This window comes from Pseudomonas sp. CBS, assembly GCF_024734645.1.
GTDB lineage: Bacteria > Pseudomonadota > Gammaproteobacteria > Pseudomonadales > Pseudomonadaceae > Aquipseudomonas.
Genome location: NZ_CP102929.1, coordinates 5,480,801 through 5,596,143 on the forward strand (window position 1 = coordinate 5,480,801; position 115,343 = coordinate 5,596,143).

A 115,343-nucleotide genomic window follows, 5' to 3' on the forward strand; every position below is an offset into this window, starting at 1 on the left:
TGGACGAAGGTCGCCGCCGCCCGCATCGGGCCCACGGTATGGGAGCTGGAAGGACCAATGCCTACCTTGAATAGATCGAAAACACTGATAGCCATGCTAAACCCTTACAAGCAATGGAGTAGGAATCGCTGCCATGTTTTGTAGGACAAGCGGAATTGGCGCGATACTGAGCCTCTGGATCGGCACTGACCAACGAATTATCCTAAGACACCCTTTAGCAGGACTAAACCCTATGGCTCGCCCGCTCCATGGCCAGACTTACGTCTGGTTGCACGTTTTTTCCTGTGCGGCACGGCATTTGTCGTTCACCCGTTGCGCCGAAGAACTGCACATCACCCCGGGCGCGGTCAGCCAGCAAATTCGCCAGTTGGAGGAGCGTTTGGGCTTCCGGCTGTTCCATCGACGGGCGCGCGGGGTTGAGCTGAGCGCGGAAGGCCAGCGGCTGGCGATCACCGTGGGCGAGGCCTATGGCAGCATTGATGCCGAGTTGCAGCGCCTGGACGCCGGGATGATCAGCGGCACTCTGCGCTTGCGTTCGATCCCGTCGTTTCTCGGTAAATGGCTGACGCCGCGTTTGCCGCGTTTGCAGCAGCGCTTCCCGGACATCCAATTGCGCATGGTCGCTGAAGACAGCAGCGTTGCGCTGCATGAGGGCGACTTTGACCTGGCCATCGACCTGAACGATGGCAGCTACCCCGGATTGTTATCCACAGCCCTGCTGGATGAGCAGATCTTCCCGGTGTGCGCTCCGAGCCTGTTGCGCGGGCGACCGCCGCTGCATGGCCCCGCCGACCTGGTGCATTTCCCGCTGCTGCACGACATCACCGCCTGGCGTGGGAGTTATGAGTACGCGGAGTGGGAGTTCTACCTGAACGCCATCGGCTATGACGCCGCCGACGTACGGCGTGGGCATACCTTCAACCGCAATCACCTGACCATCGAGGCGGCGATTGCCGGCATGGGCGTGGCGATTGCCCGGCGAACCTTGCTCAATGACGAACTGGAACGCGGCACCTTGATCGTGCCGTTCGGCCTCGCTGTACCCAATCACAAACGTTACGTGCTGCTGTATGCCCCGGGCGCGCTGAGCCATCCGGGCGTGCGGGCGGTGCATGACTGGCTGGTGGAGGAAGCGGAGATTTTTCGCGGATTGCACCCCTTGGGAGAGGGGCAATTGTAAGGAAGTTGGCGGTAAGAAGATGTAACCAACTCCCCACCCTAACAGCGTTTTTGGTTGTAGTCAGGGTTAATTTGTAATGTGGGATTTATCTTTGCAAAGGGGTTGAAATGTTCCTCTGTCTGCTCAATTGTGTAATCAGGAGGTCATGGTTTTCACCCATCCGGTGAAGCAGGAATGGCCTTCGGCGAGCTAGCTGAAATAAGGGAAAACTATGCAAATCCAAGTCAATAGCGATAACCATATTGAAAGCAGCATCCGACTGGAGGAGTGGGTACGTACCACCATTGAGAGCACGCTCGAACGTTATGAAGAAGATCTGACCCGCGTCGAGGTTTACCTGCGGGACGAGAACGGTGACAAGCCCGGTCCACACGATCTGAGTTGCCGACTGGAAGCACGGCCAAAAGGCCATCAACCGATTTCGGTCCTCCATAAAGCCGATACGCTGGAACAGGCGATCGATGGCGCAGCTACCAAGCTGGAGCATGCCCTGGAGCATCTGTACGGCAAACTGCGCGGCAAACCACGCGCCGCCGGTCAAAGCCTGCCCACTACCAAGGCCGACGAGGCCGAGCTTGAAGAGGAATTCCTGGAAAACGAACAGGCTGCGCTTAACGGCTGATAGCTGATACTTTTTTCAACCCCACTGAAAACGGGCCTGCAGATGCAGGCCCGTTTTTCGTTTAACGCCTCAGCGCGGGCTGCGCCGGAAAAAACAGGCGCTCAAGGCCGACAGTGCGCACGCGCCCAAGCCTGCGTACAACATGGCCCAACCGGCACCGTTGCGTAGCGCGGCCTGGGCAATCAACGAGCCCTGCGGCAACACCTCCAGCTTGCCGGCGGCGATATCCTGGCTGAGGGCGGCCAATTGCGCGGTGTCGGGCAATACGCCCGCCAGGTAGTGAGCGATCCCGAGTATCAACACCAACCCCATCAACGCGATATTGAGTGCCAGGGTAATCAGCCGTGCACTGAAGTCGATGCCCGAGGCCATCCCCGCGCGGTCGGATGAGACTGAGCCGGTGGTGGTGTTGGTGGTGGGCGAGTTGGTAAACGCCAAGCCGCTGCCGGCAATCCCACAGGCGATCAGGATCGATACCACACTGGGCTGGCCGCTATGGTTGATCGCGGCCATGGCGACAAACCCCACGCCCATCAGGCCCAGGCCCAACGGAATGATGCGTTCGGCGCCGTAGCGCAGGGCCAGGCGTTCGGCCAGCGGCGGCACCACCAGCGTGGGCAAGGTATAGGCGAGCAGGGCGAGCCCGGTGAGCATCGTGTCGTAGCCCAGGCCGGCCTGGAAATACAGCGGCAGGTAGATCATGAAGGGCCAGAAGCTGAAGTTCATGCCGATCGAGCCCATCAACGCGCCGTTGAAGCGCGGGATGCGAAACACCGAGAAGTCGAACATCGGATGCGAGCTGCGCCGCTCGACAACCACGAACAACAACAGGCCGGCCACCGACAATCCGGCCCAACCGAGCATGGCCGGGGTGGCAAAGCCGCTCTCGGTGCCCTGGGTGATGAAGTAAACCAGGGCGAACACCGCCAGGGTCAGGGTGGCCATGCCGGCGATGTCGAGGCGATGGGCCGCCGGGTCGCGGGATTCCTGCACGCTGATGCGGAGCAACACCAGGGTGAACAAGGTCAGCGGCACATGCACCAGGAACACCCAGCGCCAATCCGCGACCGCCAGGATCAACGCCCCCGCCATCGGCCCGAAGCCCAAGCCCACGCCGGCGATCACACCCCAGATGGCAAAGGCTCGCGCCCGCGCCGCCGGTTCGCGGAACTGGTGCGACAGGATCGCGAACTGGCAGATCATCATCGCCCCACCACCCACGCCCTGGACGAAACGCGCGGCGATCAGCGTAGACGCCTCATTGGCCAGCCCACAGGCCAGCGACGCCAGCCCGAATACCCACAGGCACAGCACCAGCATGCGCCGCCGGCCAAAGCGATCGGCCAGTGTGCCCGCCGCCATCAGCACGCTGGTGCAGGCCAGGGTGTAGGCATTCATGATCCATTGGGCGTCCTGGAAGCCGGTGCCCAGTTGCTGCTCGAGGGTGGGCAGGATGACCGGCACGCTGGAAATCTCCAGTCCGAACATCAGCGCCACCAGACACACGGCGGTGAGCGCCAGGCCGTCTCTGGCGGTACGCGGCGGGTGGATGGCGGATACAACGGCGTCGGATGACATGGCCTCTTCCTTTCGATGGGGGAAGATGTCATTTTCACGGGAATCTGATTCTTTATTAGCGATACTTCTTCCTGCAATAAGGGAATTTAGGGCGACAAACGACCATGGCCACTCCGCGTTTTGATGGTGTTGAACTGTTTTTGCAGATCGTCGAAAGCGGCAATCTGACCGAGGCCGCCGAACGGTTGAACCTCACGCGCTCGGCGGTGGGTAAAGGCTTGGCGCGTCTGGAAGCGCGGCTGGGGACGTCGTTGTTGCAACGCTCCACCCGGCGCCAGCGTTTGACCGAGGACGGGCAGGCCTATTACGAGCATTGCCTGCGCGCGCTGGCGGAGTTGGAAGCCGCCGAATCCGTGCTGGAAAGTGGCCGCCAGCAGCCTCGTGGACGGTTAAGGGCCAGCTTGCCTTTGGCGTTCGGTCACCACTATGCGGCGCCGGCGTTGTGGGGGCTGATGGACCATTTTCCGCAACTGGAAATCGAGATTTCCTTCTCAGACCGATTGATCGACCTGGCCCAGGAAGGCTTCGACCTGGCGGTGCGCATTGGCGCATTGCCCGACACCGACCGCTTGAGTGCACGTCGCCTCGGCGAGCAGGCGATTGCCCTGGCGGCATCGCCCGCGTACCTGCAGCGCACCGGTCGAATCGAATCCATCGCGGACCTGGCCGGGCATCGAGGCATTGCCTATCGCAGCAATGCCCCGCACCGCGAGCGAGTCGCCTCGCCGTTGATCCTCGATGACCTGCAGGCCGTGGCCGATGCCGCCATCGCCGGGGTCGGCCTGGCCTGGTTGCCCAGTTGGCTGATCGCCCACTACGTGTTGCGCGGGCAATTGCAGGCGGTGCTGCCGGGCCACCGCGAGCAACCGATGCCGATCCATGTCATCTGGCCCACGGCGACGCACATGCCGGCCAAGACCCGATGCGCCATCGACGCGTTGGTGGCCGGCACACCTTCGTGCCTGGCGGGCAGTTGATCAGAACGCGATGGACGTCTGCACATACAGCGTGCGCGGCTCGCCGACGTATTTGCCTTTATTGTTGTCGAACGAGCCTGCGGTGTTGACGTAGATGCTCCAGTGGTTGAATAGATAATTGTATCCAGGTCCAACTAAGCACCTCTATCGCAGCCCCAATGTTGCTCAATCGAATTTTGCTTCCCGCAGGAAAGACCTGCGATCCTGATTTTGCTCGGCGTTCAACACCAACTCCGCGCCCACGAGTTTGCCAGGCTCACCCCGTCCCAACACCGTCATTGGATCCTCGAACCCATAGACGTATCCCAAGGCAAACGCGCCGCACTGATAGCCCATAAGACGCAGCAATTCGTCGGGCAGAGTACGGGCAATTTCCAGTGGACAGGACAAAAACTGGTTCTCCTCCTGCCGCAGCCAGCCTAGCGCATAAGTCAGGTTGATAGCCGACCTGACCTGGTCGGAACAGTTTGCGCCGCCGCCGTGGTAGACCTTTCCGTCATAGACCAGCACTGATCCCTTTTCCATCTCCGCAGGGAAACTGGCCTCGATTTCAAATTCGACGCTGCGTCCCGCTCTATGACTACCGGGAATGATGCGTGTGGCGCCCATCTTCTCGGAGTAGTCGGTCATGGCCCATAGCGTATTGAATTGCACATGGTAGTCGTTGGGAAATGGGAACATGTCCCAGGCTACTTCGTCTTGATGCAGCGTCTGGGCTTTCGCACCCGGATGAATAGACACGATCTGAGTGCAATGGATCTGAAACGTCGTAGCGTGAGAGAGAAAGCGCCGGGCCGTTTCGATAATAGTAGGATTGAGGATCAACTCACGTACCTCAACAGATCGCGCAATGAGGCCGCCTGTGCGTTTGGTGCGTCTTCCGAGAATGCTGTCGGGGCCGAAGGGTGTTACCGATGTATAAGGTTCGAGTTCTTCTGCTATGCGATCCATAGCAGTGCCGGGTACGAGTTTGTCAATAATGGCGTAGCCATGCTCGCGTAGGCACTGCACCACTTTTGAGGCTGAAACGGTGTTGGGAAGATGTATCAGCGACATTGAGAATCCTCCGTGGTTTGTCGTGTCAATCGGTACAGATTCAGGATTCGGGCGCCCATTGAAGATGGGGCATAACGTTGCTCAACGTAGGCGCGCAACCGGGCTGGATCGATACTTTGCGCGAGTTGTCCAGTCAGCACCGCTCTGACTTTTGCTATTAGCGCACTTGTATCTTCCGGTGCGATCAGTAGGTCCGGGGTAATGCCACGCAGAATGTCCGAAAGGCCGCCAACAGCAAACGCAACCACCGGGACGCCGGTCGCCAGCGCCTCAATGCTGGCTCCGCCAAACTCCTCATACATTGACGGCATAACGATCAGGCGGCAGGCCGCTATCGCCACAGGCACTTTATGATTGGGGATGAAGCCTGTGATGGTCACCCAGTCATGCAGTCCGGCCTTGTTAATAGCGCGCCGCAGCCGGTCGCTCTGTGTCCCGTCGCCGACGATCAATAGCTCGCACTCTTGCTCGCGAAGCGCCTGAGCGAGTGGGATGAGATGCTGCCATCCCTTTTCTTTCGCGATGCGGCCAACAAAGCCTACTGTTTGCCGACGCAGGTTATGACGTTTGCGGAACTCAATCAGGTCTTCTGGCCGGGGCGGCATAAATTGAGTGGTATCGACGACGTCGGGAACGATCTCGATATTACGAGCATTAGGTGCGAGCAGGGAGGCGGTTCGTTGGGTCAAAGCAACTACCGAAAAAGCAGTGTCCACGGCTTTGCGTTCCAACCATCGAGCCAGACTGTGCTGAAGCATGTCCAGCCATGAATGCGGCGTGTAGACCGCGAGTCGAGAGCAGTGCACTGTCAGGATCAAAGGGCGTTGTAGCAATCGAGGCGCTAGGCAGGCGACCAGCAGCGCCGGAATTTGTCCGTCGAGGTGCGCATGAATGATATCGAAATCATGCTTACGCCTTTTTTGGGCCAGCGCACACAGTGTTGCTAGAGCCCACGACTGTGTCAGCCCTATCAAGCCGCTGAATTCTGACCGTAGCTGCGGCATGGGTAACAGCATGCGCTCTACCCATAAAAGTGGATGCAGTTGTCTCAGTTTGGGCAGTCCAGGGAAACCGATGGTCATGACATGTTGATGGATGCCTTTCTCTGCGAGCCAAACTGCTTGTCGCCAAGTTTGAATTTGCATGCCACCGACCGAGTCGTACTGTGCTGGCCATGAGTCAACATCCGGGTGATGGAAAAAAGGTGTCAGTTTCAAGACTTTCATATGAATCACGCCTTTGCTGAATACATCAGGAACAAGCGGTTCGAGAGTGCAAAGGCGGGCGAGGTCGATCCGCGCGCCAGGACTCAGGATGGTTGGATCGCGTATCGTTCAGGGGACGATGCTGTCTGCGAGCTTGGCGTGAAGCGCATGCGTCAACGCTTCGATAGAGAATCCTCGCTCAATCGAGGTCAACATTCCGATCTGGATGTCGAGCGTTGCTTCCAGCCGAGTGAAGACCTGCTCCCAGTCGCGCGTATTCAATTCAACCTTGTCGAGGGCTGTAACCTTTTTAACTGGCGCGCCGGTAACGTTGCAGATCGTATGAATGACGAGTTGACGAATGAAATGGGGAGTCATGAGTTTAGCCATATTGTGATTGACCTTCATTTGGCAAAATGCTGAGGCGCCAGCGAGGCGCTCGCATGACCCGTTGCATTGCGGGCGATCAGGCGAGAAATTCTCAAAGCATTGGCCTGGATCGTCAGAGTGGGATTCACGCCCCCGGGATAGGGCATGTAGCTACCGTCCGCAACGTAGACATTCTCCAGCGAATGAAGCTTGCCATCGCGATCCACTACGGATGTTCGCGCATCTTCCCCTGCTCGGCAGGTACCGTGAAGGTGCGTGCTGCCCAGAGCGAAGTTCGAGGCTTCACATTGAATGTTCCGCGCGCCAGCGGCCTTGAGCCAGTCTGCTGATCGCTCCACCATGTAAGCCAGACGTGTGAGATCCTTTGGATGTGTGGTGTAGTCGATCATCAGCCGTGGAAAGCCCCATGAGTCCGTACTATTAGAGAGTCGGATCCTATTCCCGAGAGACGGATGGTCGGCAAGAATCGTTTCCAGGCGCAACACCAAACCATCGCCCTGTAGAAGGCTCCAGTCGTCGTGTTTTGCTTCGTAGATCAGTCCCCCGACTCCTGTCGGACAGCGCTCGTCCAGATAATGCTCAAGTGTGCAAACCGCCGAAAACGGGCCCCGATAACCTATTGGGTGAACATCGATTAGTTGCCGGTTTGTAGGCACTATGCCTTGTGAATACTCGCTGAGTTTCATGCAGAGCCCCCGACCGACCATATCGTGCTCGTTGCCAAGCCCCCTTGGCGCATAACGTGTAATCGAGCGCAGCAGTAGCGCTGCTGTTTGAATTGCGTTGCAGGCGAGTACAAAACGGTGTCCACGGACTGAACGAACCTGTCCAGTTCCGGTGTCCATGCAACGCACCGAGTTGACGTTAGTACCCTGTTCCTGCGTCAGTGCCATGGCTTTTACGCCGGTCAACAGCAGCAGGTTTGGCCTATTGGCCAAGGGGCCTAGCAGTGTGCTCACCACATCGCGCTTGGCACCGCGCGTGCACTGTGCCGAGATACATAACGAGCAGTGGTCGCACCGGCTGCGATCGATCGCTAGGGGCGTCGGGCGGGGGGATAGGCCGAGACGGAGTGCGCCCTCCCAAAGATGTTCAGCAGGCAGGCTTAAAGTATTTGGAGGCTGCCTTCGTCCGCATTCGAACCCAGCGTAGTCGATGGAAAAAGTCGACTCTATTTCTGTGTAAAAAGGAGCGAGGTCACAAGCGTCAATGGGCCATTTCACTGGTAAGCCCTCAACACGAATGCGTTCGCTGGGATCAAAATCGAATTCGGTATACCGAAACGACGCTCCGCCGTAGAAGAGCGTGCCACCACCAAGATTGCGCGTGCTCCATGGCCATCCCTGCCGGTTCCATCCATGCTCGCAATTACCAGCCAATGCGCGCTCGGCCTGCGCGTCAACCTCCGTATTATTTGCGCTGGCTTTGAGTCTCGCACCCTCCTCCAGCAAGAGGGTACGAAGTCCAGATCGAACGAACGTGTCTGCAGCAAACCGCGCCTGCGGCCCCACTACCAATGACGATGACGTCGAAAGGATCATCGTACAGGAGGGCTGATTGCAACCCATGCGTATGGGATGGGCCAAGTGGGCTGCCCTCTGCGTACTGCTCTAATGAAGAAGTCATTGTTATAAAACGTCCTCTATTAACGCTTGCGTTGAGGCGTGCGATGAAAGAGTGCTTAGCATCTTTCCGGCTCTATCGACTGAGTTTGTTCGCAATTTGTTTCGGTGATTCATGACGAATTTCTAGCACTTCACTACGTGTGATTGATGGGCGGCTATCCTATGATAGATCGCGTCATGTCATATACATTAGCTAGCCTGAGTGAGAAGTCCAATAGAAAACTATTGGTTTTGGCGTGTATTAATATTTTATGGGAAAGTTATGTGGTATCCGTCCTAGGACTTTGTAAGTGTCTTCCTGTAAGGTTATTTTTGATGTGTGAGGTGTGCCTGGTTGTTGACGGAGCGTTGGTCGTGAGTGTATCCATATTTAAAGCGTTATTTGGGTTGTGTGATGTTATGTGACGTGTTCCTCTGGTTCAGATATTTATGAAGAAAGAGGGTCGTAGTCGGTGCCCCTTTGAAAATTGGGTGTCTCGGTAGAGATAAACGCAACGTTGCTAATAGCGTGCTGACACGAATGGCCTTAATGGAGAGGGGTTATGCGTAACGTGCAACTGCAATTTGAAAATGAGTGCTATCCGGCATGGATTGGCGTTTGCTGCCTGGATGAAATCATATCCAGTCTGCATGAACTCGGCGCGTCGAGTTATCACGTGATTACCGATAGAACAGTCAGCCAGTTGCACGCGGGCTCATTGTACGAGCAGCTTTCTGCTCACGCAGCTGTCAGTCTCTGGGTCGTTGATAGCGGCGAATCAAGCAAGTCCTTGAGAGTCGTAGAGCATCTTGCCAGCAAAATGGTACAGGCTGGCATTGACCGGAGCGGCGTCATTGTCGCTGTGGGGGGTGGGGTGGTCGGAAATCTGGCGGGATTGATTGCGGCGCTATTATTTCGCGGCATTCGCTTCGTACATGTACCGACCACATTAATTGCGGCGGCGGATTCTGTCGCTTCGCTCAAGCAGGCAGTGAATGTTTCATTGGGTAAAAATCTGCTTGGATGCTTTCATACGCCTACAGCGACTCTGATTGACCTAAATTTTCTGCAGACACTACCGGCCGCGCAAATCCGATCGGGGATGTATGAAATCATCAAAAATGCTTTGACCGTGGCAACTGAAACTATTCCGCTGCTCGAACATATATTGAATAGGGGCGCTAATTATTCCAATGCGGAATTTATGGCTGTGGTTGAGGCGGGTTTGCTCGCGAAGCAAAAGCTGATGAAGGCTGATAAATGCGAGAGGAAAGAAGCTCTTGTGTTCGAGTATGGTCACACAGTCGGCCACGCAATTGAGCTTGCGGCGCAGGGTCGAATACCACATGGAGAAGCTGTTGGTCTTGGAATGATAGTGGCTGCTGAAGTTTCCCTTCGTTTAGGACGTCTGAGTGAGGCGGATCGAAGTGTTCATCATCAATTACTCGAGCTAAATGGACTTGCAGTTATGTTGCCTGCTGGGGTTACTGTCGCCGCGGTGATGGCACTGCTGCGCACGGACAACAAACGAGGGTATGTATGCACTCGCCCTGACCAAGTTGTAATGATCCTTCTTGACAGCATAGGAGTTCCGGCGGGACCGATTGGCAAACCCTTGATACTGGTCGATTCCTCGCTCATTCAGTCTTGCATTGAGGATTGCTTAACGGGGGTGAGGAATATCTTCGTTGAGGAGCGTCACCAGTGACGAGAGCATGTTCCATGCACGGGTTATTGGCAGGCCCACCGATTTCTATTCCCATCAGTATTTCGCGCCGACGCGTCCGCAGGTTGCGTTAACTATGAACGAATTTCTTGTCGACCCGTATGCCTCACCAACCGATGCTGAACTAATACGCATCGATATAGTGCAAGTACTGGATCGCCTATGTAATGCGGCTACATCAACCACTCTGGACCGGTACCTGGTGGCTTGCGCCAGCGTGCAATTCTGGGCCGACCTGCTGAATGTCGGAAAACTTCACGGTGTGCTTGGCGATACCACGACAGCGCAACTCGAAGAGCAACTTCGTGGCGCTGAGTGCAAAGCTGATTACGCCGCGCAGGCGATGCTGGGGCGGATATCGGATGCGCCCGAAGAAATCGAACGCCTCACATCTGTGAGTGTCGCACTCCCTGCAATCACATCGCTCGATTTGCTGGGCAAAGTGCTTCATCTACCGACGCCGGAGTGTTGCGGCTATGACCTCGCAGAGCTCGGGTTAATTATCGGTGACGTTGACCGCTTGATCGCGCAGGTGGGCCTTGATCGAGCATTCCTGATTGTCGGTGTACGCACCGGTGGAGCCTATCTTGCACCGATCTGGAAGGCCGTATTGACCGGATTGGGCGTCGCTGATGTGCATTGGTGTACGGTGCGACCGCAGAAAGAATGTGCCGTGGTTGATGGCTTGGAAGTCGCTCAGACTTGGCTGAAGCGCCGATTTTCTCCCGTGATCGTAGTCGTGGACGATCAGCCAGATACCGGGCATACCATGGAGAGTGTAGCTGCGCCGTTGCGCGGGCCCGATGTCGATTTATGGTTGTCGAGCCTCGGAAAGCTTTGGCAGCGGCATGCGGCGCACCCTGCGCAGGCACAGCCAGTGGTGTCTGTGATGCGCGGCGCGCGCGTCCCCCGGCTTTGGGAATGCCTGCTACCCGATGAACATCCTGATTTCATCGCACGGCTGCGGGACACTGCGGGTATACCGCCGCTCCCTGTCCACGCGAAATTGCGCGTGCGGTGCCCGCAAGGAGAGGTGCGTTACGGATACAGTCGCGCCTGGCTTCCTTGGAACGACTCACGGGTTCTGAACGGGCATAGGCGCTTGGTGAATCCGCGCAAGACACCGATAGAAGTCCTCGGGCCTGATGGTGATGTCTTGTTGCACCTGCGTTTCATCGGTGAGGCCGTGTTCGGTCGTGCAGAGTTCGAGCGCATGCAAAAGATGGGAGCCATGGATGCAGCGTGGCTAGTAGACGGTTATGCCATCACGATCGACATCGGGGCCACGTGTTCATTTCAGGAGCAGTTTCGTAGCGCAAGTCAGCTGAAACGATCCGACTTACTGCTTCAAGCGGTGAACTGTCTGACTGTCCCAGCACTGCAAGCCACTGCCTGTACATATCGAAGTCCCGTGCTCATGGCGCTTGAGCCGCGCTGGTCGGCCATGGCAAATACCATGCGAGAGCGCTGTGGCAGCGATCCTCTGCATGAGATATCTGTGCCACTGAGCGCCTTTCTTCTGGCGCCGGCCCCCTGGCCGGGGCGGGTGGGAAAGACGTTCCGTTCGTCTCTGCGTTACGGGATTGGAAGTTGGCATTGGCAGCTTGACCAACACGGAAGGCTCCATCGTTTTCAGCAGGAAGCGAACTGGGGTGACGTTAGCTTCTTAGAGCTGGAGGTAGCAGCTTTCATTCTCGAAAATCGCTTACCGATCGAAGCAGCTGGGCAGCTCGCATCATTGTGCGGTCTCCCCTGGTCGAGCGTCCGGGAGAGCTTATCGTTAGCAGCGTTGATGATCGGCGAGTCCAGGATTCGCAGCGTGCGAATACCCAGCGAACGTGGACGCATCACCCTCTGCGAAGATCTCCATCAATTGATCTGCACGACTTCCGAGTTGGCGGAGATCAAAACATCTTCATGGAAATAACATGGACAGACCTCACCACATCATTACCAACATCTACACCGCACAGCCTCGGTTGCGCGCCGTTAGTTCCATGGGCGCCATGGTGACGCTTTCGGACGGTAAGCAATATATCGATCTAATGAATGGTAAAGGCAGCGTTACGCTTGGACATCACCATCCCACAGTGAACTCCGCGATTATTCGTCATTTAGACAGCGCCGGAGCATCAGCGACGTGTTGGAGTGACCTGCATGAGACGCTCACAAACCGAATCATCGATGACGTGGGAATGAGCGAAGCACGACTTGCCTTCTTCAGTACCGGGACTGAAGCGTGCCGGGCCGCTGTTCAGGTCGCGCGGCAATTCACCGGCCGATACGTAATAGCGAGTGCGGGTTATCACGGATGGGGCGATTACTGGGCCCGCAGTGATTACTTGCTGGAGGCCAATTCGAACGGAGTCATTGACTTCTACTTTGTGCCGGAACTGCTGGAGCGGATACTTGAACGCCATCGCGGACAAACGGCCCTGGTGATCTTGTCACCCGACTACGTCCACTTGCAGCCGGATACACTTCGTCGGCTAACGCAGATCGCTCGACGTGAGGGGATACTGCTGTGCTGCGATGACGTGAAGCAAGGTTATCGCTCGGAGCGAGCCTCTAAATTTCCAGGGATAACCGGGTTCCATGCAGATCTATACATCTTCGCCAAAGGATTGGCGAATGGCTACCGACTGTCATGCTTGGTGGGCCGATCCGACGTAATGGCTGCGGCGAAGGAATTTACCTACACCGCCTATTTCGACACGATCCCGATCGTAGCGGCGTTGGCCACACTGGACTATATGGACAGCCACGACGGTTACCAGCGACTGGTCCGATGTGGAGCTACGCTCGCTGCGCAAATGCGTAATATCGTGCGCCGCAGTGAACTGCCAGTTGAGATATACGGCGCTGGTCCTCTCCTCCAAATCGTGGGTGCCACCGAGGCACTGGAACAGACTCTGTACATGAATTGCGCCATCGCGGGTCTACTTCTATACGAAGGGGACAACCAAGCCGTATCGCTTGCAACCGGCGATGTACTTGACGAATTACTCGAACGTTTCGAGAAAGGACTTACTGCAACTTCGCAACAGGTTGGGAAACACAATTGCGCGTCGATCACTCCACAGCGGCGCTTTGAGGCAGCCTTTCGCATGATCGACGGAGCCAGCGATGTCGTTCCTGTTGAGGAAGCAATTCGCTGGATCAAGGAGGAGCAATGAGCTTGTTATCCCTTGAGTCGATGATGGGCAAGCGCATCTTGCTTCTATCACCCCACGCCGACGATGTTGCTTACTCCATTGGAGGTATCGTTGCACGGCTTTCCATGCGAGCGAATCTGCGTCTCATGACAATCTTTGGCTACAGCGGATGGGCACTGCCGCAGGCATCGTGCGAGAACACCCCAGATGCAGTATCGGCAGAGCGCGAGCGGGAGGACCGTGCGTATTGCGCGCGACGACGAATCGCTTACGACCTCCTGTCGTATCCAGACAGCTTTGTGATGGGGTATGACACCGCGGCGGAACTTAGCATCGCCGCCAATGAGGATTCCAGGACTGACCAGGTAGTGAACTTGATCCGTAACGCAGTTGCGCGTTGGGAACCTCAGGTCGTGATTGCTCCGTGCGGTATTGGCGGGCATGTCGATCATCAGATCGTGCGAGTTGCCGCAGATGCGCTGCATCACATCGAAGTCCTTTACTACGAAGACGTTCCCTACAGTTCGAGTTTCCCGCTACTTGAACTCGAAAGACAGCTTACCGTTCAAGGTCTGGTACCCGCGATGACAGCCGATATCGACGTTGTGGTGCAGCGCAAATGCGAGGACATGTGGGGCTATCGATCTCAGACCAGTGCTTCCACCGTCTCTGAGATGCTGCTACATGCCGGCCGTGTCAGCACAGCCACCGAACAATATGCGGAGCGCCTATGGCGCCGCTTGAATTGAGTCCGCACCTGTAAAAATTGATCTGGAAAAACCGCTGGCCCGACTTCATGGGTGTCATGGAACGGCCAAATTTACCCTGATTGACGGAGGCATCCATGTTGGAAAAGCTGGCAATTTATGGCGGGACTACGGTCCACGATGGAAATTGGCCCAATTGGCCTCAGAGCAATGAGAAGATCAGACGGAATATCAATGCCGTACTAGATAGCCACCGATGGTCCATCAGTGGTCAATACCGGGGGGAACGGTCTTGGGAAGAGCGTTTCGCAGAGGCGTTCGCTGTTTACACGGGCGCAGGGTATTGCGTGCCGTCTGCGACAGGCACGGCCAGTTTGAGCATGGCCTTGGAAGCGTGCGATGTCGGGGCCTACGACGAGGTCATCGTGCCAGGCGTGAGCTGGGTTGCATCAGCGTCTGCGGTGCTCGGGGTTAATGCTATTCCCGTCCTGACCGACGTAGAGCCAGAGACAGGCTGCCTTGATCCAGAAGCGGTTGAGCGCGCAATCACATCGCGTACACGAGCTATCACGGTGGTTCATTTGGGGTCGGCGGTCGCTAACCTGGATCGCTTGTTGGCGATCGCCCAGGCGCACTCTATTCCCTTGATAGAAGATTGTGCCCAGGCACATGGCGCTCGGTACGCGGGGTGCCATGTTGGTTGCTTCGGCGCAGCAGGCACCTTTTCTATGCAGCACAGCAAGCTACTGACGAGCGGCGAGGGTGGAGCTGTAATTACGAACAACGAAGCGCTCGCTCGCCGCGTAGCGCATCTGCGTGCTGACGGTCGAACGCTCTCTGAGCAGCCGCCTGAAATAGACGAGATGGCACTGATTGAGACCTCGGAAATAATGGGTAGCAACCATTGTCTTTCGGAGTTTCATGCTGCGATTTTGATGGCGCAGTTGGAGGTCTTGGAAGAGCAACTGGCGCATAGGCGGCGTAATGCCGCTGTTCTTGATAGTTTTCTGATTGCTCTTGGTTTCCTGCCTCAAGCTACCGCTGCTCTTACAACGGAGCGGGCGCACTATACCTACGTGGTGCGGCTGCCACAGACGATTGTTGAGACGCAGGGTGCTGAACGGTTCGCTGCGGCGTTGTCTGCGGAAATCCGGTTGCCTTGCAAGACAATGTATAGCGCCCTGAACAACAGTTGTCTATACAACCCATCATCACGAAGCCGGTTCGAACTCAGTAAGGCATTCACCCATGCAGTCGATCCGTCCCGCTATCAATTGCCTGTCGCGCAAGCGTTTTCCAGGTCCTGCATCGCGCTGCCGCATCGCATGCTGTTGGCCGATGTGAGTGTCATGGAGCATGTAGCCGCCGCTTTCGAAAAGGTAGCCAAGTTGATTAACAATCGGCGTGTTTAAGGGGAAATGCCTACGGTGCTTTATCGTATTGTCTTGGCATGGTTTGGCATTGCGTTGAATTCCCTAAGACGTGTGGCATCAATCGCGGGGAGGCTATATTTTGCTCGGATTTTTTGAAAAGCTGCTCCACCCGTTCCCTTCCAACGATCCATTACCCGTGCCTGGGAGCTTCATCGCCTTTCTTTGGGCGTGTACTCAGGACGTACGCGGCAAGATCGCAGCCATGGCGATACTCACGACGATAATGTCGGCCTTGGAAGTAATGCTGATTGCCATGTTTGGACGCATAGTCGACTGGCTCAGCGACCAGGAGCCGTCGCGTCTCTGGGCCGAAAGGGGTGAGACGTTGCTATGGTTGGTCGCCGTGATGGTGACCAGCATAGCCGTTGTTGCGCTGCAAACGATCGTCAAGCATCAAACCCTCACCGTGAACTTGCCCATGCGGCTGCGGTGGAATTTCCACAGGCTGATGCTGGGGCAGAGTTTGGCTTTCTATCAGGATGAGTTCGCGGGTCGTATCACGGCCAAGGTGATGCAAACCTCGGTTGCAGTGCGTGAAACTATTTTCGTACTGGCCGACGTCATGGTCACTATGGGCGTATACGTAACAACAATGGTCATCCTGGCTGGCGTGCTCGACGCGCAATTGATATGGCCCTTTGTGAGTTGGCTCATTCTCTACGTCGCGGCGCTGTTCTATTTCGTACCTCGTCTTGGTGCGTTCGGCAAGGCGCTGGCCGACGCGCGTGCACTGTTGACGGGACGGTTGACCGACGCATACACCAACATCGCCACTGTCAAACTGTTCTCACATACGCAGCGCGAGGCAGGGGTCGCGCGCCAAGCTATGCACGAATTCAGGCGTACAGGCTATGGCGAGATGCGGCTAGTGAGCTCCTTTGAAATCGTCAACCATCTACTGAGTATCGGGCTCACGATTGGCACGACGGGTACTGCGTTGTGGTTGTGGTCTCAAGGTGCGGTAGGTGTCGGCGCCGTTGCAGCATGCACGGCTATGGCGTTGAGGCTGCAGGGTATGTCGCAATGGCTTATGTGGGAGGTGGCCAGCCTATTTGAGAATGTCGGCATCGTTCAGGATGGTATGAAGACGCTGTCGACTCCACCTTCTATTATCGAGGCGCCTGACGCCGTCGAGTTAGCAGTAACGCGTGGCGAGGTACGCTTCGAACGAGTGAGCTTCCGCTACGCTGAAACCGGTCGCCGTGTTATCAACGATCTGGACCTCACGATCAGGCCTGGTGAAAAGGTTGGGCTCGTCGGGCGTTCGGGGGCTGGCAAGTCGACGCTGTTGAACTTACTCCTGCGTTTCCATGATCTGGAGTCCGGTCGTATTCTGATCGATGGGCAGAACATTGCAGGTGCTACGCAGGATTCGTTGCGCAGCCAAATCGGTATGGTCACGCAAGACATCTCGCTGCTGCATCGATCAGTAGCTGACAATATTTCCTACGGGAAACCTGATGCGACGCCAGCCCAGATCGAGGCGGCGGCCCGGCGTGCAGAGGCACACACTTTTATCCAAAGCCTTGGGGGTGCGGGCAAGGGCAATGGTTACGAGGCGCGTGTGGGCGAGCGTGGCGTCAAGCTGTCGGGAGGACAGCGTCAGCGTATCGCCATTGCTCGTGTGATGCTGAAGGACGCACCGATCCTGCTGCTCGACGAGGCGACGAGTGCACTTGATTCCGAAGTTGAAGCCGCCATTCAGCAAAGTCTTTATCGACTAATGGAAGGCAAGACCGTGATCGCAATCGCGCACAGACTGTCCACCATCGCGGCGATGGACCGTTTGATCGTGCTTGACGAAGGGAAAGTTATCGAACAGGGCGACCATTCGGCGCTGCTCGTCCTAGGAGGTCTTTATGCGAGGTTGTGGGCTTACCAGAGCGGCGGATTCCTTGGCGACTCAGAATGAAGATTTACGGCCCATTGAAGGTGCGCCGGTACGGAACTTGTAGTCAGGTTGGCGTCTCACGCGCTGACTCATCTCCGTGCTGCACCACTTCAGTCTCAGATCTTGAGTGTTAAACCATGAATACAGACGAAGAACAGCTCTACGGACCTAAGGTGGATCGACTACTGCACATTCGGAACATTGAGTCCCTGGGAAGTCTTGTGTTGCCCATCTTTCCGATAGCCCCGTTGCCGACCGTAGTGCCGGGAAACCTGGAACAGTCGGATGATGCGGTATCGATTTACGCCGCGGCGCTGGAGGCAGCTTTTCCTCAGCTGATGCGAAACGTGCAGGACGTTTGTGGCCCCGCGCCATGGATCGTGCGTAGTGCGGGGAACGAGGATCTGGCGGATCAGATCAATGCCGGCGGCTATGAGAGCCTGATATGTGCCGAACCAAGGGAGTTGCTGCAGTGCATCGCCGCAGTGGCCATGAGTGGTTCGACCGAGCATGCGCGACGCCAGCTCGCACTCTCGGGGCGTGACGATCATGTCGAGGCAATTTCATGTTTTGTGCAGCCATTGTTGAAGATTGGTGTCTCCCATGATGTTGATCACAATCATTCGCCGTATCTGGAAACCACGGTCCTTGATCACATGGAGGCGGTATGTGAAGAGCTGATGCAGACGTTTGACTTTGTGGCGATTGATTGCGAATGGGGCCTTGAGACGACACTTGGTTTCGTGTCCGTGACCACCGTGATGCCGAGAAACGCACAGCTGATGAATGTCGCGCATACGATAGGTTTCGGTTTCGCCAGCGCTCAGAATACCGGTTCGCTAGCGACGGCCTTGGCTCTGCGCCCGGCTGGCTCTGACGTCAGGTTATGGCGCGGGCGCTATCTGCGCGAGACCACGGTGCGACGACTGCACTTGTTACAGGCGCGGCCAGCGTATCTTGATGACGCGTTTCGAGATCGTTATGTGTTGACCAATGAATGCCGTGAAGCGTTGATCGGCCACTACGATGTCGTGCAAGCAAGCCTGTTAATGCTTGGCGCACAATCCTCGGGTCGCGCACTGGTGGCATTGAATCTTATGAGCGCCTGGCGTCTGTATCTTGCGTTGAGCGCAGGGGAGCAGGCCGAGGTGGCGGTGGTGATGGTGGACGAAGGCAGTGCGCAGGAGCACGCCGGTATCATGTTTCGCCAGCAGAGAATTACCTGCGTCAGGATGGATACTCGACGCATGCCCGCCGGAGCAGACTGCGTTGTCTTTGATCGCGGCGCCTGCATTCTTGGCGACTCTGCGATGCTGCGAGCAGTTCAGACTGAATTTCGCCGGGAGTTGGTGTTGCCCGACGACTGCGCTTTTGTTTTTACCCGTGAGGTTCTCACACCTGGCGGTGAGCTGACGCAAGGTTGCGTAAATGTTCTTTCTCACTTGCGTCAGCTGCCGGTGGCACAAGAAGTCAAGGCGCACTTGTTGGAGCGTAGTGAGCAGCCGATGCCTGAGAGGTGGATGCAGCGTGCCGATGGCGTAGTTGAGTCACCTTCTCTGCTCGCGGCGATCTGGCGGTCCAAGAACCCTGGCTATGCCGGCGAATGCTGTGCACTCAGTGATTTTTCGAAAACTTACAAACGTGCTGTCAATGCGCTTAAGGAAGCGCCGCAGCGCGAACTGCGCACATTGTTCGCGTTGTCGCCGATGACACGAGCGTTGATCACATGGGGTGACCTTCAAATCGTCATTGCACTGCTCGACTGTGAGGCGGCGACATCCTGGGTTGTGCCGCGAACGATGCGCCGCCTGCTTGATTCAGCCGCCATGCAACTGACCAACCTTGGGCGTTACAACGCCGTGATGATTCTTGAAAGCGTGTCCTTCGTCAGGATGGAGTGCGCACGCTTGCCAATATATGTAACGGACGACGCCGTCTCGTACCTCGACGCAGTGGCGCGATTTCTTGAAGGAGGCTTGTCTGTAGAAGCGATGGTGTCCATCCGTTCTTTGGAGTTGCCGATCACCAGTGAAGCTCGGCTTATGAGGCGAGCTCTCGAAAGCCCTGCCATCTTTGAACCATTGGATGCATTCCGGCAGTCAGTCGCTTTGTTTAGAGGCATTGCGTCGGGTAGCGATGTGATGGCAATGCGTGCTCGGCAACTCAGCGATGTCTATCGGACTCTCCGGCTAGCACTGCAGGAGGCTGGCCTGGAAAATATCGCAGAGCAGATCGGAGGATCGCTCGTCGAAACTTATGACGCCTCATTGAAAGGTCTGCTCGGACGCGTGGTGGAGGAGGGTGACACTACTGGTAGTTACCACTGCTATCTCAACGTGATGCAATGCTGGATCGAACTTCTGAGTATCGGATCGTTGTCTGAGCGCGACGCTGCTGTGCTTCAGCGTTTTCAACTCTGGCTGCTTCAGTGGAGGGATGAGGCGATACCTGAGTCGTTCGAAATACAGGACCGTAACTGGCAGTTCGAATTTGACGCCATTGCGGTTTCCTGCGAGGCCGCACAGCGGTACGAGAACCCGCATGTTCTACACAATCTCCTCCACCAGTTCTCTTTAGCAGGATTGCGGCTTGGTACGCGGGAGCTACCACGACGCGTCCAAGCTATCGAGCACTTCTGCTCGACGTTCAGTAGTCGCTCGACCAAGGTTCTGCGCTTTGAGCGAGCGTTGCTCGAAATCCAGATTCCGATGGGAACGCACAAAGCGAGCTACGTGTTCACGCCGCAGCAGATTTCAGTTGAGTGGACGGAGCCGCCTGATTGTTCTGAAGGCGAAATCGCACGGATCTTGGCCTTTGAGATATTCCTCGATCAATTGCGCGCTTGGATGTTCCCAACACTGACGACCCGACGCGAGCACGTGTTAGGGACCTGGACATTGTTCATCCGCCTGAACGCGCCAGGTTCAATCACCTGGGATTACGAGCATCTCTGGCACTTTGTGGTCGCTACGCGTTTTCTATTCGACGCCTCTTACGATTTTTCGTATGTGCCCAACGAAGCTATCGACGCCTTCGTTGAAAATTTCGACGGGTTGCAATGGAAGGCGATTTTTACCACGCTAATACGTCATCGAGCGATGCTTGACGACACGTCGCAGTACGTAGCCCTGCACGCACTGCCCATGTCGTCGACGCTCGCAGCCATAGCGCAGAGCCGGGTCGTTCGTGGGCTTCTCTTACGCTGTCAGAGCAGAAGGTTCGATTATTGCTGGGGCGTGATCGACAGATACTCAAGCTGGCTGAATGTGGAGTCCCAGGACAATGGGCGGTGGTACGAACGCTATGAGTTACTGCGGCAGGCCACTCTTTTCCTGGCAGCCCAATGGCCGCACAAGGCGCTTTCAAAACTCGCCGCACGGAACGTTTTTACTGTCGGCGATGACCTGATCGCAGCTTGCCTGTTCAAGCGCTCGGACCTGGTGGATGACCTCCGGCAACTCGTGTTGGTGAAGTCGCTAACACTATCTCAAATGTCGGCCATGATCGTGCGACACGCCCCGGATATTGCTGTGGCGAGTATTGGTGCATCGCCGTTGGCTGAGCAACTGGTTGGCACCGGAGTTCGATTTCGTCGCGCGAAACATTTTTTGGTCGCGCGCTTCGGCGATAGTCTTGATCAGTACGTATTAGCGAGCCTACTGCAGGACTTGGATACGGTTCCGTGGGGATTTACAGCCGATGTAGAGCAGGCCATCACGCCGCATCTATTGAATCGCGAACCTGTCTATCGATTTGAACTGGACAAAGGTATCGATTGGACGACGCTTGATTCGTGGCGAACGCTTGTGCAGAGGCGCCCTGTCAATTTTGGGCTGGCCGAATGTTGATTCATTGCGTGGGTTCGAGAGCCTATGCTGGAATTCATACGGTCTGAACCGGGAACTTCCGGATTAACGCGTTCACTTGTCGGTGGACAGTTGGCTGTACTTGCTCCAGTACGATGTTTAGCGAGGCTGCGATGCAGGCTCTGCGGTCTGGCAGTCGCAGCCCGGTGATTCCGTCGCAGCCTCGCTGATTTTTAGAACGCGATGGACGTCTGCACATACAGCGTGCGCGGCTCGCCCACGTATTTGCCCTTGTTGTTATCGTCAAACGAGCGGGTGTAGTACTGCTTGTTGAAGATGTTTTTCACACCCACCGCCACGTTCAAATCCGACAGCTGCGGGCCAAAGTCATACGCCGCGCGGCTGCTGAACAGCATGTAGCCGGGGATGCGTCCGGTGCTGCCATCGGCGCTTTGCGCTTCAGTGTTGGCGTTGTCGGCGAACTGGCTGCTCTGGTAGCTGCTGTCCACATTCAACTTCCAGCGACCTTCGGTGTAACCCACGCCCAGGGTGCCCTTGTGCTTGGAGGAGAAGGGCACGCGGTTGCCTTTGTTCGGCCCGTCTTCGCGGATGGTGGCGTCGACGTAGGCGTAAGTGGCGTACACATCAAAACCGGCGAGCGCCGGGCTCAAGCCGTCGAGGGCATAGTTGATGCTGGACTCGATGCCCTGGTGACGGGTTTCGCCACGGGCAATCACCGTGTCGTTGGTCTGGTTGCTGTCGTACTGGTTGTCGAAGTTGATCAGGAACGCGCCAATTTCGGCCCGCAGGGTGCCATTGTCGTAACGGGTACCGAGTTCCCAGGTGCGGGCTTTTTCCGGCTTCACTTCGCCACTGGTCACGCGGTTGGGCATCTGGCTGTACTGCACGCTGCCGAACGACCCTTCGGTGTTGGCATAGAGGTTCCAGTCGTCCGTCAGGTGGTAGAGCACGTTCAACGCCGGCAGGGCGGTGTTGTAGTCACCCTTGTATTTGACGTTGCTGAGGTTGTTGGTCTGCTGGGACTCGATCATCTCGTAGCGGATGCCTGGAGTGATGGTCCATTTGCCGATATCAATCCGGTCATCGACGAATAACGCATTGGCTTCGGTGCTGCCCCGGGTGTCGCGGTCGTTGCGGCTGTCGGTGGTGGGCAGTTGCTGGTTGGCGGTAATTGGCGTGCGGTAGCGCATTTCGTGGCCGGCTTCGTTGATGTAGCGATAGCCTACGCCCACTTCGTGGCTGGTGGGGCCGAGGTCGAAGCCTTGGGCGAAACGGGTCTCCAGGCCGCGCACCCAGTACTCGCGAGGCGACAGAGAGAGGAAGTTGCCCTGGTCCAGGTAACCGCTGCGCAGCGTGGTGGTGAAGAAGCTGTTGACGGTGAATTCCCGGCGATCTTCCTGGTAGCGGTAACCGGCGTTGAACATCGTGCGGCGACCCCAGAACTGGTCGTAGGGGCGGGTGGATTGATACGGGTCGGCCTTGTAGGCCGCGGTGCTCAAACCGCCGGGCATATCGGCCTTGCCTTCGTAGTACTGCGCCATGGCGTTGAAGCTGTTGGCGTCGTCCAGCTGGTATTTGCCCTTGAGGATCAGGTCGTCGATACGGGTGTCGCTGTTTTCGCGCCAGTCACCGCCCCGGGTGCCGGAATACAGGATCGCGCCGCCAAGGCCGTTATCTGCGGTGCCGCCTGCCAGCAGGTTGCCGGTGGTCTTGAAGCCATCGTGGCTGGAGGACGGGCTGGTTTCGGTTTGCAGGCCGCCTTTCACCGTCGGCGCGTCGGGAATCGCGCGGGTGACGAAGTTGACGATACCGCCGACGTTCTGCGGGCCATAACGCACGGCGCCGCCGCCGCGTACCACGTCCACGGCATCCATGTTGCCCATGCTGATGGGCGCGAACGACAACTGCGGCTGGCCATACGGCGCGAACGGCACCGGGATGCCGTCCATCAAGACCGTGGAGCGCGAGGCCAGGCGTGGGTTGAGCCCGCGAATGCCGAAGTTCAGCGCCATGTCGTGGCTGCCGGTGCCGTTGTTTTCCGGAGCGTTGACCCCGGGAATGCGGTTGAGCACATCGCGAGCCTGGGTGGCGCCCTGGCGTTCGAATTCTTCGCGACGGATTACGTCCCGGGCGCCCGGGTGTTCGAAGACGTTGGTTTGCGCCGCGTCCCCCAGCCAGTCGCCGACCACGTTGGAAGTGCCCAATTCGAGGGTGGCCGGAGCATTCGCCGGTTGCAGGCTGAAGGCGTTGTTGCCCTCGGCGCGGGCTTGCAGGCCGGTGCCTTTAAGCAACGCATTCAAGCCTTCTTCAGCGGTGTAGTTGCCCGACAGGCCGTGGCTTTGCACGCCGGCGGTCACATCGGAGCCAAACGAAATCAGCACGCCGGCTTCACGGCCAAACTGGTTCAACGCCGCTTCAAGTGACGTAGGGGCGATGCGATAGGGTTTGGCATCGGCCGCCATCACGTAGGGCACGGCGCTGAAACTGAGGCTGGCCCCCAGCAACAAGTGGCGCAGGGTGCGGGCGAGGGGCGTCAGGCGAGTCGATTGCTGGGGCATGAAGTGCGGTCCTGAGAAGGAAGGGTCAAGGTGGCTTTCCTTCTCTGTCACGCGAGGTGCGGAAAACGGCTCACGGTTTTTGAAAATAATTCAGGCGCGGGCTTCGACGGTCACCCAATAGCGGGTAAACCGCCGAACCTTGACCGGCAGGCTGACTTGCAGCAGGTCCAGGATTCGCTCGCTGTCGTCCAGCGGGTAGCTGCCGGAAATCAGCAGGTTGGCCACTTGCGGGTCGCAGTTGAGCTGACCACGGCGATAACGGCTCAGCTCGGCGAGAAAATCTTCCAGGCGCATGTGGGCCGCCACCAGCATGCCGTCGGCCCAGGCACCGCTGCCGGCGTCGGTGGGGCGGGCGGTGTCCCAGCCTTTGCGGGTGAAATTGACCTGATGGGCTTTTTCGACGGTCAGCGGCAAACCGCTATAGGTGTTGGGCATCACGTCAACGTGCCCGTCAAACACCGCCAACTGCGTGTGATCATTGAACTGCCGTACGTTGAGCCGTGCCGCCTGGGCGCTGAGCAAGCCCTGGGCGGTGACGATCCGCAGCGGGCTGTTGCCGGTGTTGGCGGTCAGCTGGATTTCGCCTTCGAGCAGGCGGATCAAGCGTTGCTGACCCTCAAAATGCACATCCACGGCACTGCCGGTGTTGAGCTGCAGCTGGCTGCCATCTGCCAGCTGGAATTTGCGTCGCTGGCCGATGGGGCTGCGGTAGTCGGCACTCAACGGCGGCAGGATATGTTGCTGGCGCAAACCCCAGGCCGCTGCCGACCCGGCGCCGAGTATCAGCAACAACTTCAGGGCCTGGCGGCGACTGTTGGATTTCGGTGCATTCAAGGCGGCGTGGGCCAACGGTGATGGCATCCCGCGCAGCCGCTGGTTCACTCGCTGGATGTGCTCCCAGGCCCGCTGGTGTTCGCTGTGGGCGTCCAGCCAGTGTTGCCAGGCCGCCTGTTTGCGCGGGTTGAGCGGGCCCTGCTGCATTTCCATCAGCCAGTGCACCGCTTGTTCGGCGACTTGCGTTGAGAAACTCATAGGGCGAAGTAGCAGCGCATCGCCGCTTTATGCAGGTGACGCTTGACCGTGGCGATGGAGATCCCCAGTTCCGCGCCGATTTGCGCGTAGGTCAGGCCGTCGAGCTGGGCCAGCAGGAACGCACGTTTAACCAGGGGCGCCAAGCCATCCAGCAACTGGTCCAGCTCCATCAGGGTTTGCAGGATGATCGCCCGCTCTTCTTCCGACGGCGCCACGTGTTCGGGCATCTGCGCCAGGGCGTCGAGGTAGGCGCGCTCCAGGTCCTGGCGGCGGTAATGGTTGAACAGCACGCGCTTGGCGATGGTGGTAAGAAAGGCGCGGGGTTCGATCAGCGCCGGGGTTTCCCGTGCGGTGAGCACGCGAACGAAGGTGTCCTGGGCCAGGTCGGCGGCACTTTCCGGGCAGCCGAGCTTGCGACGCAACCAGCCGGTGAGCCAGTGGTGATGGTCGTGGTACAGCACTTCGACGGTGTTGGACGGCTGCAACGCGCACACTCCGCAAGCATGGGCATGCTTTAGAGAACAAGAATTGTTCGCATTGTAGGGCGCGTAGGCGGGTTCGGCAATTACCAGTGATGCGTTCTCTTTTGCTTATGAGAACCTTTATCATTAATATTGCGTGCTGACGAACCTGGCGCCCTGTGCATGAAACGCAAAACATCACTTCCCGTTTCCTACCGTCTTGCCGTGACTTCGCGGGTGCTGGCGGCTGTGGTCGGCGGTTACTTGCTGGCGTCCCTGGCCAGCGTGTGCATGACCTTGTGGCTGCCCACCAGTCGCGCCGATGCGGTGATCAGCGGCATGCTGAGTTCGTTTGTGTTCTATCTGTTGGCGGTGATCTGGTGTTTCGCCTGCCGTACCGCCTGGCGGGCCTGGTTTGGCGTGTTGTTGCCCAGCGCGATGCTGGCCACATTTGCCGGGTTGACGTACTGGATGACACGCACATGAAAGAGGGCTTCCGCCAGGCCATGGCCTGGTTGCACACCTGGGCTGGGCTGATCTTCGGCTGGCTGCTGTTTGCGATTTTCCTGACGGGCACCTTGTCCTATTTCAAGGACGAAATTACCCACTGGATGCAGCCCGAAGTGCAGGCGCATCCCGTCGACGACGCCCGTAGCCTGGCCGTCGCCCAAGCCTATTTGCAGCAACAGGCACCCAACGCCGCGCGCTGGTTTATCAACGTGCCGAGCCCCCGTGAACCCGGCCTTTCGGTGATGTGGCAAGACAAGGTTGACCCGGGCAAGCGCGGCAATTTCGTCGAGAAACTCCTCGATCCCGTCAGCGGCCAGCCGGTCCACGCCCGGGAAAGCATGGGCGGCGAATTCTTCTATCGCTTCCACTTCCAGCTGCAAATGCCCTATCCGTGGGGCCGCTGGCTGTCGACCATCGCCGCGATGGTGATGTTCGTGGCGCTGATCACCGGGATCATCACCCACAAGAAAATCTTCAAGGACTTCTTCACCTTCCGCCCGCGCAAGGGCCAGCGCTCCTGGCTTGACGGGCACAACGCCGTGGGCGTGCTGGTGTTGCCGTTCCACCTGATGATCACCTACAGCAGCCTGGTGATTTTCATGAGCATGGTGATGCCGGCGAGCATCCTCGCCTCTTACGGCAATGACACACGTGCGTTTTTCAATGATGTGTTCCCGGCCACAGACAACGCGCCAGCCCTTGGCCAACCCGGGAAGCTGTTGCCGCTGGGGCCGATGTACCAGCAGGCGCGCGAGCAGTGGTCGGGCGGGCATGTCGGACGGCTGGTGGTGAATAATCCAAGCGATGTGAACGCCTCGGTCAATGTATTCCGCGCCGGGTCGGATCGAGTGGTGCACGACTTTGGCAGCACCGTCTCATTCAACGGCACTACCGGCGAGCTGCTGCGGGTCAGCGGTGAGCAGTCGCTGCCGGCGGCAATTGGTGGCAGCTTCTACGGTTTGCACATGGGCCACTTCGCCGGCCCGGTATTGCGCTGGCTGTACTTCATCTGCGGCCTGGCGGGCACCGCAATGATCGGCACCGGCCTGGTGATGTGGCTGGGCAAGCGCCAGCTCAAGCACGCCAAAACCGGTGTGATGCCCTTTGAACTGCGGCTGGTGGAAGTGCTGAACATCGCCAGCATGTCCGGCTTGATGATCGCCATCGCCTCCTTCTTCTGGGCCAATCGCCTGTTACCGGCCAGCTTTGCCGGGCGCTCGGACTGGGAAGTCCAAGCCTTCTTTATTGCCTGGGGCTTGAGCGTTGTGCATGCGATTGTCCGCCAGGGGCGCCGCGGCTGGGTTGAGCAATTGAGCGTGGGCGCGCTGCTGTTTATTGGCGTACCGGTGCTCAATGCGCTGACCACGTCCCAGCATTTGGGAATGTCCCTGGCCAACGGCGATTGGGCCATGGCGGGCTTCGACCTGACGTGCCTGGGCAGCGGCGTGTTCCTCGCCTGGGCTGCGTGGAAAATGCAGCACCGCCGCGTCCCTCAACCCAAGGCCGAACGCGCCCGGCCGTTGACCCTCAAGGGCGAGGTGAACTGAATGCTCCTGGCGCTGCTGCTGTGTTACGCAGGGTTTACCGCGTTGTGCCTGTCCATGGACCGGCACCATGGCGAACTGCTGCGCAGTAAACCCTCACCCCGTCGGCGCCTGGGTTTGCGCGTTGGTGGCTGGCTGCTGTTGGTCGTGTCGATCTGGCCGGCGGTGCGCGCAACCGGTTGGAGCCAGGGCCTGGTGGAGTGGTGCGCGGTGCTGATGCTCAGTGGGTTGCTGCTGGTGTTGCTGCTGCCGTATCGGCCAAGGCTGGCCTTGATCCTGGCGGGCGTCGGCCTGCTGGCCAGCCCGGTTGCGGCCTTCGCAACCCTTTGAGTCCACCGTTGATGATTTCCACGCCTCCCGAACATCAAGAGCAGCACGCAGACGCGGCAGGCGGCCGTGCGCATTTCCTGCAGGTGTTCCTGTCCCAGCGCTCGCAGATGGAAGCGCTGGTCAGTCGCCGGGTAGGGTGCCGTGCGACGGCGGCGGACCTGGTGCAGGATTTGTTCCTGCGCTTCTGGCGCCGGCCACTGGTGCAGGTCGAGGAACTCAGCACCTACCTGCTGCGCTGCGCCGGCAATATCGCCATCGATCACCTGCGTAGCGAAGGCGCCCGGGTGCGCAGCAGTGAAGGCTGGCTGCCGGAACAACAGGACAACCAGGGCTCCGAGCCTCAGGCCGCGCTGGAGGCGGGCAACGATCTGCGGCATGTCGAAGCGGCCTTGCGCAGCTTGCCGGAACGTACCCGGCAGATTTTTCTGCTCAACCGCATCCATGGCCGCAAGTACGCGGAAATTGCCAAAGCCATGGGCCTGTCCCAAAGTGCCGTGGAAAAACATATGATGCGCGCCCTCGAAGCCTGCAAGGCCAGCCTTCGTGAACCATCGCCAAGGAAAGCCCCGTGAACGCCACTGCCCGCGTCACCCCGACGCCCGACCAGGAACAGGCCGCATTGGCCTGGCTGAGCTTGTTGCACGACCAGCCCAGCAGTGGCGACCAGGCCACGTTCAGCCATTGGCTGCGGGCTGACCCGGCGCATGTCGAGGCCTATGCCCAGGCCCAGGTGCTGTGGGAATTGAGTGAAGTACCGGCCAGAACGTTGGCGGATGAGGATGCCCTGGCGCTGCAGGGTTACTTGAACGCGATGAATACCTCGAAACGCTCCAGCGTGCGGCGCTGGTCTGGCGCCCTGGCCATGGCCGCCTGCCTGCTGGTGATGATCTCGATGGGCGCCGGCTGGCAGCCGTCACGCTGGGTCGATGACTTCGGCGCGGATTACGTCACCGCGCCGGGTGAGGTGAAGACCGTGACCCTGGCCGATCAAAGCCAGGTCACCCTGGACGCCGACAGTGCGATCGCAGTGGATTTCAAGCATGGCGAGCGCCATATCCAGCTACGCCGTGGCGCCGGTTTTTTCAGTGTGACCCACACTGGCGAATCCTTTGTGGTCGAGGCCGGCAGCGGCGAAGCACGGGTGCTCGGCACGCAGTTCGAGGTGCGACTGCAACCGGCAGGTGCGCAGGTGACGGTGTTGTCCGGTCGGGTTGGGGTAACGCCGTCGAAGTATGCTCAGCAACAGATTCTGGCGGCCGGCCAACAAGTGGCCTACGCCGATGGTGTCGCCGATGAGCTGCACGCAGTCGACAGCGAGTCGCGCCTGGCTTGGCGCGACGGTTGGCTCAACTACTACAAGACGCCCCTGGCCGAAGTGGTGCAAGACCTCGGCCGCTACTATCCCGGTCGTATTCTCCTGCTCAATGACGACCTTGCCGCTCGGCGTGTCAGTGGCAGTTTCCCGAGCAAGGATCCCCAGGCGGTGCTCAATGCGCTGCAGGCGGTTTTGGGGTTCGAACAACACGCTCTGCTCGGTCGAATGATCGTACTGCGCTAGATACAGAGGGCTACGCTGCAATGGCGTAGCGCTGTCATTACTTGCACCCATCTCCCTTGAATACCCCAATGCCTTGGCACATCGGCGTCTGTGGGCCTTTCATTTAACCTTCATCGCAATCGCCAAAACCTGTAACCAAACCGTTACGTGATGCACGGATGATCCTCGGATTCCTGAGCAGGTGGTCAGGAAGATTGGTGGCGCTGTTCACCCAGCCCAAATCGCCAATACCTCCCCCATAACAACAGATGGATGCATGTAAGGGATCTACTCGTGACCTACAACAAACTCTATGCCCTGCTTTTAGCATCGGGCCTGGGCGGCTTTGCGCCGCTGGTTCTGGCAGACGACTCCCAGGATGTCGGTTCGGTGCACGTTGCCGGCGAACGTACCCTGGGCACCGGCCACATGATTCAGGAAGAAAGCGCCAAGGCCCGGTCCACCGTGACCAAGGAAGCCATGGACGAAATGTCCCCGACGGCCAACGCCATCGACAAGCTCAAGTACACGCCGGGCATCAACGTTTCGAACGATGACGCCAGCGGCATGAGTGGCACCAGTTTCACCATGCGCGGCATGAACTCCGACCAGGTCGGGGTTTCCATGGACGGCGTGCCGATCAACGACTCCGGCAGCTATGGCGTGTACGCCAACCAGTTGGGCGATCCGGAAAACGTCGGCGAAGTGTTTGTTACCCAGGGCTCCTCCGAAGCGGACGGCCCACATATTGGTTCCAGCGGCGGCAATATCGGCATGGTCACGATCCGGCCGACCAAAGAGCCAGGCTTGTTCGTCAAACAATCCATCGGCTCGAACCACCTGACAAAGTCTTTCGCACGGCTCAACACCGGCGACCTGGGCGGCTTCAAGAGCTGGGTCTCGGCCTCTCACACCGAAGGCGACAAGTGGCGCGGCAAGGGCACTGTGCGCGGTGACAAGGTGGAGTGGAGCACGCTGTTCGAAGACGACAATGGCAACTCCAGCAACTTCACCATGAAGTACAACAAGCAGGAAAACTATAACTACAACACCCTGAGCAAGGCCCAGTTCCAACAACAGGGGCGGCGCCTGGATTACTCGGAAACCCCGGTCTACAAAAACGGCTTGCTGTCGTCTTCCTACAAGCTCAACCGCAACCCTTTCGAAAGTGTCATGACCACCTTCACCCAGCGCTGGCGCCTGCGTGATGACCTGGCCCTGACAGTTGCGCCTTACTACTACTGGGGCAATGGCGGCAGTTTCAGCGGCCAGACCGCGACCAACCTGGGGCCGAAGTCCGACAAGGCCGGTAACTACGACCTGGGTAACCTCCAGTCGGCCAACTACTACCGGCCGTCGTGGACCGAAACCTGGCGCCCTGGCGTCACGGTCAAAATGAAATGGGACATCAACGAGGAGCACAGCCTGGATTACGGTTACTGGTACGAGCGCGCTCGCCAGCGCCAGACCCAGCCGTATATCGGGATCAACAGCGAAGGTGCACCGGACGACATCTGGGGTGATTACAACAGCGGCGGCCAGGTGGTCGACAAGAACGGCAAGACCGTCCAGGGCCGTCACCAGTACACCGTGACCCCGGCCCAGAAACTATGGGTGCAGGACAGCTGGCAAGCCACCCCAGACCTGAGTTTTGTCGGCGGGCTGGCGTACCAGTACGTCGAGCGTGACGGCGACAACCTGGGCAGCCTGTACGACAAGCCGGAAAAGCGTAACGCCCGCTACCATCAGTTCCTGCCGAACTTCAGTGCCAAGTACCAGGTCGACGAGAGCAACCAGGCGTTCTACAACGTCACCCGCAACATGCGCACCCCGCAGAACTACGTGCTGTACAACAAGGGTGACTCCCTCAACCTCAACCCCGAGCTGAGCTGGAACCAGGAACTGGGCTGGCGCTACACCGAAGAAAAAATGGCCTTGAGCGCCACCCTGTTCTACATCACCTTCAAGGATCGCCAGCTCTCGACCACCGACTTGAACGGTGACTACGTGATGGCCAACGTCGGTGACGTGACCAACAAAGGCCTGGAGCTGGAGTGGAGCGGCCTGCTGCCATACAACTTCAACTACTACGCGTCGTACACCTATACCCAGTCCGAGCAGCAGGACGATTTTGTCAGCAAGAACGTGCTGTTGCCGACCAAGGGCAACCAGTTGGCCAACGTGCCGGAAAACATGCTCAACCTGGTGTTTGGGTATGACGACAAACGCTACTACGGCAACATTGCCGGCAAGTATGTCGGGGCGTTCTACGGCGATTTGACCAACAACGAGAAAATCTCCGGGCGCACCGTGTTTGACCTCAACGCCGGTATCTACTTGCCGGTGGACAAGAAGGTCTTCAAGTCGGCCGCGCTGCGCTTCTCGATGCTCAACGTGTTTGATAAGGAATACTTGAGCTCGGCGCGCACCGTGTCGTTCAACTCGGCGCCGGTAAATGGCCTGGCGGCCAGCTCGGCGTATTACAACGTGGGTGAAGAGCGGACGGCGATGGTTTCCCTGGAAGCCAATTTCTAGGGTTCTATACGGTTATGAATGGCCGCGAATGGCCTGTGGCGAGGGAGCTTGCTCCCGCTGGGGCGCGAAGCGCCCCTAAACCCGGCAATCGGGTTCAACCTGGAGGAACCCGGGCGCCTGTTTTGGGGCTGCTGCGCAGCCCAGCGGGAGCAAGCTCCCTCGCCACAGGTTCTGGTGCAGGCCGCACGGTCTGGCTTACTTCAGCGCGGCCATGATCGCTTCAGGGTTGTAGTCGCGAATCAGCGTGCCGTTCACGTCCACAAATGGAATACCGCCGCCGCCCAGTGCCTCGTACGCCTTGCGCGCCTGGGCGTCCTTCTCGATATCAAACGCCTGGTAGGGAATCCCCTTGGAATCCAGAAAGCGCCGGATCTGTTTGCAGTAGCCACACCACTCGGTGGAATACAGCACCACGCGCGCCGCCGCGCGTGTCTGCTCCGGCACCACCTGGGAGGGGTTGAACAGCCGCTCGATCTTGCCCCAGTTCTGGAAAACCACCACCACCAGCAACACCAGCAGGACTTTCTTCAGAACCCCGCCCAGCATCAGTTGCGACGCTTGAGCTGGTCGGTCAACTGGGTCGGCAGGCCCTTGATGATCAAGGTGCCGGCGGCCTCGTCGTATTCGATCTTGTCGCCCAACAGGTGCGCTTCAAAGCTGATGGACAAGCCTTCGGCGCGGCCGGTGAAACGGCGGAACTGGTTCAGGGTGCGTTTATCCGCCGGGATTTCCGGCGACAGGCCGTAGTCCTTGTTGCGGATGTGATCGTAGAAAGCTTTTGGCCGATCTTCATCGATCAACCCGGACAGCTCTTCCAGGCCCATTGGCTCGCCGAGCTTGGCCTGGCTGCTGGCGTAGTCCACCAGAGTCTTGGTTTTCTCGCGGGCGGACTCGTCCGGCAGATCCTCGCTTTCAACGAAGTCGCTGAAGGCCTTGAGCAGGGTGCGGGTTTCGCCCGGGCCGTCGACGCCTTCCTGGCAGCCGATAAAGTCGCGGAAGTACTCCGAGACCTTCTTGCCGTTCTTGCCCTTGATAAAGGAGATGTACTGCTTGGACTGCTTGTTGTTCTGCCACTCGGACACGTTGATCCGCGCCGCGAGGTGCAGTTGGCCAAGATCGAGGTGGCGTGACGGCGTCACGTCCAACTGGTCGGTCACTGCCACGCCTTCACTGTGGTGCAGCAGGGCGATCGCCAGGTAATCGGTCATGCCCTGTTGATAGTGGGCAAACAGCACGTGGCCGCCGGTGGAGAGGTTGGACTCCTCCATCAGCTTCTGCAGGTGTTCCACGGCAATACGGCTGAAGGCGGTGAAATCCTTGCCACCGTCGAAATATTCCTTCAACCAGCCACTGAACGGATGCGCGCCGGACTCGGCATGGAAAAAGCCCCAAGCCTTGCCTTGTTTGGCGTTGTAGCTCTCGTTGAGGTCGGCAAGCATGTTCTCGATCGCGGCCGACTCGGCAAGCTCGGAGTCGCGGGCGTGGAGAACTGCAGGGGTGCCGTCGGGTTTTTTGTCGATCAGGTGGACGATGCAATGACGGATCGGCATGGGCTTCTCGGCTGGTTGAAGGGGAGTGGTCGGGCTCCCGGAAAAAGTCGCCAGTGTACCGCACCCGCTGGGGATGGCGCTGTTCGGAGGGCGTTTTGAGCGCCATCCGACGGGCCATATGCCTTTTTTTCACGGTTTAGAGCGATAAAGCTGACCAAATGGGTATGTTGAGGCGGATATTTCCCCGTCTCTGTGCTAGTTTTGCCCCGTCTTACGCGCAGTCTGGGCGTTAAGCGTGCATTCAGCATTTGTCAGGTCGAACCAAACCCGGTTTCAGGTATCTATAACCCCGATCTCCGTGGTTATAGCCCTAGGGTGCCAGGCCTTGATGGCAGGGCTCGATGGCTGACACTGCACTCTGCAATCCAAATGAATTTGATAGGGAAGGAACACCACAATGGCTATTACTAAAGACCAACTGATCGCTGATCTGGCTGAATCCACTGGCGCCACCAAAGTTCAAGTGCGTGCAGTGATTGAACAACTGAGCCAGATCGTTGCTGATCAGCTGGAAAACGGCGGCGAAATCACTCTGCCAGGCGTTGGCAAACTGAAAGTGACCGAGCGTCCTGCCCGTACTGGCCGTAACCCTTCGACTGGCGCTGCCATCGAAATCGCTGCCAAGAAAGTTATCAAGCTGGTTGTGGCAAAAAGCCTGACCGACGCTGTTAACAAGTAAGACGCAGCAAAAAAAACCGTGCTCCGGAGCGATCCGGGCACGGTTTTTTGTTGCTCGCGGTTTTGTTTTTAACGGTAGGAGCGAGCTTGCTCGCGAAGGTCGTCAACGATAACGCGGGGAATCTGATACCCCGCGGCGCCTGTTGGTTTTTCGCGAGCAAGCTCGCTCCTACAGGTTTTAGTCCTTGCGCGCCCAGCGCTGGCGCCACACCTGTTGCTCGCTCGGGGTCTGGAAAGTCCAGGCGACGAAGCGGCTCTGCTTCTGGCCCTGGGACATCTCCACCACCTGGCTCTCCAGCACACCGGCCTTTTTCAGCGCAGTCTGAATGGCCGGCAGGTTTGACGCTTTCGACACCAGGGTGCTGAACCACAGTACTTTATGTTGGAAATGCGCGCTTTCAGCGATCAGCTGCGTCACAAACCGCGCTTCACCGCCTTCACACCACAATTCCGCCGACTGGCCACCGAAGTTTAGTACCGGCAACTTGCGTTTCGGATCAGCCTTGCCCAGTGCACGCCATTTACGTTCGCTGCCCTTGGTCGCTTCATCCATGGAGGCGTGGAAGGGCGGGTTGCACATGGTCAGGTCAAACCGCTCGCCCGGCTCCAGCAGCCCCAGCAGGATCTGCTTGGGATTGGTTTGCTGGCGCAGCTGGATGGCCTTGTTCAGCCCGTTGGACTGCACGATCGCCTTGGCGGCAGCCACGGCCGTCGGGTCGACTTCAGAACCGAGGAAATTCCAGCGGTACTCGCTGTAGCCGATCAACGGATAGACGCAGTTGGCGCCCATGCCGATATCCAGCACCTTCACCGGCGCGCCACGGGGGATCACGCCTTCGTTGACGCTGGCCAGCAGGTCGGCGAGGAAGTGCACGTAGTCGGCCCGGCCCGGTACCGGTGGGCACAGGTAGTCAGCCGGGATGTCCCAGTGATTGATGCCATAGAACGCCTTGAGCAACGCCCGGTTGAACACCCGTACCGCGTCGGGGCTGGCGAAGTCGATGCTTTCCTTGCCGTACGGGTTGATGATCACGAATTGCGCCAGTTCCGGCGTGGTCTTGATCAGCGCCTGGAAGTCGTAACGGCCCTGGTGGCGGTTACGCGGGTGCAAGGTGGCCTCTTTGCGCGGAACGACGGGCTTGGCCGGCGTGGTGGATTTAGGCTTCTTGCGCGGTGCTTTGGGTGTGCTGGGGGCGGTCATGGGCTGCGTCGATTCTGCGTTTGTTTCAAAAGTGGCGGGTATTGTCACACATTCCGGGCGAGGCCCGGTGATCGTTCCCACGCTCTGCGTGGGAATGCCGCATTGGACGCTCTGCGTCCCCAGGTTCGCGCAAGACTCAAGTCTGTAACGCAGAGCGTCACGGGATGCATCCCCACGCAGAGCGTGGGAATGATCAGTGGCCGCCCATAAAAAAAGAGACCCGAAGGTCTCTTTTTTCACACGGGCTGCCCCTTACAGGCTGGAAATCCGCGCATGCTGCTCCGCCAGCTTGCCCAAAGCCTGTTCAGCCTCAGCCAGTTTGGCGCGTTCTTTCTCGATCACTTCAGCCGGCGCCTTGTCGACGAACGCCGCGTTGGACAGCTTGCCGCCCACCCGCTGCACTTCGCCTTGCAGGCGCAGGATTTCCTTGTCCAGGCGCGCCAGTTCGGCACCTTTGTCGATCAGGCCGGCCATCGGCACCAGCACTTCCATCTCGCCAACCAGTGCGGTGGCGGACAGCGGTGCTTCGGCGTCAGCGGCCAATACGGTGATCGACTCCAGCTTCGCCAGCTTCTTGAGCAGCGCATCGTTCTCGGTGAGGCGACGCTGATCTTCGGCGCTGGCGTTCTTCACGAACACGGCCAGTGGCTTGCCCGGACCGATGTTCATCTCGGCGCGAATGTTGCGCGTGCCCATCATCAGGGTCTTGAGCCATTCGATGTCGCTTTCGGCCGCCTCATCAATGCGGGCTTCGTTGGCCACCGGCCAAGGTTGCAGCATGATGGTCTTGCCGTCTTTGCCGGCCAGCGGCGCGATGCGCTGCCAGATTTCTTCGGTGATGAACGGCATGAACGGATGCGCCAGGCGCAACGCCACTTCCAGTACGCGTACCAGGGTGTGACGGGTGCCGCGCTGACGTTCGATCGGCGAGTTCTCGTCCCACAGCACGGGCTTGGACAGTTCCAGGTACCAGTCGCAATACTGGTTCCAGATGAACTCGTACAAGGCCTGTGCCGCCAGGTCGAAGCGGAACTGGTCGAGTTGACGGGTCACTTCGGCTTCGGTGCGCTGCAACTGGGAGATGATCCAGCGATCCGCCAGGGACAGCTCGATGGCCTCGCCGTTCTGGCCGCAGTCTTCGCCTTTATCCAGCACGTAGCGCGCGGCGTTCCAGATCTTGTTGCAGAAGTTGCGGTAGCCTTCGACGCGGCCCATGTCGAACTTGATGTCGCGACCGGTGGACGCCAGCGAGCAGAAGGTGAAGCGCAGGGCATCGGTGCCGTAGCTGGCGATGCCGTCAGCGAACTCGTCGCGGGTCTGCTTCTCGATCTTCTTCGCCAGTTTCGGCTGCATCAGGCCCGAGGTGCGTTTCTGCACCAGGGTTTCCAGGTCGATGCCGTCGATGATGTCCAGCGGGTCCAGGACGTTGCCCTTGGACTTGGACATCTTCTGGCCCTGGCCATCACGCACCAGGCCGTGCACGTACACGGTCTTGAATGGTACCTGCGGGGTGCCGTCTTCGTTTTTCACCAAGTGCATGGTGAGCATGATCATCCGGGCAACCCAGAAGAAAATGATGTCGAAGCCGGTGACCAGCACGTCGGTGGAGTGGAATTTCTTCAGGAATTCGGTCTGTTGCGGCCAGCCCAAGGTGGAGAACGTCCACAGGCCCGAGCTGAACCAGGTGTCCAGTACGTCGTTGTCCTGTTGCAGTGCCACGTCCGGGCCGAGGTTGTGCTTGGCACGTACTTCGGCTTCGTCGCGACCCACGTAGACCTTGCCCGACTCGTCGTACCAGGCCGGAATCCGGTGGCCCCACCACAGCTGGCGGCTGATGCACCAATCCTGGATGTCACGCATCCACGAGAAGTACATGTTTTCGTACTGCTTGGGCACGAACGCGATGCGGCCGTCTTCCACGGCGGCAATTGCCGGCTCAGCCAAAGGCTTGGTGGACACGTACCACTGGTCGGTCAGCCAAGGCTCGATGACAGTGCCGGAGCGGTCACCTTTCGGTACCTTCAGGGCGTGGTCGTCAACGCTCACCAGCAGGCCGGCAGCGTCGAAGGCGGCAACGATCTGCTTGCGTGCTTCGAAACGGTCGAGGCCGGCGTATTCAGCCGGGATCTTGCCGTCGATGCTTTCGTTCAGCGTGCCGTCGAGGTTGAACACCTGGCAGGCCGGCAGCACAGCGGCGTTCTTGTCGAAGATGTTCAGCAGCGGCAGGTTGTGGCGCTTGCCGACTTCATAGTCGTTGAAATCGTGGGCCGGGGTGATTTTCACGCAGCCGGTGCCGAATTCAGGGTCGCAGTAGTCGTCCGCGATGATCGGGATGCGACGGCCAACCAGCGGCAGCTCAACGAACTTGCCGATCAGCGCCTGATAGCGCTCGTCGTTCGGGTTAACCGCGACAGCGGCGTCGCCAAGCATGGTTTCCGGACGGGTGGTGGCGACGATCAGGTAATCATTGCCTTCGGCGGTCTTGGCGCCGTCAGCCAACGGGTACTTGAGGTTCCACAGGAAGCCTTTCTCGTCGTGGTTTTCCACTTCAAGGTCGGAAATCGCCGTGTGCAGCTTGGTGTCCCAGTTGACCAGGCGCTTGCCGCGATAGATCAGGCCGTCTTCATGCAGGCGCACGAAGGCTTCCTTCACGGCTTCCGACAGGCCGTCGTCCATGGTGAAGCGCTCGCGGCTCCAGTCCACGGACGAGCCCAGGCGACGGATCTGACGGCTGATGTTGCCGCCGGACTGATCCTTCCATTCCCAGATTTTATCCAGGAATTTCTCGCGGCCCAGGTCGTGACGGTTCTGGCCGGTGGCTTCCAGTTGGCGTTCCACCAGCATCTGGGTGGCGATACCGGCGTGGTCGGTACCTGGCTGCCACAGGGTGTTGCGACCCTGCATGCGGCGGAAACGAATCAGGGCATCCATGATCGCATTGTTGAAGCCATGGCCCATGTGCAGGCTGCCAGTGACGTTCGGTGGCGGAATCATGATGGTGTAGGCATCGCCCGCGCCTTGCGGAGCGAAATAATTCTCGGACTCCCAGGTCTGGTACCAGGAAGTTTCAATAGCGTGCGGCTGGTAGGTCTTATCCATGCGCGGCGGGACCCTAGTTGGCATTAATTCAGGAAAGCCGACAAGTATAACGGGGGATAGTGGAGAGGGGTAGGAGCGAGCTTGCTCGCGAAAAACCTGAGGGCGGCGCGTTCATTCAGGATGTACGCGTTATCGTTCACGCCCTTCGCGAGCAAGCGCGCTCCCACAAGGAATATGTGGCAGCCTCAGTTCTGGTACTGGCTCAACAACCGCTCCATGCGCGCATCCAGTCGGCGCTTGATCTCGGTTTCGATATGCGGAGCAAAATCGTCGATCACGTCTTGCATGATCAGTTGCGCAGCGGCGCGCAGTTCGTTGTCCAGGTGCAGCAGCAGGGCGTCGGGCGCTTTCTCTGCGGCAGGCACGGCAACTGCTGGCACGGGTGCGGCTTGCTCCACCGGCGTTTCGACAGGTTCCGGCGCAACAGGCTTGCCACCGACCATATCGAACAGCAAAGGAATTTGTACGTCACCATTGACCGAATCGGTCAGCAGCGGCGGTTGCAGGTCATCATCACCGAGCAGCTTGCGGATCGACTCAAGGTCATCCAGCAGGTGATCAGAGTCTTTTAGCGGGTTTGGAGTGTCCATCGTGTGCTCAAAGTCGTTGTAGCCGGTGATCTTGCAGAGAATAGCCCTGTTCGCGGTAGAAACGGAAACTCTCCCGCGCGGCCTGACGAATAGCCGGGTCTTCCACCACCACTTCCGCCACTCGGGCAAAACCTTTGGCGAAGGCCGGTACTTTCAGGTCGAGGTTGACCAGCAGGTCTGTGTGATCGCCACAGCTGTCGCCCAAACCCAGCACCACCAGGCCTTCCGGCTCTGATTCGGCGGGGCCGTGGGGCACGAAGCTTTCGCCCTTGAAGCGCCACAGGCGGGCGTCGAGGTCGTCACGCTGGGCGGCATCGCTGCAATGCAGGTAGATACGGTGGCCCATACGCCAGGCTTTTTCGGTGAGCTTGCAGGCAAAGTCCAGGCGCGCGGAAGGATCGGCGCTGGGCAATATATAGAAGTCGACTTGGGTCATTGGGGGTCCTGATAGCCGCGCCGCATGTGTAAATACTGTCTGATCGACCACCACGAAAACCCCGTAGCAGCTGTCGAGCCTGAGCGAGGCTGCGTTGCGGTGTGTCAGATACTCCGCTGACGCAGCCTCGCCGGGGCTCGGCAGCTGCTACGGTCGGGGCGGCGTTGGAATTGCCGCCCCGGGGTCGTCAGTTTCAGGCTTTGGCGCGGTCCAGCAGGTACTGGGTCAGCAATGGAACCGGACGGCCAGTGGCGCCCTTGTCCTTGCCGCCGCTGGTCCAGGCAGTGCCGGCGATGTCCAGGTGCGCCCAGTTGAAGTTCTTGGCAAAGCGCGACAGGAAGCACGCAGCGGTGATAGTGCCGGCTTTCGGGCCACCAATGTTGGCGATGTCGGCGAACGGGCTGTCCAGCTGTTCCTGGTACTCATCGAACAGCGGCAGTTGCCAGGCGCGGTCGTCTGCAGCCTGGCCGGCGCTGAGCAGTTGGCCGATCAGTTCGTCGTTGTTGCCCAGCAGGCCCGATGTGTGGGCGCCCAGGGCAACCACGCAGGCACCGGTCAGGGTGGCGATGTCGATCACGGCTTGCGGCTTGAAGCGCTCGGCGTAGGTCAGGGCGTCGCACAGCACCAGGCGGCCTTCGGCGTCGGTGTTGAGGATTTCCACGGTCTGGCCGCTGAGGGTGGTGACGATGTCGCCCGGACGGGTCGCGCCGCCGCTCGGCATGTTCTCGGCGCAGGCCAGGATGCACACCAGGTTGATCGGCAGCTTGAGTTCCAGCACGGCACGCAGGGTGCCGAACACGCTGGCGGCGCCGCCCATGTCGTACTTCATCTCGTCCATGCCCAGGCCCGGCTTGAGGCTGATGCCGCCGGTGTCGAAGGTGATGCCTTTGCCGACCAGGGCAAATGGCTTCTCGGACTTCTTGCCGCCGTTGTATTGCATCACGATCAGGCGTGGCGGCTGATCGCTGCCCTGGCCCACGGCATAGAACGAGCCCATGCCCAGTTCCTTGATCTTCTTCTCGTCCAGGACTTCGACTTTCAGGCTCTTGAATTCCTTGCCCAGCGCCTTGGCTTGCTCGCCCAGGTAGGTTGGGTGGCAGATATTCGGTGGCAGGTTGCCCAGGTCACGGGTGAATGCCATGCCGCCGGCGATGGCCTGGGCGTGGGTCACGGCGCGTTCGACTTCAGCCTGGGCGGCCTTGATGGTCAGCAAGGTGACTTTTTTCAGGGCGCGGGGTTCGGCCTTGGTGCTCTTGAACTGGTCGAAGACGTAGCCGCCATCCAGCAGGCTTTCGGCCAGCAGGCGGGTCTTGCCGTAGCTGTCGCGGCCCTTGACCACGATTTCGTCCAGCGCCAGGGCTGCATCGGTGCCGCCCAGGCCCTTGAGGGTAGTGAGGATGCCGCTGATGATCTTGCGGAACGGACGGTCGCCCAGTTCGGCGTCTTTACCAACGCCCACCAGCAATACGCGGTCGGCTTTAAGGTTAGGCAGACTTTGCAGCAGCAGGCTCTGGCCCACTTTGCCGGCCAGGTCACCGCGCTTGAGGACCGCGCTGATGGCGCCGCCGCTCAGTTCGTCCAGTTGCTTGGCGGCAACGCCCAGCTTGCGGCCTTCGCCGACAGCGACCACGAGGGTGGCGGTTTTCAACGTTTCGGGGCTAACGCTTTTTACAACCAGTTCCATTTTCGGGTCCCTTATAAAGGTCAGTGAGCCAGGAGTCTGTACTCCGGCTTGTAAGCTTGGCAGCCTGTAGGCCGCCCGCGACAAAGGCCGCAGTTTGAACCTCGCCGCCCGAGCCTGACAACCCTTGTGGGCAGCTTTGTGCACGCGTATGAGCAAGCTCCGTGACAGGTGCGGTCAATCACAGGATAATGCGCCATCTTTTTAGCCGGCCTGCAGCAATGGGTCGTCTCGATATGCTTGCTTGTTTGGCCGCCTTAGCCTGACAACCCTGGAGTGTCTGGTTTGATCGTCTTCCGTTATCTGTCCCGCGAAGTCCTGTTGACCCTGAGTGCCGTAAGTGCGGTATTGCTGGTCATCATCATGAGTGGTCGCTTCGTCAAATACCTCGCCCAGGCTGCCTCGGGTGCCCTGGATCCGGGTTCGCTGTTCCTGATCATGGGCTTTCGCCTGCCGGGCTTCCTGCAGCTGATTCTGCCATTGGGCCTGTTTCTCGGGATCTTGCTGGCCTACGGCCGCTTGTACCTTGAAAGCGAAATGACCGTGCTGTCGGCCACCGGCATGAGCCAGCAGCGTCTGCTGGCCATGACCATGGTCCCGGCCACCGGTATCGCCCTGGTCGTGGCCTGGTTGAGCCTGAGCCTGGCGCCCCAGGGTGCCTTGCAGTTCCAGCTGGTGCTCAACAAACAGGACGCCATGACCGAATTCGACACCCTGGAGCCGGGTCGCTTTCAAGCGCTCAACGACGGCACCCGGGTGACCTACACCGAACAACTGTCGGATGATCGTGCCAACCTGGGCGGTGTGTTCATCTCCCAGAAAAACCTCGGCCAGAACCAGAAAGACCGTGGCATTTCGATTCTGGTGGCCGACAAGGGACGTCAGGAAGTGCGCCCGGACGGCAGCCGCTACCTGATCCTGGAGGACGGCTATCGCTATGACGGCAGCCCCGGCCAGGCCGATTACCGCGCAATCAAGTACGACACCTATGGTGTGATGCTGGCCCGGCCGGATGTCAGTGACGAGGTCACCGACCGTGACGCGATCCCGACGCCAGACCTGATCGGCAGCAAGGAATTGCGCTCGATCGCCGAGCTGCAATGGCGGATTTCCCTGCCGCTGCTGGTGTTTATCGTGACCTTGATGGCGGTACCGCTGTCCCGGGTCAACCCGCGCCAGGGCCGTTTCCTCAAGCTGTTGCCGGCGATTCTGCTTTATATGGCCTACCTGACCATCCTGATTTCCGCCCGTGGCTCCCTGGAGAAGGGCAAGCTGCCGCCGGCGCTTGGGTTGTGGTGGGTCCACGGGGTCTTCCTGGCCATTGGCCTGGGCCTGCTTTATTGGGAACCGATGCGGTTGAAGATGCGGAGTCGTCGCAGCGTGAAGGAGATGGCTCGTGGTTAAGCTCGACCGCTACATTGGTAGCAGCGTCCTGGTCGCAATCCTTGCGGTATTGGGCATTATTCTGGGTTTGGCCTCGTTGTTCGCCTTCATTGATGAAGTCGGCAACGTCAGCGATACCTACACCGTTACCGACGTTCTGAGCTACGTGGCGCTGACGGCGCCCCGTCGTCTCTACGACATGATGCCGATGGCAGCGCTGATCGGCTGCCTGATTGGCCTGGGCAGCCTGGCCAGCAACAGCGAACTGACCATCATGCGTGCGGCGGGTGTTTCCATCGGCCGCATCGTGTGGGCGGTCATGAAGCCCATGCTGTTGCTGATGGCCGTCAGCGTGTTGATCGGCGAGTACGTTGCGCCTCCGGCTGAATCCACGGCCCAGGCCAATCGTGCCCTGGCCCAGGGTTCGGGGGATGCCCAGAGCTCCAAGCATGGTCTGTGGCACCGCCAGGGTGAGGAATTTATCCACATCAACGCCGTGCAGCCAGGCGGCTTGCTGGTGGGCGTGACCCGCTACCACTTCGATAAAGAACGCCACCTGTTGTCGTCCAGCTTCGCCAAACGTGCGCAGTATGGCGACGAAAAGTGGCAACTGAGCGATGTGACCACCACCTATTTCCGTGACATCGGCAAGGGCGCGGCGTCGAGCACTGAAGTGATCAATGTGCCGACGGAGCAGTGGGATATTGCCCTCAAGCCCGAACTGCTGAACACCGTGGTGATGATCCCGGAAAGCCTGCCAATCTCTGGCCTGTGGAGTTATATCCATTACCTTAAGGACCAGGGCTTGAACAACGGTCGTTACTGGCTGGCGTTTTGGGTCAAGGTGTTGCAGCCGGTGGTGACCGCTGCCCTGGTGCTGATGGCGATTTCGTTCATCTTTGGCCCGTTGCGTTCCGTAACCCTCGGCCAGCGCGTGTTTACCGGCGTGTTGGTGGGCTTCACGTTCCGTATTGCCCAGGACCTTCTCGGGCCGTCCAGCCTGGTATTCGGCTTCTCGCCGTTGTTTGCGGTGCTGGTGCCCACGGCTATTTGCGCCGTGGCCGGCCTCTGGCTGTTGCGTCGGGCCGGTTGAGCCCGCGCTTATGAACAAAAAATGCCCCGTTCGAACGATCGGGGCATTTTTGTTCTTGGTCACCATGGATGACGTCAGGTCTGCGCATCAGGTACAATTCCCGGCTATTTTTCAGCGGGCAGTCTGCCTGCAGCCTTTTTGAGTGTTGATCCGTGAGTGATTTGAGTCATATCCGCAATTTCTCCATCATCGCCCACATTGACCATGGCAAGTCGACGCTGGCCGATCGATTTATCCAGATGTGCGGCGGCCTTGCCGAGCGTGAAATGGAAGCCCAGGTGCTGGACTCCATGGACCTCGAGCGCGAGCGCGGGATCACCATCAAGGCCCACAGCGTTACTCTGTATTACACCGCCAAAGACGGTATCAAGTACCAGCTCAACTTCATTGACACCCCGGGCCACGTCGACTTCACCTATGAAGTCAGCCGTTCCCTGGCCGCCTGTGAAGGTGCGTTGCTGGTCGTGGACGCGGGCCAGGGCGTTGAAGCCCAGTCCGTAGCCAACTGCTACACCGCCATCGAGCAAGGCCTGGAAGTGATGCCGGTGCTGAACAAGATCGACCTGCCGCAGGCCGATCCGGACCGCGTCAAGGAAGAGATCGAGAAGATCATCGGCATTGACGCCACCGACGCCGTCGAGTGCAGCGCCAAGACCGGCCTGGGCGTCGACGAAGTGCTCGAGCGCCTGGTCAAGACCATTCCCGCGCCTACCGGCAACTACGAAGATCCGCTGCAAGCGTTGATCATCGACTCCTGGTTCGACAACTACCTGGGCGTTGTTTCCCTGGTACGCGTGCGCCACGGCCGTGTGAAGAAGGGCGACAAGATCCTGGTCAAATCCACCGGCAAGATCCACCTGGTGGACAGCGTTGGTGTATTCAACCCGAAGCACACCGCGACCACTGATCTGAAAGCCGGTGAAGTGGGCTTCATCATCGCCGGTATCAAGGACATCCACGGTGCACCGGTAGGTGACACCCTGACCTTGAGCTCCACCCCTGACGTCGATGTGCTGCCGGGCTTCAAACGCATCCAGCCGCAGGTTTACGCCGGCCTGTTCCCGGTCAGCTCCGATGACTTCGAGGACTTCCGCGAAGCCCTGCAGAAGCTGACCCTCAACGACTCGTCGTTGCAGTACACCCCGGAAAGCTCCGACGCCCTGGGCTTCGGCTTCCGCTGCGGGTTCCTGGGCATGCTGCACATGGAAATCATCCAGGAGCGCCTCGAGCGCGAATACGACCTGGACCTGATCACCACCGCGCCGACGGTTATTTTTGAACTGGCGCTGAAAACCGGTGAAACGATTTACGTCGACAACCCGTCCAAGCTTCCGGATCTGTCTTCCATCGAAGACATGCGCGAACCGATCGTGCGGGCCAATATTCTTGTGCCGCAAGAACACCTGGGCAACGTCATTACCCTGTGTATCGAAAAGCGTGGCGTACAACACGACATGCTGTTCCTCGGTACCCAGGTGCAAGTGACCTACGATTTGCCGATGAACGAAGTGGTCCTGGACTTCTTCGATCGTCTCAAATCCACCAGCCGCGGCTATGCTTCGCTGGATTACCATTTTGATCGTTACCAATCAGCTAATCTGGTGAAGCTGGATGTGCTGATCAACGGCGACAAGGTCGATGCCCTGGCGCTGATCGTGCACAAGGACAACGCGCACTACAAAGGTCGCCAGTTGACCGAAAAGATGAAAGAACTGATTCCGCGCCAGATGTTCGACGTCGCGATCCAGGCCGCCATCGGCGGGCAGATCATTGCACGGACTTCCGTCAAGGCACTCAGAAAGAACGTACTGGCCAAATGCTATGGCGGCGACGTCAGCCGTAAGCGCAAGCTGCTCGAGAAGCAAAAGGCCGGTAAAAAACGCATGAAGCAAGTGGGCAACGTGGAAATTCCACAAGAAGCCTTCCTTGCGGTGCTCAGGTTGGATAGTTAGGTCCTATGTCACTAAATTTCCCGCTGTTGCTGGTCATTGCCGTCGCCGTTTGCGGTCTCCTGGCATTGCTCGATCTGATTTTCTTCGCCCCGCGTCGCCGGGCTGCCATCGCGTCCTATCAGGGCAGCGTCAGCCAGCCCGATGTGGCGGTGGTCGAGAAGCTGAACAAAGAGCCAATGCTGGTTGAATACGGCAAGTCGTTCTTCCCGGTGTTGTTCATCGTGCTGGTGCTGCGTTCGTTCCTGGTGGAACCGTTTCAGATTCCTTCGGGATCGATGAAACCTACCCTGGACGTGGGCGACTTCATCCTGGTGAACAAGTTTTCCTACGGGATCCGCTTGCCGGTGATCGACAAGAAAGTCATCGAAATCGGTGACCCGCAGCGCGGCGATGTGATGGTGTTCCGTTACCCAAGCGACCCGAACGTCAACTACATCAAGCGTGTAGTGGGCCTGCCGGGTGACGTGATTCGCTACACCAGCGACAAGCGCCTGTTCGTCAATGGCGAGTCGGTGGCAGAAAAACTGATCGGTTCCGAGCCGAACACCCTGGGCAGCGCCGAGTTGTACCAGGAGAAACTCGGAGCGGTAGAGCACGAAATCCGCAAGGAAATGAGCCGCTACCGTTCGCCGCCTGACAACCAATGGACAGTGCCTGCCGGGCATTACTTCATGATGGGCGACAACCGCGACAACTCCAATGACAGCCGCTACTGGGATGACCCCAATATTCCCAAGGACCTGCTGGGCATGGTCCCCGACCAGAATATCGTCGGCAAGGCCTTCGCGGTCTGGATGAGTTGGCCGGAACCCAAGCTCAGCCACCTGCCGAACTTCTCGCGGGTCGGGCTGATCAAGTAATCCATGCGGCGCTGTGAACACAGCGCCGAATGCTTTTCTGGGGCTTGGACAAAGTCCGGCTCCATGCAGCAACCACCAGGATTTGAATTTGAACACAGCGTTAATCGTCGCAGGCCACCGGTGCCTCGAACTGAATGTGGGTAAACCGTGAGCGTTTCTCTAAGCCGTCTCGAGCGTCAGCTCGGTTACACCTTCAAGGATCAGGAATTGATGATCCTTGCCCTCACACACCGCAGTTTTGCCGGGCGTAACAACGAGCGCCTGGAATTCCTCGGTGATGCCATCCTCAATTTCGTCGCCGGCGAAGCCCTGTTCAATCGCTTCCCGCTGGCCCGCGAAGGCCAGTTGTCGCGCTTGCGTGCGCGCCTGGTGAAAGGCGAGACCCTGGCCGTACTGGCCCGTGGTTTCGACCTGGGCGATTACCTGCGCCTGGGCTCCGGCGAGCTGAAGAGCGGCGGTTTCCGTCGTGAGTCGATCCTGGCCGACGCCCTGGAAGCACTGATTGGCGCGATCTACCTCGATGCGGGCATGGAAGCAGCCAAGGAGCGTGTTGTCGCTTGGCTGTCGACCGAGATCGAAAGCCTGACGCTGGTAGACACCAACAAAGATCCGAAGACCCGCCTGCAGGAATTCCTGCAGTCCCGTGGTTGCGACCTGCCGCGTTACGAAGTGGTGGATATCCAGGGTGAGCCGCATTGCCGAGTGTTCTTCGTCGAATGCGAAATCACCTTACTGAATGAAAAAAGCCGAGGTCAGGGTGTGAGCCGTCGTATTGCCGAACAGGTAGCGGCCGCTGCAGCACTGATTGCCCTGGGCGTGGAGAATGGCCATGACTGATTCAACCGCAACTCGCTGTGGCTATGTTGCCATCGTCGGCCGTCCGAACGTGGGCAAGTCCACGTTGCTGAACCACATCCTGGGACAGAAGCTGGCGATCACCTCGCGCAAGCCTCAGACCACCCGCCACAACATGTTGGGCATCAAGACCGAAGGCGCCGTACAGGCGGTCTACGTTGATACCCCGGGCATGCACAAAGGCGGCGAAAAGGCCCTGAACCGCTACATGAACAAAACCGCTTCGGCGGCGTTGAAAGACGTCGACGTGGTGATCTTCGTGGTCGACCGCACCAAGTGGACCGACGAAGACCAGATGGTTCTGGAGCGCGTGCAGTACGTCACCGGCCCGTTGATCGTCGCGTTGAACAAAACCGACCGCATCGAAGACAAGGCCGAGCTGATGCCGCACCTGAGCTGGCTGCAGGAACAACTGCCGAACGCCCAGATCATGCCGATCTCGGCCCAGCACGGGCACAACCTTGAAGCCCTGGAGCGTGTGATCGCCGGTTACCTGCCGGAGAACGAGCACTTCTTCCCGGAAGACCAGATCACCGACCGCAGCAGCCGTTTCCTCGCCGCCGAACTGGTACGCGAGAAAATCATGCGCCAGATGGGCGCCGAGCTGCCGTACCAGATCACCGTCGAAATCGAAGAGTTCAAGCAGCAGGGCAAGACCCTGCATATCCACGCGTTGATCCTCGTTGAACGTGACGGCCAGAAGAAAATCATCATTGGCGACAAGGGCGAGCGCATCAAGCGCATCGGCACCGAAGCGCGCAAGGACATGGAATTGCTGTTTGATTCCAAGATCATGCTCAACCTGTGGGTGAAGGTTAAGGGTGGTTGGTCCGATGACGAGCGCGCGTTGCGTTCGTTGGGTTACGGCGACCTGTAGCAGGTCTCCGGAACACCGCAGGACAAATGTGGGAGCGGGCTTGCTCGCGAATGCAGTGGATCAGTCACTAGATGTGTTGACTGACACCCCGCATTCGCGAGCAAGCCCGCTCCCACATTGGATAGTCGTTGTTTTCCAGACCGTGTTCCCGCAGCGAGAACCCAATGTCCCAAACCCCACCCACCGGCCAACCCGCCTACGTCTTGCACAGCCGCGCCTATCGCGAGACCAGCGCCCTGGTGGACTTCCTCACGCCTCAAGGCCGGCTGCGCGCGGTCTTGCGCAGCGCCCGTGGCAAAGCCGGCACCCTGGCGCGGCCCTTCGTGGCCCTGGAGGTGGAGTTTCGTGGACGTGGCGAGCTGAAGAACGTCGGCCGCATGGAAGCCGCCGGCGCCTCCAACTGGCTTAACGGTGAGGCGCTGTTCAGTGGCCTCTACCTCAACGAATTGCTGATCCGCCTGCTGCCCGCCGAAGACCCACACCCCGGCGTCTTTGATCACTACGCCGCCACCTTGCTCGCCCTCGCCGAAGGCCGTCCCCTGGAACCGCTGCTGCGCGCATTCGAATGGCGCCTGCTGGATGACTTGGGCTACGGCTTCGAACTGAGCAACGACCTGCACGGCGACCCCATCGCCGCCGACGGCATGTACCGCCTGCAAGTGGACGCAGGCCTGGAGCGGGTCTACCTGCTGCAACCCGGCCTGTTCCAGGGCACCGAATTGCTTGCGATGAGCGAAGCCGACTGGACCGCCCCCGGCGCCTTGTCTGCCGCCAAGCGCCTGATGCGCCAGGCCCTGGCCGTGCATTTGGGCGGTCGGCCACTGGTCAGCCGCGAGTTGTTTCGAAAGCCCTGACATCCCCGTGTATGCTGTGCAGCGATTCCTTCCCTCTTCAGGAGCGCTTTTCGTGACCACCAGCAATCGCATTCTTCTCGGCGTGAACATCGACCACGTAGCCACCCTGCGCCAGGCCCGGGGCACCCGTTACCCGGACCCGGTCAAGGCCGCGCTGGACGCCGAAGAAGCGGGCGCCGACGGCATCACCGTGCACCTGCGCGAAGACCGCCGCCACATCCAGGAGCGCGACGTGCTGCTGCTCAAGGACGTGCTGCAAACCCGCATGAACTTCGAAATGGGCGTCACTGAAGAAATGATGGCGTTCGCCGAGCGCATCCGCCCGGCGCATATCTGCCTGGTGCCGGAAACCCGCCAGGAACTGACCACCGAAGGCGGCCTCGATGTGGCTGGCCAGGAAGCGCGGATCAAGGCTGCGGTAGAGCGCCTGTCGAAGATCGGCAGTGAAGTCTCGCTGTTCATCGACGCCGACGAGCGCCAGATCGAAGCTTCGCGCCGCGTCGGCGCCCCGGCCATCGAACTGCACACCGGCCGTTACGCCGACGCCACTACGCCGACTGAAGTTGCCGACGAATTGCAACGCATCATCGACGGCGTCAACTGCGGCCTGGGTGAAGGCCTGATCGTCAACGCCGGCCACGGCCTGCATTACCACAACGTCGAAGCCGTGGCTGCGATCAAGGGCATCAACGAGCTGAACATCGGCCATGCGCTGGTGGCGCACGCGCTGTTCGTCGGCTTCAAAGGCGCTGTCGCCGAGATGAAAGCCTTGATTCTGGCCGCTGCCAAACATTAAAAGAGCGCCGAAGACCCAATGTGGGAGCGGGCTTGCTCGCGAAGGCGGTGGGTCTGTTACTCATGCATCGTCTGACACGCCGCTTTCGCGAGCAAGCCCGCTCCCACACAAGCCCGCTCCCACATGTGGCAATGCGAACCCTTACTGTTTAGGTGATGCCGGTGTATGGTATCTGCCCTTTGCGGGTCTCGGACCCGCCGCAGATACGTGAGGTTGCTGTGTCCCAATCGTTTTCCCGTCGACAAATCCTGGGTGGTCTTGCCGGTCTCGCGGTAGTGGGCGTCGGTGCCGGTGGTGCTTACCGCTATTGGCTGGGCAAGGTCGCCGAGGCTGAGGCGGGGCATGATTACGAGTTGATCGCCGCGCCGCTGGACGTGGAACTGGTGCCGGGGCACAAGACCCAAGCCTGGGCGTTCGGCCCTTCGGCGCCGGGGACCGAGTTGCGGGTGCGTCAGGGTGAATGGCTGCGGGTGCGCTTTATCAACCACCTGCCGGTCGCCACCACCATTCACTGGCATGGCATTCGCCTGCCGCTGGAAATGGACGGCGTGCCGTACGTCTCGCAACTGCCGGTACTGCCGGGCGAATACTTCGACTACAAATTCCGCGTGCCCGATGCCGGCAGCTATTGGTATCACCCCCACGTGAACAGCAGCGAAGAACTGGGCCGTGGCCTGGTGGGCCCGCTGATCATCGAAGAGCGTGAACCCACCGGCTTCAAACACGAACGCACCTTGAGCCTGAAAAGCTGGCACGTGGACGAAGAGGGCGCCTTTGTGGCCTTCAGCATCCCGCGTGAAGCGGCCCGTGGCGGCACCGCCGGGCGCCTGTCGACCATCAACGGTGTTTCTCAGGCGGTGATCGATCTGCCGGCCGGGCAGATTACCCGCGTGCGCCTGCTCAACCTCGATAACACCCTGACGTATCGCATCAACATCCCCGACGTTGAAGCGCAGATCTATGCCCTGGACGGCAACCCCATCGAACCACGCCCGCTGGGCAAGGAATACTGGCTCGGCCCCGGCATGCGCATCTGCCTGGCGATCAAGGCGCCGGCGGCCGGTGAAGAACTGTCGATCCGCAACGGCCCGGTACGCCTGGGCACCTTCCGCTCGGTGGCCAGCACCGACACGGCGACCGAATGGCCGCCTGCGTTGCCCGCCAACCCGATTGCCGAGCCAGACCTGGCCAACGCCGAGAAACTCAACTTCAATTTCGAATGGGTGGGATCGGTCTCGGTGAACGTGGACAATGGCAAGCCGCCGAGCCTGTGGCAGATCAATGGCCAAGCCTGGGACATCACCGACAAGACCTGCGCCGACCGCCCGATTGCCAAGCTGGAGAAGGGTAAGAGCTACATTTTCGAATTGAAGAACATGACCCAGTACCAACACCCGATCCACCTGCACGGCATGAGTTTCAAGGTCATCGCCTCGAACCGCCACAAGGTGATTCCGTACTTCACCGACACCTACCTGCTGGGCAAGAACGAACGTGCCCGGGTGGCGCTGGTGGCGGATAACCCGGGTGTCTGGATGTTCCACTGCCATGTGATCGACCACATGGAAACCGGCCTGATGGCCGCCATCGAGGTGGCGTGATGCGCCAGTTTCGCCCCACGGCGATTATCGACCGCAGCCGCGACCAGGATTTCATGCGTGAAGCGCTGACCCTGGCCGCCCAAGGCGCCGCGCTGGGGGAAGTGCCGGTGGGCGCGGTGCTGGTGCAGGATGGAGAAATCATCGGGCGTGGCTTCAACTGTCCCATCAGCGGCAACGACCCCAGCGCGCATGCCGAGATGGTCGCGATCCGGGCCGCGGCCCAGGCCGTCAGCAATTATCGGCTGCCGGGCAGCACGCTCTACGTCACGCTGGAGCCGTGCAGCATGTGCGCCGGGCTGATCGTGCATTCACGGATTGCCCGGGTGGTGTACGGCGCGCTGGAGCCGAAAGCCGGGATCGTACAAAGCCAGGGGCAGTTTTTTACCCAGGGCTTTCTCAATCATCGGGTGCTGTATGAAGGCGGGGTGTTGGCCGAAGAGTGCGGGACGGTGTTGAGCGAATTCTTCAAGGCACGAAGAGCCAAAGGCTGACGCGATACCCTGTGGCGAGGGAGCTTGCTCCCGCTGGGCTGCGTAGCGGCCCCAAGATCTGGGGAGCGCTGCGCACTCCAGCGGGAGCAAGCTCCCTCGCCACAACAGCAGTCTTATTTCTTCAACACAACAGCAGGGTTACTTGCGGGCGACGATGACTGCCCGCATCGGCGCCGGCAGCCCTTCGATGGTCTTGCTGTGATCCTCCGGGTCCAGGAAGTCGCTGAGGGACTGATACTTCATCCACTCCGTGCCGCGCTGTTCCTCGACCGTGGTCACGCTCACGTCCACACAGCGCACATCACTGAAGCCCGCGCGGCGCAGCCACAGCATCAGCGCCGGTACCGACGGCAGGAACCACACGTTGCGCATTTGCGCGTAACGGTCTTCCGGCACCAGCACCTGCTGCTGATCGCCTTCAACCACCAGCGTCTCCAGCACCAACTCACCGCCCTTGACCAAGCAATCCTTCAACGCCAGCAAATGCTCGATTGGCGAACGGCGGTGGTAAAACACGCCCATGGAAAATACGGTATCGAAGCCTTCCATATTCGGCGGCAGATCTTCAAACGGGAACGGCAGGTGCCAGGCCTTTGGCTCAGGCAAGTAGCGCTGCACCGCCTGGAACTGGCAAAAGAACAGCCAGTTCGGGTCGACGCCAATCACGCTGTCCGCGCCGGCGCCGAGCATGCGCCACATGTAATAGCCGTTGCCGCAACCCACATCGAGGATGCGCTTGCCCTTGAGATCCAGGTGCGGCGCGACCCGCGACCACTTCCAGTCAGAGCGCCATTCGGTGTCCACGTGCACGCCGAACAGATCAAACGGGCCCTTGCGCCACGGGCACAAGCCCATCAGCGCGGTGCGCATTTGCGCACGGGTTTCATCGTCGCAATCGGTGTCGAGCACCAGGCCATTGAGCAGGTCAATGTCGCAGGGCATGATCTTTGGCAGCGCATCCAGCGCGCTCTGCCAGCGCTCCAGGTCGCCATGACCTTTTTCCATCTTCGCATCGAGTTGCGCTTGCAGGCCCTGGGCCCAAACGGCCAGGGGAGTGCCGACCAGATGGCGGGCTAGGGGAGACAGATCAATCATGGCAAGGCAATCAACGAGGCAAAGTTAAGACACTGGAACCACGGCACGACTTTCGAGAACCCGGCCGCCAGCAGGCGTTCGCGGTGTTCTTCGAGGCTGTCGGGCTTCATGACGTTTTCGATGGCGCTGCGCTTCTGGGCGATTTCCAGTTCGCTGTAGCCGTTGGCGCGTTTGAAGGCGATGTGCAAATCGGTGAGCAGCGTGTGTTCTTCAGGATCATTGAAGCGCAGCTTTTCCGAAAGGATCAGCGCGCCGCCCGGCAGCAGCGATTGGCGAATGCGCGAGAGCAACGCCTGGCGTTGTTCGGGGGCGATAAATTGCAGGGTGAAGTTCAGCGCCACCACCGAAGCCGGCTGGAATTGCAGCGCGAGGATATCGCCCTCGATCACCTCCACTGGCAGCAACTCTTGGAACATCGAATCCTGGCCATTGAGGTATTCGCGGCAACGCTCGACCATCGCCGCCGAGTTATCCACCGCGATCACCCGGCAACCGTCGGTGCGCACGTGACGGCGCAGGGCCTGAGTCACCGCGCCGAGGGATGAACCGAGGTCGTAGAGCACGCTATTGGGCTGGGCAAACTGCGCCGCGAGTACGCCGAGGTTCTCGACGATGGTCGGGTAACCGGGCACCGAGCGCTTGATCATGTCCGGGAAAACCCGCACCACGTCTTCGTTGAAGGCGAAGTCCGGCACCTGGGGCAGGGGCTGGGCGAATAGGCGATCGGGTTCTTTGCTCACGGCTGTTCCGGCGACGAAGGGGGAAAGCCCGGCATTTTAGCGTAGGAGCTGGCGTGCCGGCGATGTTCGTTAACGATGACGCGGACTTTCTGGATGAGCGCGGCAACTGTGGGTTTTTTCGCTGGCAAGCCAGCTCCTACAGGTTGACGGGTTTTTTCTGAGGAAAGGAAGAGGCCGTAATGCCCCACTGCCCCAGCCAATAACTGACGATCAGCAAATACGGCGCCGCTTCAAACGAAACCACAAACCGATTGATCCCAATCAGCGTGTCGGAAAACACGAACGACACTGCGCCTGCCGCCGCCAAGTACGCCGAGCGCTTGGGCACATCGCTGCCCAATCGTGCCAGCGCTCGCCACAGCATCGCGCTGATCACCAGTGCATAAACCACCACCGGCACCAGCAATGGGCCCAGGCCATGGGAAATCAGGATGCTCAGCAAGATCGCACCCACCGCCAGCGCCAACACCAGCGGCAAAATGGCCGGGCGGCGGCAGTCGCTCAAGTAGGCTTTCAGGTACGCCAGGTGCGCGAACAAAAATGCCCCCAGGCCGAAGATGAACAAGTCGCCGGGCCAGGCCAGCAGTACATCGCCCACCAGGGAAAAAATCAGCCCCAGGCTGATCCAGCGTCGATAGTCGGTAGGCGGCGCATCATGCAGCCAGCCCAGCAGCGCCAGTACCGGCAATGGCTTTACCAACAGGCAGAGCAGGGCTGCGTGGGTGCTCAGGCCGTAGATAAAGGTCACCGCCCCCATCAACGCAAGGATCATCCATGGCATATCAGTTCACCGTAATGGCGCAGTCGAAGGTTTCGGCCGGTTCTGCTTCCGGCTCCCAGGGTTGTTGTGAGGTGAGGCGCAAACGGCCCTGGCCTGCATTGAAGGCCTGGAAGCGCCAGGTGGATTGACCGCCACTGCCGACCACGCCGGTGTCTTCGGTGTTGCTGTAGACCTCGGGGCTCAGGCTGCGCAGCACGCCGCCGGCGGAATCCTGGATGGCCCAGCGGTAACCGGTGGTGGGATTGCTGGGCAGGGTCAGGATCAGGTTTTGCCCGGTCTTGAGTTGCAGTGGGCAAGCGCTCTGTTTTTCCACGGTGACGTTTTGCTTCGGCGCACTGGCGCAGGCGGCGAGCAGGCAAAGGCTCAGGGGGAGAAGCAGGCGGGCAGCGGTCATGGGGGCTCCGTTGTTTGACGACGAAGGGCGAGCATAACCGAAGATGAGACAAGGTGTGACAGATGGCGTTGTGTTGGCTGCACCGGCCTCTTCGCGAGCAAGCCCGCTCCCACATTCGACCGCATTCCGAAGGACGGACTCGGTCAAGTGTGGGAGCGGGCTTGCTCGCGAAGAGGCCAGCTCAAGCACTACATAACTATCAGAACAGCACCTTCGCCACATCCGCAAAGCGCTTGGCAAAGTGCACCGTCATCCCTTCCTTCAGGTACTCCGGCAGCTCTTCAAAGCTCCCCCGGTTAGGCTCCGGCAAGATCAGTTCGTGAATCTTCTGGCGCCGCGCCGCAATCACCTTCTCGCGGACCCCGCCAATCGGCAGCACATGCCCGGTCAATGTCAGCTCACCGGTCATCGCCACGCCTTTTTTCGGCGGCTGGTTACGTGCCAGGGACAGCAGCGCACTGGCCATGGTCACGCCCGCGCTCGGGCCATCTTTTGGCGTGGCACCTTCCGGCACGTGCAGGTGCACGAAGGCTTCGTCGAAGAATTTCGGGTCACCGCCAAACGACTTCAGGTTGGAGCTGATGTAGCTGTAGGCAATCTCGGCCGATTCTTTCATCACGTCACCCAGTTGCCCGGTGAGTTTGAAGCCACGGTTGAGAGTGTGAATGCGCGTCGCCTCGATCGGCAGGGTCGCGCCGCCCATGCTGGTCCAGGCCAGGCCGGTGATCACACCGGTGCCCGACAGCACTTGCTCGTTACGGAACACCGGCATCCCCAGGGAGGTTTCCAGGTCCTTGTTGCCGATCTTGATCACCGAGTCCGGCTCATCCAGCAGCTTGACTACTGCCTTGCGCACCAGTTTGCCCAGCTGTTTCTCCAGCTGGCGCACCCCGGCTTCGCGAGCGTAACCATCGATCAGCGCGCGCAGGGCGCCGTCGCTGATGGACAGGCTGTTTTTCGACACACCGGCTTTTTCCAGCTGCTTGGGCCACAGGTGCCGCTTGGCAATCGCGACCTTTTCTTCGGTGATGTAGCCCGACAGGCGAATCACTTCCATCCGGTCCAGCAACGGGCCGGGGATCGAGTCCAGGGTATTGGCGGTGCACACGAACAGCACTTTGGACAGGTCCAGGCGCAGGTCCAAGTAGTGGTCGAGGAATTCGACGTTCTGTTCCGGGTCGAGGGTTTCGAGCAGCGCCGAGGCAGGGTCGCCCTGGTAGCTCTGGCCCATCTTGTCGATCTCGTCGAGCATGATCACCGGGTTCATCACTTCCACATCTTTGAGGGCTTGCACCAGCTTGCCCGGCATCGCGCCGATGTAGGTGCGGCGATGGCCCTTGATCTCGGCCTCGTCGCGCATGCCGCCGACGCTGAAGCGGTAGAACGGGCGACCCAAAGATTCGGCAATCGATTTTCCGACACTGGTCTTGCCCACGCCCGGCGGGCCCACCAGCAACACGATGGAACCGGCGACTTCGCCTTTATAGGCGCCCACCGCAAGGAATTCGAGGATGCGACTCTTGATGTCGTCCAGGCCGGCGTGGTGCTTGTCGAGCACTTTGCGGGCGTGTTTCAGGTCGAGTTTGTCCTCGCCATACACGCCCCATGGCACCGAGGTGGCCCAGTCCAGGTAGTTGCGGGTAACCGCATACTCCGGCGACCCGGTTTCGAGGATCGACAGCTTGTTCATTTCTTCGCTGATGCGTTTCTGCGCCTGGGCCGGCAGCACCTTGTCCACCAGGCGTTGTTCGAACTGCTCGACATCGGCGCTGCGATCGTCCTTGGTCAGCCCCAGTTCCTGCTGGATGACCTTGAGTTGTTCCTTGAGGAAGAACTCGCGCTGGTGCTCGCCGATCTTGCGGTTCACTTCGGCGGAGATTTCTTTTTGCAGGCGCGCGACTTCGACTTCCTTGCGCAGCATCGGCAAGACTTTTTCCATGCGCTTGAGCATGGGCACGCAGTCCAGCACTTGCTGCAGCTCATTGCCGGTGGCCGAGGTGAGGGCGGCGGCGAAGTCGGTCAGCGGTGACGGATCGTTGGGGCTGAAGCGGTTGAGGTAGTTCTTCAGCTCTTCGCTGTACAGCGGATTGAGCGGCAGCAGTTCCTTGATCGCATTGATCAGCGCCATGCCGTAAGCCTTGACCTCATCGGTCGGCTGGGTCGGCTGGTGCGGGTATTCGACCTCCACCAGGTACGGTGGGCGGTGGTGCTTGAGCCAGGTCTTGATCCGCACGCGGGTCAGGCCCTGGGCGACGAATTGCAGCTTGCCGTTTTCGCGACTGGCGTGATGCACCTTCACCAGGGTGCCGTACAGCGGCAGGCTGGAGGTGTCGAAGTGGCGCGGATCTTCAGGCGGGGTTTCCATGAAGAACAGGGCCAGGGAGTGGTGGTCGGATTTGCTCACCAGCTCCAGGGTTTCGGCCCACGGCTCTTCATTGACGATCACCGGCAACACTTGCGCCGGGAAGAACGGCCGATTGTGGATCGGGATGATGTAGACCTTGTCGGGCAGGTTTTGCCCTGGCAGGGCCAGGCCAGTGTTGGCGGAAGTGTGTTCAGCGTTTTCCGGGTCGGCGTAGTCGTTGAGGTCGATGTCCGGGAATTCTTGCTGGTCGCTCATGGGGCACCTGCATAAGGAAGTATGCAGGTTAGATGGGGCAGGTCGGCCGTGGTTTCAATGGGTGGGGTGAGATAGCAACATATTGCACAATATTTTCAAAAGCGCCGCTGAACAACTGTGGGAGCGGGCTTGCTCGCGAATGCGCCCTGTCAGTCAATGCATCTGTGACTGATGCACCCCATTCGCGAGCAAGCCCGCTCCCACATTTTCGATTGCATTTCGTCAGCTGAGTTTGTGCAAGTAGGCCGGTAGAGGTTGTTCGGGCAGCACCGACAGCACCTTCAAACGCTGCAACATCCGCTGCCGGGCCCGTTGCAGGTGCTCGCGCAGGTTCAGTGCGGCGGCGTCGAAGGCGCCATGCAGCAACAGCTCAAGGATCAGCCGGTGCTCGGCCAGCATCGCCGGATCGGCACCAATCCCCAGCAGGCGGTAGAAAATCCGGCTGATGATCATCGGGCTCTGGCCCTGGCGAATCAGCGCGGCGATCTTGCGGTTTTGCAGCCCCGCCAGGCAGTGCTGGTGCAGGTCTTCCTCGATTTGCTCGATTTCTTCCAGGCTGCAATGGGCGCTGTCCTGGGCATCGAGCACCCGTTGCAACATGGCTTGCAGCAGGTCGCGGTCGAGGTTTGGCGCGCTCTGGCGCAGGGCTTCCGGCTCCAGGCAGGCGCGCAGTTCGTAGTCTTCGGTGACTTCCCGGGCGGTCAGTGGCCCGGCCAGCCATTGGGAATAGGGTTCCTTTTCCACCAGGCCACGGTCTCGCAGGCGCATGAGCGCTTCACGCACCACCGCTCGGCTGACGTTGTAGTGCTCGGCCGCGGCTTGTTCATCGAGGCGGTAATGCCCGAAGGCGATGCAGGTCGAGAGCGCTGCGCCGATCTCATCGACGATTCGCTCCCCCAGTGGCCGGGTGTCCACCAATTCATCTTCACCGTTGAGGCCCAGGTGCGCATGGCTCAGGGGTAGGCGCAGCGGCTCCATGTCCAGGCCGTCGGGGTTGATCAGGTAACCCCGGCCATCGAAGCGGCAGATCAACCCTTCGTCATGCAACAGGTTCAGGGCTTTGCGCACCGGCACCCGGCTGGTGCCGAACAGCTCGGCCAGCGGCGCTTCCAGCAACACCAGTCCATGGCGGGCAGTGCCGTGGGTGATGGCGTCGCGCAAAACCTGGTGAATCATCGCGTAACGGGAAGCCGAGGCTGACACTGCTTTCATCGGGTTCTCTGGAGCAAACGGGTCGGTGGCCGGGGATTCTCTCATAGTTGCGCCTGTCACTCTGCGCCACGTCGGTGGCACTTTTTTGGGGCCTTCAGAGGAGGGTTGTTACTTTTCTGCACCAAAATGTACTTATTAATAAAAGATACATTATTTCATTGTGGGCGATCGTTAAACGCCAGCCTGTATTTCTTTTGATGTCTTAAACCCATCTAGGCCGTGTGTCTGCTTCAAGTCGCCCGACATGACCAACGCGGCGTCCACAAGACTGGCACGAAAGCTGCCTTTGTAAAATGTACATTTTATTAATATGTACGTTTTTAAAAGGTCATTCCCATGTCAGACGCCACTTCACTGGCCGAGGATTTTGCCAGCGGTCGCAGCGACCCGGTGCAGGCCCTCGAACAGGCACTTGCTCACGCGGGCAAAGTCCCCAGCGTATTCATCTCCCTGACCGCCGAGCGTGCCCGCCGAGAGGCCGAAGCGTCCGCTGCCCGGTGGCGGGCCGGCCAGCCGTTGAGCGTGTTCGACGGCGTGCCCCTGGCCTGGAAAGATCTGTTTGATGTGGCCGGCAGCATTACCACGGCGGGCGCGGCCTATCGCAGCCACGCGCCAGCCGCCTTGCTGGACGCGCCGAGCGTTGGCCTGTTGTGCCGCGCCGGCATGGTCAGCGTCGGCAAGACCAACCTCAGCGAGCTGGCGTATTCCGGCCTGGGCCTGAACCCGCATTTCGGCACGCCGCACAACCCGAGCAGCGTTGATCAACCGCGTATTCCCGGCGGCTCATCGTCCGGTTCAGCCGTCGCCGTGGCGGCCGGCATCGTACCGATCGCCATGGGCACCGACACTGCTGGCTCCATCCGTATTCCCGCTGCGCTGAATGGCGTAGTGGGTTATCGCAGCAGTTGCCGGCGCTACAGCCGCGACGGCGTTTTTCCGCTGGCTCACACCCTCGACAGCCTCGGCCCGCTGACCCGCAGTGTGCGCGATGCACTGGCCATCGACGACCTGCTCAATGGTCGCGAGCAGCGCCCGCCACGCCAGCCCCGCAGCCTCAATGGCCAGCGGTTCTGGGTCGAGCAAAGTGTGCTGGAAGACGCACGGGTTGAACCTGCGGTGCGCGACAATCTGCAACGTTGTGTGGACCGATTGAAGGCAGACGGCGCGCTGATTGACGTGCGCCCCTCGAAGACCTTCCAGGCCACCTTGGATCTGATCCAGCACCAAGGCTGGCTTGGCGCTTTCGAAGCCTTCGCCCTCCACGAAGCGCTGCTCGACAGCCCTGATGCCGAGCAACTCGACCCCCGCGTACGCCGTCGCCTTGAAGCGGCCCGCACGCTGCCAGCCAGCCAACTGCTGGCGCTGTACGACGCCCGTCGTCGTCTGCAACAGCAACTTGTCGACGAACTCGACGGCGCGATCCTCATCACCCCCACCGTGGCCCATGTGGCACCGGCCCTGGCGCCGTTGGAATCTGATTTTGAACTGTTCGTCAGCACCAACCTCGCCACCTTGCGCCTGACCATGCCCGGCAGCCTGCTGGACATGCCCGGCGTCAGTCTGCCCAGCGGCCGCGATGCCCTGGGTTTGCCCACTGGTTTGCTGCTCAGCGCCCCCAGCGGCGAAGACGCGCGCCTGCTTCGGGCCGCGCTGTCAGTCGAAACCGCACTCACTTTTTAAGGAGACACATCATGGCTAAAGACATCCTCTGTGCATTTGGCGTCGACGTCGACGCGGTCGCCGGCTGGCTCGGTTCCTACGGTGGCGAAGACTCCCCGGACGACATTTCCCGTGGCCTGTTCGCCGGTGAAATCGGTGCGCCACGCCTGCTCAAATTGTTCGAGCGCTACGGCCTGCGCACCACCTGGTTTATTCCCGGCCACTCGATGGAAACCTTCCCCGAGCAGATGAAAGCGGTGGCCGACGCCGGCCACGAAATCGGCGTGCACGGTTACAGCCACGAAAACCCGATTGCGATGACGGCCGAGCAGGAAGAAATCGTCCTCGACAAGTCCATCGAACTGATCACCCAGGTCACCGGCAAACGCCCCACCGGCTACGTCGCGCCGTGGTGGGAGTTCAGCAAAGTCACCAACGAACTGCTGCTGAAAAAAGGCATCAAGTACGACCACAGCCTGATGCATAACGACTTCCACCCGTACTACGTGCGCAAGGGCGACACCTGGACCAAGATCGACTACAGCCAACACCCCGACACCTGGATGAAACCCCTGGTGCGCGGCGAAGAAACCGACCTGGTGGAGATCCCGGCCAACTGGTACCTCGACGACCTGCCGCCAATGATGTTCATCAAGAAAGCCCCCAACAGCCACGGCTTCGTCAACCCGCGTCACCTCGAAGAAATGTGGCGCGACCAGTTCGACTGGGTCTACCGCGAGCACGAACACGCGGTGTTCACCATGACCATCCACCCCGACGTTTCCGGCCGCCCGCAAGTGCTGCTGATGCTTGAGCGGCTGATCGAACATATCCAGAGCCATGCCGGCGTGCGCTTCGTCACCTTCGACGAAATCGCCGATGACTTTATCCGCCGCCAACCGCGTACCTGAACTGCCCAACTGTTGCAGGAGCGAGCTTGCTCTCGAAAACCGTCAACGATAACGCGGCCCGTCTGGTTAAAACGGGGCGTTCTCAGGTTTTTCGCGAGCAAGCTCGCTCCTACAGTCGGGCCAACCGCGTACCTGACACCCGTACCTAAACCCTGGCCAACCTCCCGAGGCGCGATTCATGTCTATCTACAACAAGCTTGATCTGACTGGCTGGAAACCCCGGCAACTGACGCCCAAGGAAGTGCGTTTCGCCACCTGGATCGCGTTTTTCGCCTGGGTGTTTGCGGTGTATGACTTCATTCTTTTCGGCACCTTGCTGCCGGAAATCGGGCGGCACTTTAATTGGGGTGAAGTGGAGCAAGCGCAGATAGCGACCTGGGTGGCGGTCGGCACCGCCGTGGTCGCGTTGGCCATCGGTCCGATCGTGGACAAGCTGGGCCGGCGCAAAGGGATTATTTTCACCGTGGCCGGTTCGGCGATCTGCTCGGCGCTCACCGCCATTGGCGGCGCGTGGGGCAAGTCGTCGTTGATCCTGATTCGTTCGCTGGGCGGCCTGGGTTATGCCGAGGAAACCGTCAACGCCACTTACCTGAGCGAACTGTACGCTGCCTCGGATGATCCGAAATTGGCCAAGCGTCGCGGCTTTATCTACAGCCTGGTGCAAGGCGGCTGGCCGGTGGGCGCGTTGATCGCGGCAGGTTTGACCGCGCTGTTGTTGCCGGTGATTGGCTGGCAGGGTTGCTTCGTGTTTGCGGCGATCCCGGCGATTGTGATTGCGGTCATGGCGCGCAAGCTCAAGGAGAGCCCGCAGTTTCAGATTCACCAACGCATCAGCGAGCTGCGCAAAAGCGGCTCGGTGAAGGAAGCACAAAACGTCGCCGTGACCTACGGCGTGGACTATGACGAACACAGCAAGGCCGGCCTCAAGGCCGCCTTCCGTGGCCCGGCCCGCCGTGCAACCTTGGTGATTGGTGCGGCGCTGTTGCTCAACTGGGCCGCGATTCAGGTGTTCAGCGTGTTGGGTACGTCGGTGATCGTCAGCGTGCACCACATCTCGTTCGAGAACTCGCTGATCATCCTCGTGCTGTCGAACCTGGTGGGTTACTGCGGCTACCTCAGCCACGGCTGGATGGGCGACAAGATCGGTCGTCGCAACGTCATCGGCCTGGGCTGGATGCTCGGCGGGCTGTCGTTTGCCGGGATGCTGTTTGGCCCGAGCAACATGGCGATGGTGGTCGGGCTCTACAGCCTGGGCCTGTTCTTCCTGATCGGGCCGTACTCGGCGGCGCTGTTTTTCATCAGTGAAAGTTTCCCCACCAGCATCCGTGCCACCGGTGGCGCGATCATCCATGCCATGGGGCCGATTGGGGCCGTGGTCGCCGGGTTTGGCGCGACCCAAGTGTTGTCGGCCGGCAGCGACTGGCAGACCGCTGCGCTGTGGTTCGGCGCGCTGCCGTGCTTCCTGTCCGGTGCGTTGATGTTTGCCGCGCGCCATGTGCGTCCGGAAACCGTCCAGTAAGGAGTTTTTTGATGAGTCGTAAAGTTGCATTGATTACCGGTGCCGCCAGCGGCATCGGCCAGGCCCTCGCGGTGGCATACGCCCGCAGCGGCGTGGCGGTGGTGGGCGGGTATTACCCGGCCGATCCCCATGACCCGCATCACACGGTTGCGCAGGTGGAAGAAGCCGGCGGTGAATGCCTGATGTTGCCGCTGGACGTGGGCGATACCGCGTCGGTGGATAACCTGGCTGCGCAGGCGGTCCAGCACTTCGGTCGCCTCGATTACGCGGTGGCCAACGCCGGATTGTTACGCCGTGCGCCACTGCTGGAGATGACTGACGCGCTGTGGAACGAGATGCTCAACGTCGACCTGACGGGGGTGATGCGCACCTTCCGCGCGGCGACCCGGCACATGCATGAAGGCGGCGCGCTGGTGGCGATTTCGTCGATTGCCGGTGGCGTGTATGGCTGGCAGGAGCACGCGCACTATGCGGCCGCCAAGGCCGGCGTGCCGGGGTTGTGTCGGTCGCTGGCGGTGGAATTGGCGCCGTTGGGGATTCGTTGCAACGCGGTGATTCCGGGGTTGATCGAGACGCCCCAGTCGCTGGACGCGAAGAACTCCCTGGGGCCGGAAGGGCTGGCGAAAGCGGCGCGGGCGATTCCGCTGGGCCGGGTAGGGCGGGCGGATGAAGTCGCGTCTCTGGTGCGTTTTCTGACCAGTGAGGAATCGAGCTACCTGACCGGGCAGAGCATTGTGATTGATGGTGGCTTGACCGTGCGCTGGCCGGATTAACCCCCAGTTTTAAGCCGGACTCGCTCCAAATGTGGGAGCGGGCTTGCTCGCGAATGCGGTGGATCAGTTCCGCATGTATTGGCTGGCACTCCGCTTTCGCGAGCAAGCCCGCTCCCACATTTTTGACCGCGTTCGCCGTTTGATTATTTGAGGAGTTCACCATGCCCCAGCTCTCTAACCGCCGTGCCGTGATCACCGGTGCCGGCAGCGGCATCGGCGCCGCCATCGCCCGTGCCTACGCCGTCGAAGGCGCGCGCCTGTTGCTGGCCGACCGCGACGCCGCCGCCCTCGCCGAAACCGCCATCACTTGCCGTAACCTCGGCGCCGAAGTCCTCGAGTGCGTGGCGGATGTCGGCACCGTCGACGGCGCCCAGGCCAGCGTCGATGCCTGCGTCACCCACTACGGTGGTATCGATATCCTGGTCAACAACGCCGGCATGCTGACCCAGGCCCGGTGCGTCGACCTGACCATGGACATGTGGAACGACATGCTGCGGGTCGACCTCACCAGCGTTTTCGTCGCCAGCCAGCGCGCCTTGCCCCACATGATTGGCCAGCGCTGGGGCCGGATCATCAATATCGCCTCGCAACTGGGGATCAAGGGCGGCGCCGAGTTGACGCACTATGCAGCGGCGAAGGCTGGCGTGATCGGCTTCACCAAATCCCTCGCGCTGGAAGTGGCCAAGGACAACGTGCTGGTCAACGCCATTGCGCCCGGTCCGATTGAGACGCCTTTGGTAGGCGGCATCAGCGACACCTGGAAACGCGCCAAGGCCGCCGAGCTGCCGCTGGGCCGTTTCGGCCAGGCGGATGAAGTCGCGCCGACCGCGGTGCTGCTGGCCAGTGAGCCCGGCGGCAACCTGTTCGTCGGCCAGACCCTGGGCCCGAACTCCGGCGATGTCATGCCATGAGCGGGCACTAAGCATGTGCGGACTTTGCGGCCTGCTGGGCGAAGACCTGCACTGGAGCGATCCCTTGGGCGATGAGCTGCCCCGTCGCCGCGAACGCCTGCGCCGCATCGCGGCGATCAACCAGGTGCTGGCGGTGTTCCGGCTCAAGGTTGAAGACTTCCAGGGCGCGTCCTATCTGCTGCTGGGCGCCACCGGTAAACAGGAACTGGCCAGCGGCCTGGATCAGCTGTGGCGGGCGGCAGAGACCATGCTCGGTCGGCCGCTGGATCCTCTTGACCCCAAATTACTCGACCATTTGGAACAGGGCCTTCTGTAGGAGCGAGCTTGCTCGCGAAAAAATGTCAACGATAACGCGCACTCTCTGGTTGAACGCGGCGTTCTCAGGTTTTTCGCGAGCAAGCTCGCTCCTACCAGGGGGCCAGCAACGAGGTAGAACTATGAGCATCGCCCTGAACGTCATCACCGGCTTCCTCGGCAGCGGCAAGACCACCTTGCTCAAGCGCTTGCTGCAAGGCGAAAGCCTCGGCGACACGGCGTTGCTGATCAATGAATTCGGCGACGTCGGCATCGACCATCTGCTGGTGGAAGAAGTGGCGCCGGACACGGTGCTGCTGCCCAGCGGTTGCGTCTGCTGTTCGATTCGCGGCGAGTTGAAAGACGCCTTGCTCGGCCTGTTGCAGCGCCGTGAGCGCGGCGAGATTCCAGCCTTCAAACGGGTGATCCTGGAAACCACCGGCCTGGCCGACCCGGCGCCAATCCTCGCCACGCTGAACAACGATGTGCAGCTTCGCGGGCGCTTTCATATCGGCCTGGTCGTGACGCTGGTGGACGCCAGCCACGCCGCCTTGCAAGAGCGCCTGCACCCCGAATGGCTGGCGCAAGTGGCCGCCGCGGATCGCCTGCTGTTGAGCAAGACCGATCTCGTCGAAGACTGTGGCCCGTTGCGCTTGCACTTGCAGGCACTGAACGCCGGTACGCCGATCCTCAATACCTGCGATATCGACAGCGGTGAACAACTGCTGCTTGGCGAAGGCCTGCGCAGCGCCGAACCCGCTGCCGAAGTCAGCCGCTGGAAACTCCATCAAACCACCGCCGCCAACCACGGCGCCGCACAAGTCTGCTGCCTGACCTTTGATCAGCCGTTGGATTGGGTCGGCTTCGGGGTCTGGTTATCGATGCTGTTAAGATGCCACGGCGAACGTATTCTTCGCGTCAAAGGACTGCTCAACGTGAACGCCAGTAACGCTCCCATCGTCATTCATGGCGTGCAGCATTGCCTGCATGCCCCGGTTCACCTGCCTGCCTGGCCGGGGACCGATCGGCAATCACGCCTGGTGTTTATCCTGCGCGGTCTCGACCCGGCGTTGCTGCGTCGTTCCTTCGAAGTGTTCTCCAGAAGGTTCGCCGCATGATCACGCTTCGCGTCCTCGGTACCTCGGTGACCTTGCTTGAATGCCTGCGTGTGCGAGCGGAAAAAGAGCTGGGTATTCGTCTGGTGTACCAAGTGCACGATGTGGAGCAGGCCCAGCGCATCGCGGTGATGCAACCGGACAGCTACGACCTCTACGACCAGTGGTTTCACAACGTCGATTTCGTGTGGCCGGCCCGGGCGATCCAGCCGATCGACACCCGGCGCATTGCGCTGTGGCACGAGATCAACGACCTGCCCAAGCGCGGACGTTTGTCCGCCAACGACCGTCTGGGCAGCGGCAGTGTGCCCAGCGAGCGCCTGTTCGTGCAGCACGATGGCAGCCTCGGCAGCACCGTGACCGAACGCATCAGCATGCTGCCCCTGACCCACAACGCCGACAGTTTCGCCTACCGCCCCGAGCGCTTGCCCGAAGGGTTCAACCGCGCCAACGAGAGCTGGGGCTGGCTGCTCGACCCGGCCTGGGGCGCACGTACCGCGCTGCAGAGTGACGCCGCCATCGGCGCCCTCGATGCTGCACTGGCGGTGCAAGGCGCGGGACTCGCGAGCTTCAAGGACATCGGCAACATGAGCATCGAAGAGATCGATGTGCTGGCGGATATTCTGGTGCGCAAGCAGAAGGAAGGGCACTTCGCGGCGTTCTGGTCGGATGACGAAGAGGCGGCGCAACTGATGCTCAGCCCGAGCATCGACATTCAGAGCCTGTGGTCACCGACCCTGATGCGCCTGCACCGGGCCGGGGTCAAATACCGCTTGGCGGTGCCCCGTGAAGGGTATCGCGCCTGGTTCGGCGGGTTGTCGCTGTCGCGCCATGCCAAGGGCCCGGTGCTGGATGCGGCCTATGCCTACCTCAACTGGTGGCTGTCCGGCTGGCCAGGTGCGGTGATGGCGCGCCAGGGGTATTACATCGGCAACCCGGCCCGCAGCCGTGATCACCTGAGCAGCGCCGAGTGGGACTACTGGTATGCCGGCCTGCCCGCACGGGAAGAGCTGCTGGGCAGCGATGGCTTGCCGCTGATTGACGTGGGCGAGGTGCGCGACGGCGGCTCCTATGAGCAGCGCATGGGGCATATCGCGGTGTGGAACTCGGTGATGGACGAGCACAACTACCTGGTGCGGCGCTGGGGGGATTTCATGCGGGCGCGTAGCTGAGGCAGAGGCTTGTCGCCAATTTAATGACACCGAAGTTCCCGTATTTATTGGATGCACTTCTTCCTTTGCGCAGCTAGTCTGGATAGTTCGAATGTCCTTTTAAAAAGGACGTTTATTTGACGCCGGTTCAGCTGTCGCGAGGGACGCGTATGACGAAGGGACATTTCGGCTGGAGGGGACAGGCGCTGCCAGAGGGCAACCAGATGAGGTGGCGCCATACGTTTCAAACCCGGATCGCCGGGGTGCTGGCGCTGCTGTTACTGGTGGTCGTGGCGGCGGTGTATTTCGCCGTGAAGACCGCGACTAACCGCGCCGTGGAAAACCAGGCCCAGGTGCAACTGGAAACCGGCAGCCAGGTGTTCGAACGCTTGCTCGACCTGCGTGGCCGGCGTCTGCAATACGGCTTGAACTGGCTCACGGCAGACCTGCCCTTCCGCCAGTCTGTCGCCGAGGGCGAGCCCGCCGAGATTCTTGCTGCCCTGCGCCGACATGGCACCGGTCTGACGTCCAGTGAAGTGTTTGTGCTGGGTCTCGACGGCAAGGTGATGGTCAGCACGTTACAGGCGTTGACCCCCGGCCAGGCCTTTCCTTACAACAACGCCTTGCGCCAGGCCCGGCGCAGCGGCCTGCAAATGTTGATCGTGGCCCTGGATGGCCGGCCTTTTCTGCTGGTACAGCAGGAAGTCGTCGACCCCACACCGAATGCCCTTGTTGTCATGGGCCTGCCCATGGACGAAATCTTTGCCAGTGAATTGCGCTCCATGAGCAACCTGGAAGTGTCGTTCCTCAGTGTGCAGCACGGCCAGCCTGGCGAATTGTTCAGCACTCAGCCCGAGGCATTCCAGGCATCAATTGCCAGCGACTTGCAGGCTCCGTATATCAATCCCGTGGCGCAACTGAACCTGTTTCACGGCCAGCGTTATCTCAGCCAGGTGCTGCCTTTGGGCAACACGGCAGAGGGCGGTGAGGTGCGGGTGCTGCTGCAAAGCCCGCTGGACCACGCCCTTGAATCTTTCGCGCCACTGGACCGGCAATTTCTCGTGATCGCCCTGGTGGTGCTGCTGGTGTCGTTGGCGGGCGCATTGTTTTTGGCGCGGAGAGTTTCGCGTCCCCTCAATGCGCTGGTGCAGGCGGCCGAGCGTATCGGCGCCGGTGACTATCGGACGCCGGTGCGGGTGCGCAGCCATGATGAGTTCGGCCTGCTGGCCCAGGCCTTCAACGCCATGCAAACCGGGATCGCCGTGCGCGAGCGGCAACTGGCCCACAACGCGCTGCACGATCCGCTCACCGGCCTGCCCAACCGGGCGCTGGCCATGGAGCGCCTGGGCAGTGCCATCAGCGCCGGTCGGCCCGTGGTGTTGCTTTACCTGGGGATCGAGAACTACCGCGTGATCAACGAAGGCTATGGCCCGGAAGGCGTGGAAGAAATGCTCCGTGAAGCCAGCCGCTGCCTGCTGTCGAGCCTCTCGGCCAGTGACACCGCTGCGCGCATCACCGGCAGCGAGTTTTTGCTGCTGCTGGAAAACACCGAGATTGACCGCGTCGTGGCCCTGGCTGACCGCCTGTATGGGCTGCTGACCGAGCCCCAACGCATTGGCGGTGATGAACTGCGCCATGAAGTGAGCATCGGCATCGCCGCTTACCCGGCCGACGGCCAGCAGGTTGAAGAGCTGATCAGCCGCGCCGCCATCGCCCGTCACGATGCGGCAGCGTTCCCCGGTTATTTACAGATCTACCAACAGGACCGCGACCTCGCCCACCAACGCCAGATCAGCCTGATCCGTGACCTGCGCCGGGCGCCGACGGAGGGCGAGTTGTACCTGTGTTATCAGCCCAAGCTCGACCTGCACCATGGGCATGTGAGCCAGGCCGAAGCGCTGTTGCGCTGGCAGCATCCGACCCTCGGGCTGGTATCGCCCGCCGAGTTCATTCCCTTGGCCGAGCGCACCGGCAGCATGGGCAACCTTACCCACTGGGTGATCGAAGAAGCCATTCGGCAATTGGCCGAGTGGCAGGTGCGCGGGTTGCAGGTGCAGTTGTCGGTCAACATCTCGGTGGATGACCTGGCCGATGACAGCCTGGCCCTGCGGGTGACCGAGCTGTTGGCGCGCTACGGCGTATCGGCCCGGCAACTGATTTTCGAAATCACCGAAAGCGCGATCATGCACAACCCGGTGCAGGCCCTCAGTGTGCTGGAGCAACTGCGCGGTTGTGGCATCAGCCTGTCGGTGGACGACTTCGGCACCGGCTATTCATCCCTGGCGCAACTGCAACGCCTGCCGGTGCAGGAGCTGAAGATCGACCAGTCGTTCGTGCGCAATCTCGACAGCACCTCCGGCGACGGCGTGATCGTGCGGTCGACCATCGAAATGAGCCACAACCTGGGACTCAAGGTGGTGGCTGAAGGGGTGGAGTTCGAGCCCAGCCTCAAGCTGCTCAAGCTCTGGAAGTGCGACACGGCCCAAGGCTATTTGATCAGCCGGCCCTTGAACGCCATGGCTTTCGAAATGTGGATGCGCCGCGAACGCATGCCGGTGTGACGGCACAAAAAAAGGCGGCTACCCATGAGGTAGCCGCCTTTGTCTTGCTGCCGGTGTTACTTAATCCGGCAGTTTGAACGCCATCACATAGTCGCCCTGCTTGGTGCCCAGGGAACCATGACCGCCGGCCATGACCAGCACGTACTGCTTGCCGTCCTTGCCGGTGTAGGTCATCGGTGTGGTTTGCGCGCCTGCTGGCAGGCGGCCTTCCCACAGTTGCTTGCCGTTTTTCACGTCATAGGCACGCAGGTACTGGTCAAGGGTACCGCTGAGGAAGGACACGCCACCGGCCGTGGTGAAGGTCCCGCCCAGGCTTGGTACGCCCATGGTCAGTGGAATCGGAACCGGCGAGCTGTCACGCACGGTGCCGTTCTTGTGCATCCAGATGGTCTGGTGGTTGGTCAGGTCGACCGCGGCCACATAACCCCACGCCGGCGCCTGGCACGGCAGGCCCAGTGGCGACAGCATGGCTTCAAGGATCACGCCGTACGGCGCGCCTTTGTTCGGCTGCACGCCTTCGGTTTCGCTGACCCGTGGGCCTTGTTTGGCGATGTCGGCGGCCGGGATCAGTTTCGATTTGAACGCCATGTAGCTCGGGTTCACGAATGCAATCTGGCGAACCGGGTCGACGGAAATGCCACCCCAGTCGAACACGCCAAAGTTACCCGGGTAAACGATCGAGCCTTGCAGCGATGGCGGGGTGAACGGACCGTCGTAGCGCATGGATTTGAAATCAATCCGGCACAGCATCTGGTCGAACGGCGTCACGCCCCACATGTCACGCTCCTTGAGGGGCGGTGGCATGAAGTTCAGGTCCGATTTCGGTTGGGTCGGTGCGGTGTGATCGCCGGCCACTGCGCCTTGCGGTACAGGGATTTCATTGATCGGCACCACGGGCTGACCGTTGGTGCGGTCCAGGGTGTAGATGCTGCCTTGCTTGGTCGACGCCATTACCGCTTGCTTCACGCCGTCAGCGGTCTTGATGTCGATCAGCGAAGGCTGGCCGCCCACGTCCATGTCCCACAGGTCATGGTGAGTGAACTGGAAGGTCCACTTCACATGGCCGCTGTCGATGTCCAGGGCAGTCAGGCCGGCGCTGTACTTCTCCGAGTCCGGAGTCCGGTCGCCGCCGTACTGGTCGGGCATCTGGTTACCCATCGGCAGGTAGAGCATGCCGAGTTTTTCATCCACCGCGAACATCGACCACATGTTTGGCGAGTTGCGGGTGTAAGTCTTGCCCTCGGCCAACGGGGTGGTGTCGTCCGGGTTGCCGCTGTCCCAGTTCCACACCAGCTTGCCGGTGTGCACGTCGAACGCGCGGATCACGCCGCTTGGCTCGTCGGTGGAGACGTTGTCGGTCACGTGACCGCCGATCACTACCAGGTTCTTGGTAACGGCCGGTGGCGAGGTGGAGTAGTAACCGCCCGGGGCGAAGGTGCCGATGTTGGCACGCAGGTCGACCTGGCCTTTGTCACCGAAGTCTTCGCACATCTTGCCGGTGTCGGCGTTCAGGGCGATCAGACGGGTGTCGGCGGTAGGTACGAAGATGCGTTTCGGGCAGGCATTCGGCGCGGCGGCCGGGCTGGCGCTGCCAGTCGGGCTTTGCTCGGAAGCGTAGACCGCGTCATCGTGATACGACACGCCACGGCAGGTCATGTGCGCCCAGCCCTTGAAGTTGGCAGCACCTTCGCTGCTGATCTTCGGGTCGAAACGCCAGATTTCCTTGCCGGTGTCCGGGTCCAGGGCAATGACCTGGCTGTGTGGTGTACACACGTAGAGCATGCCGTTGACTTTCAGCGGGGTGTTTTCCGCGGTGGTTTCACCGGGATCGCCTGGGCCAGGGATGTCGCCAGTACGGAAGGTCCAGGCTGGAACCAGCTTGTGGGCGTTTTCCGGAGTGATCTGCGCGAGTGGCGAGTAACGGTCGCCGAAGGCCGAACGGCCATAGGAGTTCCAGTCACCATCCGCCTGGGCTGGCGCGGCGCTGGCCATGCCTGGCACCGCATCGCGGTCCAGTTGGCCTTTTTTGACCATGGCACCCGGGTCGGTGAATTGGCTGGCCAAGGCAGCAGCACCCGCCAGCACGACGGCGACGCTCAGGGCGCCTGTGCCCAGCGGCGCGGCTTGGCCACGCAGCAACGGACGGCGGAACCACGGGAGCAGCATGACGATGCCGAGGGCGAACAGCAGGGCCAGGCGCGGCACCAACTGCCACCAGTCCAGGCCGACTTCCCACAGCGCCCAGACGGTGCTGGCAAACAGCACCAGTGCGTACAAGCCCAGCGCCGCGCGGCGTGTTGCGAGTAGCAACAGGCCGGTGACGGTGATGCCGAGACCGGCCAGCAGGTAATACAGCGACCCGCCGAGCATGCTCAGCTTGATCCCCCCGGCCAACAAGGCCAGGCCCATTATCAGCAGCAAGATCCCCAGTAGCCTGGGCAGCAGGCGACTTGGACTTGAAGCACCATCAGTGCTCATAGTGTGGTTCTCCGTTACGTTTTCAATTGATTGCGCACAGTTCACTGTAGATGACGTTCCGGCGCAGGCTTGGTTCAGGGCAAATTAGCTTTATTCAGAATCAGAACGAGCTTTGCAGCTTGATCCCGCCGATCAGCGCGTCATCCACCTGGGCCACGGCTCCGGGGTGACGGATGTATTGCAGGTTCGGGCGTACGGTCAGCCAGTGGGTGACGTGGATGCCGTAATAGAGTTCGGCGCTGTATTCGGTGTGTTGAATCGGCATATAGGCCGGGTCATCGAAGTCGTACACCGCACGGGCCTGGTTGCTCGCCTCGGCATTCTTGCGATAGGCCGGGTTGACGTGCACCCGGGCCACGGCAAAGCCGATATCGTCCTTGGCGCGGGCGTCAAACGGGCCCTTGTAGACCACGCCGGCCTGCACGTAGTTATCCACAGCGTTGGTTTTCTTGTCGTGCATCGTGCCGTTGGCGAACACGCTCAAGCCTCGCGAATGGTCGCTGGCCAGGCTGGTGACTTGTTGTTGCACACCCAGCCACACCCCATGTTTGCTGGAGGCGCTGCGATAGGCTTCGCCGCTGAGGGCTGCCGGCTGGTCGTTGCGGTCTTTATAGACGTCGCTGGCTTTGGCGCTGCTGTAGTAGTAACCGGCGCGGTATTCGCCGGGCAGGCCGTTGAGCGTGGGCGTCCACACCAGTTCTACCGGGAGCAGGGCGCCTTGTGTGCCGCTGCCACTGAGCTTGAAGCCATTGCCGCGATCCAGGTTGGACGGATTTTGTTCATAGGCGCCGACCTGGGCGTACAACTCAGGCGTCAGGTGATACTTGACCCGCAACGCCCACTGGCTCACCGGCCAGTTGTACCAGATGCTGCCCACCCAGTTGCCGACCTGCGAGCCGCAGAACGCCAGGTTCTGGAAGTCGCAGGGGAAGCTGTTGAAGTCTTCGCCTTCGCCAAAACGCCCGGCCTTGATGTCGAGTTTCTGGTCGAAGAACTTCTGCTGATACCACATCTGCGTCAGGCGCCAGGTCTGGCCACGGCCCCAGACTTCCTGGGACGAGGTGAACCCGCCCACACGCGGATCATTGACGCGGTCGTTGGTGATGTTGTTGCCGCTGCGCTCGGTCACCGTCAACTGGAACTCCGCGTCATGCCAGCCGAGGATCTTCTGCAAATCCAGGTGCGTACCCAGGCCGAACTGATCGCTGTAGCGCGCGGTGCGGTCGTGGTCTGAGCCGCCGTGCAGGTTACTGCCCATCTCGCCGGTGTAGTCGAACTTGAAGTCGTAGCCTTGTTGAGACAGCGCTGTCCGAGTGCCGCCGAAATCACCCAGCATCCAGGGTGATTCAGCGTCAAAGGCAGGTGCAGCCTGGGCACAGTTGAACAGGCCGAACGGTAACAGCGCAGCGCACAGGCGCAGGTTTGGGAAAGCAGGCATAGGCAAAATGGAGTCTTAATATTTATGGTTTTGAAACGCCAACAGCGGCCTGGCGCGTTCGCACAAAGGCGTTGAACACGGGCGGTCGATGGTCTGATGGAATGATGAAACGTTTCACTTTGTTACTGACAAGGATAAAGCGCTGGCGAGGGGAGAGAAAGGGCTAAACGGAAGATGGATTCTTTCGGATTTGGTAATAGTGCCGTCGCTGGGTCATCGTGCGCCGTTGGACAACTTGAAGGCGGGGCTCATTTCGTCCTGCTCACGTCTTGAGATACCCACTGCATTGGCCAGCGTTGGCCACTGACTCACAACGCCCCTGAAACGTTCGATAAGCGTGTCGGCCTCCCGAAGTGGCACCCTGAAGATCCCGGCGACTGATCGCACCAATTCCAGATCAAGAGCGTTGTCATGTTCGCTGATATTGAGTTTCAGGCCATGACCGTAACGGTCGGGATTCATATCGTAGGCAGGAGAGAGCCGCCAGCCCCGTCCCGGTTCCAGCAGGAAGCCGTGGTTACGCAAGTGATCATCGGTATTGGAAACCAACACGTTAAACAGAATTCGACACCACAGTTCGCGCAAGTCAGCTTGGGTATCGGCGCCTTGCGTGATCAACACCCGCGCAAGTTCCAGGTAGCTGACGCCAGTCGAGGCATCGTCACCATCGGTATGCCCGGTCAAGGTCATGGCGGAGGCGAAATGCAAACGTCGACCCTGAGCAGACCGATCAAAACGTTTAACCCTGAAGCAGTGGTGCTCGCTGGCATAGCGTTCTGCATCCATGGGGGCGACGCGCAGACCGCAGCCCTCGGCGAGAGACCCAACGATGTATTCCCAGGCTCCCACATCGTGCTCATCGCGCAGGCTCGGAAACTTGGCAATCCAGAGATGTCCATCGGGGTCGACCACGCTGGCTTTAGGGCGTGCGCCACCCAGCGAGCCGCCGGGTGCGATCAACATCCGTAGCCAGTCGGTGCCTTCGACGGCGGTATTGTCGGTATCGTTTTCCAGGGCGCGGCTGGCTGCTTCCAGTTCCCGCAGTTTGATCAGTGGCGGCGCCGCCAGGCTGTCCTGATTGTCCAGAAAGGGGCCGTTCTCATCTTGCTTGAAACGCAACGCGCCGACGCGGAAGGTATCGTGTACACCCAACAGGAAGTCTGACTCCATAAGCCGAGTGTGGGGTGCAACTCTTGCCGCTCGTTTATCGCGTTCCAGCCGACGCTTCATCAGCATGCGCCCCCATCGGTCGGGGCTGGAGTCGGCAAATACACCGAAGGTATCGCGACCTTGCGGTGGGAACTGCGGGCCTTCGAACAAGCCTATGCGCGGGTCAAGTTGAGTCAGGCCCAACTGCGGATCAGCCAGCGCCTCACGGTCGTATTCAAACTCAAACAATTCACTTGGACCGCCTTGGCGCGCATGCAGTACGCCAAGGCGACGGGCATGATCGAGCCCATCCCAGTCGGCATAAACGAGAATACGGGTCATGGCTTGGATGACTCGTCACTGGAACGGCTGACGGGGTTGACGATCAGGGCCGAAAGTTTCGAGGCCGTTTGTGCCTGGGGGGAGACTGGGGGCGCGATGCTGACAGAAGACGTGTGTGCAGCCTTCTTCACGCGAGGCTTGGTTGCCCCCTGCTTTTTGTTTGTAAGCGCGGCGTCTTGCAGATGGCGTCCTACTGTGTCGGTTTCAGCGATCGAGGCGACATCCTGTTCGAGCCCGAGCACTTGCAATACGGACAGGTAGGCGCCGATAGTCACGCCCGTAGAGCCTCGCTCCAACGCACGCAGGGTCATGAGTGACATACCGGCACGCTCCGCTACTTGTTTGGCGGTGAGCTTGCGACGCAAGCGCGCCAAGCGCAGGCGTTCGCCCAAGTCCGCCAGCAATTGCTGGGTCATAGGGAGTAGCGGAGCGGTTTTGTTGGCCATGGATGCAATTATTCCGGCGCTTTCGGTGTTAATATGCAGGAATAATAGCACTATTGGTGAGCAGTGGAACTGCAATTATTTTGGCTGTTTTGTAGTTTTATGGCTAAAATAATTGCAGTTTTTTTATCGTGGGTTGGCCTAAACCGACTTCAGCAAACACCCTTCAAGAATATCCAGCCCTTCCTCCAGCACCGCCGCCTCAATCGTCAACGGAGCCAGCAGCCGGATAATGTGCCGCGATTTGCCGCTGGGCATCAGCAACAGTCCAGACTCGCGGGCAAGCGCCAGCAGTTGGGTCAGCTGTTGTGGTGCCGGGCTGCCGTCGGCGTTGGCCAGTTCGATGCCGCGCATGGCGCCAACGCCGGTCAAGCGGCCGAGGTACGGCGAGAGCTTTTTCGAACGCCATGATTCATAGCGGCTGACGATGGCTTCTTCCTGCTGCGTGCCCCAACTTTTCAGGTGTTCATCCGTCATTTCATCCAGGGTCGCCAACGCCGCCGCGCAAGCAATCGGGTTGCCGGAATAGGTGCCGCCCAGGCCGCCTTTGGGCAGGTTGTCGAGCAAGGTTTTGCGACCGACTACCGCGCCGAGCGGCACACCGCCGGCGATGCTTTTGCCCAGCAGAATCAGGTCAGGCTCGATGCCCAGGCGTGAGAACGCGAAGCGCTGGCCGGTACGGCCGAAGCCGGACTGAATTTCATCGGCAATCAGCAGGATATTTTTCTCGTCGCAAAAGCGGCGCAGGGCCTGGGCGAATTCTATGTCCAGGGTCAGGAAACCCCCTTCGCCCTGCACCGGTTCGATGATGAAACAGGCCACGTCGTTGACGTCGATTTCCACGCTGAACAGGCGGTCCATTGCCTTCAGCGCTTCGCCGCAGGTCACGCCGTTGTCGCGACTGGGGAATGGCAGGTGGAACACCGGCCCCGGCAGTACGCCGACTTTTTGTTTGTACGGCGCGACCTTGCCATTGAGGTTCAAAGTGGCCAGGGTGCGTCCGTGAAACGCCCCGTCAAAGGCGATGACCGCGGTGCGACCCGTCGCGCCGCGGACGATTTTCAAGGCGTTTTCCGCCGCTTCCGCGCCACTGTTGGTGAGCATTCCACTGACCGGGTAGTCCACCGGAATGAACGCGGTGAGACGGTCCATCAGTTCGATGTAGGGCGCGTGAGGCGCGGCGTTGAAGGCGTAATGGGTGAGCTTGGTCGCCTGCTCGCGGATTGCCTCAACCACACGCGGATGGCAATGGCCCAGGTTAAGCACGCCGATGCCGCCGACAAAGTCGATGTAGCGCTTGCCCGTGGTGTCCCAGACTTCGGCGTTCTTGCCATGGCTGAGGCTGATGGGGTGGACGATGGAAATCGACTGGCTGATGGTTTCGCGGCTCATGGATCCGAGACTCAAGAATGGGAGGCGTCCTTTTATCTAAGCCGCGAGCCGCCTTGCCCCGCAAACGAAATAAAGTCGCCGGGTCATTATTAAAAGTCGGGATGTGCTGTGAGGTACTCCACCATCCAGCTCAAAAAAGCCTGCACTTTTGGAATCCCCCCGGCATGTTCGGCATGGGCGATAAAGTGCGCGCCGGCGCTGGGCATCGTGTAATCCCACGGGATCATCAGGCTGCCGTTCGCCAATTCCTCGGCCACCAGATACTGCGGCACCAAGGCCACGCCATACCCCGATTGCGCTGCGCGAATGCACATGTAGAACGTGTCGAAGCGCGGCCCGTGGTAGCTGTTTTGCGAGTGCAGGCCTTGTTCCAGAAACCACTCGTGCCAGGCTTCAGGACGCGAGGTGCATTGCAGCAACGTATGGCGGGATGAGGCGTCGCTGCCAGCGGCAACAAACCCGGGGGCGCAGACCGGCACCACGGCTTCGCGAAACAACTCGATGCAGGTCGCTCCGGGCCACGATCCCTGGCCGAAGAAAAACGCGATATCCGCCTTGGCCTGCAACACGTCGAACGGCTCCAGTTCGTTGCGCACGTCCAGGTGGATATTGGGGTGGCGCGCGGCAAAATCCTTGAGCTTGGGCACCAGCCAGCGGTCACCGAAGGTCGGCTGTGTGGCAATGCGCAGCACTTCGGTTTCGCCGCCGTAGGTCAGGATGTAGCGACTGGAAATATCCACCTGGTTGAGGATCTTGCGTACTTCCTCCAGGTACAGCGAGCCTGCCGGCGACAGGTACAAACGCTGGCGCACCCGCTGGAACAACGGGTGGCAGAGCATCTCTTCCAGCTGCGCCACTTGCTTGCTCACCGCACTCTGGGTCAGGTGCAGCTCTTCGGCGGCGCGGGTGAAGCTCAAGTGGCGGGCGGCGGCTTCGAAGCACTGCAGGGCAGTCATCGAAGGGGTCAAGCGTTTCGAAATCACGGGATCGCAGATCCTTTCAAATAGCCGAGTTCATTCCAAATCGGAAGGAGCCTTTGCCTAAACGTCGTTTGTGGCCAAGGTGTAAAGCCGTTGATACTGACCGGCAACACTATAAACGGCGCGGGTTTTTGGCGCCGAATAATAAAGACCGACAGGGAGCGCCTTGCATGAAGAACATCAAATCCACGTTGGCGGCATTCACCGCCGCCGCAGTATTGGGCTTGGCCGGCAGCGCGCACGCGGGGGCGACCCTGGATGCGATCCAGAAAAAGGGCTTTATCCAGTGTGGGGTCAGCGATGGGTTGCCAGGTTTTGGCGTGCCCGACGCCAACGGCAAGATGACCGGCATCGATGTGGATGTGTGCCACGCCGTCGCCGCTGCGCTGTTTGGTGACGCGTCGAAAGTGAAGTTCAGCCAGTTGACCGCCAAGGAGCGCTTCACCGCGTTGCAGTCCGGCGAGATCGACCTGATTTCCCGCAACACCACCTGGACCAGTTCCCGCGACGCCGGCATGGGCATGGTGTTCACCGGTGTGACCTACTACGACGGCATCGGCTTTCTGGTGAACACCAAGCTCGGTGTGAAGAGCGCCAAAGACCTGGACGGCGCGACCATCTGCATCCAGGCCGGTACCACCACCGAGCTGAACGTCTCGGACTACTTCCGCTCCAACGGCCTGAAGTACACGCCGATCACATTCGACACCGCCGACGAAAGCGCCAAGGGCCTCGAAGCCGGCCGCTGCGACGTGCTGACCACCGACCAGTCGGGCCTGTACGCCCAGCGAATCAAGATGGCTCACCCGGATGAATTCGTGGTGTTGCCGGAAGTCATTTCCAAGGAGCCGCTGGGCCCGCTGGTGCGCAAGGGCGACGACGAGTGGTTCAGCATCGTCAAGTGGACGTTGTTCGCCATGCTCAATGCCGAGGAAATGGGCATCACCTCGCAGAACGTCGAAGAGCAGGCCAAGTCCACCAAGAACCCGGACGTCGCCCGTCTGCTGGGCGCAGACGGTGACTACGGCAAGGACCTGAAACTGCGCAAGGACTGGGTGGTACAGATCGTCAAGCAAGTGGGCAACTACAGCGAAGTGTTCGAGCGCAACATCGGCCAGGGCAGTGTGCTGAAGATCAAGCGTGGCCTGAATGCGCTGTGGAGCAACGGCGGTATCCAGTACGCGCCGCCGGTTCGCTGAAGGTTTTACTCAGACACGGTGTCCTTGCCCGCCGCCTTGGAGCGATACAACGCCTGATCGGCCCTGGCCATCAGGCTCGCGGGCGTTTCATCGTTGCGCCGCTCCACCACACCCAGGCTCAGCGTCACCTTGAAGTTGCCCACGGCGGGCAGCTCCTTGAGCACACAGCGCATCCGCTCGGCCAGTTCCCGCGCGGTTTCCAACGTGCTTTTGGGCACGATCACCATGAACTCATCACCGCCCCAGCGGGCCAGCAAGTCGCCGTGGCGCAAGCAGGCTTCCAGGCATTGCACCACATGCACCAGGGTTTCATCACCGACGGCATGGCCGTGTTGGTCGTTGATCGGCTTGAAGTCATCAACGTCCATGGCAATCAGCGACAGCGGCAGGCGAAACCGTTGGGCACGATCGCATTCTTCCAGCAGGACCCGCTCCAGCCGGTAACGATTGGCCACGCGGGTCAACGCGTCGCGTTCGGCCAGGGAGCGATTCTCATCCAGTTGCAACTGCAGTTGTTGATTGACCCGAGACAGCTCGCGGGTGCGTTCGGCCACCAGGGCTTCCAGGGATTGATTGCGTCGTTCCAGCTGTTCGATGGACTGTTTGCGTGCCTGAATGCTGCGGTGGGCACCGACCATGCGCGCCACCGAGCCGTCGTCGTTACGTGCGATCACGTAGCCACGGTCTTCGATCCACAGGTAGGAGCCGTCTTTCTTGCGGCAGCGGTATTCGGCTTGATAGTGAGTGGTGCGACGGTTGATGTAGTTATCGAACAGCACCATCACCTGAGGATAGTCATCCGGATGAATCACGTTTTCCCAGGTGAATACGCTGTTTTCCAGAGAGTGATGGGCGTACCCGAGCATTTCGTACCAGCCGGGGTTGCGGTAGACGAAACCGGTGTTGGCGTTCCAGTCCCAGATCCCGTCGCTGACCAGCTCCATGATGGCATGCAGCATGTCGGCGTTAAGGTCGGTAAAGTCGCTCCTTGATGGTTCTTGGCCGGATGTATCGTCCATTTCGCACTCCTTGCGTGGGGCTGGCTCTCATGGCCAGTTACTATTGACGCCGATACTCCTTGGCTGGCGGTACTGTACAACGGCGCTTTGGCGCTTAGAAGGGGTGCTTTGGTCTAGCTGGGGATATGGCCTAGAGCCACTATTTGCTGGGCGTCTGCCTTTGATTGGGCGCCACCATCCTCGTTCTCGGCGACCCATTGGCATTGTGCTGATAGATCGCCTCAGGCTGCCCTTGCTGGTTAAAAAACACCTGCCCGATCCCGGCAGAGTTCCACAACCGTTCACCCGCCTCGGCGTGTTCCGGAATATGCGGTTCAACCTGCATGGGCCTGCGTCGGGTCAGCCAGTTCAGCGGTGAGCGAGGCGAGTAGAGCCAGCGATTGAGGCGGTCGAACCATTCCAGCAGTCGCGGTGGGAATTCGTTCTTGATGCCGCTGCTGGTGATCTGCCAGATCTTCGGGCCGGCATTGCGGTGGCGGATCAGGATTTCGTAGACGAACGAGTAGTGCACGTCTCCGGACAGGATCACGTAGTTGCCTGGGGTGCGGGAATGGCGAAAGATGTTGAGGATCACCTGCGCCGCACCGCGATGGGCCATCCAGTTTTCCGCGTCCACCAGCAGCGGGTAGCCGCACCAACTGAAGGCCTTCTGCACGGTCTCGATCAGCTTGACGCCAAAGATGGGCGCGGGTGAAACGATGATCGCCGAAGGGTGATCCAGCAGTTCCTGTTGCAGTTCGCTTAACGCTTCCCAGTCCAGCAGGCCCGACGGTTGCTTGAGGTTGAACTCACTGCGCCAGCGCCGGGTGCGGGTGTCGAGTACTACCAGCGCGGGCGTGGTGGGCAGCACGTAATGCCATTGCTGGAACTTCAACAGTTCGTCTACCAGCTCATCCTGAGCGACCGCATCCAGGTAGTTGCCATGGGCCTGGGCGGTCAGGGCCAGGGTTTTGCCCAGCACGGTGTCAAACGCATCCGGGTTATTGCCCCAGCCCTGGCATAGCAGGTAAGCCAACAGCGCGTTGCCGATGATGCGCTTGGAGAACGGGTGGTCGTAGGCGGTTTCTTCCCATTGGGCGCTGAGGTTCCAGTCGTCGGTGATGTCGTGATCGTCGAAGATCATCAGGCACGAAAGGTGGGCCAATACCCTGGATACGCCGCCCAGGCCGTCCTGAAACTTGTCGATCTGCACTTGTTCGTGGGCGTAGCGTACGTGCCCTTCGGCGCGCAGTTGAGGTGCTTGCGGGTTGATCAGGCCCCACGGCACGGGCGACCAGGCCAGCAAGTACATTGCCATGACTTCGGCGAAGGTCACCAGGTGGTTATCGGCGCTGCTGCTGGTGAAAATCGGCTTCTTCACACCGCCAAAAAAACGTTCGCGCAAGGTCTCGTTGCTCTCCAGGGCGGGCAACAGATCGGCTCGATGGTAGTAGCTGGCCGCATGCTCATAGAGTGCTGCGCTGTTGTCGACGACGGCACCGTCGAGGTGTTCGTCGAACAGGCCGAGACGGGCAATCAACGCATGAATGGCCCTCAGCATCGGCCCCGCGACATCGTCGGCATAGACCTGGTCGCCGCTCATCATCAACAAGGCCGGGCGTTCTTCGACAGTGGTCGACTCGGCCAGCAGTCGGTCGACACACAGCAAACCGTCATCGGCGCGGTGGTGAGGCTTGCGGCATGAGCCGTGTACCAACTGATGGATGCGGCTGTGCAGGACGAAGTTCGGGCCTTGGGCGCCCGGATACAGCAGGTGCGGCGCCCATTCGGCGATGCCGGCACCGTTTACCAGCAGGTCGTAGCGGATGCTCACATCCTGGGGCAGGGCGTCGTCCAGCGGCACGTCGATCAGGTGGATAAAGGCCTGGCGCCCGACGGGCACGACCTGGCAGCGGCTGGCGTCCAGTTCGATATCCAGCGTCTCGCCTTGGGCGACTTGCAGCCTCAGGGTCAATGCCAGGGCACGACTTCCCACCAGCCACATCACCAGGCGCTGGGGTTCCAGGCGTCGCAGCAGCGGGCCGGCGAGTACAGCGGGAAGTGTGTCGGGGTGAGGCATCAAGGCAACGGCTCTGGGCAAGGTTGGGCCGAAAAGGTAACGCATTGAATGTCAGCGTTTTGTTAACACGCGATACCCGTGGGAGCGGCAAATTACCGGGCGCCCACTGGCCCGGGCTATAAACCTTTTATCTCAATTCATGACCGGGTGGCAGAAGGTTCGCCTTCAGCGATCATCCAGCGCAGTACGTCGCCCAGCGCCACACTGTGTTGCCGCTCGACCCAGCGCACTCCCTGCGGGCTGTACTGTTCGACATAGCGGCTCAGTACCAGGCGGCCCTGCTCCGACGACAGGCTCAGGCGGGTTTCCCGGCAGAGCAGGGCGCTGGCCCCGCGTCTGCGGACCTGCTGTTTCAGGACCAGTGAAGCTGAATCAGAAATCATCGCCGGCCCCCTTGGCGCAATCATCGGCCCGAGGCGACGTCGCCCCCTGCTTGCCTTCCTGCACAAAGGCCGCGCGGTGTTCGGCCACCACATTACGCAAGGCGCTGTAGTAGTCCGGTAGTTTTTGCAGGCTGTCGGTCAGCGGCAGCAGCGACGCGCGCGTGTCCACCGTGCCGCCTACCAGGCTGATGGTGTCCAGGGTTTGTACGGTATCGCTGTCGCCCAGCGGCGCCACCAGGAAGTTCAAGACCTTGCCCGCCGCATCGCGGCTGTTGCCGGTGCCCAGCAAAGGCAGTTCCACGATGGGGCCGTTGCCAATCCCCCACACGCCAAAGGTCTGGCCGAAGTCGGCGGTGTGACGAGGGATGCCCAGCGGGTCCGAAACATCAATCAACCCGACGATCCCCACGGTGGTGTTCACCGCAAAGCGTCCCAGCGTGTTGACCGAGCGCCGAGGGTTGCCTTGCAGCAGGTCGTTGATGAATACCTTGGGTTCGCTGAAGTTGCTGGCGAAGTTATGCACACCCTGCTGGAAAAAATCTGGCAGGTATCGGTAGCCCCGGGCTACAGGCGCCAGGGCATAGTCGTCCACCGCGCGGTTGAAGGCGAAGACGCCCCGGTTGACCGGCTCGGCAGGGTCATACACCGGGTAGGAAACCTGTGCGCAGCGTGTGGTACTCGCCACGTCGGCCGGGCTTGCGCAGCCCGTCAGGTAAGACACGGTCAGCAACAGCACGGCCTGGCGAGCCAGGTGCTGGGGGTACGTCAGCGAGCGCATAAGTACAGTCTCCGGAAAAAGGAGGCCGATGCTGGCATTCGAGGCTTGCGCAAAGATGTCTGCTTTATTGCGCCGTTGACGCTTTATTGCACGATTGAAATATATGACGAGCCGCCTCGAATGGTTTTAGATGGCGCATCCACAAGACCAAGTGATGCCCACCGGTGAGCCATCTTTTAATCGTGGACGATGACCTTGAGGTCCTCGCCCTGCTGAAGAAATTTTTTCTGCAACATGGCTACACGGTCGAGACCGCCGCCAACGGCCCCGACCTGTGGGCGGCCATGGAGCGCATGCCTGCCGACCTGATCATCCTCGACCTGATGCTGCCGGGGGATAACGGCCTGTTGCTGTGCCAACGCCTGCGCCAGCAATACGCGACGCCGGTGATCATGCTGACCGCCATGGGCGAGTTGAGTGATCGCGTGGTGGGCCTGGAAATGGGCGCCGATGACTACTTGAGCAAACCTTTCGACGCCCGTGAGCTACTCGCCCGGGTGCGCGCCGTGCTGCGTCGGGCGGGTGAGAGCCGGCCGACGTTGGGGGATGTGTCGCGCCCGTTGATTCGCTTCGCCGGTTGGCAACTGGACCTGACGCGCCGGGAGTTGCGCTCGCCGGACCAGGTGATGATTCCATTGTCGTCCGGAGAGTTCGACCTGCTGCTGGTGTTCGTCGAACACCCTCAGCGCGTGCTGACCCGCGAGCAATTGCTGAACCTGGCGCGGGGCCATAGCCACGACGCCTTCGACCGCAGCATCGACGTGCAGGTCAGCCGCCTGCGACGCAAGCTGGAGTTCGACACCAAGCGCCCGGCGATGATTCGCACGGTGCGTAACGGCGGTTACCAGTTCACCGTCGCGGTGACCCGCCCATGAGCCGCTTCAAACCCCGGGACACCGTGGCCCGCTGGATTGCCCTGACCATCCTGATTGCGATGCTCACTGCGCTGGCCTTCAACGCCTTGTTCGTGCAACTGGCAGGCGTTTGGGCCAGGCCGCCGTTGAGTGAAACGGGCCTGTTGGAAAAGGTCGCGGTGATCGTGCGGATGATCGAAGCCGCAGAGCCTTCCCAGCGCCCACCACTGACGCAGGCGGTGGGTGACGACAGTTTCAACGTGAGTTGGTCGGCCACCCGCGCAGGTATTGATGTGCCGATTCTGGAAGACCCGGTTTTTCATTCCGATCAGCTGTTTAAACAGCTGCTGAAGGGGCCGGAACGACGAATGGAGGTCTATGAGCCATCTGATTGGCCAGGCCCCGGCGGGCACTATGTGCTGATGGTGCAGCTGGTTGACCAATCGTGGCTGGTATTCAGCGCGCCGTCCCGCAGTTGGGGCCTGGCGGAAGGCCCGCGCAGCCTGGTGGTGCTGATGCTGGTGCTGATTTCCACCGCGTTGGTCACGCTGATTGCCACCCGGCGCCTGGCCCGGCCGTTACAGCATTTCACCCAGGGCGTACGCCGTTTCGGCGCCGACTTCCGTGCGCCGCCCGTTGAGCCGGTCGGCCCCCACGAAATCCGCCAGGCGATCCTTGCGTTCAACGGTATGCAGGCGCAGTTGCAGCACTTTATCCAGGACCGCACCCAGATGCTCGCCGCGATTTCCCATGACCTGCGTGCGCCGCTGACCCGCCTGCGCCTGCGGGGTGAATTTATCGAGGATGCCGACCAGCAGCACCGCCTGTTCCGGGATGTCGACGAGATGCAGGCGATGATCAACACCGCTCTGGCGTTCTTTCGTGACGATGCGCGTCTGGAACAGGCCACCCAACTGGACCTCGCTGAGTTGCTGCAAACGCTGATTGACGACTACCGCGACCAGTCCATCGACATCACCTTCAATGGCCCGCCACGGCTGGTGTATTTCGGTCGCCCGTTGGGGCTCAAGCGAGTGATGACCAACCTGATGGACAACGCGATCCACTATGGGCTGGCGCCTGAAATCGAACTGCAACAGAGTACGGGCGTGGTGACGGTTCGGGTACTGGACCGTGGCCCGGGCATCCCCCAGGAGCGGCATGAGCAGGTGTTCCTGCCGTTCTTTCGGCTGGAAGGCTCACGCAATAAAAGTACCGGCGGGGTCGGTTTGGGCCTTTCCACGGCACGGGCGATTGTCCTGGAACACGGTGGAACGCTGACGTTGGAGAATCGCCCGTGTGGCGGGTTGGCCGCTGTGGTGGTGTTGCCGGTTTAGGCAGGCTTAAACCGTCACGGCAAATTGCCTTTTCCCAGATCAGTCAGATTACCGCTGTTCGACTGATAACGTTGCTGGTTGGAGCTGCTGCGCGAGGGCTCATCGTTTGGTTTGAGGGCCGGCTGAACAGGTTGGACGGGTTGAGTGGCTTGAGGCGAATGAGTGGGTTGATTGAAGGATTGGATATGGAAAGCGCTGCCAATGATTGGAAAGGACATAGATGTTGGCTCTCATTAGAAAGGACGTGAAGTGTGCGCATTCACCTCCCTTTGAGTGCGTCCTGATCAGTGGCCCTGGCCCGGTCCAGCGTTCCGGGCCTTTGGGTTTCCATTTGCTTCGCCGTCTCAATGAGGCGCCGTTTCAAGCCGGCTTGGGCACCGTAAACCGAAACTCGCTGCCCCGCCCCAACTCACTTTCAGCCTCGATCCGCCCGCCGTGGGCCTGCACGATGCCTTGGGTGATGTACAGCCCCAGGCCGCTGCCGGTGGGATTGTTTTCGGTTTGAGTCCAGTAGCGATCAAACACATGCGGCAACTGATCCGGGGCGATCCCTTCGCCGGAATCACGCACCGAAAACACAATCTCTTCGCCATTGCTCAACGCACTGATACCGATATTGCCCTGGCGCGGGGTGAACTTGATGGCGTTGCCGATCAGGTTCGACAGCACCTGAAACAGCCGCTCCGGGTCGGCATTGATTTGCAGCCCGGGCTCGGCGTTGAAGGACAAATCGATGCCCTTTTCCATCGCCAGGGGCGCCAGCAGTGCATAGGCCTCCTCGAACATCTGGCTCACGTCCAGGGCCACCGGCTTGACGGTGTAGCGCCCGGCTTCGATCTTCGAGGTATCGAGCAAATCCTCAAGCAACACATTCATGCGCGTGGCGGCTTGTTGCATGGTGTCGATGGCCGAGGAAATCCGCCGCGAAGTGTGTGGGCCTTCGGAACTGAAGGCTTTTTGCATCATGCCGCAGAGCATCGAGATAACGGTCATCGGGTTGCGCAGGTCGTGTGAGACCACCGCCACCAGTTCATCCCGGGCGCGTACCGCTTGTTGTTCGCGCAGTACCTGGCGGGCCAGGTCGTTTTCCAGGGCCGAGCGCCGCAGGTCGTTGGCGGCGAAGCGGTCGCCGTGGCTCCATTTGGTGGAAATGCCGGCCATCTCCACCTTCCAGATTTCAAACGAGGTGCGTGGGCGAAGGTGCAGGCCCGCTTCGGTGCTTTCCAGGTCCAGCGGTTTGTTCGGGTCGCCGCTCCAGTTGATGTTTTCCTTCACCTCGGGGCGAAACCACAACACGCCATTGTCCACTGGCTTGGGCAAACTCATGGCCAGCACACCACTGGCGACGTGCTGATATTCAGCTGCCGGTGGGTACACCGCGGACAGGTTATGGCTGGCAAATACCGGCTGACCCGTTTCTTGCAGCCACTTGTGCAGGGCGCGGATTTGCGCAGGTTCCGGGCAGTTGCCGTAGCAGTGCAGTTGTTTGTCTTCAATGATCGCCACACCGCCAGCGAGGGTCAGGTCCATCAGCAATTGCGGACGCTGCGCGAGGCCATCGAAGACATTCGCGGGTGAGGCCTGCATGGCCTGGCTGAGCAAGGCCAGGGCCTCGACCTTTTCTTCGCGCTGGCGGCTGATGTCCAGGGCCTCCATGGCACTGATCTGCAACGACAGCACCTGGCCGATGGTCTGGCACGCGGTGCGCAAGTCATTGGGCACCAGCAGCGGCTGGCGGTTGCCGCAACTGATCAGGCCCCAGAGTTTGTCGCCGGCCATCAGGGAAATGCTCATGGACGACAACACCCCCATGTTTTTCATGTACTGGCAGTGAATCGGCGACACGCTGCGCAGGGTGGCGAAGCTCAGGTCCAGGGGCTGGCCGGTGTCCGGGCGCAACCTGGGCACCAGCGGCACTGCCTCATAGTCGGCATTGGGGATGATTCGCAGCCAGTTGGTGCGGTACAGCTCCCGGGCTTGTTCGGGGATGTCGGACGCCGGGAAGAACAGGCCGTTGAACAATTCCATCGACGGGGCGGACGCTTCAGCGATCACCTGGCCGTGGCCTTCCTCTTCGAAGCGATAGATCAGCACGCGGTCATAGCCGGTCATGGCCTGAATTTCGTTGACGCTGATTTCATACAAGGCTTGCAGGGTTTTCGCCGACTGCAGGCGTTGCAGCATCTTGCCCAGGTTGCTGGTTCGACCATTGAGTGCTCGCGGCTGGAAATCCTTGAGCCGTGGTTCGAACTCCAGCACCAGCACATCCTGATGGCGGTGCAGCAGTCCTTCGAACTCGGCGCCGTTGAGGGTCATGTGCAGCGGTGGGGCATCGAAAAAGCTGTTTTGCGTGACCATGGCCTGGACGGCTTCGGCATGTTCTGTGCCGATTAGCCTGTGCAACGGTTGGCCCAGCAGAGATTGCGCAGAGTGGTTGAACAGCTCGGCCACGTTGGCGCTGACCTGCACGATATGCAGCTCAGGCTCGGACAAGGTCAGCAGCGCGCCGTGAGGCTGGATAGCACCGGGGAAGCGGATGGGCTCGTCGGCACAGTTGGCAAGCAGCTCTTCAAAATCGTCGGGTTTCATAGCAGTACCTCCTGGCTGTCGAGCCATTGCTCAAAGCAGCTGAATGTCGAACGGGCCGCGTTTACGGCGCGCAGTTTAGCGTGCGCGTCGAGGGGCACATGGTTCAGGTAATCGAGAAAGTCTTTCCAGCGCCGGCCGGTTTCAGCGCCATACACATTGAGAAACGCGCCGCCATTGTCGGCACCCAGTCCCAGGCGTTGGTCCATTTCCCGGCGCAGGATCTGGCCGCCCAGCGTGGCGCCTTCTATCACGTACAGCGCGCCCAGGCAGGCGGCGGGTGTGTCCAGGGGCGGCAGCGAGGCGCAAAGGGGGAGTGCAGCGATGGCTTGGTCGTCGAGCCCCAGGGCGTGGAGGTCCCTCAACAAGGTCGGCGTCTTCACACGCAGCACCTGATCAAATCCCACAGGGATCAAACCGCTGTCGTTCAGCGTTGCTTCCAGGGGTTTGTAGAACCCGTGGTAGGCCTGGAGCAGGCGTCGGTAGCCGTCGTGATCCAGCTGCGCAGAGAAAAACGGCAAGCGCTTTTCCAGGGCGACGTGCAGTAACGCGGTACCCGAGCGCAGGGCTTCAAGTACAGGTGGCGCACCAACGTCATGGGCCTGTGAATACATTCAGTAAACTCGAACTGGGGGCCTGCTGGCCATATAAGGTTGCCTGATAACTGACCGCAGGAACTGCCTCGAAGTTCGGGTGGCTGATGTCGCGATGCTATCAATGCATGGGCGGGGCCTGCATCAGAGCCGACTGCACGCAATCGAGCAGGCGCTGGGTGGTCCACGGCTTGGGCAAGAATCGCACGGTACCACCCAACTGCGAGGCCATTGCGGTGTTGCCCGAGGTCAGTACCACTGGCAGCGTCGGCCAGCGATGGGCGACGACCTTGCTCAAGTCGTAACCATTGAGCAGGCCGGGCATCTGGATATCGCTGACAATCAAGTCTACCGGATCGCTGGCCCGTTCAAGAAAAATCATTCCTTCATCTGCGGAGGGGAACGAGGTCACCACCGCACCGAAATCCTCCAGTACATCCACCATCAACGAGCGAATGATTTCGTCGTCTTCCAGCACCAATATCGATGGCTGAGCCATGATCCTTACTCCACCATCCGGGTTAAGTAAGGTGGAGTGGGGCGCCGTAGATTAGGTTCGATTGGATGTGTTTTATGCGATGGGTGGTCATTTGGTTGTCTTTGAGTTGCGCCAGCGCAGGATGCTCTCCTTGCGAAACGTGCTAGAAGCGCTCATCCAGCAGCGCCGGCAACGTCAGCTCCTTGACGAAACTGGCACCGGACAGGCTCAAGACCATACGCACCACTTGCACCACGTCATGCACCGGAATCAATTGGCCCTCACCGCGCTCTTCGGCCTGGGTACGCGAAGTGCTCAAGGGATCTTCGGTATTCAGATAACCCAGGTTCAGGCAAGTGACTCCCAGGCGCTGCTGGCGATAGCCTTCACGCAGTGCATCGGCAATGCCGCGCAAGGCGAATTTCGAGGCACCGAACGCCACTTCCGGCCGGCCGCTCTGGGGCAGTCCTGAGGTCGAGCCCGTGAGGATAATGCGCGGCTGCGCGCTCTTCAGTAACACCGGTAGCAGTCGCTTGATCAGCAACAGCGGTGCGGTGATGTTGCAACTGACGATGGCTTCCAGTTGCGTGTCTTCGTCGATGAGGAAGCTATACGCCGGATCAAACGCCCGCGCCTCCCAGATGCCCAGGTTATAGATCAGTGTGTCCAGCCCCTCATGCGCCACGGCTTGCTCGATGACCTGCGTCGCGTGGTCAGGCACTCCAAGATCAGCTTCCACCCAGCGTATCTCGGCACCGGAGCTGGACACCAGTTGACCGGGACGACTGCGGGAAACCCCGATCAGCGTATCCCCAACCCCGCCCAGGCCTTCCATCAAGGCCCTGCCCAATCCTTTGCTTGCACCGACCACCATGGTTTTCATCGCTTGTCTCCTGAACTGCTGTGCCTCGGGAGCGGGCATGCAAACAGAGCGGCGGAGTGATATCAATTGAGTGGCTGTTTCCAGATGTTAATCTCCACAACGCCGACCAAGCCCCCAAGGATCCTTATGTTCATCCGCAACCCCATTGTTCCCGAGCTCATCGTCACAGGTCTCACGGCGAGCCTCGACTTCTGGGTCACCCAGTTGGGCTTCGACATTGCCTATCAGCGCCCCGAAGAAGGCTTTGCCTATCTCGACCTGCAAGGCGCGCAAATCATGCTGGAGCAATACGATCCGGATGCCGGCCAGTGGTTGACCGCACCGCTGGAAAAACCTCTGGGACGAGGCATCAACCTGCAAATCGATGTGCCTGCCGTGGCGCCTGTCTTGCAGCGTCTGGCTGCCATCGGCTGGCCGCTGTTCCGCGAGGTCGAAGACGCCTGGTATCGGGCGGGTGAGGTGGAAGCGGGGCAGCGGCAGTTCATCGTGCAAGACCCGGACGGCTATCTGGTGCGTCTGGTGCAGCGGTTGGGCGAACGACCAGTGGGGAGCCACTCATGAAATACGCCGTTATACTGGCTATTGCCTTCATCAGTGGGGTCTTCAGTCTCCAGGCCGTCGCAGAAGGCGATGCCGAAGCCGGTGGAAAGCTGTTCAGCAAGACCTGCGGTGGCTGCCATAGCGTCGGTGAAAACGCCCGGGGCGGTTTCGGGCCGCAGCTCAACGGCATCATTGGCCGTCCGGCTGGCACCACCACGGATTACCAGTATTCAGATGCGATGAAAAATTCAGGCGTGGTCTGGACGCGGGACAAGCTGGCCGCCTATATCGAGGCGCCGAAAAAGGTGGTGAGCGGTACCCGGATGATTTTCTGGGGGATCAGCGACCAGGAGAAGATCGACAACTTGCTGGCGTACCTTGCGACATTTCAGGCGCAATAAACACCGATCCCAAGACAAGGATTTCACCCATGGTCGCACCGCGTATCCGGGCGCTCGCGCTCTGCATCTTCCACCGCAACGGCCGAATTCTGGTTCACGAATTCCAGGATGCGGTGAAACAGCAGACGGTATTTCGTCCCATCGGTGGCGGCATCGAATTCGGTGAACACAGCGCCGAGGCGATCGTACGAGAGGTGCAGGAAGAACTGGCGCAGCCTATTCACAGCCTGCGCCTGCTCGGTACGCTTGAAAGCATCTTCACTTATGACGGCAACCCCGGGCACGAGATCGTTCAGGTCTACGATGGCCAATTTGAGGACCAGAGCCTGTACGAGCAACCGTACCTCGATGGTGCCGAAAGCAACGGTTTTGCGTTCAAGGTGAGTTGGAAGGACAGCTCAAGCTTTACGGCGCAGTCGCCATTGGTGCCCGAAGGGCTCTACGCGTTGCTCAAAGGTGCAGCGTTACTGGATTGACGGGATGCACCCCGATAATGGTGATCGTCCCCAGCCTGCGAAATTAATCAGGATTTCTGCCTTTTCCCCACGGCGCTCACTGCCAGGAATGGCTGGTCGTGATAGAGCTTCAGTTCTACGGTGTTGACGGATTGTGGCTTGCCGAAAAACTCCCCGCGTTTGCCGGTGTACGCCTTTTCAAAGGTGAACGGCGTTGTAATTACGTTGATGATTTCTTTGTCGAACTGGTCCTGGTGTTTGCGTATCCAGGCTCTGCTTTGTGCTTGCTCCTTGGCTGTAGCCTTTTGAGCGCCGCGGTTATCGCCTGTAAACGCCACAGGTGCAAAGGAGTGCGCGGAATCGAAGTCAAACCTCATAAAGACGCAACAAAGCCCTCTGCCTTTTGAATCGTAGATGTTCAGCATCAAGTTGGATTGACCATTTTTGTGCTGGCGTGCCTTGGGTTTGGCCGACACATGGATCTTCCAGTCCGGGCGTAGCGGGAACTCTTCGAAGTCCAGTACCACGTCATCGGCGACGAAAGTAATCCGTGTTTTATTGATCCTTGCCCACCCAAGTTTCTGGCTGTCCAGCACGCAAAAATAACGTTGCTTGGGTTCGAGCGAGTAGGGTTCTGAATCGATTTTCCACTCCAGGAAACTCTGGTCCTTGGGCGGATAGAGCGACAGTTTTGCTTTACCTTCATCGTTGAAGTTAACGACTTTCACTTGGGCCGAAAGGGGCGCCGAACTGCGAAGCTTTGCGATGGACTTGACGATGACACTGCTGATGTCGTCTTTGGCAGACTGCGCGTTGTCGGTCTTTTCAAAAGCATCGGCGACGTCAGCGCAGGCTTTTTTATAGTCCTGGTATTTTGCCTTCAGGCTTACCACCGCGGCTTCCATCGCCTTGATTCGCTCTTTTGTCACCGGCGTTGCGCCGACCTGCCATTGGTCTATCTGCTTCTTGATGGCAGTTATCTTGGTTCGTTGCTCGGTGGAAATGCTCAGCTCTTTGTTTCTCTGGCCGTTTGTCGTGAAGTTTTGGCTGCCCAGCGTCGCCATTCTGTTGCCCACCACGATTACCTTCGCGTGCAGTTGGGCGACCTGATAGATCTCATGCTGGTCTGTCAAAAGGCCTTTGAGGGTTTTCAGGTCGGAGCTGTTGCTTGCAAACAGCTCCGGGTGAAACAGGGTATAAATTTTTGCTGGCCCTCTATTCTTTAAAAAGCTGCGCAGCGTTTTTCCGGTGATGTAAGGCGACATGACTGCCACGGGCTCGTTGTCGACAAGGGCGCAGTCAGTAAGGGCGTTGAAAACATCAGTTTGGAGGTTCATTGCATTTATTCCATGAAATCAATGAAAGACAGGGCAGGAATGGTTGGCAACCCTGTGATGCCCAATGATGGCATAATGACTTCTTTGTTGTTTGCGGATATCTCTTCCCGCTCAATTCTCAAGGATGACTATGCGAACGCTTTTCCGAATCTGGCTCACCCTCACCATTGTTTCGATGGTGTTCTACCTGCCGTTTTACGTGTTCTCCAACAACGCCATCAATGCCGTTGAAGAACTGACTCCTGACGAAATCATCCCCTTCACCGGTATTCGCGGGCAGGATCCCGAGCGTGTGCACAACCTGTTGGCCCGCACCGGTATCGATATGTCGATGGAACTTGAAGACGCGCTCGAAGACAACAAGAGCCTTTCCAGCGTCAAGTTCGAGTACCTGCGAACGCCAGAAGCCACGCGTGTTGAACAGGCAACCGGGCTGAAGTTGGTTGAAGCTTCGGCCGATGTGGGCAACGGTCGGCAACTCAAGCTGGTGTTCACGGTTATTCCGAAGCGGTTCTTGCGCAGCACCGCACAGGTCAACGGTTTGCTCGCACTGCAGATCACCGACGGCAACCACACACTTACGATGAACGATGGTCCGAATGACGAGCTTCATCTTTGGGCGCTGTTCGAGAAGTCGGGTAAAGCCGCTCGTGAATCAGTGCAGCGCATGAATAGCCGTTTCGACGTAATGGTTGCTGAAATCGATGCTCGCGAGAAGGCTCGCAACGCACCGGCCGCCGTGACCCCATCCGCACCTGTTCGTCAGTTTGCGAGCAACACCGTCGCCGGTAACCCAGGTACGGATCAGGTCATCATTTTCCAGTTCGATGGTAAGCCTGCGTATTGCGCAGACGAAGGCGCGGACGGCGCCAACTGCCATGGCGACAGTGCCGCATTTATCGGCCAAGGCTCCTACAAGGACTACATGGACCCCGACAGCAGATTATGCATCGCGGGCGAGAATGACTGCACGTTGCCGCAATTTTTTCCTGCCGATATACGGGGTTGATCCCAGAGCCGTTGTCGCGCCCCGTCGCCTCTTCAAGAACCCTGCGGTGTTTCCCCGCGCGCCAAACGCGCATTGATGTCCTCGATCACCGCGGGCAGTTCGACAATGGTGTCGATCAGGTAATGCGGCCGAGAGCCCTCGAACATCTGTGTAATACGCGCGCGCTCCAGCGCCAGCTCAGCGGCGGGCAGTGCCTTGTATTGCTCGTAGGTCAAACCCAGCGCATTGCCCGAACAGGTCAACGCGACCGTCCACATGCCTGCGCTGCGACCTTCCAGAATCCCGGGCCAGGTGTCATCGACCTTCACGCACGCGGCCACGTCGCTGATGCCCAAGGCAATCACGTTGGCCAGTGCCTGCGCCGGATGCGGACGCCCGTTGGGCACCTCGTCGGTCGCCACCACATGGTCGGCGACGTAGCCATTCTGCCGCGCCAGCTCGACCACCTTGGCCATCACCACCGCCGGGTACCCGGAGCAGGAGCCGATCTTCAAACCCTGTTCGCGCAGATTTTTGATCGCCTCAAGAGCGCCGGGAATAACCGCCGAATGCAGCGCAATTTTCTCGATCTGCAACGGCATGAAGCGTTCATACAGTGCGGTGACATCCGCGTCTGTCGGCAAGCGATCAAACACCGCCCGATAACGCTCGGCAATCTGCGGCAGGTTGCACAAGGTACGGATGTGGTCCCACTTGCCCATGCCCATCGGGCCGCGCGCTTCTTCCAGGGATACGGCGACGCCAAACTCGCCGAATGCCTCGACAAAAATCTGCGTGGGGGCGAAGGAGCCGAAGTCGACGACGGTGCCGGCCCAATCCAGGACCACGGCTTGCAGCTTGGAAGGTTGTTGGTAGTTCATGGCAAGTCTCCATTTTTCAGGTGTGAGCAGGCCGTCCCTCTATCGAAGAAGAGGTAAGTACCTGGTGAGGGTTTAAACGGGTGAGGCGATCAGGTCACCGGTATCGGGCTGGCCTCGAACAACTCCGCGATCATCGGTCGGTTGCGCCGGATCCCCAGGCAACACAGGTGGTAGTCGATGAAAAACGGGTGGTCGACGAAGGTGATGGGGGTGGTGCCCGGGGTTTCGGCGTATTCCACCGCGGACACAAAACCGATGCCGATGCCTTTGGTGATTGCGTGCACGATGGCTTCGCGACTGTTCAACTGCATCACGCAGTTCACGGCGACGTCCTGGCGCTTGCAGCTTTCTTCCACCAGTTGCCGGGTGCGGGAGCTTTTCTCGCGCATCACCCACTTTTCGCGGCTGATCTGTTCCACGTGCACCTCTTTCTGTTGGGCCCATGGATGGTCATCGCGTACCACTGCAATGATCGGATAGCGCCGGTAAAGCTGGGTATCGAAGCGCTGGTCGAATTCCGATAGGGCCAGGATCGCCACGTCGATATCGAAGTTGAAGAGCCGGTCCAGGGTTTCCTTTTCCGGGGAAAACGAGGTCTCCAGTTCGATGTCCGGGTGGCGCTGCATCAGCTCATAGGTCAGGTTCATCGCGATCGGCGGCGACACCGCGCCCAGGCGCAGCAGCCCGGTCTTGCGCTGCTTGAAACTCTGCAACAGTTGCATGGCTTCATCCTCCTGGCCGAACAGCCCCTGGGTGATTCCGTAAAGGGCGTGCCCGGCCGCGCTCATCTCGATAAACCGCCCGCGACGGTGGAACAGCTCCACCGAGAACTGCTTCTCCAGCCCATTGACCTGCTCGCTGATGGTCGGCTGGCCGACGCTCAGGTACTCGGCGGCGAGGGTGAAACTGCCGGTCTTCGCCACCGCATGAAACGAGCGCAGCCACTTGTGGTACTGGTACATAAAGAGTCCTGTTCCTGAGGTCCGCCGGGCCGGTTATCAACGTCGGATAAACAACGCCACCGCTGCGCTGCACAGGCAGGCCGAGGTCACGACGATGAAGATCAGTGAGGTGTTGCCGGTACTGTCGAGCATACTGCCGATCAGCGGTTCCGCCAGGCCGGCGAACAGATAGGATGAGAAGTTCATCACGCCCGTGGCCGTACCCGCACGCTTGGCACCCACCAGGTCCGGGCACAGCGCCCAGAAACTCGACGCCGGACCGTATACAAAGAACCCGCAAAGGAACAACGCCACCAGGCCGATTGCGCTGTGGGGCGGCAGGCTCCACATCCACAGGCTGGTGGCGGCGCCGAGGAACATGTAGAGCATGATCGCCAGGTAGCGTTTGGAGCCGAACAACTTGTCCGAGACCCAGCCATTGCTCAGGGCGCCGATGGCCATGCCCACCGGCAGGGCCACGGTGATCCACTTGGGATCGATCATGCTGTCGCCGCTTTTCCAGTTGGCGCCCAGGAAATGCACTGGCACCCAGACGATCAGGCCGTAGCGGGCGGCGTTCTGGAAACCCAGAGAGAGGGCGGCGATGATCAGCCGCGGGTTTTTCAGCACCGCCTTGTAGCGCTGCGCCGAAGTTTCGACTTCGCCGTGGGCCACTTCATGATTCTTGTCTTCGGCGTTGGCCACGCCAGTATCGGCCAGGGGTTCGAAGCCCAGGTCCTGAGGCCGTTCCCGGGCCACCAGGTAGAAAATGATGCCGCCCGCCAACATCAACAGCACCGGCAGACGGAAGATCCAGCGCCACTCCAGTTGCAGCACTTCCAGCACCACGATCGAGGTCACGTACGACAGGACCGAGGCGCATCCGGCGGCGAACACATAAAAGCCATACACCTTGCCGCGTTCGCCGGCGCTCCACCAATTGGAAATCAGCCGGCTGCCGGGCGCCCAACCGAGGGCCTGGAAGTAACCGTTGATGCCCCACGGCAGGATCAACCCGGCAAAGCCGCTGGCGAAACTCGTGACCCAGTTGGCCCCGCAGGACAGCACCGCGCCAAGGGTCATGATGCGGCGCCCGCCGAATTTGTCGGCGAGGTTGCCGTTGATGGCCTGGCCAATCGCATAGGCCCAGAGCATCGCGGCCGAGGCCCAGCCGAGGGTTTCCTTGGTCAGGCCGAACTCGGCCTGGATCCCGGGGATCGCAAACCCGAAAGTCTGGCGACCGGTGTAGAAAAACAGATAACAAAACATCGCGGCCAGCAGCATGCGCCACTGGGCAACGCGGAACGATGAGGTACGGACGGCAGGAACAGGCAGCACGTGTGCACGATTCATGATGTTTTCCTTATTGTTATTCGCCCCGGCGACCGCAGCCGCCGGGGGGCACTCTTGATAGGTGCAACAGGAAACGACCGAATTACGGTGAGTCTAGGCCGCTTGCGCGCCGATGAAATTCTTGCCGCGTGCGCCTTGCAGGGCGAAGCGGATCATCGCCTCGGCCTCGCTGGCATTCACGCCGTAGTCGGCAAACTCGGTCTTCACGTCCAGGCTGTGGAGGAAGTCGCGCAACTGCGCCTGGGCCTGGTGCAGGTCGGTGCCAAATATGCGTTGCAGGGTGCGGTCACGCGCGGCGTCGTGCCCCCATGCCAGGCCCAGCACCAGCGGCAAGGTGAAGGAGCAGGCGATGCCGTGGGGCAAGCCGTGGTGCAAGGTCATTTCGTAGGAGATGGAGTGGGCGAGGGCGGTCTTGGTATTGGAAAAGGCCAGGCCGGCTTTCAGGGCCGCCAGCGCCATCCGCGAACGGAGTTCTTGATTGCCGAGGTCTCGCCGCAAGCGCGGCAGGCATTCCAGGATGTCTTCGATGGCGGAGATGGCGAAGGTGTCCGAGATCGGGTTGGCGTTGATGTTCCAGATCGACTCCAGCGCATGGGACAAGGCATCCAGCCCGGTGGAAACCGTGACTCCGGCCGGCACCGTCAGCATCAACTGCGGGTCGATGATCGCCACTTTCGGCCAGGTGCAGTCCAGGTGCAGCGAATACTTCTTGAGGCTCGCGCAATCCCAGATCGTCGCCCATGGTGTGACTTCACTGCCGGTGCCGGCGGTGGTCGGCGCGGCAATCAGTTGCTTGTGACGGGCCGGCACGAAAGGTTTTCCGGTGGCCAGCAACGCCAGCAACTCGTCGAAATCCCCCGATTCGGTGCCGACGATCAACGCCTTGGCCGTATCAATGGCACTGCCCCCGCCGACGGCGACCACCACCTGGCAGTCACCGGCCTGCTGCCAGAAGCGCTCGTAGGTGTCGCGCAGTTGGGCCACGTCGGGGTTGGGCTGCACGTCTTCGATCACGTACACCAGGCGGTCACCCAGCAGTGCCTGGATGCGGTCGACCAGACCGAGCTCGCGGGCTTCGGGGAAGGTCACAAGGGCGACGCTCTGGCCTTCGGTGAGGGTGGCGAGTGCTTGCAGGCAGCCCCAGCCGAAGCGGGTGTCTACCGGGTTGTGGAAGCGGGCAGTCATGGCGGGTTCCTGGTTTTTGTTATTGGAAGTGCCGCCATAGTCGGGGAGGGTGAAGTGGACCTCAAATCGATAGATTGGGGGGATGGATTGGCTGGGCCGATAGTAAAGCCCAGCCGCCAAGTGCCTTCAGCGAACGTTGCGGAACAACATCAACCGCGCACTCTCATGCAGCCCGCGAGTCAGTCCCTGCAAGCGCTGAAACTCTTCCGGGTATTCCTGGGCCACATCGTCCCTTGGCGTTTGCGACGCCAGGTCATGCAGGGTGGGCGAGCTGCCGTCGTGTTCCATTTGCAGCAGGAAGTCCTTGGTCACGCCACCGATCAGCGGGAAGGTGCCCTCGCGCAATACCAGCGGCACCACCCGCTCGCCTTCCGGCGCAGGCTGCTGGATATCCCGGCCCATGGCGCCATTGCGAAACGGAATGCCCGCCATGCCGGCGACGGTCGGCAGCAGGTCTGCCAGGCCGACGGCTTCTTCGATCACCCGGGGTTGCAGGCCGGGTGCGTGGATCATCATCGGCACGTTGTTGCTTTCCAGACCAAGCTGCTCGAACGCCGGCGCCATGTGCGGGATCTGGCTGATGCGGGTGTTGTGGTCACCGAAGAACACGAAGATGGTGTTGTCGTAATAACCGCCGGCCTTGGCGATTTCCATCAGGCGACCGATGTTGAAGTCCAGCAGGCGTACGGCGTTGTATTGCTCGACGCTGCGACTGCCCGCGGCCTGGACTTGTTCCACGGTCAGGTCATGCACCACGAAGCCGTCGTTGTTCTTGGGGATGGTGAACGGGCGGTGGTTGCCGGAGGTTTGCAGGTAGGCGAAGAACGGTTGGTCCTTGGGGATGGCGCGCAGCAGTTCGTCGCCTTCCTTGAACAGGTCCAGGTCGGAAACACCCCACACGTCCACCCGTGGCGAGCGCCAGTGGCTTTCGTCATAGAGCTTCACGCCGTCGATGCTCTGGCGGATCAGCGCGTTGATATTCGCCCAGCCGGCATTGCCGCCGATCATGTAGAGCTTCTGATAATCCTCGAACGCATTGATCAAGGTGTGTTGCCGGGTGATCAGCGGGTTGCGGGTGGCCGTCTCCTGGCGGGTAACGTCGGGTACGCCGGTGATGCTCGCCCACACGGTTTTGGCAGTGCCGGTGACGGGCACGTAGAAGTGTTTGAAGAACCAGCTTTCCTTCGCCAGTTTGTCGAGGTTCGGCGTGGGGTTCAGCGGGTTACCGTAGGCGCCCACAGCGCTGGTGCCGAGGGACTCGAGCATCACGAAAATCACGTTCGGCGGGCGCTCGCCCTTGAGCCGATAAGGCTGCACGGCTTGTTCGCGGGCGAAGCTCAATTGCTCGGGATCGGGTTGGCTGACCCCCAGATAATTCGCAACTTGCGGGTAATGCTCGCGCACCCGCGCCTCATCGAATTGCGACTGGCCGACCTTGAGGGTGTCGTACAAAAACAGCACCGGATTAAGGCCTACGGCAGCGATCTGGTTGTTGCCGGAAAAGAACGCATCGCTCCAGCGCAGGGGCACCGGATTTTCGAGGTTGAGGTTGGCGACGCGGCCGAGCAGGGCCAGCAACACCGCGATCACGCCAACGGTGGCCACGGATGCAATGGTCAGCTTGCCGATGGGTTTGCGTTCGCCATCCAGGGTGATGCGTTCAAGACGAACCAGGGCGTAGGTCCACAGGCCGACTGCGGTAAGCCAACTCAAGGTTATCCACAGCACCGGGTAGGTTTCCCACACCATCTGCTGGGAAATCTGCGCGTCTTCCAGATAACGCAGCACCGTGGCATTGATGCGCACGCCGAGGTAGGCGTAGTGGCCGAAGTCGATGATGTACACCAGCCCGACGATGCCCAATGCCAGCAGCAGATAACCCCGTGCCAGCCAGCGCAGGGCGGGGACGGTCAGCAGGTTCCAGCGTGGCAGCCAGGCGAGCAGGGCCAGGGGCAGCAGGATCAGCACCGCCAGGCGCAGGTCGAAACGCAGGCCTATCCCGAAGGTTTCCAGCAGTGCAGGTTCCCTGAGGTCGACCCCGGAAAATCCCAATACAAACACCAGCCGCAGTGCCGCCAGCAACGCAAATACCAAACCGATCGCGCCCACGCCGTAGCGCAGGCGGCGCGAGTGCAACCATCCCATTATTGACCTCTGTGCAGTTTTAAAAGAGGACGCCAGGCAGCCAGCGCCAGCATCCACAACCCGGCCACCAGGCAATAGCCCGTCAGCAGTGGGTCGATCAGATAGTCCCAGTAGTTTTCCGAGGCCTTGAGCCGCAGCGCAAACGCCAAAGTACCCGCCGCGAGCATCCACACGGCCAAGGTATTACGCAGCCAGAGCATCAACAGCGCGGCCATGCCGATCAGCACAATCATCGGCCGGGGATTGAAGCCCCAGCGGTACGGATCGAAGTAGGTCAGGCCCATCGTTGCGGGGTACAGCGCCAGGCTGAGTGCGCCAAACAGCAGCAACACCTGGACCTTCTGCGGGCGCTGGAGCGGCTGCACCACGCCCAAACGGCACAGGCTGACCCACGCCAACAACACCAGAGTGCTGATGGCCAAGTCATCGGTGAAGCTGCGCACGTACGCCGCCAGCGGCAGTTCGTTGACCGGGATAAAACTCACCACCACCAACACCGGCAGCAGCCATGGGCGCCAGGGCGCCGTTACGCGCAGGAGGCTGAGCAGGACAAAACCCAACAGCACAAAACTCAAATGCGCTTGCCATATGGAAAACATCACAGGCGCTCCGACAGCCAGGCTTCGTTGAAGCTGACGTGTTTGATAAAGGTGTTATTCCACGAGTAAACCAGGTGATACATGCCGTCCGGGCTGCGGCTGAAATACGGGTATTCGTATTCGAAATCGCAGCCGCGGGGTTTGCACACCCGGTAATCCAGGCTGCTGAGGAAACGTTGCTCCAGCGGCAGGCGCAGGGCACCGCTGGAGGCGCGGAAGCCTTCGCCGATGATTTCCTTGTAGGCCGCAGGGGAGAACGGTTGGCCCAAGGGGTCGGGGGATTGGTCCAGTTCCACCACGGTGCGCCACTGGTTGAGCTTGGCATCGGTGCCGTACAGGCTCAGCTTGAAGCGACCGTCCCGCAGGTCGTTGAGGGCCACCAGCAAGCCGTCGCCTTCAGTGCTGACGGCTGCCAACGAGGAATTGGGGTTGGACGGCTCCAGTGGATAGGGCTCGCTCCAGGTTTGACCCGCGTCTTCGGTGCGGCTGGCGAGGACCTTGTGATGAGTCTCGCCGGCGTAACGCAACATGGCGATGGCGCGCTGGCCGTCCTGCGGGACGATGGTCGGTTGCAGCGAATTCTTCCCTCGGCTGATACGGAATTTGTCGATCACCGCCCCGTCGGGGCTCAAGTACAGGTACTCGGCGAATTTGCCCATGAACTCGTGGTACACCGGCAGCCCGATGGAGCCGTCGGCATGGAACACCGGTGCGGCGCGCACCAGGGTGCTGATGTTGAAGAAAGGCGAGGTGATCAGTTGGCGAGGTGCCGACCAGTTTGTGCCGAGGTCGTCCGAGACCATCACATTGATCGCGCTGGTGGCCCAGCCGCCCACCGATACCGAGACGTAGAACATCCACAGGCGATTGTCCGGCGCCAGGGCGATCACCGGGTTGCCCAGCTTGCGGATGTAACGGTGAGTGCCGTCGCGGGTGCTTTCCCGGGTGGCGAGTACTTGCTCCGGGCCCCATTCGGCGCTTTTCGCGTCAAAGCGCGCGGTGCGCACCTGCACATCGGCAGCGCCTTCGCGGGAGCCGGCAAACCATACGGCCATCAGGTCGCCGCCGGGCAGGGCAGTGACCGAGGAGGAGTGCACAAAGTCATTGAGCTGCGAGGAGACAAAGCGGCTGCTGTATTGCGGGGCGGCCGCGGTTGGCGAGCTGTCCTTGGGGCCTTGGGCAAACGGCGCCAATACGTGGGGCGGATGGCTTTGCCAGGCGGCGAAAAAGACCACCAGCAGACTGCAGATTATTAAAAGCGGGCGCATAGAGAACCTGTCGGAAAAAAGGATTACTGCGCACGGTCATCCGGCAGGCGCCTCCTGCGGCCGGTGAGCATGGATAACGGCAGGTTGTCCCGCACCTGGATACTTTCAAACACCGCCGCCAGCACATGCACGCCCACCAGGCCGGCCAGTACATTGGCGGCGGTTTCGTGCAATAGCAGCGGCCAATCGGCGCCCCACAGGGCGTCGACTTCCTGCATCAAAAAGCCGCTGACACCGAGGGTCAGCAGCGCCAGCAACATCAGGATCATCACCAACGCGCCAATGGGCGAATGGCCCAGGCGGTGCTGTGGTCGGCGGTTGAGCAGTGAACGTACATGGCCCTTGAGCCGTTCCGGCGTCGGCCAGAAGTCCGACCAGCGCGCGCTGCGCGGTCCGACAAATCCCCACACCAACCGCACCAGCAACCAGGCCATGGCGTAATAGCCCAGCCATACGTGCCAGTCGTCGCCTGCTTCGTTGAAGAAGTAATTGGCCACAAAGACGCCGGCGATGGAGAGGTGAAACACCCTCACCACCGGGTCCCAGAGGCGCAGGGAGGTTGCTGGCATCAGCCCTTGATCTCAGTCTTCACGGCCTTGCCGGTGACTGGATCGTGGTAGATCTCGACTTTGCGCTTGTCCTTGTCGAAGCCGTAGATCTCGTAGCAGTTGCCATCGGTGACCTTGAATTTGCTGATCTCGTAGCCCTGGGCTTTCAGCTGCTCCTGAAAAACCTTCTGGTCCTGCCATTGCGAGCGCTCGGCAGTGGTGCATTGCGGGCCGGCGATGGCCATGGGGCTGGCGATAATCAGCGACAGCAAGAGAATTTTACGCATGGAAACGCTCTCAGCAGATGTGGGAGATTTCACTGTGCTAAACCAACCTTAGCGAAAGCTTAGTTGGCAACGGCCCGTAACATCTTTCCCAAAATGGCGCCGGCCTTTACGCGGCATCATGCGGCCGTTTCCTACAGAGAATCAGCTATGCGCCTGCTCCTTGTCGAAGATGATCGTGCCCTTGGCCAAGGGATCCGTGTAGCCCTGGGCGCCGAAGGCTACACCCTGGACTGGCTGCAGGATGGCGTCAGCGCCTTGCACGCGCTGCGCACCGAAAGCTTCGACTTGCTGCTGCTTGACCTCGGCCTGCCACGCCTCGACGGCCTGACCCTCTTGCAAACCCTGCGCGCCGAACAATACGACCTGCCGGTGCTGATCCTCACCGCCCGCGACGGCACCGCCGAACGCATTGCCGGCCTGGATGCCGGCGCTGACGACTACTTGGTCAAACCCTTCGACGTCGAAGAGTTCAAGGCCCGCGTCCGCGCCCTGTTGCGCCGCAGCCAGGGCCGGGCGCAGCCGTTGCTGGAGCATGCGGGCGTCAGCCTGGATCCGGCGACTCAACAGGTCAGTTATCAAGGCGAGGACGTTGTGGTCACGCCAATGGAATACCAACTGCTGCATCAACTGATGGTGCGCCCCGGCAAAGTCGTCACCCGCGAACGCCTGTCCCGCGCCCTGTACGGCTGGCAGGACCGCGTCGAAAGCAACACCCTCGAAGTCCTTATCCACAACCTGCGCAAAAAACTCTCCACCGAACTGATCCGCACCGTGCGCGGCGTTGGCTACGTGGTGGAACTCAAACCATGAACTCGGTCCGCGCGCGCATCCTCATCCCGGTGCTGGTGCTGATCCTGCTGGGCGATGGCCTGATCAGCTGGCTCGTCCTGCGGGACAGCCACCACGAAATCGAAGAAGTCTACGACGCCCAACTCGCCCAGAGTGCCCGCTTGCTGCAAGGCGTACTGCGCCAGCGCGACCCTGGTGATGCTGACTGGGAACGCCTCTACCAGGCCTTCGATCAAGCCATGAGCCGTGTCGGCGAAGACGGCGCCGCGCACCCTTATGAAACCCGCCTGACCTTCCAGGTATGGCGCACCGACGGCCAACTGCTGGTGCGCTCCACCGACGCCCCGATCCTCAACGCCCCGCCCACCACCCTCGGGCCGCACGACCTGATGGAAAACGGCAACGACTGGTGCGCGTTCATGCTCGCCGACATGCAACAAGGCCTGCTGATCTGGGTGGGCGAACGCGATGACATTCGCCAGGACGTGATCCAGCGCATTATTCGCCACACCCTCTGGCCGATCCTGATTGGCGTACCGCTGCTGGCGGTGTTGATCTGGCTGACCATCGGCTGGGGCCTCAAACCCCTGCGCGCCATGGCCCAGGCAATTCGCGGGCGGGATAGCGAGACATTGCGGCCGCTGCAACTTCAACCGTTGCCGGCGGACCTGGAACCCATGCAAACCGCGCTGAACCGTCTGCTGGTGCAGGTGGACGAGCTGCTGGAGCGCGAGCGACGGTTTATTGCGGATGCAGCCCACGAGCTGCGCACGCCGTTGGCGATATTGCGCATTCATGCGCAGAACGCCCAGAGCGCGGGTACCGCGGAGGAGCGGCGAGAGGCGTTGGACTTTCTGGTCAATGGCGTGGACCGGGCGACGCGGATTGGCAGCCAACTGCTGACCATGGCGCGGATTGAGCCACAGCTGAACAACACCGTTCGCACTCGCGTGCCTCTGACGGAATTGGTACGCGAAGAGCTTGCGGAATTGACGCCCCTGGCAATGGAGAAGGGCGTTGAACTGGTGCTGGAAGGGGATGAGGCATGCTGGATTGAAACGGACCCGGTGGCGTTGGCGATTGCGCTGCAGAATCTGGTGACCAATGCACTGAATTTCTCGCCGGCGGGGAGTGAGGTGCGGGTGGTGCTACGGGGTTCGGATTCGGGAGTGGTGCAGTTGTGTGTGGAGGATGCAGGGCCGGGGATTGATGAAGGGGAGATTGAGCGGTTGTTTGAGCGGTTTTATAGTCGCGGGAATGCGAATGGGGCGGGGTTGGGGTTGGCGATTGTACAGATGATCGTGGGGAAAATCGGGGGGCAGTTGGAGTTGTATAACCGGGAGGTGGGTGGGTTGTGTGCGCGGTTGAGTTTTAGCGACAGGTCGGTTTGAAACAGGCCGTCGTTAGAAGCACGGCGATCATCGCAAGACTATGTTGCCGTGCTGAATAAGTGCGGATGCTCTGCCTGGAATGCTCTGAAAGTCTTGTACTTCCAGCGATCACCGCCCGGATCTTCATCCGATGAACTGACCTCGCCGAAATACCAATGCTCTGACTCAAACTGTTCTCCGTCCTCATCTTCGTGGGTGAAGTGAAAGCCCACCTCGTGGAGCCCGGGTGGGAGGATCAGACCCCATTCATTTGCAAGGCTTCTGCCCGTTATACGGGTTTGGCGAAAGTAGTCGTATTCGAAGGGCTGGGTGGAACCGAGGTAGCGGCTTTTGTCGATGTAGACGCAGACCTCGCTTGAGAACATGTCGGGCACTTGAATGGCTGCTACGACCCAGCATTCAGGTGTGTCATCGGGCCGGGCTTGAATCAGGTGAGCGGCGGCGTTGATCAATTGCTGAGCGCAGTGTGCCTGGATAGCAAGGGTGGTTTGCTTGCCTTCGACCAGGGTTTCTATGACGGGAACTTTGAAGTTTTCAAACCCTCGCCTCACCGGGAAGTCTTCTAAAAACCAGCCTTCGAAATTGTCTGCCCATCGGCTGATTGCGCGCAGGCGCCTGGGGATGTTGCGGAGTTTTTTGTCTGAAAGTGCAAGACGACGCATAGGGTATGAATACTCTTGGTTTGCTTTTGTTCGTGAGGCCCGGGCTTATTTTTGATCACCAGGACTTTCTATAATCGAGTGCGAGAAAGTAGTCACTTTCCGACAAAATAATTTTGTGGCTGAAGAGCGGCTGTATAGTTAATAGCCATTCTTCACGCAGTTGGAACATTCCGTTGTTAATGTCGTCTTGAACGGACAGTCCGAGCGAGTCGACAACGCTATAGTCCTCGCCCAAGTCTGCGGAGCGCTCTATTCCTAAACCGAGCTCAGTCGACTTATCGAACCATTCCAGTCTTAATTTCAGTCCCATATGCCCTCACAAAAATTTTTTGATATTTCGTTTTTTCTTAGGCTTTTTCAGCCGTTCACCAGTTATGTGGTTGAACGCCCCCAAGTGACTCCCATCGCTTGCTCTATACGCCTCTAGTTCGCCGTGCTGCGAGTCCCACTCGTAAATTATCCGTCCTTTGTCATCAATCCAGCGCTCTCTAAGCCCTGCCCCACCTTGCTTTGGGGTCTTGGGTTTTGCCTTGCTCAGGTTTAGGAAACCGGTGATTTCGTCTGTGCCGGGAGCGGAATGGTATTTGTGATCGCCCGCCCTAACGCTGACTACCACATAGAGTGGCCGAACCCCCGACTCCACCGGAAACACCAGAATAAAATCCCGATACTCCGGCGGATAAATCGGATTCACCAAAATCTGCTTGGCCGCCTCAGTCGGCGGATAAATCCACATCACTGGTGCTTGCGGTGCAGCCTCCAATGCCGGAATACCAAGGGTGTCGCCAGGATCAATGGCCGGCGTCCAAATCAGTTCTACACCCTCGCCAAGATCTGCCACGAACTGACTGTCACGACTCTGAAACTGCACCACATCGATCATCTGCCAGTCGGCATTTTTACCGGTGTAAAACCCATACCCCTTCAGCGTCCCGTCGGCGCGTTGCTCGATATGCAACCGCATCCGCGAGCGGGCTTTTTGCAGGTGACGAAGTTGTTCTTCGCTATAGAGCGCACTGTCGCCAAGCTCCGACGGCCATGCCAGCGCCACCAGCCCTGCAAGCAAACTCCCGGCTGCGGCGCCGACCGCCGCAGCTGCGGATTCCATTACCGCTGTGCGTAATACAAGCTGGCCAAGCCCAGCGGGCAGGGCACTGCCACTGATCTTCCTGAGGGACACACCGCCATGGCTATCCACCTCCCGTCCGCCTAACAGCGTGAAGTGGCCGTAGTCCTTGATCAGCTCAAGCGGCACATACCCGGTGGGGTTGTTGTAGCTGATGATCCCGTCGGGCAACTGGCACGACTTGGCGAATACATGGCCTGGAATCCTCGCGGGTTCAGGCGATGGCGGGGGAGGCGCTTCATACAAATCAATAAACGGTGAATACGGAATCTGCTTAGGCTGCGGAGTCAGAATTCGCCGCTTCAGCTGTTCTTCTTCGCTAATTGGATACGCGCGCTCTGTCATGACGACTCACTTCCTTGTGCAAGGAAGCGAGCCTATGAGAGCGGGGAAGAACCTGAAATTCTCGTTGTTCGATGGTAAGCGTGGGAAAAGTCACTTTATCAATCGCTACATTGAGCCAAGCGCGCTTACTCTCCCTGATCGCGCTGTATCTCCGTGCCCAACTGCGAGGCTTTACTGCGTAACTCCTCCAACCGGTCGTTCAACTCTTTGTATCCTGGCTTCCAGAAAAAGACGCCGTCTACGCTGCTTTGGCCAAGAATGAGGTCATTGAACGAGCCCATCCCACCGTATGCGGAGCGTAGATAGGTGATTCCGGAGTAATCGGATGCCTGCAATAAGGTTTTGGCCTTACGCATCCATCGGCTCCAGTGGTTGTCCCCGTCGCTTTCCAGCAGGATGGCAAGTTCCTCAAGAACATCAATTAGCTCTGCGGTTTTCGGACCCATAGTGGGAAATCCTTAAAAACGGAGGTTTCGTAACGGGTCAAAGCACATGCCTTGAAATCACCCTCGATATCTCAACAATCGACGTCTTCCCCGTAAACTCAAACTTCACTTTCCCCACCGCCGAAAAGTAAATCTCCAGCTCCGAGTCCAGATCAAACGTCCCGGACGTTTCCACTGAATACGCGACGATGTTTTTGTACGGCAGTGAAGTGAAGTCCTTCTTGCTGCCGGTAATGCCTTGCACGTTCACTGCGATGATGCGCTTGGTGGTGAACACCACCCCATCGCGCATGGCCTTGTAGGAATCGATGACCTGCTCATCATCCAGCAGCAGGGACGAAACGCGTTCGGCGTATTCGTCGTTTTGTTTGAGTTTGAAGAAGCCTTTGTTGTTGAAGTCGATCATGTGCCTTTCCTTGGGTGAGCGGTGCGGTAAACGCACGCGCCGGTGTATGACGTTTTGCTCGCGGATCTGTATCTAACGGCCTTCCTTTTATCGCCCTACTATGGCGCCAACAACCCGCCGGCCATTACAAAGTTTTACGTCGCCAAGGAGTTACACCATGCCCGAGATGTCCAGTCTGCTCGCCTACGGCCTGATTTCGCTCGGCATGGTACTGACGCCTGGCCCGAACATGATTTACCTCATTTCGCGGTCGATCTGCCAGGGCCGAATGGCCGGGCTGATTTCCCTGGGCGGCGTTGCGTTGGGTTTTGTCGTTTATATGTTCTGCGCGGCATTGGGCATCACGGCATTGGTGATGGCGGTTCCCTATGCTTACGACGCGCTGCGACTCGGCGGGGCGTTGTACTTGGTGTACCTGGCCTGGCAGGCGGTCAAACCAGGCGGCCGGTCGCCGTTCCAGGTTCGAGACTTGCCCAAGGATAGCCCACGCAAGCTGTTCATGATGGGCTTTGTCACCAACCTGCTGAACCCCAAAGTGGCGGTCATGTATTTGTCGTTGCTGCCTCAGTTTATCGACCCTGACGGCCACGCCAGTGTGCTCTCGCAATCCCTGGTATTGGGCTTTACGCAGATCATGATCAGCGTGAGCGTCAACGCGCTGATCGCCGTTATGGCGGGCTCGATTGCGGGTTTTTTCATCCGCAAACCCGTTTGGCAAACCGTGCAGCGCTGGTTGATGGGCTCGGTGCTGATGGGCCTGGCCGTGCGCATGGCGGTCGAAGGGCGACGCTGACTCGCGCGTTACAGGATCGCTTTCAGGTAATCCTTGAGTGCGTTGAGCGGAGCATTGAGTGCTTCGAGTGTCGTCGCTTGGCCCACATCCACCGCGAGCCGTTGCAGCTCGCGGCCCATCACGGTGTTTGCACCGCCCAGAGATTCGAGTGCCAATGCCAGGCACTCGTCGATTTTTTGCTGGATGGCCTTGATATCGCCCTTGCGCACCAGCAAGCCAAACACTTCCCGCTCATAGCCGTCCATGACCAGGTCGTCCCGCAGAATCGGGCTCGCGCCTTCGGTTTCATGCACCAGCTTGAGCGCAAAAAGCGCAACAGCTTCCAGCGTCAGTTCCATGGTCAAGGTTCCTCTTCTCTCGCGTTCGCCCGCCCATCATCACTTTCCTGCAGGCGAAAAAAAAGACCTTGAATTTCAAGGTCTTTTTTTAAGATGGTGCCCCGAGGGAGACTCGAACTCCCACTCCTTTCGAAAACGGATTTTGAATCCGCCGCGTCTACCAATTCCGCCATCAGGGCTCAATGGCGGCGAAGTATAGAGATGAGATTACCGTTGGTCAATCACGTTTCATGGTCAATTTTCACTATTTCCGCTAGACTTCCCGGCCCTGCTAGACGAACCCCATCATGCGCGTTGCTGACTTTACTTTTGAGCTCCCTGATTCGCTGATCGCTCGCCACCCTTTGGCCGAGCGTCGCGCCAGTCGACTGCTGACCCTGGACGGGGTCAGCGGTGCCCTCGCACACCGTCAATTCACTGATTTGCTTGAGCATTTACGCCCGGGCGACTTGATGGTTTTCAACAATACCCGGGTGATTCCGGCACGGCTGTTTGGCCAGAAAGCGTCCGGCGGCAAGCTGGAAATTCTGGTGGAGCGGGTGCTGGACAGCCATCGCGTGCTGGCCCATGTGCGCTCCAGCAAGTCGCCGAAACCGGGTTCGAAGATCCTTATCGATGGCGGTGGCGAAGCAGAAATGCTGGCCCGTCACGATGCGTTGTTCGAGCTGGGGTTTGCTGAGGAAGTGTTGCCGCTGCTCGAGCGTGTCGGCCACATGCCGCTGCCTCCTTATATAGACCGCCCCGACGAAGACTCGGACCGCGAGCGTTATCAGACGGTGTACTCCCAGCGCCTGGGTGCCGTGGCTGCACCGACGGCGGGGCTGCATTTCGACCAGCCGCTGCTGGATGCGATCGCCGCTAAAGGCGTTGAAACGGCCTATGTGACCCTGCACGTGGGGGCCGGCACGTTTCAGCCGGTGCGTGTGGATAACATCGAAGACCACCATATGCACAGCGAGTGGCTGGAAGTCAGCCAGGAAGTCGTGGATGCGGTTGACGCGTGCAAGGCGCGCGGCGGGCGTGTGGTGGCGGTCGGTACCACCAGCGTGCGGTCGCTGGAGAGTGCGGCGCGCGATGGCGTGCTCAAACCGTTCAGTGGCGACACCGATATCTTTATCTACCCGGGCCGGCCGTTTCATGTGGTCGATGCCCTGGTGACCAATTTCCATTTGCCGGAATCCACGCTGTTGATGCTGGTGTCGGCATTTGCCGGTTATCCCGAAACCATGGCCGCTTATCAAGCCGCCATCGATAACGGATACCGTTTTTTCAGCTACGGTGATGCGATGTTTATCACCCGTAATCCGGCGCCGCGCGGCCCAGAGGAACAATCATGAGTCGTATGTCGTTTGAATTGCTGGCCACGGATGGTAAAGCTCGCCGCGGCCGTTTGACTTTCCCTCGCGGTACCGTCGAGACCCCGGCCTTTATGCCGGTCGGTACCTACGGCACGGTAAAGGGCATGCTGCCGCGTGACATCGTCGCCACCGGCGCCGAGATCATCCTCGGCAACACCTTCCACTTGTGGCTGCGCCCGGGCACCGAGGTGATCAAGAAGCATGGTGACCTGCATGACTTCATGAAGTGGCAAGGCCCGATCCTCACTGACTCGGGTGGCTTCCAGGTGTTCAGCCTGGGCGCGATGCGCAAGATCAAGGAGGAGGGCGTGACCTTCGCCTCCCCGGTGGACGGCGCCAAAGTGTTCATGGGTCCGGAAGAGTCGATGCAGGTCCAGCGAGACCTGGGCTCCGACATCGTGATGATTTTCGACGAGTGCACGCCGTACCCGGCCGATGAAGACGTCGCACGGATCTCCATGGAGCTGTCGCTGCGTTGGGCCCAGCGCTCGAAAAATGCCCATGGCGATAACACCGCTGCACTGTTCGGTATCGTGCAGGGCGGTATGCATGAAAGCTTGCGCAAGCGCTCGCTGGAAGGCCTGGACAAGATCGGTTTCGACGGCCTGGCCATCGGCGGTCTGTCGGTGGGCGAGCCCAAGCACGAGATGATCAAGGTGCTGGACTACCTGCCTGGCCTGATGCCGGCTGACAAACCTCGTTACCTTATGGGCGTTGGCAAACCAGAAGATCTCGTAGAGGGTGTGCGCCGCGGTGTGGACATGTTCGATTGCGTGATGCCAACCCGTAATGCCCGCAATGGGCATCTGTTCATCGATACAGGCGTGCTGAAGATCCGTAACGCGTTCCATCGCCATGATGAATCGCCGCTGGATCCTACCTGTGACTGCTACACCTGCCAGAACTTCTCGCGCGCTTATCTGCACCATCTGGACAAGTGTGGGGAAATGCTGGGTAGCATGTTGAATACCATCCACAATTTGCGTCACTACCAAGTCCTGATGGCTGGTTTGCGCGAGGCTATTCAACAGGGTACATTGGCCGCCTTCGTCGATGCCTTCTATGCCAAGCGCGGGCTGCCTGTGCCGCCCTTGGACTGAGTTTTCCGACCCTAAGATTCACTATTTGCAACTGGAGTGCTAAATGAGCTTTTTTATCTCTAATGCCATGGCTGATGCCGCTGCACCGGCCGCTGCCGGTCCTATGGGCGGTGGTTTTGAGTGGATTTTCCTGGTCGGCTTCCTGGTCATCTTCTACCTGATGATCTGGCGTCCACAGGCCAAGCGCGCCAAAGAGCAGAAGAACCTGCTGGGCAGCTTGCAGAAAGGCGACGAAGTCGTGACCACTGGCGGCATCGCCGGCAAGATCACTAAAGTGTCCGACGCTTTCGTGGTTCTGGAAGTCTCCGACACCGTAGAAATGAAGTTCCAGAAGGGCGCCATCGCCGCCACGCTGCCAAAAGGCACGCTCAAAGCGATCTAAGTAACAACCTTTACCAATCGACGGGGCGCGCAAGGCGCCCCGCGTTATAAGCGGGCGGCGTGATGCTGAACAAATACCCTCTGTGGAAATACGTACTGATCCTGGCGGTGCTGGCGATCGGTTTTATTTATTCCGCTCCCAATCTCTATCCTGATGACCCGGCGATCCAGATCACGGGTGCCAGCACTGCGTTGCAGGTCAATCAGGCTGATCTGGACCGCACGAGCAAAGCGCTCACCGACGCGGGCATCCAGGTTAAAGCGGCAACCTTGGCAGCTGACGGCAAGGGCGGTTTGTTGCGCCTGACCAAGCAAGAAGACCAATTGCCGGCCAAAGACGTTGTGCGCAAGATCATGGGTGATGACTACGTCGTCGCACTGAACCTGGCACAGACCACGCCAAAATGGCTGCGCGCGATTGGCGCACACCCGATGAAGCTGGGTCTGGACTTGTCCGGTGGTGTGCACTTCCTGCTGGAAGTGGACATGGACAAGGCCCTCGACGCTCGCCTGAAAGTCTACGAAGGCGATGTGAAGAGCCTGCTGCGTAAAGAGCGCCTGCGTTATCGCAGCCTGCCGCAGCTCAACGGCGCCATCCAGCTGGGCTTTGCTGACGAAGCAACCCGCGAACAGGCCCGTGCACTGATCCGCAAGAACTTCAACGATTTCGACATTGTTCCGGCCGACCTCAATGGTCAGGCGGTACTGCGTCTGGCGATGACCCCGGCCAAGCTGGCGGAAATCCGTGAATACTCCATCAAGCAGAACTTGACCACGGTACGTAACCGCGTCAACGAGCTGGGTGTGGCCGAGCCGATTGTTCAGCGCCAGGGTGCCAACCGCATCGTGGTTGAGCTGCCGGGCGTGCAGGACACTGCTGAAGCCAAGCGTATCCTGGGCAAGACAGCCAACCTGGAGTTCCGCCTGGCGGCTGAGCCGGGTGCTACCCGCGCTACTGCCGAGGAATTCGAATTCCGTGAAGGCAATCGTCCACCTGCACTGATCGAGCGTGGCTTGATCATCACCGGTGACCAGGTTACCGACGCCAAGGCCGGTTTCGGCGAACACGGTACGCCTGAAGTGAACATCCGTCTGGATGGCCACGGTGGCGAACTGATGAGCCGCGCAACCCGCAGCAACGTCGGTCGCAGCATGGCGGTAATCTTCATCGAGCAGCGTCCTGTCACCACCTACACCAAGCAAGTGGTCGACGGCGTCGAGAAAGACGTACCGGTACAAACCTTTAAAGAAGAGAAGAAGATCATCAGCCTGGCGACCATCCAGTCGCCGCTGGGTGCTCAATTCCGCATCACTGGCCTGAACGGCCAGGGTGAGTCGTCCGAACTGGCGCTGCTGCTGCGTGCCGGTGGCCTGGCGGCTCCGATGTACTTCGCTGAAGAACGTACCATCGGCCCGAGCCTGGGTGCTGACAACATCACCAAGGGTATCGACGCTGCACTGTGGGGCATGCTGTTCGTGTCCCTGTTCATCATCGCCATCTACCGCTTCTTCGGCATCATCGCTACCGTCGCACTGGCGGGCAACATGGTGATGCTGCTGGCCCTGATGTCGCTGCTGGGTGCAACGCTGACCCTGCCAGGTATCGCCGGTATCGTACTCACCATGGGTATGGCGGTAGATGCCAACGTACTGATCTTCTCGCGGATTCGTGAAGAGATTGCTGCGGGCATGACCGTACAGCGGGCAATCAACGAAGGCTTCGGCCGGGCATTTACTGCAATTCTCGACTCCAACCTGACCACTCTGTTGGTCGGCGGGATTCTCTTTGCCATGGGCACCGGCCCGGTCAAAGGTTTTGCGGTGACCATGTCCCTCGGTATCTTTACCTCGATGTTCACGGCCATCATGGTGACCCGCGCAATGGTCAACCTGATCTTTGGCGGACGTGACTTCAAGAAGTTGTGGATTTAAGGGGCTGCCATGTTACGTACAATCAACTTCATGGGCGTTCGCAACGTTGCGTTCGGCTTCACCATGCTCCTTACCGTTCTGGCGTTGTTCAGCTGGTTCCATAAGGGCCTGAACTACGGTCTGGACTTCACCGGCGGTACGCTCATCGAGCTGACCTACGAGAAGCCGGCCGACGTTAGCCTGGTGCGCAACGAGCTGGTCAAGGCCGGCTATCACGAAGCTATCGTGCAGAGCTTTGGTGCAACCACTGACCTGCTGGTGCGTATGCCGGGCGAAGACCCGCAACTGGGTCACCAGGTCGCCGAGGCCTTGCAGAAGGTCGGTGGCGATAACCCGGCCTCGGTCAAGCGCGTCGAGTTCGTAGGCCCGCAAGTGGGTGAAGAGCTGCGCGACCAGGGCGGCCTCGGCATGCTGATGGCGCTGGTCGGCATCATGATCTACCTGGCTTTCCGCTTTCAGTGGAAGTTCGGTGTCGGCGCCATTGTGTCGCTGATCCACGACGTGATCGTGACCGTGGGCATCCTGGCCTACTTCCAGATCACCTTCGACCTGACGGTATTGGCGGCGGTGCTGGCGATCATTGGTTACTCCCTCAACGACACCATCGTGGTATTCGACCGGGTCCGTGAGAACTTCCGGGTACTGCGCAAGGCGACGTTGATCGAGAACATCAACATCTCCACCACTCAGACCCTGCTGCGCACCATGGCAACCTCGATCTCCACCTTGCTGGCAATTGCCGCACTGATGGTGTTCGGTGGTGACAACCTGTGGGGCTTCTCGCTGTCGCTGTTCATCGGCGTACTGGCGGGTACCTACTCGTCGATCTACATCGCCAACGTGGTACTGATCTGGCTGAACCTCAACAGCGAAGACCTGATCCCTCCTGCCAGCACTGGCAAGGAGGTCGACGACCGCCCTTGATGGATGGTTGTTGATCTGCTGTTACAAATAAGGCGCGAGTATTGAACTCGCGCCTTTTTTTTTGCTCCAAGGCTGGGTATAGCGCGGATCGTTCGGTCCGTTTGTGATGGTCAGGAGGTTCACGTGAACAAGTCGTTACTGGTTGGTGCGGTATTGGGTGCTGTCGGTGTGACTGCCGGGGGTGCTGTTGCCACCTACAGCCTGGTAAAAAGCGGCCCTGAGTATGCGCAAGTGCTGGCGGTGCAGCCGGTGAAAACCCAGATTAAAACCCCGCGTGAAGTCTGCAAGGACGTTGCCGTAACCCGGCAGAAGCCTGTGCAGGATCAGCATCAGATCGTCGGTACGGTGGTCGGTGCGTTGGCGGGCGGCCTGTTGGGTAATCAGGTCGGCGGCGGTAATGGCAAGAAGCTGGCCACGGTGGCCGGTGCGGTCGGTGGCGGT

General features: G+C 59.9%; 104 protein-coding genes and 1 tRNA gene (2 of these 105 running past the window's edge). 52 read left to right on the top strand and 53 right to left on the bottom strand.

Annotated features, from left to right (window positions below):
- Nucleotides 1-95 carry the start of an L-serine ammonia-lyase gene (locus NVB75_RS24995; protein ID WP_258343787.1) on the bottom strand. Its footprint begins 1,282 nt before the window's first position, so only the first 95 of its 1,377 coding nucleotides appear in the window; the start codon lies at nt 93-95; its stop codon lies beyond the left edge, outside the window.
- 137 nt (nt 96-232) lie between these two features.
- Here NVB75_RS24995 and NVB75_RS25000 point away from each other — a divergent pair, with 137 nt between their 5' ends.
- A complete protein-coding gene (locus tag NVB75_RS25000) occupies nt 233-1,180 on the top strand; it encodes a LysR substrate-binding domain-containing protein (RefSeq protein ID WP_003212775.1) in 948 nt (315 codons plus the stop codon).
- A gap of 211 nt (nt 1,181-1,391) precedes the next feature.
- Complete coding sequence (locus tag NVB75_RS25005) at nt 1,392-1,802, top strand: HPF/RaiA family ribosome-associated protein (protein ID WP_017476049.1); 411 nt, start codon at nt 1,392-1,394, stop codon at nt 1,800-1,802.
- Between the two features lie 69 nt (nt 1,803-1,871).
- Here NVB75_RS25005 and NVB75_RS25010 read toward each other — a convergent pair whose 3' ends face one another.
- Complete coding sequence (locus NVB75_RS25010; RefSeq protein WP_258343790.1) at nt 1,872-3,380, bottom strand: MFS transporter; 1,509 nt, start codon at nt 3,378-3,380, stop codon at nt 1,872-1,874.
- A 104-nt stretch (nt 3,381-3,484) separates the two neighbouring features.
- On the opposite strand from NVB75_RS25010, the gene NVB75_RS25015 reads away from it, so the two are divergent.
- The gene (locus tag NVB75_RS25015) at nt 3,485-4,357 is read left to right on the top strand and encodes a LysR family transcriptional regulator (protein ID WP_177055533.1); all 873 of its coding nucleotides are present in this window, start codon (nt 3,485-3,487) and stop codon (nt 4,355-4,357) included.
- Between the two features lie 165 nt (nt 4,358-4,522).
- Here the strand turns inward: NVB75_RS25015 and NVB75_RS25020 are convergent, their stop codons facing one another.
- The 4 genes from NVB75_RS25020 to NVB75_RS25035 form a co-directional block, all read right to left on the bottom strand.
- Nucleotides 4,523-5,413, bottom strand: coding sequence for a phytanoyl-CoA dioxygenase family protein (locus NVB75_RS25020; RefSeq protein WP_258343793.1), 891 nt, complete (start codon nt 5,411-5,413; stop codon nt 4,523-4,525).
- Nucleotides 5,404-6,639: a glycosyltransferase gene (locus tag NVB75_RS25025; RefSeq protein WP_258343794.1), complete on the bottom strand. Its 1,236-nt coding sequence runs from the start codon at nt 6,637-6,639 to the stop codon at nt 5,404-5,406. The genes NVB75_RS25020 and NVB75_RS25025 overlap by 10 nt, the downstream gene beginning before the upstream one ends.
- Nucleotides 6,640-6,747: 108 nt before the next feature.
- Nucleotides 6,748-7,026: a DUF6137 domain-containing protein gene (locus NVB75_RS33490; RefSeq protein ID WP_375378885.1), complete on the bottom strand. Its 279-nt coding sequence runs from the start codon at nt 7,024-7,026 to the stop codon at nt 6,748-6,750.
- Entirely contained in the window at nt 7,023-8,576 is a 1,554-nt protein-coding gene (locus tag NVB75_RS25035; protein WP_309149022.1) for a GMC family oxidoreductase, read from the bottom strand. The genes NVB75_RS33490 and NVB75_RS25035 overlap by 4 nt, the downstream gene beginning before the upstream one ends.
- Before the next feature lie 599 nt (nt 8,577-9,175).
- Here NVB75_RS25035 and NVB75_RS25040 point away from each other — a divergent pair.
- From NVB75_RS25040 to NVB75_RS25070, 7 genes are all read left to right on the top strand, one after another.
- Nucleotides 9,176-10,321: a 2-deoxy-scyllo-inosose synthase gene (locus NVB75_RS25040; RefSeq protein ID WP_258343796.1), complete on the top strand. Its 1,146-nt coding sequence runs from the start codon at nt 9,176-9,178 to the stop codon at nt 10,319-10,321.
- 94 nt (nt 10,322-10,415) lie between these two features.
- The gene (locus NVB75_RS25045) at nt 10,416-12,266 is read left to right on the top strand and encodes a hypothetical protein (protein WP_258343797.1); all 1,851 of its coding nucleotides are present in this window, start codon (nt 10,416-10,418) and stop codon (nt 12,264-12,266) included.
- Between the two features lies 1 nt (nt 12,267).
- Nucleotides 12,268-13,515 (top strand): aminotransferase class III-fold pyridoxal phosphate-dependent enzyme, encoded by a 1,248-nt coding sequence (locus NVB75_RS25050; RefSeq protein ID WP_258343798.1) that lies wholly within the window; start codon nt 12,268-12,270, stop codon nt 13,513-13,515.
- The gene (locus NVB75_RS25055; protein WP_258343799.1) at nt 13,512-14,243 is read left to right on the top strand and encodes a PIG-L deacetylase family protein; all 732 of its coding nucleotides are present in this window, start codon (nt 13,512-13,514) and stop codon (nt 14,241-14,243) included. The genes NVB75_RS25050 and NVB75_RS25055 overlap by 4 nt, the downstream gene beginning before the upstream one ends.
- 95 nt (nt 14,244-14,338) lie before the next feature.
- The gene (locus NVB75_RS25060; protein ID WP_258343800.1) at nt 14,339-15,613 is read left to right on the top strand and encodes a DegT/DnrJ/EryC1/StrS family aminotransferase; all 1,275 of its coding nucleotides are present in this window, start codon (nt 14,339-14,341) and stop codon (nt 15,611-15,613) included.
- 100 nt (nt 15,614-15,713) lie between these two features.
- Nucleotides 15,714-17,546 (top strand): ABC transporter ATP-binding protein, encoded by a 1,833-nt coding sequence (locus tag NVB75_RS25065; RefSeq protein WP_258343801.1) that lies wholly within the window; start codon nt 15,714-15,716, stop codon nt 17,544-17,546.
- Between the two features lie 116 nt (nt 17,547-17,662).
- Nucleotides 17,663-21,373 carry a hypothetical protein gene (locus tag NVB75_RS25070; RefSeq protein ID WP_258343802.1) on the top strand — a complete coding sequence of 1,237 codons (3,711 nt, stop codon included), beginning with the start codon at nt 17,663-17,665 and terminating at the stop codon, nt 21,371-21,373.
- 191 nt (nt 21,374-21,564) lie between these two features.
- Here NVB75_RS25070 and fecA read toward each other — a convergent pair whose 3' ends face one another.
- From fecA to NVB75_RS25085, 3 genes are all read right to left on the bottom strand, one after another.
- On the bottom strand, nt 21,565-23,910 hold the full coding sequence (fecA, locus tag NVB75_RS25075) for a TonB-dependent Fe(3+) dicitrate receptor FecA (RefSeq protein WP_258343803.1): 2,346 nt from the start codon (nt 23,908-23,910) through the stop codon (nt 21,565-21,567).
- Between the two features lie 90 nt (nt 23,911-24,000).
- Entirely contained in the window at nt 24,001-24,942 is a 942-nt protein-coding gene (locus NVB75_RS25080) for a FecR domain-containing protein (RefSeq protein ID WP_258343804.1), read from the bottom strand.
- Nucleotides 24,939-25,427: a sigma-70 family RNA polymerase sigma factor gene (locus NVB75_RS25085; RefSeq protein WP_134325775.1), complete on the bottom strand. Its 489-nt coding sequence runs from the start codon at nt 25,425-25,427 to the stop codon at nt 24,939-24,941. The genes NVB75_RS25080 and NVB75_RS25085 overlap by 4 nt, the downstream gene beginning before the upstream one ends.
- A gap of 159 nt (nt 25,428-25,586) precedes the next feature.
- Between NVB75_RS25085 and NVB75_RS25090 the strand changes: the two genes are divergently transcribed.
- The 6 genes from NVB75_RS25090 to NVB75_RS25115 all read left to right on the top strand — a co-directional run bounded on the left by NVB75_RS25090 (nt 25,587) and on the right by NVB75_RS25115 (nt 31,859).
- The gene (locus NVB75_RS25090) at nt 25,587-25,889 is read left to right on the top strand and encodes a DUF3649 domain-containing protein (RefSeq protein WP_076017620.1); all 303 of its coding nucleotides are present in this window, start codon (nt 25,587-25,589) and stop codon (nt 25,887-25,889) included.
- Nucleotides 25,886-27,460, top strand: coding sequence for a PepSY domain-containing protein (locus NVB75_RS25095; protein WP_258343806.1), 1,575 nt, complete (start codon nt 25,886-25,888; stop codon nt 27,458-27,460). Before NVB75_RS25090 ends, NVB75_RS25095 begins: the two co-directional genes overlap by 4 nt.
- Nucleotides 27,461-27,787, top strand: coding sequence for a DUF3325 domain-containing protein (locus tag NVB75_RS25100; protein WP_258343807.1), 327 nt, complete (start codon nt 27,461-27,463; stop codon nt 27,785-27,787).
- Between the two features lie 8 nt (nt 27,788-27,795).
- Nucleotides 27,796-28,359, top strand: coding sequence for an RNA polymerase sigma factor (locus NVB75_RS25105; protein ID WP_375378886.1), 564 nt, complete (start codon nt 27,796-27,798; stop codon nt 28,357-28,359).
- Nucleotides 28,356-29,345, top strand: coding sequence for a FecR family protein (locus NVB75_RS25110; RefSeq protein ID WP_258343809.1), 990 nt, complete (start codon nt 28,356-28,358; stop codon nt 29,343-29,345). The genes NVB75_RS25105 and NVB75_RS25110 overlap by 4 nt, the downstream gene beginning before the upstream one ends.
- A gap of 273 nt (nt 29,346-29,618) precedes the next feature.
- Complete coding sequence (locus NVB75_RS25115) at nt 29,619-31,859, top strand: TonB-dependent receptor (RefSeq protein ID WP_258343810.1); 2,241 nt, start codon at nt 29,619-29,621, stop codon at nt 31,857-31,859.
- Nucleotides 31,860-32,054: 195 nt separating this feature from the next.
- Here the strand turns inward: NVB75_RS25115 and NVB75_RS25120 are convergent, their stop codons facing one another.
- Together NVB75_RS25120 and yejK are read right to left on the bottom strand one after the other, a co-directional pair.
- Complete coding sequence (locus NVB75_RS25120; RefSeq protein WP_003212747.1) at nt 32,055-32,405, bottom strand: glutaredoxin family protein; 351 nt, start codon at nt 32,403-32,405, stop codon at nt 32,055-32,057.
- The gene (gene yejK, locus NVB75_RS25125) at nt 32,405-33,409 is read right to left on the bottom strand and encodes a nucleoid-associated protein YejK (protein ID WP_003212745.1); all 1,005 of its coding nucleotides are present in this window, start codon (nt 33,407-33,409) and stop codon (nt 32,405-32,407) included. Before yejK ends, NVB75_RS25120 begins: the two co-directional genes overlap by 1 nt.
- A gap of 397 nt (nt 33,410-33,806) precedes the next feature.
- Between yejK and NVB75_RS25130 the strand changes: the two genes are divergently transcribed.
- On the top strand, nt 33,807-34,088 hold the full coding sequence (locus NVB75_RS25130; protein ID WP_017476062.1) for an HU family DNA-binding protein: 282 nt from the start codon (nt 33,807-33,809) through the stop codon (nt 34,086-34,088).
- Between the two features lie 177 nt (nt 34,089-34,265).
- On the opposite strand, the gene rlmF is transcribed toward NVB75_RS25130, so the two are convergent.
- The 5 genes from rlmF to NVB75_RS25155 form a co-directional block, all read right to left on the bottom strand.
- Nucleotides 34,266-35,288, bottom strand: a complete 1,023-nt coding sequence (gene rlmF, locus NVB75_RS25135) for a 23S rRNA (adenine(1618)-N(6))-methyltransferase RlmF (RefSeq protein WP_076017736.1) — start codon at nt 35,286-35,288, stop codon at nt 34,266-34,268.
- 252 nt (nt 35,289-35,540) lie between these two features.
- A complete protein-coding gene (locus NVB75_RS25140) occupies nt 35,541-38,387 on the bottom strand; it encodes a valine--tRNA ligase (RefSeq protein WP_258343811.1) in 2,847 nt (948 codons plus the stop codon).
- A gap of 185 nt (nt 38,388-38,572) precedes the next feature.
- Nucleotides 38,573-38,977: a DNA polymerase III subunit chi gene (locus NVB75_RS25145; RefSeq protein WP_258343812.1), complete on the bottom strand. Its 405-nt coding sequence runs from the start codon at nt 38,975-38,977 to the stop codon at nt 38,573-38,575.
- A 7-nt stretch (nt 38,978-38,984) separates the two neighbouring features.
- A complete protein-coding gene (locus NVB75_RS25150; RefSeq protein WP_102605183.1) occupies nt 38,985-39,413 on the bottom strand; it encodes a DNA polymerase III subunit chi in 429 nt (142 codons plus the stop codon).
- 193 nt (nt 39,414-39,606) lie between these two features.
- A complete protein-coding gene (locus NVB75_RS25155) occupies nt 39,607-41,097 on the bottom strand; it encodes a leucyl aminopeptidase (protein WP_258343813.1) in 1,491 nt (496 codons plus the stop codon).
- Nucleotides 41,098-41,379: 282 nt separating this feature from the next.
- Between NVB75_RS25155 and lptF the strand changes: the two genes are divergently transcribed.
- The 10 genes from lptF to tadA all read left to right on the top strand — a co-directional run bounded on the left by lptF (nt 41,380) and on the right by tadA (nt 51,856).
- Nucleotides 41,380-42,498 carry an LPS export ABC transporter permease LptF gene (gene lptF / locus NVB75_RS25160; RefSeq protein ID WP_258343815.1) on the top strand — a complete coding sequence of 373 codons (1,119 nt, stop codon included), beginning with the start codon at nt 41,380-41,382 and terminating at the stop codon, nt 42,496-42,498.
- Complete coding sequence (lptG, locus tag NVB75_RS25165; RefSeq protein ID WP_258343817.1) at nt 42,491-43,570, top strand: LPS export ABC transporter permease LptG; 1,080 nt, start codon at nt 42,491-42,493, stop codon at nt 43,568-43,570. Before lptF ends, lptG begins: the two co-directional genes overlap by 8 nt.
- A 152-nt stretch (nt 43,571-43,722) precedes the next feature.
- Nucleotides 43,723-45,522, top strand: a complete 1,800-nt coding sequence (gene lepA / locus NVB75_RS25170) for a translation elongation factor 4 (RefSeq protein WP_003210439.1) — start codon at nt 43,723-43,725, stop codon at nt 45,520-45,522.
- 5 nt (nt 45,523-45,527) lie between these two features.
- Nucleotides 45,528-46,382, top strand: coding sequence for a signal peptidase I (gene lepB, locus NVB75_RS25175; RefSeq protein WP_226476637.1), 855 nt, complete (start codon nt 45,528-45,530; stop codon nt 46,380-46,382).
- 147 nt (nt 46,383-46,529) lie between these two features.
- Complete coding sequence (rnc, locus tag NVB75_RS25180) at nt 46,530-47,219, top strand: ribonuclease III (protein WP_003210434.1); 690 nt, start codon at nt 46,530-46,532, stop codon at nt 47,217-47,219.
- Nucleotides 47,212-48,114 carry a GTPase Era gene (gene era / locus NVB75_RS25185; protein WP_003210432.1) on the top strand — a complete coding sequence of 301 codons (903 nt, stop codon included), beginning with the start codon at nt 47,212-47,214 and terminating at the stop codon, nt 48,112-48,114. Before rnc ends, era begins: the two co-directional genes overlap by 8 nt.
- A gap of 164 nt (nt 48,115-48,278) precedes the next feature.
- Entirely contained in the window at nt 48,279-48,968 is a 690-nt protein-coding gene (gene recO, locus NVB75_RS25190) for a DNA repair protein RecO (RefSeq protein ID WP_093201548.1), read from the top strand.
- Nucleotides 48,969-49,020: 52 nt separating this feature from the next.
- A complete protein-coding gene (gene pdxJ, locus NVB75_RS25195; protein WP_003210427.1) occupies nt 49,021-49,764 on the top strand; it encodes a pyridoxine 5'-phosphate synthase in 744 nt (247 codons plus the stop codon).
- A gap of 218 nt (nt 49,765-49,982) precedes the next feature.
- Entirely contained in the window at nt 49,983-51,365 is a 1,383-nt protein-coding gene (locus NVB75_RS25200; RefSeq protein ID WP_258343818.1) for a multicopper oxidase family protein, read from the top strand.
- Nucleotides 51,365-51,856 (top strand): tRNA adenosine(34) deaminase TadA, encoded by a 492-nt coding sequence (gene tadA, locus NVB75_RS25205; protein WP_076017602.1) that lies wholly within the window; start codon nt 51,365-51,367, stop codon nt 51,854-51,856. Before NVB75_RS25200 ends, tadA begins: the two co-directional genes overlap by 1 nt.
- 138 nt (nt 51,857-51,994) lie before the next feature.
- Here tadA and cmoB read toward each other — a convergent pair whose 3' ends face one another.
- The 6 genes from cmoB to NVB75_RS25235 all read right to left on the bottom strand — a co-directional run bounded on the left by cmoB (nt 51,995) and on the right by NVB75_RS25235 (nt 58,698).
- Nucleotides 51,995-52,951, bottom strand: a complete 957-nt coding sequence (cmoB, locus tag NVB75_RS25210) for a tRNA 5-methoxyuridine(34)/uridine 5-oxyacetic acid(34) synthase CmoB (protein ID WP_258343819.1) — start codon at nt 52,949-52,951, stop codon at nt 51,995-51,997.
- On the bottom strand, nt 52,948-53,691 hold the full coding sequence (gene cmoA / locus NVB75_RS25215) for a carboxy-S-adenosyl-L-methionine synthase CmoA (protein WP_258343820.1): 744 nt from the start codon (nt 53,689-53,691) through the stop codon (nt 52,948-52,950). The genes cmoB and cmoA overlap by 4 nt, the downstream gene beginning before the upstream one ends.
- A 136-nt stretch (nt 53,692-53,827) precedes the next feature.
- Nucleotides 53,828-54,472: a lysoplasmalogenase gene (locus NVB75_RS25220; RefSeq protein WP_258343821.1), complete on the bottom strand. Its 645-nt coding sequence runs from the start codon at nt 54,470-54,472 to the stop codon at nt 53,828-53,830.
- A 1-nt stretch (nt 54,473) separates the two neighbouring features.
- Nucleotides 54,474-54,866 (bottom strand): protease inhibitor I42 family protein, encoded by a 393-nt coding sequence (locus NVB75_RS25225; RefSeq protein ID WP_010176924.1) that lies wholly within the window; start codon nt 54,864-54,866, stop codon nt 54,474-54,476.
- A gap of 199 nt (nt 54,867-55,065) precedes the next feature.
- Nucleotides 55,066-57,486 carry an endopeptidase La gene (lon, locus tag NVB75_RS25230; protein ID WP_258343822.1) on the bottom strand — a complete coding sequence of 807 codons (2,421 nt, stop codon included), beginning with the start codon at nt 57,484-57,486 and terminating at the stop codon, nt 55,066-55,068.
- A gap of 222 nt (nt 57,487-57,708) precedes the next feature.
- Entirely contained in the window at nt 57,709-58,698 is a 990-nt protein-coding gene (locus NVB75_RS25235; RefSeq protein WP_258348732.1) for a GntR family transcriptional regulator, read from the bottom strand.
- Nucleotides 58,699-59,034: 336 nt separating this feature from the next.
- Between NVB75_RS25235 and NVB75_RS25240 the strand changes: the two genes are divergently transcribed.
- The 9 genes from NVB75_RS25240 (at nt 59,035) to NVB75_RS25280 (ending at nt 69,592) form a co-directional block, all read left to right on the top strand.
- Nucleotides 59,035-60,378 carry an amidase gene (locus tag NVB75_RS25240; protein WP_258343823.1) on the top strand — a complete coding sequence of 448 codons (1,344 nt, stop codon included), beginning with the start codon at nt 59,035-59,037 and terminating at the stop codon, nt 60,376-60,378.
- Between the two features lie 11 nt (nt 60,379-60,389).
- Nucleotides 60,390-61,268 (top strand): polysaccharide deacetylase, encoded by an 879-nt coding sequence (locus tag NVB75_RS25245; protein ID WP_003210406.1) that lies wholly within the window; start codon nt 60,390-60,392, stop codon nt 61,266-61,268.
- A 178-nt stretch (nt 61,269-61,446) separates the two neighbouring features.
- On the top strand, nt 61,447-62,787 hold the full coding sequence (locus tag NVB75_RS25250; protein ID WP_017476084.1) for an MFS transporter: 1,341 nt from the start codon (nt 61,447-61,449) through the stop codon (nt 62,785-62,787).
- 11 nt (nt 62,788-62,798) lie between these two features.
- Nucleotides 62,799-63,560, top strand: coding sequence for an SDR family NAD(P)-dependent oxidoreductase (locus NVB75_RS25255; protein WP_258343824.1), 762 nt, complete (start codon nt 62,799-62,801; stop codon nt 63,558-63,560).
- Between the two features lie 161 nt (nt 63,561-63,721).
- On the top strand, nt 63,722-64,471 hold the full coding sequence (locus tag NVB75_RS25260) for an SDR family NAD(P)-dependent oxidoreductase (RefSeq protein ID WP_258343825.1): 750 nt from the start codon (nt 63,722-63,724) through the stop codon (nt 64,469-64,471).
- A gap of 13 nt (nt 64,472-64,484) precedes the next feature.
- Nucleotides 64,485-64,787 carry a hypothetical protein gene (locus tag NVB75_RS25265; protein ID WP_076017591.1) on the top strand — a complete coding sequence of 101 codons (303 nt, stop codon included), beginning with the start codon at nt 64,485-64,487 and terminating at the stop codon, nt 64,785-64,787.
- A gap of 121 nt (nt 64,788-64,908) precedes the next feature.
- Nucleotides 64,909-65,883, top strand: coding sequence for a GTP-binding protein (locus NVB75_RS25270; protein WP_178903560.1), 975 nt, complete (start codon nt 64,909-64,911; stop codon nt 65,881-65,883).
- The gene (locus NVB75_RS25275) at nt 65,880-67,052 is read left to right on the top strand and encodes a PotD/PotF family extracellular solute-binding protein (protein ID WP_219273888.1); all 1,173 of its coding nucleotides are present in this window, start codon (nt 65,880-65,882) and stop codon (nt 67,050-67,052) included. Before NVB75_RS25270 ends, NVB75_RS25275 begins: the two co-directional genes overlap by 4 nt.
- A 203-nt stretch (nt 67,053-67,255) precedes the next feature.
- A complete protein-coding gene (locus NVB75_RS25280) occupies nt 67,256-69,592 on the top strand; it encodes a bifunctional diguanylate cyclase/phosphodiesterase (RefSeq protein ID WP_258343826.1) in 2,337 nt (778 codons plus the stop codon).
- 60 nt (nt 69,593-69,652) lie between these two features.
- Here NVB75_RS25280 and NVB75_RS25285 read toward each other — a convergent pair whose 3' ends face one another.
- From NVB75_RS25285 to NVB75_RS25310, 6 genes are all read right to left on the bottom strand, one after another.
- A complete protein-coding gene (locus NVB75_RS25285) occupies nt 69,653-72,070 on the bottom strand; it encodes a glucose/quinate/shikimate family membrane-bound PQQ-dependent dehydrogenase (protein WP_258343827.1) in 2,418 nt (805 codons plus the stop codon).
- Nucleotides 72,071-72,170: 100 nt separating this feature from the next.
- The gene (locus tag NVB75_RS25290; protein ID WP_258343828.1) at nt 72,171-73,508 is read right to left on the bottom strand and encodes a carbohydrate porin; all 1,338 of its coding nucleotides are present in this window, start codon (nt 73,506-73,508) and stop codon (nt 72,171-72,173) included.
- 213 nt (nt 73,509-73,721) lie between these two features.
- Nucleotides 73,722-74,999 carry a type II toxin-antitoxin system HipA family toxin gene (locus tag NVB75_RS25295; protein ID WP_258343829.1) on the bottom strand — a complete coding sequence of 426 codons (1,278 nt, stop codon included), beginning with the start codon at nt 74,997-74,999 and terminating at the stop codon, nt 73,722-73,724.
- Nucleotides 74,996-75,445 (bottom strand): helix-turn-helix domain-containing protein, encoded by a 450-nt coding sequence (locus NVB75_RS25300; RefSeq protein ID WP_076017584.1) that lies wholly within the window; start codon nt 75,443-75,445, stop codon nt 74,996-74,998. The genes NVB75_RS25295 and NVB75_RS25300 overlap by 4 nt, the downstream gene beginning before the upstream one ends.
- 138 nt (nt 75,446-75,583) lie before the next feature.
- Entirely contained in the window at nt 75,584-76,834 is a 1,251-nt protein-coding gene (locus tag NVB75_RS25305) for an aspartate aminotransferase family protein (RefSeq protein WP_258343830.1), read from the bottom strand.
- A gap of 89 nt (nt 76,835-76,923) precedes the next feature.
- Nucleotides 76,924-77,790 (bottom strand): LysR substrate-binding domain-containing protein, encoded by an 867-nt coding sequence (locus NVB75_RS25310; protein ID WP_375378887.1) that lies wholly within the window; start codon nt 77,788-77,790, stop codon nt 76,924-76,926.
- 194 nt (nt 77,791-77,984) lie between these two features.
- On the opposite strand from NVB75_RS25310, the gene NVB75_RS25315 reads away from it, so the two are divergent.
- Nucleotides 77,985-79,013 carry an amino acid ABC transporter substrate-binding protein gene (locus NVB75_RS25315; protein ID WP_258343832.1) on the top strand — a complete coding sequence of 343 codons (1,029 nt, stop codon included), beginning with the start codon at nt 77,985-77,987 and terminating at the stop codon, nt 79,011-79,013.
- A 5-nt stretch (nt 79,014-79,018) separates the two neighbouring features.
- Here NVB75_RS25315 and NVB75_RS25320 read toward each other — a convergent pair whose 3' ends face one another.
- The 4 genes from NVB75_RS25320 to NVB75_RS25335 form a co-directional block, all read right to left on the bottom strand.
- Nucleotides 79,019-80,032, bottom strand: coding sequence for a GGDEF domain-containing protein (locus NVB75_RS25320; protein ID WP_258343834.1), 1,014 nt, complete (start codon nt 80,030-80,032; stop codon nt 79,019-79,021).
- Nucleotides 80,033-80,171: 139 nt separating this feature from the next.
- Entirely contained in the window at nt 80,172-82,091 is a 1,920-nt protein-coding gene (locus NVB75_RS25325) for an alkaline phosphatase D family protein (protein ID WP_258343836.1), read from the bottom strand.
- A 137-nt stretch (nt 82,092-82,228) separates the two neighbouring features.
- Nucleotides 82,229-82,474: a hypothetical protein gene (locus NVB75_RS25330; protein ID WP_258343838.1), complete on the bottom strand. Its 246-nt coding sequence runs from the start codon at nt 82,472-82,474 to the stop codon at nt 82,229-82,231.
- Nucleotides 82,464-83,252: a VacJ family lipoprotein gene (locus NVB75_RS25335; protein WP_258343839.1), complete on the bottom strand. Its 789-nt coding sequence runs from the start codon at nt 83,250-83,252 to the stop codon at nt 82,464-82,466. Before NVB75_RS25335 ends, NVB75_RS25330 begins: the two co-directional genes overlap by 11 nt.
- A gap of 164 nt (nt 83,253-83,416) precedes the next feature.
- Here NVB75_RS25335 and NVB75_RS25340 point away from each other — a divergent pair, with 164 nt between their 5' ends.
- Both NVB75_RS25340 and NVB75_RS25345 read left to right on the top strand, forming a co-directional pair.
- The gene (locus tag NVB75_RS25340) at nt 83,417-84,127 is read left to right on the top strand and encodes a response regulator (protein ID WP_258343840.1); all 711 of its coding nucleotides are present in this window, start codon (nt 83,417-83,419) and stop codon (nt 84,125-84,127) included.
- A complete protein-coding gene (locus NVB75_RS25345; protein WP_258343841.1) occupies nt 84,124-85,443 on the top strand; it encodes an ATP-binding protein in 1,320 nt (439 codons plus the stop codon). The genes NVB75_RS25340 and NVB75_RS25345 overlap by 4 nt, the downstream gene beginning before the upstream one ends.
- A 360-nt stretch (nt 85,444-85,803) precedes the next feature.
- Here the strand turns inward: NVB75_RS25345 and NVB75_RS25350 are convergent, their stop codons facing one another.
- The 4 genes from NVB75_RS25350 to NVB75_RS25365 form a co-directional block, all read right to left on the bottom strand.
- Nucleotides 85,804-88,032 (bottom strand): ATP-binding protein, encoded by a 2,229-nt coding sequence (locus NVB75_RS25350; protein WP_258343843.1) that lies wholly within the window; start codon nt 88,030-88,032, stop codon nt 85,804-85,806.
- Nucleotides 88,029-88,643: a biliverdin-producing heme oxygenase gene (locus NVB75_RS25355; protein ID WP_258343845.1), complete on the bottom strand. Its 615-nt coding sequence runs from the start codon at nt 88,641-88,643 to the stop codon at nt 88,029-88,031. The genes NVB75_RS25350 and NVB75_RS25355 overlap by 4 nt, the downstream gene beginning before the upstream one ends.
- Before the next feature lie 100 nt (nt 88,644-88,743).
- Complete coding sequence (locus NVB75_RS25360) at nt 88,744-89,121, bottom strand: response regulator (protein WP_258343847.1); 378 nt, start codon at nt 89,119-89,121, stop codon at nt 88,744-88,746.
- A gap of 142 nt (nt 89,122-89,263) precedes the next feature.
- Nucleotides 89,264-89,983, bottom strand: a complete 720-nt coding sequence (locus NVB75_RS25365; RefSeq protein ID WP_258343849.1) for an SDR family oxidoreductase — start codon at nt 89,981-89,983, stop codon at nt 89,264-89,266.
- A gap of 126 nt (nt 89,984-90,109) precedes the next feature.
- On the opposite strand from NVB75_RS25365, the gene NVB75_RS25370 reads away from it, so the two are divergent.
- Genes NVB75_RS25370 through NVB75_RS25380 form a run of 3 tightly spaced genes read left to right on the top strand, consistent with a single transcriptional unit; the run spans nt 90,110 to nt 91,400 of the window.
- Entirely contained in the window at nt 90,110-90,544 is a 435-nt protein-coding gene (locus tag NVB75_RS25370) for a VOC family protein (protein WP_258343850.1), read from the top strand.
- On the top strand, nt 90,541-90,924 hold the full coding sequence (locus tag NVB75_RS25375) for a cytochrome c family protein (RefSeq protein ID WP_258343852.1): 384 nt from the start codon (nt 90,541-90,543) through the stop codon (nt 90,922-90,924). Before NVB75_RS25370 ends, NVB75_RS25375 begins: the two co-directional genes overlap by 4 nt.
- 29 nt (nt 90,925-90,953) lie before the next feature.
- A complete protein-coding gene (locus NVB75_RS25380) occupies nt 90,954-91,400 on the top strand; it encodes an NUDIX hydrolase (RefSeq protein WP_063033019.1) in 447 nt (148 codons plus the stop codon).
- Nucleotides 91,401-91,447: 47 nt separating this feature from the next.
- On the opposite strand, the gene NVB75_RS25385 is transcribed toward NVB75_RS25380, so the two are convergent.
- The gene (locus tag NVB75_RS25385; protein ID WP_258343854.1) at nt 91,448-92,716 is read right to left on the bottom strand and encodes a phospholipase D-like domain-containing protein; all 1,269 of its coding nucleotides are present in this window, start codon (nt 92,714-92,716) and stop codon (nt 91,448-91,450) included.
- A 130-nt stretch (nt 92,717-92,846) separates the two neighbouring features.
- Here NVB75_RS25385 and NVB75_RS25390 point away from each other — a divergent pair, with 130 nt between their 5' ends.
- Nucleotides 92,847-93,725, top strand: a complete 879-nt coding sequence (locus NVB75_RS25390) for a hypothetical protein (protein ID WP_258343856.1) — start codon at nt 92,847-92,849, stop codon at nt 93,723-93,725.
- A gap of 32 nt (nt 93,726-93,757) precedes the next feature.
- Here the strand turns inward: NVB75_RS25390 and phnX are convergent, their stop codons facing one another.
- The 9 genes from phnX to NVB75_RS25435 form a co-directional block, all read right to left on the bottom strand.
- The gene (gene phnX / locus NVB75_RS25395) at nt 93,758-94,585 is read right to left on the bottom strand and encodes a phosphonoacetaldehyde hydrolase (protein ID WP_258343858.1); all 828 of its coding nucleotides are present in this window, start codon (nt 94,583-94,585) and stop codon (nt 93,758-93,760) included.
- Nucleotides 94,586-94,674: 89 nt separating this feature from the next.
- On the bottom strand, nt 94,675-95,547 hold the full coding sequence (locus NVB75_RS25400; RefSeq protein ID WP_258343859.1) for a LysR substrate-binding domain-containing protein: 873 nt from the start codon (nt 95,545-95,547) through the stop codon (nt 94,675-94,677).
- Between the two features lie 36 nt (nt 95,548-95,583).
- Nucleotides 95,584-96,879 (bottom strand): MFS transporter, encoded by a 1,296-nt coding sequence (locus NVB75_RS25405; RefSeq protein WP_258343860.1) that lies wholly within the window; start codon nt 96,877-96,879, stop codon nt 95,584-95,586.
- A 93-nt stretch (nt 96,880-96,972) separates the two neighbouring features.
- Nucleotides 96,973-98,064: an iron-containing alcohol dehydrogenase PsrA gene (gene psrA, locus NVB75_RS25410; protein WP_258343862.1), complete on the bottom strand. Its 1,092-nt coding sequence runs from the start codon at nt 98,062-98,064 to the stop codon at nt 96,973-96,975.
- Between the two features lie 126 nt (nt 98,065-98,190).
- Nucleotides 98,191-100,209 carry an LTA synthase family protein gene (locus NVB75_RS25415; RefSeq protein WP_258343864.1) on the bottom strand — a complete coding sequence of 673 codons (2,019 nt, stop codon included), beginning with the start codon at nt 100,207-100,209 and terminating at the stop codon, nt 98,191-98,193.
- Nucleotides 100,209-100,808, bottom strand: coding sequence for a hypothetical protein (locus NVB75_RS25420; protein WP_258343865.1), 600 nt, complete (start codon nt 100,806-100,808; stop codon nt 100,209-100,211). The genes NVB75_RS25415 and NVB75_RS25420 overlap by 1 nt, the downstream gene beginning before the upstream one ends.
- Nucleotides 100,808-102,076 (bottom strand): exo-alpha-sialidase, encoded by a 1,269-nt coding sequence (locus NVB75_RS25425; RefSeq protein ID WP_258343867.1) that lies wholly within the window; start codon nt 102,074-102,076, stop codon nt 100,808-100,810. The genes NVB75_RS25420 and NVB75_RS25425 overlap by 1 nt, the downstream gene beginning before the upstream one ends.
- 23 nt (nt 102,077-102,099) lie before the next feature.
- Complete coding sequence (locus NVB75_RS25430) at nt 102,100-102,645, bottom strand: cytochrome b/b6 domain-containing protein (protein ID WP_258343869.1); 546 nt, start codon at nt 102,643-102,645, stop codon at nt 102,100-102,102.
- Nucleotides 102,645-102,911 (bottom strand): PepSY domain-containing protein, encoded by a 267-nt coding sequence (locus NVB75_RS25435; RefSeq protein ID WP_017476120.1) that lies wholly within the window; start codon nt 102,909-102,911, stop codon nt 102,645-102,647. Before NVB75_RS25435 ends, NVB75_RS25430 begins: the two co-directional genes overlap by 1 nt.
- 147 nt (nt 102,912-103,058) lie before the next feature.
- On the opposite strand from NVB75_RS25435, the gene NVB75_RS25440 reads away from it, so the two are divergent.
- Both NVB75_RS25440 and NVB75_RS25445 read left to right on the top strand, forming a co-directional pair.
- Complete coding sequence (locus NVB75_RS25440; RefSeq protein ID WP_063033007.1) at nt 103,059-103,721, top strand: response regulator; 663 nt, start codon at nt 103,059-103,061, stop codon at nt 103,719-103,721.
- The gene (locus tag NVB75_RS25445) at nt 103,718-105,091 is read left to right on the top strand and encodes an ATP-binding protein (RefSeq protein WP_258343870.1); all 1,374 of its coding nucleotides are present in this window, start codon (nt 103,718-103,720) and stop codon (nt 105,089-105,091) included. The genes NVB75_RS25440 and NVB75_RS25445 overlap by 4 nt, the downstream gene beginning before the upstream one ends.
- Before the next feature lie 38 nt (nt 105,092-105,129).
- Here the strand turns inward: NVB75_RS25445 and NVB75_RS25450 are convergent, their stop codons facing one another.
- The 5 genes from NVB75_RS25450 to NVB75_RS25470 form a co-directional block, all read right to left on the bottom strand.
- Entirely contained in the window at nt 105,130-105,753 is a 624-nt protein-coding gene (locus NVB75_RS25450) for a DUF3916 domain-containing protein (protein ID WP_258343871.1), read from the bottom strand.
- A gap of 55 nt (nt 105,754-105,808) precedes the next feature.
- Nucleotides 105,809-106,063: a cloacin immunity family protein gene (locus NVB75_RS25455; RefSeq protein ID WP_258343872.1), complete on the bottom strand. Its 255-nt coding sequence runs from the start codon at nt 106,061-106,063 to the stop codon at nt 105,809-105,811.
- Nucleotides 106,064-106,069: 6 nt separating this feature from the next.
- Nucleotides 106,070-107,224, bottom strand: coding sequence for an S-type pyocin domain-containing protein (locus NVB75_RS25460; protein WP_258343873.1), 1,155 nt, complete (start codon nt 107,222-107,224; stop codon nt 106,070-106,072).
- Nucleotides 107,225-107,349: 125 nt separating this feature from the next.
- Nucleotides 107,350-107,670: a DUF6966 domain-containing protein gene (locus NVB75_RS25465; RefSeq protein ID WP_258343874.1), complete on the bottom strand. Its 321-nt coding sequence runs from the start codon at nt 107,668-107,670 to the stop codon at nt 107,350-107,352.
- A 37-nt stretch (nt 107,671-107,707) separates the two neighbouring features.
- On the bottom strand, nt 107,708-108,076 hold the full coding sequence (locus NVB75_RS25470) for a PH domain-containing protein (protein ID WP_093201401.1): 369 nt from the start codon (nt 108,074-108,076) through the stop codon (nt 107,708-107,710).
- 157 nt (nt 108,077-108,233) lie between these two features.
- Between NVB75_RS25470 and NVB75_RS25475 the strand changes: the two genes are divergently transcribed.
- Entirely contained in the window at nt 108,234-108,869 is a 636-nt protein-coding gene (locus tag NVB75_RS25475; RefSeq protein ID WP_258343875.1) for a LysE family translocator, read from the top strand.
- An 8-nt stretch (nt 108,870-108,877) separates the two neighbouring features.
- On the opposite strand, the gene NVB75_RS25480 is transcribed toward NVB75_RS25475, so the two are convergent.
- Complete coding sequence (locus tag NVB75_RS25480) at nt 108,878-109,207, bottom strand: hypothetical protein (RefSeq protein ID WP_258343876.1); 330 nt, start codon at nt 109,205-109,207, stop codon at nt 108,878-108,880.
- 94 nt (nt 109,208-109,301) lie between these two features.
- Nucleotides 109,302-109,386 (bottom strand) — tRNA-Leu (locus tag NVB75_RS25485).
- Between the two features lie 108 nt (nt 109,387-109,494).
- On the opposite strand from NVB75_RS25485, the gene queA reads away from it, so the two are divergent.
- The 6 genes from queA to NVB75_RS25515 form a co-directional block, all read left to right on the top strand.
- Nucleotides 109,495-110,544: a tRNA preQ1(34) S-adenosylmethionine ribosyltransferase-isomerase QueA gene (queA, locus tag NVB75_RS25490; RefSeq protein ID WP_093201386.1), complete on the top strand. Its 1,050-nt coding sequence runs from the start codon at nt 109,495-109,497 to the stop codon at nt 110,542-110,544.
- 5 nt (nt 110,545-110,549) lie between these two features.
- On the top strand, nt 110,550-111,665 hold the full coding sequence (tgt, locus tag NVB75_RS25495) for a tRNA guanosine(34) transglycosylase Tgt (RefSeq protein WP_003210314.1): 1,116 nt from the start codon (nt 110,550-110,552) through the stop codon (nt 111,663-111,665).
- Between the two features lie 43 nt (nt 111,666-111,708).
- A complete protein-coding gene (gene yajC / locus NVB75_RS25500) occupies nt 111,709-112,047 on the top strand; it encodes a preprotein translocase subunit YajC (protein ID WP_003175975.1) in 339 nt (112 codons plus the stop codon).
- A 62-nt stretch (nt 112,048-112,109) separates the two neighbouring features.
- A complete protein-coding gene (gene secD, locus NVB75_RS25505) occupies nt 112,110-113,978 on the top strand; it encodes a protein translocase subunit SecD (protein WP_258343878.1) in 1,869 nt (622 codons plus the stop codon).
- Nucleotides 113,979-113,987: 9 nt separating this feature from the next.
- Nucleotides 113,988-114,902 carry a protein translocase subunit SecF gene (gene secF / locus NVB75_RS25510; RefSeq protein ID WP_003210311.1) on the top strand — a complete coding sequence of 305 codons (915 nt, stop codon included), beginning with the start codon at nt 113,988-113,990 and terminating at the stop codon, nt 114,900-114,902.
- Between the two features lie 123 nt (nt 114,903-115,025).
- Nucleotides 115,026-115,343: the 5' portion of a glycine zipper 2TM domain-containing protein gene (locus tag NVB75_RS25515; protein WP_003210309.1), read on the top strand. Its footprint extends 231 nt past the window's final position; the window shows 318 of its 549 coding nt (coding positions 1-318); it begins with the start codon at nt 115,026-115,028; the stop codon falls past the right edge of the window.

Bases quoted from the DNA above. Each gene is read 5' to 3' on its own strand.
- secF (WP_003210311.1), top strand. From the start codon at position 113,988: ATGTTACGTACAATCAACTTCATGGGCGTTCGCAACGTTGCGTTCGGC.
- NVB75_RS25020 (WP_258343793.1), bottom strand. From the start codon at position 5,413: ATGTCGCTGATACATCTTCCCAACACCGTTTCAGCCTCAAAAGTGGTG.
- NVB75_RS25100 (WP_258343807.1), top strand. From the start codon at position 27,461: ATGCTCCTGGCGCTGCTGCTGTGTTACGCAGGGTTTACCGCGTTGTGC.
- NVB75_RS25315 (WP_258343832.1), top strand. From the start codon at position 77,985: ATGAAGAACATCAAATCCACGTTGGCGGCATTCACCGCCGCCGCAGTA.
- NVB75_RS25300 (WP_076017584.1), bottom strand. From the start codon at position 75,445: ATGGCCAACAAAACCGCTCCGCTACTCCCTATGACCCAGCAATTGCTG.
- recO (WP_093201548.1), top strand. From the start codon at position 48,279: ATGTCCCAAACCCCACCCACCGGCCAACCCGCCTACGTCTTGCACAGC.
- era (WP_003210432.1), top strand. From the start codon at position 47,212: ATGACTGATTCAACCGCAACTCGCTGTGGCTATGTTGCCATCGTCGGC.
- NVB75_RS25335 (WP_258343839.1), bottom strand. From the start codon at position 83,252: ATGCGCTCGCTGACGTACCCCCAGCACCTGGCTCGCCAGGCCGTGCTG.
- NVB75_RS25095 (WP_258343806.1), top strand. From the start codon at position 25,886: ATGAAAGAGGGCTTCCGCCAGGCCATGGCCTGGTTGCACACCTGGGCT.
- tgt (WP_003210314.1), top strand. From the start codon at position 110,550: ATGTCGTTTGAATTGCTGGCCACGGATGGTAAAGCTCGCCGCGGCCGT.
- NVB75_RS25240 (WP_258343823.1), top strand. From the start codon at position 59,035: ATGTCAGACGCCACTTCACTGGCCGAGGATTTTGCCAGCGGTCGCAGC.
- NVB75_RS25145 (WP_258343812.1), bottom strand. From the start codon at position 38,977: ATGGACACTCCAAACCCGCTAAAAGACTCTGATCACCTGCTGGATGAC.
- fecA (WP_258343803.1), bottom strand. From the start codon at position 23,910: ATGCCCCAGCAATCGACTCGCCTGACGCCCCTCGCCCGCACCCTGCGC.
- tadA (WP_076017602.1), top strand. From the start codon at position 51,365: ATGCGCCAGTTTCGCCCCACGGCGATTATCGACCGCAGCCGCGACCAG.
- NVB75_RS25080 (WP_258343804.1), bottom strand. From the start codon at position 24,942: ATGAGTTTCTCAACGCAAGTCGCCGAACAAGCGGTGCACTGGCTGATG.
- NVB75_RS25455 (WP_258343872.1), bottom strand. From the start codon at position 106,063: ATGGGACTGAAATTAAGACTGGAATGGTTCGATAAGTCGACTGAGCTC.
- NVB75_RS25420 (WP_258343865.1), bottom strand. From the start codon at position 100,808: ATGTTTTCCATATGGCAAGCGCATTTGAGTTTTGTGCTGTTGGGTTTT.
- NVB75_RS25260 (WP_258343825.1), top strand. From the start codon at position 63,722: ATGCCCCAGCTCTCTAACCGCCGTGCCGTGATCACCGGTGCCGGCAGC.
- NVB75_RS25415 (WP_258343864.1), bottom strand. From the start codon at position 100,209: ATGGGATGGTTGCACTCGCGCCGCCTGCGCTACGGCGTGGGCGCGATC.
- NVB75_RS25060 (WP_258343800.1), top strand. From the start codon at position 14,339: ATGTTGGAAAAGCTGGCAATTTATGGCGGGACTACGGTCCACGATGGA.
- NVB75_RS25235 (WP_258348732.1), bottom strand. From the start codon at position 58,698: ATGAAAGCAGTGTCAGCCTCGGCTTCCCGTTACGCGATGATTCACCAG.
- phnX (WP_258343858.1), bottom strand. From the start codon at position 94,585: ATGAACTACCAACAACCTTCCAAGCTGCAAGCCGTGGTCCTGGATTGG.
- NVB75_RS25225 (WP_010176924.1), bottom strand. From the start codon at position 54,866: ATGACCGCTGCCCGCCTGCTTCTCCCCCTGAGCCTTTGCCTGCTCGCC.
- NVB75_RS25015 (WP_177055533.1), top strand. From the start codon at position 3,485: ATGGCCACTCCGCGTTTTGATGGTGTTGAACTGTTTTTGCAGATCGTC.
- NVB75_RS25450 (WP_258343871.1), bottom strand. From the start codon at position 105,753: ATGCGTCGTCTTGCACTTTCAGACAAAAAACTCCGCAACATCCCCAGG.
- NVB75_RS25345 (WP_258343841.1), top strand. From the start codon at position 84,124: ATGAGCCGCTTCAAACCCCGGGACACCGTGGCCCGCTGGATTGCCCTG.
- NVB75_RS25070 (WP_258343802.1), top strand. From the start codon at position 17,663: ATGAATACAGACGAAGAACAGCTCTACGGACCTAAGGTGGATCGACTA.
- NVB75_RS25155 (WP_258343813.1), bottom strand. From the start codon at position 41,097: ATGGAACTGGTTGTAAAAAGCGTTAGCCCCGAAACGTTGAAAACCGCC.
- NVB75_RS25290 (WP_258343828.1), bottom strand. From the start codon at position 73,508: ATGCCTGCTTTCCCAAACCTGCGCCTGTGCGCTGCGCTGTTACCGTTC.
- NVB75_RS25375 (WP_258343852.1), top strand. From the start codon at position 90,541: ATGAAATACGCCGTTATACTGGCTATTGCCTTCATCAGTGGGGTCTTC.
- NVB75_RS25000 (WP_003212775.1), top strand. From the start codon at position 233: ATGGCTCGCCCGCTCCATGGCCAGACTTACGTCTGGTTGCACGTTTTT.
- NVB75_RS25010 (WP_258343790.1), bottom strand. From the start codon at position 3,380: ATGTCATCCGACGCCGTTGTATCCGCCATCCACCCGCCGCGTACCGCC.
- NVB75_RS25385 (WP_258343854.1), bottom strand. From the start codon at position 92,716: ATGAACCTCCAAACTGATGTTTTCAACGCCCTTACTGACTGCGCCCTT.
- NVB75_RS25150 (WP_102605183.1), bottom strand. From the start codon at position 39,413: ATGACCCAAGTCGACTTCTATATATTGCCCAGCGCCGATCCTTCCGCG.
- NVB75_RS25435 (WP_017476120.1), bottom strand. From the start codon at position 102,911: ATGCGTAAAATTCTCTTGCTGTCGCTGATTATCGCCAGCCCCATGGCC.
- NVB75_RS25460 (WP_258343873.1), bottom strand. From the start codon at position 107,224: ATGACAGAGCGCGCGTATCCAATTAGCGAAGAAGAACAGCTGAAGCGG.
- NVB75_RS25380 (WP_063033019.1), top strand. From the start codon at position 90,954: ATGGTCGCACCGCGTATCCGGGCGCTCGCGCTCTGCATCTTCCACCGC.
- NVB75_RS25045 (WP_258343797.1), top strand. From the start codon at position 10,416: ATGAACGAATTTCTTGTCGACCCGTATGCCTCACCAACCGATGCTGAA.
- NVB75_RS25285 (WP_258343827.1), bottom strand. From the start codon at position 72,070: ATGAGCACTGATGGTGCTTCAAGTCCAAGTCGCCTGCTGCCCAGGCTA.
- NVB75_RS25140 (WP_258343811.1), bottom strand. From the start codon at position 38,387: ATGGATAAGACCTACCAGCCGCACGCTATTGAAACTTCCTGGTACCAG.
- NVB75_RS25475 (WP_258343875.1), top strand. From the start codon at position 108,234: ATGCCCGAGATGTCCAGTCTGCTCGCCTACGGCCTGATTTCGCTCGGC.
- NVB75_RS25350 (WP_258343843.1), bottom strand. From the start codon at position 88,032: ATGAAACCCGACGATTTTGAAGAGCTGCTTGCCAACTGTGCCGACGAG.
- NVB75_RS25220 (WP_258343821.1), bottom strand. From the start codon at position 54,472: ATGCCATGGATGATCCTTGCGTTGATGGGGGCGGTGACCTTTATCTAC.
- NVB75_RS25280 (WP_258343826.1), top strand. From the start codon at position 67,256: ATGAGGTGGCGCCATACGTTTCAAACCCGGATCGCCGGGGTGCTGGCG.
- NVB75_RS25365 (WP_258343849.1), bottom strand. From the start codon at position 89,983: ATGAAAACCATGGTGGTCGGTGCAAGCAAAGGATTGGGCAGGGCCTTG.
- NVB75_RS25465 (WP_258343874.1), bottom strand. From the start codon at position 107,670: ATGGGTCCGAAAACCGCAGAGCTAATTGATGTTCTTGAGGAACTTGCC.
- NVB75_RS25055 (WP_258343799.1), top strand. From the start codon at position 13,512: ATGAGCTTGTTATCCCTTGAGTCGATGATGGGCAAGCGCATCTTGCTT.
- NVB75_RS25255 (WP_258343824.1), top strand. From the start codon at position 62,799: ATGAGTCGTAAAGTTGCATTGATTACCGGTGCCGCCAGCGGCATCGGC.
- NVB75_RS25275 (WP_219273888.1), top strand. From the start codon at position 65,880: ATGATCACGCTTCGCGTCCTCGGTACCTCGGTGACCTTGCTTGAATGC.
- NVB75_RS25480 (WP_258343876.1), bottom strand. From the start codon at position 109,207: ATGGAACTGACGCTGGAAGCTGTTGCGCTTTTTGCGCTCAAGCTGGTG.
- NVB75_RS25400 (WP_258343859.1), bottom strand. From the start codon at position 95,547: ATGTACCAGTACCACAAGTGGCTGCGCTCGTTTCATGCGGTGGCGAAG.
- NVB75_RS25005 (WP_017476049.1), top strand. From the start codon at position 1,392: ATGCAAATCCAAGTCAATAGCGATAACCATATTGAAAGCAGCATCCGA.
- NVB75_RS25120 (WP_003212747.1), bottom strand. From the start codon at position 32,405: ATGCTGGGCGGGGTTCTGAAGAAAGTCCTGCTGGTGTTGCTGGTGGTG.
- NVB75_RS25470 (WP_093201401.1), bottom strand. From the start codon at position 108,076: ATGATCGACTTCAACAACAAAGGCTTCTTCAAACTCAAACAAAACGAC.
- NVB75_RS25040 (WP_258343796.1), top strand. From the start codon at position 9,176: ATGCGTAACGTGCAACTGCAATTTGAAAATGAGTGCTATCCGGCATGG.
- NVB75_RS25035 (WP_309149022.1), bottom strand. From the start codon at position 8,576: ATGGGTTGCAATCAGCCCTCCTGTACGATGATCCTTTCGACGTCATCG.
- NVB75_RS25310 (WP_375378887.1), bottom strand. From the start codon at position 77,790: ATGACTGCCCTGCAGTGCTTCGAAGCCGCCGCCCGCCACTTGAGCTTC.
- NVB75_RS25320 (WP_258343834.1), bottom strand. From the start codon at position 80,032: ATGGACGATACATCCGGCCAAGAACCATCAAGGAGCGACTTTACCGAC.
- NVB75_RS25130 (WP_017476062.1), top strand. From the start codon at position 33,807: ATGGCTATTACTAAAGACCAACTGATCGCTGATCTGGCTGAATCCACT.
- NVB75_RS25250 (WP_017476084.1), top strand. From the start codon at position 61,447: ATGTCTATCTACAACAAGCTTGATCTGACTGGCTGGAAACCCCGGCAA.
- cmoB (WP_258343819.1), bottom strand. From the start codon at position 52,951: ATGATTGATCTGTCTCCCCTAGCCCGCCATCTGGTCGGCACTCCCCTG.
- rlmF (WP_076017736.1), bottom strand. From the start codon at position 35,288: ATGACCGCCCCCAGCACACCCAAAGCACCGCGCAAGAAGCCTAAATCC.
- NVB75_RS25270 (WP_178903560.1), top strand. From the start codon at position 64,909: ATGAGCATCGCCCTGAACGTCATCACCGGCTTCCTCGGCAGCGGCAAG.
- NVB75_RS25430 (WP_258343869.1), bottom strand. From the start codon at position 102,645: ATGCCAGCAACCTCCCTGCGCCTCTGGGACCCGGTGGTGAGGGTGTTT.
- NVB75_RS33490 (WP_375378885.1), bottom strand. From the start codon at position 7,026: ATGAAGGTCAATCACAATATGGCTAAACTCATGACTCCCCATTTCATT.
- NVB75_RS25360 (WP_258343847.1), bottom strand. From the start codon at position 89,121: ATGGCTCAGCCATCGATATTGGTGCTGGAAGACGACGAAATCATTCGC.
- NVB75_RS25330 (WP_258343838.1), bottom strand. From the start codon at position 82,474: ATGATTTCTGATTCAGCTTCACTGGTCCTGAAACAGCAGGTCCGCAGA.
- NVB75_RS25025 (WP_258343794.1), bottom strand. From the start codon at position 6,639: ATGAAAGTCTTGAAACTGACACCTTTTTTCCATCACCCGGATGTTGAC.
- yajC (WP_003175975.1), top strand. From the start codon at position 111,709: ATGAGCTTTTTTATCTCTAATGCCATGGCTGATGCCGCTGCACCGGCC.
- NVB75_RS25245 (WP_003210406.1), top strand. From the start codon at position 60,390: ATGGCTAAAGACATCCTCTGTGCATTTGGCGTCGACGTCGACGCGGTC.
- NVB75_RS25370 (WP_258343850.1), top strand. From the start codon at position 90,110: ATGTTCATCCGCAACCCCATTGTTCCCGAGCTCATCGTCACAGGTCTC.
- NVB75_RS25265 (WP_076017591.1), top strand. From the start codon at position 64,485: ATGTGCGGACTTTGCGGCCTGCTGGGCGAAGACCTGCACTGGAGCGAT.
- NVB75_RS25440 (WP_063033007.1), top strand. From the start codon at position 103,059: ATGCGCCTGCTCCTTGTCGAAGATGATCGTGCCCTTGGCCAAGGGATC.
- NVB75_RS25305 (WP_258343830.1), bottom strand. From the start codon at position 76,834: ATGAGCCGCGAAACCATCAGCCAGTCGATTTCCATCGTCCACCCCATC.
- NVB75_RS25390 (WP_258343856.1), top strand. From the start codon at position 92,847: ATGCGAACGCTTTTCCGAATCTGGCTCACCCTCACCATTGTTTCGATG.
- NVB75_RS25445 (WP_258343870.1), top strand. From the start codon at position 103,718: ATGAACTCGGTCCGCGCGCGCATCCTCATCCCGGTGCTGGTGCTGATC.
- NVB75_RS25405 (WP_258343860.1), bottom strand. From the start codon at position 96,879: ATGAATCGTGCACACGTGCTGCCTGTTCCTGCCGTCCGTACCTCATCG.
- lepB (WP_226476637.1), top strand. From the start codon at position 45,528: ATGTCACTAAATTTCCCGCTGTTGCTGGTCATTGCCGTCGCCGTTTGC.
- NVB75_RS25325 (WP_258343836.1), bottom strand. From the start codon at position 82,091: ATGCCTCACCCCGACACACTTCCCGCTGTACTCGCCGGCCCGCTGCTG.
- lon (WP_258343822.1), bottom strand. From the start codon at position 57,486: ATGAGCGACCAGCAAGAATTCCCGGACATCGACCTCAACGACTACGCC.
- secD (WP_258343878.1), top strand. From the start codon at position 112,110: ATGCTGAACAAATACCCTCTGTGGAAATACGTACTGATCCTGGCGGTG.
- queA (WP_093201386.1), top strand. From the start codon at position 109,495: ATGCGCGTTGCTGACTTTACTTTTGAGCTCCCTGATTCGCTGATCGCT.
- NVB75_RS25425 (WP_258343867.1), bottom strand. From the start codon at position 102,076: ATGCGCCCGCTTTTAATAATCTGCAGTCTGCTGGTGGTCTTTTTCGCC.
- yejK (WP_003212745.1), bottom strand. From the start codon at position 33,409: ATGCCGATCCGTCATTGCATCGTCCACCTGATCGACAAAAAACCCGAC.
- NVB75_RS25295 (WP_258343829.1), bottom strand. From the start codon at position 74,999: ATGACCCGTATTCTCGTTTATGCCGACTGGGATGGGCTCGATCATGCC.
- NVB75_RS25050 (WP_258343798.1), top strand. From the start codon at position 12,268: ATGGACAGACCTCACCACATCATTACCAACATCTACACCGCACAGCCT.
- NVB75_RS25355 (WP_258343845.1), bottom strand. From the start codon at position 88,643: ATGTATTCACAGGCCCATGACGTTGGTGCGCCACCTGTACTTGAAGCC.
- psrA (WP_258343862.1), bottom strand. From the start codon at position 98,064: ATGACTGCCCGCTTCCACAACCCGGTAGACACCCGCTTCGGCTGGGGC.
- NVB75_RS25090 (WP_076017620.1), top strand. From the start codon at position 25,587: ATGAAACGCAAAACATCACTTCCCGTTTCCTACCGTCTTGCCGTGACT.